The 106,479-nt window shown below is 75.0% G+C and carries 88 protein-coding genes, 1 tRNA gene and 2 pseudogenes; 43 read left to right on the forward strand and 48 right to left on the reverse strand.

Going from position 1 to position 106,479, the window contains the following annotated elements:
* The first annotated feature begins 315 nt into the window (after window positions 1-315).
* The 3 genes from ABZ479_RS28610 to ABZ479_RS28620 are packed head-to-tail and all read left to right on the forward strand — an operon-like array spanning window position 316 to window position 7,404.
* The gene (locus ABZ479_RS28610) at window positions 316-3,651 is read left to right on the forward strand and encodes an ABC transporter permease (protein ID WP_500464244.1); all 3,336 of its coding nucleotides are present in this window, start codon (window positions 316-318) and stop codon (window positions 3,649-3,651) included.
* 1 nt (window position 3,652) lies between these two features.
* Window positions 3,653-6,427: a hypothetical protein gene (locus tag ABZ479_RS28615; protein WP_500464245.1), complete on the forward strand. Its 2,775-nt coding sequence runs from the start codon at window positions 3,653-3,655 to the stop codon at window positions 6,425-6,427.
* Complete coding sequence (locus ABZ479_RS28620; protein WP_500464246.1) at window positions 6,424-7,404, forward strand: ATP-binding cassette domain-containing protein; 981 nt, start codon at window positions 6,424-6,426, stop codon at window positions 7,402-7,404. The genes ABZ479_RS28615 and ABZ479_RS28620 overlap by 4 nt, the downstream gene beginning before the upstream one ends.
* Before the next feature lie 34 nt (window positions 7,405-7,438).
* On the opposite strand, the gene ABZ479_RS28625 is transcribed toward ABZ479_RS28620, so the two are convergent.
* Window positions 7,439-9,091: an amidohydrolase gene (locus ABZ479_RS28625; protein ID WP_500464247.1), complete on the reverse strand. Its 1,653-nt coding sequence runs from the start codon at window positions 9,089-9,091 to the stop codon at window positions 7,439-7,441.
* A gap of 213 nt (window positions 9,092-9,304) precedes the next feature.
* Here ABZ479_RS28625 and ABZ479_RS28630 point away from each other — a divergent pair, with 213 nt between their 5' ends.
* On the forward strand, window positions 9,305-10,291 hold the full coding sequence (locus tag ABZ479_RS28630) for an NAD-dependent epimerase/dehydratase family protein (RefSeq protein WP_500464248.1): 987 nt from the start codon (window positions 9,305-9,307) through the stop codon (window positions 10,289-10,291).
* A 276-nt stretch (window positions 10,292-10,567) separates the two neighbouring features.
* Here ABZ479_RS28630 and ABZ479_RS28635 read toward each other — a convergent pair whose 3' ends face one another.
* A complete protein-coding gene (locus ABZ479_RS28635; RefSeq protein ID WP_500464249.1) occupies window positions 10,568-11,353 on the reverse strand; it encodes a tyrosine-protein phosphatase in 786 nt (261 codons plus the stop codon).
* A 134-nt stretch (window positions 11,354-11,487) separates the two neighbouring features.
* Here ABZ479_RS28635 and ABZ479_RS28640 point away from each other — a divergent pair, with 134 nt between their 5' ends.
* The 3 genes from ABZ479_RS28640 (at window position 11,488) to ABZ479_RS28650 (ending at window position 14,457) form a co-directional block, all read left to right on the forward strand.
* Complete coding sequence (locus ABZ479_RS28640; protein WP_500464250.1) at window positions 11,488-12,264, forward strand: enoyl-CoA hydratase-related protein; 777 nt, start codon at window positions 11,488-11,490, stop codon at window positions 12,262-12,264.
* A gap of 142 nt (window positions 12,265-12,406) precedes the next feature.
* Window positions 12,407-13,858, forward strand: coding sequence for an MDR family MFS transporter (locus tag ABZ479_RS28645; protein ID WP_500464251.1), 1,452 nt, complete (start codon window positions 12,407-12,409; stop codon window positions 13,856-13,858).
* Window positions 13,859-13,947: 89 nt separating this feature from the next.
* Entirely contained in the window at window positions 13,948-14,457 is a 510-nt protein-coding gene (locus tag ABZ479_RS28650) for a GNAT family N-acetyltransferase (protein WP_500464252.1), read from the forward strand.
* 110 nt (window positions 14,458-14,567) lie between these two features.
* Here ABZ479_RS28650 and ABZ479_RS28655 read toward each other — a convergent pair.
* The 5 genes and pseudogenes from ABZ479_RS28655 to ABZ479_RS28675 all read right to left on the reverse strand — a co-directional run.
* Window positions 14,568-15,395 (reverse strand): annotated as a pseudogene (locus ABZ479_RS28655) (lysylphosphatidylglycerol synthase transmembrane domain-containing protein); the annotation flags it as partial.
* Window positions 15,392-16,243 (reverse strand): SAM-dependent methyltransferase, encoded by an 852-nt coding sequence (locus ABZ479_RS28660; RefSeq protein ID WP_500464253.1) that lies wholly within the window; start codon window positions 16,241-16,243, stop codon window positions 15,392-15,394. The pseudogene ABZ479_RS28655 and the gene ABZ479_RS28660, both read right to left, overlap by 4 nt.
* Window positions 16,240-17,364 carry a glycosyltransferase family 4 protein gene (locus ABZ479_RS28665; RefSeq protein WP_500464254.1) on the reverse strand — a complete coding sequence of 375 codons (1,125 nt, stop codon included), beginning with the start codon at window positions 17,362-17,364 and terminating at the stop codon, window positions 16,240-16,242. Before ABZ479_RS28665 ends, ABZ479_RS28660 begins: the two co-directional genes overlap by 4 nt.
* Entirely contained in the window at window positions 17,361-17,759 is a 399-nt protein-coding gene (locus ABZ479_RS28670; protein WP_499604441.1) for a 6-pyruvoyl trahydropterin synthase family protein, read from the reverse strand. Before ABZ479_RS28670 ends, ABZ479_RS28665 begins: the two co-directional genes overlap by 4 nt.
* A gap of 24 nt (window positions 17,760-17,783) precedes the next feature.
* Window positions 17,784-18,764, reverse strand: coding sequence for a zinc-dependent alcohol dehydrogenase (locus ABZ479_RS28675; RefSeq protein ID WP_500464255.1), 981 nt, complete (start codon window positions 18,762-18,764; stop codon window positions 17,784-17,786).
* Between the two features lie 115 nt (window positions 18,765-18,879).
* Between ABZ479_RS28675 and ABZ479_RS28680 the strand changes: the two genes are divergently transcribed.
* The gene (locus ABZ479_RS28680; protein WP_500464256.1) at window positions 18,880-19,680 is read left to right on the forward strand and encodes a CDP-alcohol phosphatidyltransferase family protein; all 801 of its coding nucleotides are present in this window, start codon (window positions 18,880-18,882) and stop codon (window positions 19,678-19,680) included.
* A 387-nt stretch (window positions 19,681-20,067) separates the two neighbouring features.
* Here the strand turns inward: ABZ479_RS28680 and ABZ479_RS28685 are convergent, their stop codons facing one another.
* The 3 genes from ABZ479_RS28685 to ABZ479_RS28695 all read right to left on the reverse strand — a co-directional run bounded on the left by ABZ479_RS28685 (window position 20,068) and on the right by ABZ479_RS28695 (window position 22,270).
* Window positions 20,068-20,751, reverse strand: coding sequence for a RibD family protein (locus ABZ479_RS28685; protein WP_500464257.1), 684 nt, complete (start codon window positions 20,749-20,751; stop codon window positions 20,068-20,070).
* A 137-nt stretch (window positions 20,752-20,888) separates the two neighbouring features.
* Window positions 20,889-21,917 (reverse strand): TIGR03617 family F420-dependent LLM class oxidoreductase, encoded by a 1,029-nt coding sequence (locus ABZ479_RS28690; RefSeq protein ID WP_500464258.1) that lies wholly within the window; start codon window positions 21,915-21,917, stop codon window positions 20,889-20,891.
* The gene (locus tag ABZ479_RS28695) at window positions 21,914-22,270 is read right to left on the reverse strand and encodes an MmcQ/YjbR family DNA-binding protein (protein WP_500464259.1); all 357 of its coding nucleotides are present in this window, start codon (window positions 22,268-22,270) and stop codon (window positions 21,914-21,916) included. Before ABZ479_RS28695 ends, ABZ479_RS28690 begins: the two co-directional genes overlap by 4 nt.
* Before the next feature lie 163 nt (window positions 22,271-22,433).
* Between ABZ479_RS28695 and ABZ479_RS28700 the strand changes: the two genes are divergently transcribed.
* On the forward strand, window positions 22,434-22,913 hold the full coding sequence (locus tag ABZ479_RS28700; protein WP_500464260.1) for a winged helix-turn-helix transcriptional regulator: 480 nt from the start codon (window positions 22,434-22,436) through the stop codon (window positions 22,911-22,913).
* A gap of 40 nt (window positions 22,914-22,953) precedes the next feature.
* Here the strand turns inward: ABZ479_RS28700 and ABZ479_RS28705 are convergent, their stop codons facing one another.
* Complete coding sequence (locus ABZ479_RS28705; RefSeq protein ID WP_500464261.1) at window positions 22,954-24,777, reverse strand: ABC transporter ATP-binding protein; 1,824 nt, start codon at window positions 24,775-24,777, stop codon at window positions 22,954-22,956.
* A 360-nt stretch (window positions 24,778-25,137) separates the two neighbouring features.
* Window positions 25,138-25,211 (reverse strand) — tRNA-Pro (locus tag ABZ479_RS28710).
* 178 nt (window positions 25,212-25,389) lie between these two features.
* Here ABZ479_RS28710 and ABZ479_RS28715 point away from each other — a divergent pair.
* Entirely contained in the window at window positions 25,390-25,680 is a 291-nt protein-coding gene (locus ABZ479_RS28715; protein ID WP_026251357.1) for a YiaA/YiaB family inner membrane protein, read from the forward strand.
* Here ABZ479_RS28715 and soxR read toward each other — a convergent pair.
* Entirely contained in the window at window positions 25,661-26,140 is a 480-nt protein-coding gene (gene soxR, locus ABZ479_RS28720; RefSeq protein WP_500464262.1) for a redox-sensitive transcriptional activator SoxR, read from the reverse strand. The two genes, ABZ479_RS28715 and soxR, sit on opposite strands and share 20 nt — an antisense overlap.
* 54 nt (window positions 26,141-26,194) lie before the next feature.
* Between soxR and ABZ479_RS28725 the strand changes: the two genes are divergently transcribed.
* Entirely contained in the window at window positions 26,195-26,896 is a 702-nt protein-coding gene (locus ABZ479_RS28725) for a thiamine pyrophosphate-binding protein (RefSeq protein ID WP_500464263.1), read from the forward strand.
* A 29-nt stretch (window positions 26,897-26,925) separates the two neighbouring features.
* Window positions 26,926-27,858, forward strand: coding sequence for a transketolase family protein (locus tag ABZ479_RS28730; RefSeq protein WP_500464264.1), 933 nt, complete (start codon window positions 26,926-26,928; stop codon window positions 27,856-27,858).
* A gap of 157 nt (window positions 27,859-28,015) precedes the next feature.
* Here ABZ479_RS28730 and ABZ479_RS28735 read toward each other — a convergent pair whose 3' ends face one another.
* Window positions 28,016-28,981 carry an aldo/keto reductase gene (locus tag ABZ479_RS28735; protein ID WP_500464265.1) on the reverse strand — a complete coding sequence of 322 codons (966 nt, stop codon included), beginning with the start codon at window positions 28,979-28,981 and terminating at the stop codon, window positions 28,016-28,018.
* Window positions 28,982-29,100: 119 nt separating this feature from the next.
* Between ABZ479_RS28735 and ABZ479_RS28740 the strand changes: the two genes are divergently transcribed.
* From ABZ479_RS28740 to ABZ479_RS28750, 3 genes are read left to right on the forward strand one after another with little or no spacing between them, the layout of a single operon-like run.
* Window positions 29,101-31,776 carry an alpha/beta fold hydrolase gene (locus tag ABZ479_RS28740; RefSeq protein WP_500464266.1) on the forward strand — a complete coding sequence of 892 codons (2,676 nt, stop codon included), beginning with the start codon at window positions 29,101-29,103 and terminating at the stop codon, window positions 31,774-31,776.
* Window positions 31,773-32,627 (forward strand): ABC transporter permease, encoded by an 855-nt coding sequence (locus ABZ479_RS28745; protein WP_499604408.1) that lies wholly within the window; start codon window positions 31,773-31,775, stop codon window positions 32,625-32,627. The genes ABZ479_RS28740 and ABZ479_RS28745 overlap by 4 nt, the downstream gene beginning before the upstream one ends.
* Window positions 32,628-32,651: 24 nt before the next feature.
* Window positions 32,652-33,008, forward strand: coding sequence for a ribosomal protein L7/L12 (locus ABZ479_RS28750; protein WP_500464267.1), 357 nt, complete (start codon window positions 32,652-32,654; stop codon window positions 33,006-33,008).
* Here ABZ479_RS28750 and ABZ479_RS28755 read toward each other — a convergent pair.
* From ABZ479_RS28755 to ABZ479_RS28775, 5 genes are all read right to left on the reverse strand, one after another.
* Complete coding sequence (locus ABZ479_RS28755; protein ID WP_500464268.1) at window positions 32,999-34,786, reverse strand: hypothetical protein; 1,788 nt, start codon at window positions 34,784-34,786, stop codon at window positions 32,999-33,001. The two genes, ABZ479_RS28750 and ABZ479_RS28755, sit on opposite strands and share 10 nt — an antisense overlap.
* Before the next feature lie 259 nt (window positions 34,787-35,045).
* Entirely contained in the window at window positions 35,046-38,612 is a 3,567-nt protein-coding gene (locus tag ABZ479_RS28760) for a vWA domain-containing protein (protein WP_500464269.1), read from the reverse strand.
* Between the two features lie 4 nt (window positions 38,613-38,616).
* Complete coding sequence (locus tag ABZ479_RS28765) at window positions 38,617-39,786, reverse strand: ATP-binding protein (protein WP_500464270.1); 1,170 nt, start codon at window positions 39,784-39,786, stop codon at window positions 38,617-38,619.
* Window positions 39,783-44,765: a hypothetical protein gene (locus ABZ479_RS28770; protein ID WP_500464271.1), complete on the reverse strand. Its 4,983-nt coding sequence runs from the start codon at window positions 44,763-44,765 to the stop codon at window positions 39,783-39,785. The genes ABZ479_RS28765 and ABZ479_RS28770 overlap by 4 nt, the downstream gene beginning before the upstream one ends.
* A complete protein-coding gene (locus ABZ479_RS28775; protein WP_500464272.1) occupies window positions 44,762-45,616 on the reverse strand; it encodes a DUF4132 domain-containing protein in 855 nt (284 codons plus the stop codon). Before ABZ479_RS28775 ends, ABZ479_RS28770 begins: the two co-directional genes overlap by 4 nt.
* 357 nt (window positions 45,617-45,973) lie before the next feature.
* Here ABZ479_RS28775 and ABZ479_RS28780 point away from each other — a divergent pair, with 357 nt between their 5' ends.
* From ABZ479_RS28780 to ABZ479_RS28790, 3 genes are all read left to right on the forward strand, one after another.
* Window positions 45,974-47,857 carry a hypothetical protein gene (locus ABZ479_RS28780; protein WP_500464273.1) on the forward strand — a complete coding sequence of 628 codons (1,884 nt, stop codon included), beginning with the start codon at window positions 45,974-45,976 and terminating at the stop codon, window positions 47,855-47,857.
* A gap of 72 nt (window positions 47,858-47,929) precedes the next feature.
* Complete coding sequence (locus ABZ479_RS28785; protein ID WP_500464274.1) at window positions 47,930-48,484, forward strand: P-loop nucleotide/nucleoside kinase family protein; 555 nt, start codon at window positions 47,930-47,932, stop codon at window positions 48,482-48,484.
* Between the two features lie 190 nt (window positions 48,485-48,674).
* Window positions 48,675-49,061 carry a DUF4981 domain-containing protein gene (locus ABZ479_RS28790; RefSeq protein ID WP_500464275.1) on the forward strand — a complete coding sequence of 129 codons (387 nt, stop codon included), beginning with the start codon at window positions 48,675-48,677 and terminating at the stop codon, window positions 49,059-49,061.
* Here the strand turns inward: ABZ479_RS28790 and ABZ479_RS28795 are convergent.
* The 4 genes from ABZ479_RS28795 to ABZ479_RS28810 form a co-directional block, all read right to left on the reverse strand.
* On the reverse strand, window positions 49,009-50,175 hold the full coding sequence (locus ABZ479_RS28795; RefSeq protein WP_500464276.1) for an MBL fold metallo-hydrolase: 1,167 nt from the start codon (window positions 50,173-50,175) through the stop codon (window positions 49,009-49,011). The two genes, ABZ479_RS28790 and ABZ479_RS28795, sit on opposite strands and share 53 nt — an antisense overlap.
* Window positions 50,176-50,466: 291 nt before the next feature.
* Window positions 50,467-50,895 carry a PPOX class F420-dependent oxidoreductase gene (locus tag ABZ479_RS28800; RefSeq protein WP_500464277.1) on the reverse strand — a complete coding sequence of 143 codons (429 nt, stop codon included), beginning with the start codon at window positions 50,893-50,895 and terminating at the stop codon, window positions 50,467-50,469.
* A 7-nt stretch (window positions 50,896-50,902) separates the two neighbouring features.
* The gene (locus ABZ479_RS28805; protein ID WP_500464278.1) at window positions 50,903-52,759 is read right to left on the reverse strand and encodes a DUF2264 domain-containing protein; all 1,857 of its coding nucleotides are present in this window, start codon (window positions 52,757-52,759) and stop codon (window positions 50,903-50,905) included.
* A gap of 181 nt (window positions 52,760-52,940) precedes the next feature.
* Window positions 52,941-53,573 (reverse strand): GNAT family N-acetyltransferase, encoded by a 633-nt coding sequence (locus tag ABZ479_RS28810; protein ID WP_500464279.1) that lies wholly within the window; start codon window positions 53,571-53,573, stop codon window positions 52,941-52,943.
* Between the two features lie 97 nt (window positions 53,574-53,670).
* Here ABZ479_RS28810 and ABZ479_RS28815 point away from each other — a divergent pair, with 97 nt between their 5' ends.
* Window positions 53,671-54,525 carry an alpha/beta fold hydrolase gene (locus ABZ479_RS28815; protein WP_500464280.1) on the forward strand — a complete coding sequence of 285 codons (855 nt, stop codon included), beginning with the start codon at window positions 53,671-53,673 and terminating at the stop codon, window positions 54,523-54,525.
* Between the two features lie 19 nt (window positions 54,526-54,544).
* Here ABZ479_RS28815 and ABZ479_RS28820 read toward each other — a convergent pair whose 3' ends face one another.
* Both ABZ479_RS28820 and ABZ479_RS28825 read right to left on the reverse strand, forming a co-directional pair.
* Window positions 54,545-54,982: a glutaredoxin domain-containing protein gene (locus ABZ479_RS28820; RefSeq protein ID WP_500464281.1), complete on the reverse strand. Its 438-nt coding sequence runs from the start codon at window positions 54,980-54,982 to the stop codon at window positions 54,545-54,547.
* Between the two features lie 138 nt (window positions 54,983-55,120).
* Complete coding sequence (locus tag ABZ479_RS28825) at window positions 55,121-55,771, reverse strand: DUF4360 domain-containing protein (protein ID WP_499604375.1); 651 nt, start codon at window positions 55,769-55,771, stop codon at window positions 55,121-55,123.
* A 278-nt stretch (window positions 55,772-56,049) separates the two neighbouring features.
* Here ABZ479_RS28825 and ABZ479_RS28830 point away from each other — a divergent pair, with 278 nt between their 5' ends.
* The 3 genes from ABZ479_RS28830 to ABZ479_RS28840 are packed head-to-tail and all read left to right on the forward strand — an operon-like array spanning window position 56,050 to window position 59,731.
* Window positions 56,050-56,994, forward strand: coding sequence for an AraC family transcriptional regulator (locus tag ABZ479_RS28830; protein ID WP_499604373.1), 945 nt, complete (start codon window positions 56,050-56,052; stop codon window positions 56,992-56,994).
* Between the two features lie 17 nt (window positions 56,995-57,011).
* Window positions 57,012-58,148, forward strand: coding sequence for a site-2 protease family protein (locus ABZ479_RS28835; RefSeq protein ID WP_500464282.1), 1,137 nt, complete (start codon window positions 57,012-57,014; stop codon window positions 58,146-58,148).
* Between the two features lie 47 nt (window positions 58,149-58,195).
* Window positions 58,196-59,731, forward strand: coding sequence for an ATP-dependent DNA ligase (locus tag ABZ479_RS28840; RefSeq protein WP_500464283.1), 1,536 nt, complete (start codon window positions 58,196-58,198; stop codon window positions 59,729-59,731).
* A 51-nt stretch (window positions 59,732-59,782) separates the two neighbouring features.
* On the opposite strand, the gene ABZ479_RS28845 is transcribed toward ABZ479_RS28840, so the two are convergent.
* The 3 genes from ABZ479_RS28845 to ABZ479_RS28855 all read right to left on the reverse strand — a co-directional run bounded on the left by ABZ479_RS28845 (window position 59,783) and on the right by ABZ479_RS28855 (window position 64,260).
* On the reverse strand, window positions 59,783-61,618 hold the full coding sequence (locus ABZ479_RS28845) for a phospholipase C (protein ID WP_500464284.1): 1,836 nt from the start codon (window positions 61,616-61,618) through the stop codon (window positions 59,783-59,785).
* A gap of 177 nt (window positions 61,619-61,795) precedes the next feature.
* Window positions 61,796-63,058, reverse strand: a complete 1,263-nt coding sequence (gene efeB, locus ABZ479_RS28850; protein WP_500464285.1) for an iron uptake transporter deferrochelatase/peroxidase subunit — start codon at window positions 63,056-63,058, stop codon at window positions 61,796-61,798.
* Window positions 63,055-64,260, reverse strand: a complete 1,206-nt coding sequence (locus ABZ479_RS28855; RefSeq protein ID WP_500464286.1) for an EfeM/EfeO family lipoprotein — start codon at window positions 64,258-64,260, stop codon at window positions 63,055-63,057. Before ABZ479_RS28855 ends, efeB begins: the two co-directional genes overlap by 4 nt.
* Window positions 64,261-64,430: 170 nt before the next feature.
* On the opposite strand from ABZ479_RS28855, the gene ABZ479_RS28860 reads away from it, so the two are divergent.
* A complete protein-coding gene (locus ABZ479_RS28860) occupies window positions 64,431-65,027 on the forward strand; it encodes a hypothetical protein (protein WP_500464287.1) in 597 nt (198 codons plus the stop codon).
* Window positions 65,028-65,260: 233 nt separating this feature from the next.
* Here ABZ479_RS28860 and ABZ479_RS28865 read toward each other — a convergent pair whose 3' ends face one another.
* Complete coding sequence (locus tag ABZ479_RS28865; protein WP_500464288.1) at window positions 65,261-65,791, reverse strand: O-acetyl-ADP-ribose deacetylase; 531 nt, start codon at window positions 65,789-65,791, stop codon at window positions 65,261-65,263.
* A 54-nt stretch (window positions 65,792-65,845) separates the two neighbouring features.
* The gene (locus tag ABZ479_RS28870) at window positions 65,846-66,691 is read right to left on the reverse strand and encodes an NUDIX domain-containing protein (protein WP_500464289.1); all 846 of its coding nucleotides are present in this window, start codon (window positions 66,689-66,691) and stop codon (window positions 65,846-65,848) included.
* Window positions 66,692-66,842: 151 nt separating this feature from the next.
* Between ABZ479_RS28870 and dnaK the strand changes: the two genes are divergently transcribed.
* Together dnaK and grpE are read left to right on the forward strand one after the other, a co-directional pair.
* Window positions 66,843-68,711: a molecular chaperone DnaK gene (gene dnaK, locus ABZ479_RS28875; RefSeq protein WP_500464290.1), complete on the forward strand. Its 1,869-nt coding sequence runs from the start codon at window positions 66,843-66,845 to the stop codon at window positions 68,709-68,711.
* On the forward strand, window positions 68,708-69,403 hold the full coding sequence (grpE, locus tag ABZ479_RS28880) for a nucleotide exchange factor GrpE (protein ID WP_500464291.1): 696 nt from the start codon (window positions 68,708-68,710) through the stop codon (window positions 69,401-69,403). The genes dnaK and grpE overlap by 4 nt, the downstream gene beginning before the upstream one ends.
* 31 nt (window positions 69,404-69,434) lie before the next feature.
* On the opposite strand, the gene aroQ is transcribed toward grpE, so the two are convergent.
* The 3 genes from aroQ to ABZ479_RS28895 form a co-directional block, all read right to left on the reverse strand.
* Complete coding sequence (aroQ, locus tag ABZ479_RS28885; protein WP_500464292.1) at window positions 69,435-69,902, reverse strand: type II 3-dehydroquinate dehydratase; 468 nt, start codon at window positions 69,900-69,902, stop codon at window positions 69,435-69,437.
* Between the two features lie 22 nt (window positions 69,903-69,924).
* Window positions 69,925-70,686, reverse strand: coding sequence for a pirin family protein (locus ABZ479_RS28890; protein WP_500464293.1), 762 nt, complete (start codon window positions 70,684-70,686; stop codon window positions 69,925-69,927).
* Window positions 70,687-70,757: 71 nt separating this feature from the next.
* Window positions 70,758-71,903, reverse strand: a complete 1,146-nt coding sequence (locus tag ABZ479_RS28895) for a helix-turn-helix domain-containing protein (protein ID WP_500464294.1) — start codon at window positions 71,901-71,903, stop codon at window positions 70,758-70,760.
* A 69-nt stretch (window positions 71,904-71,972) separates the two neighbouring features.
* Between ABZ479_RS28895 and ABZ479_RS28900 the strand changes: the two genes are divergently transcribed.
* The 4 genes from ABZ479_RS28900 to ABZ479_RS28915 all read left to right on the forward strand — a co-directional run bounded on the left by ABZ479_RS28900 (window position 71,973) and on the right by ABZ479_RS28915 (window position 76,645).
* Window positions 71,973-73,730 (forward strand): FAD-dependent oxidoreductase, encoded by a 1,758-nt coding sequence (locus tag ABZ479_RS28900; RefSeq protein WP_500464295.1) that lies wholly within the window; start codon window positions 71,973-71,975, stop codon window positions 73,728-73,730.
* 12 nt (window positions 73,731-73,742) lie between these two features.
* Window positions 73,743-74,609 carry a dioxygenase family protein gene (locus tag ABZ479_RS28905; protein ID WP_500464296.1) on the forward strand — a complete coding sequence of 289 codons (867 nt, stop codon included), beginning with the start codon at window positions 73,743-73,745 and terminating at the stop codon, window positions 74,607-74,609.
* Window positions 74,606-75,673 carry a maleylacetate reductase gene (locus tag ABZ479_RS28910; RefSeq protein WP_500464297.1) on the forward strand — a complete coding sequence of 356 codons (1,068 nt, stop codon included), beginning with the start codon at window positions 74,606-74,608 and terminating at the stop codon, window positions 75,671-75,673. The genes ABZ479_RS28905 and ABZ479_RS28910 overlap by 4 nt, the downstream gene beginning before the upstream one ends.
* A gap of 516 nt (window positions 75,674-76,189) precedes the next feature.
* Window positions 76,190-76,645 (forward strand): bifunctional DNA primase/polymerase, encoded by a 456-nt coding sequence (locus tag ABZ479_RS28915; RefSeq protein ID WP_500464298.1) that lies wholly within the window; start codon window positions 76,190-76,192, stop codon window positions 76,643-76,645.
* Between the two features lie 301 nt (window positions 76,646-76,946).
* On the opposite strand, the gene ABZ479_RS28920 is transcribed toward ABZ479_RS28915, so the two are convergent.
* Window positions 76,947-77,876, reverse strand: a complete 930-nt coding sequence (locus ABZ479_RS28920) for an alpha/beta hydrolase (RefSeq protein WP_500464299.1) — start codon at window positions 77,874-77,876, stop codon at window positions 76,947-76,949.
* Window positions 77,877-78,114: 238 nt separating this feature from the next.
* Between ABZ479_RS28920 and ABZ479_RS28925 the strand changes: the two genes are divergently transcribed.
* Window positions 78,115-79,146: a saccharopine dehydrogenase family protein gene (locus tag ABZ479_RS28925; RefSeq protein WP_500464300.1), complete on the forward strand. Its 1,032-nt coding sequence runs from the start codon at window positions 78,115-78,117 to the stop codon at window positions 79,144-79,146.
* Window positions 79,147-79,153: 7 nt separating this feature from the next.
* Here ABZ479_RS28925 and ABZ479_RS28930 read toward each other — a convergent pair whose 3' ends face one another.
* Genes ABZ479_RS28930 through ABZ479_RS28940 form a run of 3 tightly spaced genes read right to left on the reverse strand, consistent with a single transcriptional unit; the run spans window position 79,154 to window position 83,008 of the window.
* On the reverse strand, window positions 79,154-80,302 hold the full coding sequence (locus ABZ479_RS28930; protein WP_500464301.1) for a glycosyltransferase: 1,149 nt from the start codon (window positions 80,300-80,302) through the stop codon (window positions 79,154-79,156).
* Window positions 80,302-81,561 carry a nucleotide sugar dehydrogenase gene (locus ABZ479_RS28935; protein ID WP_500464302.1) on the reverse strand — a complete coding sequence of 420 codons (1,260 nt, stop codon included), beginning with the start codon at window positions 81,559-81,561 and terminating at the stop codon, window positions 80,302-80,304. Before ABZ479_RS28935 ends, ABZ479_RS28930 begins: the two co-directional genes overlap by 1 nt.
* Window positions 81,562-81,577: 16 nt before the next feature.
* Window positions 81,578-83,008 (reverse strand): glycosyltransferase, encoded by a 1,431-nt coding sequence (locus ABZ479_RS28940; protein WP_500464303.1) that lies wholly within the window; start codon window positions 83,006-83,008, stop codon window positions 81,578-81,580.
* A gap of 62 nt (window positions 83,009-83,070) precedes the next feature.
* Between ABZ479_RS28940 and wecB the strand changes: the two genes are divergently transcribed.
* From wecB to ABZ479_RS28965, 5 genes are all read left to right on the forward strand, one after another.
* The gene (wecB, locus tag ABZ479_RS28945) at window positions 83,071-84,156 is read left to right on the forward strand and encodes a non-hydrolyzing UDP-N-acetylglucosamine 2-epimerase (RefSeq protein WP_499604331.1); all 1,086 of its coding nucleotides are present in this window, start codon (window positions 83,071-83,073) and stop codon (window positions 84,154-84,156) included.
* On the forward strand, window positions 84,149-84,790 hold the full coding sequence (locus tag ABZ479_RS28950) for a class I SAM-dependent methyltransferase (RefSeq protein WP_500464304.1): 642 nt from the start codon (window positions 84,149-84,151) through the stop codon (window positions 84,788-84,790). The genes wecB and ABZ479_RS28950 overlap by 8 nt, the downstream gene beginning before the upstream one ends.
* Window positions 84,790-86,607 carry a hypothetical protein gene (locus ABZ479_RS28955; RefSeq protein ID WP_500464305.1) on the forward strand — a complete coding sequence of 606 codons (1,818 nt, stop codon included), beginning with the start codon at window positions 84,790-84,792 and terminating at the stop codon, window positions 86,605-86,607. Before ABZ479_RS28950 ends, ABZ479_RS28955 begins: the two co-directional genes overlap by 1 nt.
* Window positions 86,604-88,763 carry a glycosyltransferase gene (locus tag ABZ479_RS28960; protein ID WP_500464306.1) on the forward strand — a complete coding sequence of 720 codons (2,160 nt, stop codon included), beginning with the start codon at window positions 86,604-86,606 and terminating at the stop codon, window positions 88,761-88,763. Before ABZ479_RS28955 ends, ABZ479_RS28960 begins: the two co-directional genes overlap by 4 nt.
* Before the next feature lie 99 nt (window positions 88,764-88,862).
* Window positions 88,863-89,786 (forward strand): carbohydrate kinase family protein, encoded by a 924-nt coding sequence (locus tag ABZ479_RS28965; RefSeq protein ID WP_500464307.1) that lies wholly within the window; start codon window positions 88,863-88,865, stop codon window positions 89,784-89,786.
* Here ABZ479_RS28965 and ABZ479_RS28970 read toward each other — a convergent pair.
* The gene (locus tag ABZ479_RS28970; RefSeq protein WP_500464308.1) at window positions 89,762-90,850 is read right to left on the reverse strand and encodes a DUF6745 domain-containing protein; all 1,089 of its coding nucleotides are present in this window, start codon (window positions 90,848-90,850) and stop codon (window positions 89,762-89,764) included. The genes ABZ479_RS28965 and ABZ479_RS28970 overlap by 25 nt on opposite strands.
* A gap of 21 nt (window positions 90,851-90,871) precedes the next feature.
* A complete protein-coding gene (locus ABZ479_RS28975; protein ID WP_500464309.1) occupies window positions 90,872-91,198 on the reverse strand; it encodes a DUF8820 family protein in 327 nt (108 codons plus the stop codon).
* A 225-nt stretch (window positions 91,199-91,423) separates the two neighbouring features.
* Here ABZ479_RS28975 and ABZ479_RS28980 point away from each other — a divergent pair, with 225 nt between their 5' ends.
* The 6 genes from ABZ479_RS28980 to ABZ479_RS29005 are packed head-to-tail and all read left to right on the forward strand — an operon-like array spanning window position 91,424 to window position 97,580.
* Window positions 91,424-92,380: an STM4015 family protein gene (locus ABZ479_RS28980; protein ID WP_500464310.1), complete on the forward strand. Its 957-nt coding sequence runs from the start codon at window positions 91,424-91,426 to the stop codon at window positions 92,378-92,380.
* A 7-nt stretch (window positions 92,381-92,387) separates the two neighbouring features.
* The gene (locus ABZ479_RS28985; protein WP_500464311.1) at window positions 92,388-93,353 is read left to right on the forward strand and encodes an STM4015 family protein; all 966 of its coding nucleotides are present in this window, start codon (window positions 92,388-92,390) and stop codon (window positions 93,351-93,353) included.
* Window positions 93,334-94,491, forward strand: coding sequence for an STM4014 family protein (locus ABZ479_RS28990; RefSeq protein WP_500464312.1), 1,158 nt, complete (start codon window positions 93,334-93,336; stop codon window positions 94,489-94,491). Before ABZ479_RS28985 ends, ABZ479_RS28990 begins: the two co-directional genes overlap by 20 nt.
* Before the next feature lies 1 nt (window position 94,492).
* Window positions 94,493-95,302 carry an STM4013/SEN3800 family hydrolase gene (locus ABZ479_RS28995; protein ID WP_500464322.1) on the forward strand — a complete coding sequence of 270 codons (810 nt, stop codon included), beginning with the start codon at window positions 94,493-94,495 and terminating at the stop codon, window positions 95,300-95,302.
* On the forward strand, window positions 95,299-96,678 hold the full coding sequence (locus ABZ479_RS29000; protein ID WP_500464313.1) for an STM4012 family radical SAM protein: 1,380 nt from the start codon (window positions 95,299-95,301) through the stop codon (window positions 96,676-96,678). Before ABZ479_RS28995 ends, ABZ479_RS29000 begins: the two co-directional genes overlap by 4 nt.
* Before the next feature lie 11 nt (window positions 96,679-96,689).
* Window positions 96,690-97,580 (forward strand): STM4011 family radical SAM protein, encoded by an 891-nt coding sequence (locus tag ABZ479_RS29005; protein ID WP_500464314.1) that lies wholly within the window; start codon window positions 96,690-96,692, stop codon window positions 97,578-97,580.
* Window positions 97,581-97,599: 19 nt separating this feature from the next.
* Here ABZ479_RS29005 and ABZ479_RS29010 read toward each other — a convergent pair whose 3' ends face one another.
* The 3 genes from ABZ479_RS29010 to ABZ479_RS29020 form a co-directional block, all read right to left on the reverse strand.
* Complete coding sequence (locus ABZ479_RS29010) at window positions 97,600-98,406, reverse strand: SAM-dependent methyltransferase (protein WP_500464323.1); 807 nt, start codon at window positions 98,404-98,406, stop codon at window positions 97,600-97,602.
* Between the two features lie 80 nt (window positions 98,407-98,486).
* Window positions 98,487-98,729 carry a DUF397 domain-containing protein gene (locus ABZ479_RS29015; RefSeq protein WP_500464315.1) on the reverse strand — a complete coding sequence of 81 codons (243 nt, stop codon included), beginning with the start codon at window positions 98,727-98,729 and terminating at the stop codon, window positions 98,487-98,489.
* Window positions 98,726-99,592, reverse strand: coding sequence for a Sco1979 family transcriptional regulator (locus tag ABZ479_RS29020; protein ID WP_500464324.1), 867 nt, complete (start codon window positions 99,590-99,592; stop codon window positions 98,726-98,728). Before ABZ479_RS29020 ends, ABZ479_RS29015 begins: the two co-directional genes overlap by 4 nt.
* A gap of 215 nt (window positions 99,593-99,807) precedes the next feature.
* Here ABZ479_RS29020 and ABZ479_RS29025 point away from each other — a divergent pair, with 215 nt between their 5' ends.
* On the forward strand, window positions 99,808-100,188 hold the full coding sequence (locus tag ABZ479_RS29025) for an ATP-binding protein (RefSeq protein ID WP_500464316.1): 381 nt from the start codon (window positions 99,808-99,810) through the stop codon (window positions 100,186-100,188).
* Window positions 100,189-100,230: 42 nt separating this feature from the next.
* Here the strand turns inward: ABZ479_RS29025 and ABZ479_RS29030 are convergent, their stop codons facing one another.
* Complete coding sequence (locus ABZ479_RS29030; protein WP_500464317.1) at window positions 100,231-101,022, reverse strand: SGNH/GDSL hydrolase family protein; 792 nt, start codon at window positions 101,020-101,022, stop codon at window positions 100,231-100,233.
* Window positions 101,023-101,267: 245 nt separating this feature from the next.
* Between ABZ479_RS29030 and ABZ479_RS29035 the strand changes: the two genes are divergently transcribed.
* The gene (locus tag ABZ479_RS29035) at window positions 101,268-102,092 is read left to right on the forward strand and encodes a tyrosine-protein phosphatase (protein ID WP_500464318.1); all 825 of its coding nucleotides are present in this window, start codon (window positions 101,268-101,270) and stop codon (window positions 102,090-102,092) included.
* Window positions 102,093-102,140: 48 nt separating this feature from the next.
* Here the strand turns inward: ABZ479_RS29035 and ABZ479_RS29040 are convergent, their stop codons facing one another.
* The 5 genes and pseudogenes from ABZ479_RS29040 to ABZ479_RS29060 form a co-directional block, all read right to left on the reverse strand.
* Complete coding sequence (locus tag ABZ479_RS29040) at window positions 102,141-102,266, reverse strand: DUF6126 family protein (protein ID WP_499604303.1); 126 nt, start codon at window positions 102,264-102,266, stop codon at window positions 102,141-102,143.
* A 14-nt stretch (window positions 102,267-102,280) separates the two neighbouring features.
* Window positions 102,281-102,898 (reverse strand): helix-turn-helix domain-containing protein, encoded by a 618-nt coding sequence (locus ABZ479_RS29045; protein ID WP_500464319.1) that lies wholly within the window; start codon window positions 102,896-102,898, stop codon window positions 102,281-102,283.
* 86 nt (window positions 102,899-102,984) lie between these two features.
* Window positions 102,985-104,388 carry an aspartate aminotransferase family protein gene (locus ABZ479_RS29050; protein WP_500464320.1) on the reverse strand — a complete coding sequence of 468 codons (1,404 nt, stop codon included), beginning with the start codon at window positions 104,386-104,388 and terminating at the stop codon, window positions 102,985-102,987.
* Window positions 104,369-106,294, reverse strand: coding sequence for a 1-deoxy-D-xylulose-5-phosphate synthase (gene dxs / locus ABZ479_RS29055; protein ID WP_500464321.1), 1,926 nt, complete (start codon window positions 106,292-106,294; stop codon window positions 104,369-104,371). The genes ABZ479_RS29050 and dxs overlap by 20 nt, the downstream gene beginning before the upstream one ends.
* A 37-nt stretch (window positions 106,295-106,331) precedes the next feature.
* Window positions 106,332-106,479, reverse strand: a pseudogene (locus ABZ479_RS29060) (flavodoxin-dependent (E)-4-hydroxy-3-methylbut-2-enyl-diphosphate synthase); the annotation flags it as partial.

Raw genomic sequence — 106,479 nt, forward strand, 5'->3', positions numbered from 1 at the left:
GTCCTCGACCACGACCATCGCCTCGGAGGCCGCCCCGTCGCCCGCCGGGCCCTCACGCCGTTCCAGCAGTCCCTCACTCATGCCGGTCAGCATAAGGGGAAATCCATGTGCCACTGTTCACACGGTGGTACCGGACGCGGCCCCGGGATGCGATGATCAGCCCGGCCGCATTTCGTGACCCCGCCGTTGGGTGGCCTTGGGGACACGTGTGCGATCACGTCATGACATGGGCGTAGTCTGTGTCACTCTCACCGCTCCGCGGTGAGCTGGTCGACCACTCGCAACACACTGTTACGGGCATCGAGAACGGGGGGCATGGTGCCGGGCTTCGTCTTGCTGCGCCTGCGCGCGCACCGGCTGCTGCTCGCCGCCGCACTGCTGTCTGTCGTCCTGACCACCTGCGCGGTGACCGCGCTGGCCGCGTTCAACGACGCGGTCGGGGACGCGGGGCTGCGGCGCGCGCTGCAGGGGCCGTCGGCGGCCAGGACACGGATCGACGTGACGTCCGAGGTGACGGGGCAGGACGCCGCCCGCCTGGACACCCAGGTGCGCAAGACCCTCACCGGTGCCTACGACGGACTGCCGGTACGGATCTCCGCCAGCACCCGCTCGGGCGCCTACGGACTGCCCGAGAGCCTGCGCCCCGCGGGCGCGCCCCGGTCGGACAACCCGGACCTCACCCTGCTCGCCACGTTCGACCGCTCCCGGGTGACCGTCGTCGGCGGAAGCCTCCCCGACGCGCCGGAGGCCGGGGGACCGGTGCCGGTCGCGCTGCCCGAGTCGGCCGCGAAGGCGCTCGGTGTGAAGCCGGGCGAGGTGATCACGCTCGCCGACCGCCGCGGCGGGCCGTCGCTGCGCGTGCGGCTGACCGGCCTGTACCGGCCCACCGACCCGGCCGCCCTGTACTGGCGGCTCGACCCGCTGGAGGGCCGCGGGGTACGGACGCTGTCGTTCACCACCTACGGCCCGATGCTCGTGGACCCGCGGGCGTTCACGGCGGGCGCGGTCCCGGCCGGCGAGGTCCAGTGGGCGGCCGGGGCGGACTTCTCCACCGTGACCGCCGCCCGGCTCGACCGGGCCGGACAGGACGTGCGCCGGACGGTGGACCGGCTGGACGACAAGAAGCTGGACGGGAAGACGACGGCGAGCAGCGAACTGCCCGCGCTCGCCGACGACCTGGGCCGCACCCTGCTCGTCAGCCGCTCGACCCTGCTCATCAGCGTCCTGCAGCTGATCGTCCTGGCCGGTCTGGCGCTGATGCTCGTCGCGGGCCTGCTCGCCGGCGAACGCTCCGAGGAGACCGCCCAGCTACGGGCCCGTGGCGGTTCCCGGAGCCGCATCGCCGGCCTGGCCGCCGCCGAGGCGCTGCTGCTGGCGCTGCCCGCGGCCGTGGCGGCACCGCTCCTGGCCGGCCCGCTGGTGCGGCTGCTCGCCGGGCGCGGGGCCCTGGCACGGGCGGACGTGCGACTGGACGTGCCGTACGCCACGGCCTGGTGGGCCGGCGTGGCGGCGGCGCTCGCCTGCGGCGCGGCCGTGGCCTCGCCGGCGCTGCGCCGCACCGGCACCTACTCCCTCGAACGGCAGGCACGGACCCGCAAGGGCGCACTGCCGGGTGCCGTGCAGGCGGGGGCGGACGTCGCGCTGCTGCTCGTGGCCGGCCTGGGCTACTGGCAGCTGTCGCGGCGCGGCGGCGGGTCCGGCGCGCTGACCACCGACACCACCGGCGCGCTGGGCGTGGACCCGGTCCTGGTGGTGGCGCCCGCGCTGTGCCTGCTGGCGGGCGCGGTGCTGGCGCTGCGCCTGCTGCCGCTGGTGGCCCGGCTCGGCGAGCGGCGGGCCGCCCGCTCGCCGGGCCTGCCCACGGCGCTGGCCGGGTGGCAGCTGGCGCGGCGTACCGGGCGCGGCGCGGGCCCCGCCCTGCTGCTGGTCTTCGCGGTGTCGATCAGCATGTTCGCGATGGGCGAGAGCGCCACATGGGAGCGGTCCCAGAGCGACCAGGCGGACTTCTCGGTGGGCGCCGACGTCCGCGTGACCGGCACCTCGACACCGCCGTTCGGACAGGGCGGCGTCTACGACCACATACCCGGCGTCGCCGCGGCGGCCCCCGCGAACCGCGGCATCGCGCCGCTGCCCCAGGGCCGCGAGGCGACGGTGCTCACCCTGGACACCACCGCCGCCTCCAAGGTGACCGGCCTGCGCGACGACCTCACCGACCGGCCGTTCCGGGAGGTGCTGCGCACCCTGCGCCCCCAGGACACCGCCCCACGGGACGCCGGATTCACCCTGCCCCGCGACACGGCGCGCCTCCTCCTGACCGTCCGCACGCAGACCTCCGACCCCGACGGCCGGCCGGACGGCAGCGGCGTCACCGCCCGCATGTCGGCGACGTTCACGGACCGCTACGGCATCCCCTACACCCTCGCCCTGGGCGACGTCCCCGCCGACGGCACAGCGCACGTCCTGCCGGCGGACTTCGGCACCGAGGCGGGCCGGGCCCCCGGAGCCGGCCCGGCCGGGCCGCTGCGCCTGACCCGGATCAAGGCCGAATGGACCCTGCCCCAGCGGACCGAGCACCACCGGCTCTCCGTCACCGCCCTGCGGGCGGAGTCCGCCGACGGCACCACCCGGCCCGTCCCGGTACCGGAGGGCTCGTCGTGGAAGGCGAGCGCCACCATGGGCAACCCCGACTACCTGAACTACGAAGGCTACGTCGGCGCCGGCACGGAATCCCCCGACTCCAGCCCGCGCACGCCGCTCGCCGTCGAGTTCGACACCGGGCGGATGTCCCACCAGGACTACGTGCCGGGCGGCCACGACAAGGCCTCCGTCGTCCTGAGCTCCGAACCCGAGGCCCCGGCCACCTTGTCGGCCGTCGCCACGGACGCCTTCCTGCGGGCGGTCAACGCGAAGGCCGGCGAATCGGTGCGGGTCCCCCTGGCCGGCGTCACCGTGCCGGTCCGCGTCACCGCCGCCGTACGCGCCCTGCCCACCGTCACACCCAAGACCGACGGCACCGACGGCGGCGCGCTGCTGATCGACCTGCACTCGGCGAACGCCTTCCTCAGCGGGAACGGCCTGGGCTCCCTGGTGCCCGGCGAGTGGTGGCTTGCGGCCGAGCCGGGCGCGACCGCCCGCGTCGCCTCCGCGCTGCAGGACCGCGGCGACATCACCACGCTCCTCGTCCGCGACCGGCAGCGCACCGAACTCCAACGCGATCCGCTCGGCGCCGGGCCGCTGTCCGCGCTGCCCGCCGCCGTCGTCACCGCCGTGGTGCTGGCCGCGCTCGGCTACATCGTGGCGGCGGCCGGGGCACTGCGCGAACGCTCCCAGGAATTCGCGATGCTGCGGGCGCTGGGCACCCCGCGCCGCTGGCTCGCCCGGGTGATCGCCGTCGAACAGGGCCTGGTCATCCTGGTCGCCGTGGGCGTCGGCGCCCTGCTCGGCGCGCTGCTGACCCGCCTGGTCGTCCCCCTGATCATCCTGACCGCGGACGCGCGCAGCCCCGTCCCCGACGTACGGGTGCACCTGCCGTCCGGTCCGCTCGCCCTGCTGATGATCACCATCACCGCACTGCCCCTGCTGGGCGTCATGCTGACGGCGTGGCGGTCCGCCGACCCGGCCCAGGCGCTGCGGCGCCAAGGAGGTGAATGACGTGGCCGAGCCCCGTACCCCGCGCAACGGTGACGTCTCCTGGATCCGCGCCCGGCTGCGCGCCGCCCCCGGCGGCACCCTCGCCCTGGCCGCGCTGGTCCTCGTCACCGCGTTCCTGGCCGCCGCGCTCCCGCGGGCCGTCGACGGATACGAGGACGCCGCGCTGCGCGACACCGTGTCACAGGCCCCACTGCCGGGCCGCAGCGTCACCATGTCGCTGCAGGTGTCACGGCTGTCCGCGCCTTTCGACGCCGAGGGCCTGCTCACCCCGCCGTCGCTGAAGGAGACCGAAACCCTCTTCCAGCGCCGCGTGAAGCCCCCGCTGACGCTCGAACACGACCAGACCGTGTACGGCGTGCGCTCCGTGGACACGGCAGCCAACGACCCCGGACTGCCCCGCTTCCCCTCGGACACCCCGCTCCCCCCCAAGGGCACCCTGGTGGCCCAGCCGAACCTCGCGGCGAACACCCGGCTCCTGGAGGGACGTCTGCCGCACCCTGGCACCGACACCCTCAGCGTCGAAGCGGTCATCACCGACCGCACCGCCAAGGTCATGAAACTGGGCACCGGATCGGCCTTCCACCTCCAGGACGCCGTCGGATCCGAGGTGACCGTCCACGTCACCGGGATCGTCGCTCCCCAGGCACCGGACGCCGCCTGGTGGAACGCGGAACCCGACCTGCGCACGCCCAACCCGCGCACACTGCCGAGCCCCGGTGGCAGCCCTCCCCGCTACTGGCACTTCTCCGCGCTCATCGACGAAAGGGCCACCACCGCCCTGCTCAGCCTCCAGGACGGCGCGGAGGCCTACTGGCACCACCCCGCCGACGTCGACGCGCTCACCGCGCACGACGTCCCCGCACTGAACGACCGGCTCGCCGCCCTGACCTCCGGACCGGACGGGGCACGCCTGCAGGCCAAGCAGCGCGGCCTGCACGTCGAGGAGCAGGGACTGGGCGAACGCCTCGGCCCCTTCGTCACCGAACGCACCGCCGCGCAGCCCCTGATCCTGGTCGCCGCCGTGGGCGTGGGCACCGTCGCCGCCGTCGTCCTGCTGATGGCCGCCGGACTGTCGGCCGCCCGCCGCAGGGCCGAGTTCACCCTGTTGCGGGCCCGCGGCATCAGCATGAGCGCGCTCACCGGCCGGCTGCTCGCCGAGACCGCCGTGGTGGCCGTGCCCTCCGCGGCGGCCGGCCTCGCCCTGGCACTGCTCCTGCTGCCCGCCGAACGCTCCGCGCTCGCGGTGTGGTCGGCCGCCGCCGTGGCCGTCCTGGCCACGCTGGGCCTGCCGCTGCGGGCCGCGGTCACGGCCCGCCGGCCGCGCCCCGACCAGCGTGAGGACATCGTCGCCATGCGGCCCTCCCGGCGCCGCACGGTCGCCGAACTCGCCGTCGTGGTCGTCGTCGCCGGCGCCGTCGTGGCCCTGCGGCAGCGCGGCACCGCCGACGGCGGCGCGGACGTGCTGACCGCCGCGGCACCGGTACTGCTCGCCATGGTCGCCGCCCTGGTGCTGCTGCGGCTGTACCCCTGGCCGGTACGGCTGCTGGCACGGCCCTTCGCACGCCTCGACGGAGCGGTGCTGCACCTGGGCCTGGCCCGCGCCGGACGCGCCCCCTCCACCACCGCCCTGCCGCTGCTGGCCGTACTCGTGGCCCTCACCGTCACCTCCTTCGGCGGATCCGTACTCGCCGGCGTCGACTCCGGACGCGACCGCGCCGCCGTCACAGCCGTCGGCGCCGACGCCCGCGTGCAGAGCCTGGGTGCCCTGCCGCAAGGACTCGACGACCGGGTCCGCAAGGTCCCCGGAGTACGCGAGGTCACCGGCGTCCGCGTCGAACCCGGACAGCAGATCATGAACAGCCGTACCCGGTTCGACCTGCTGGTCGTCGACCCCGAACCGTACGCCCGCCTCGTGGCCGCCACCGGCCTCGGCTCCTCGTTCCCCGCCGGCGAACTGCGCGCCGGGACACAGGAGGCCATCCCCGCCATCGCCTCCCCGGCGGTCGCCCGGTCCTTCGGCAACGGCGACGGCGACCCGGAGACCGTCAGGTCCTCCGTCGGACGGGTCATGGCCAGGATCGTCGCCACACAGGACGCCACCCCGGCCGCCCCCAACCACGAGTTCCTCATCGTGTCACGGGCCGCCCTGGCGAAGGTCGCGCCCGCCACCAAGGAACCCGCCCACGGGCCCTCCGTGTTCTACGTCACGGGCACCGGCATCGACGCCAAGGCACTGCGCGGCGTCGTGACCAAGGCCGCACCCAAGGCACTGGTGACGCTGCGACCCGAGCAACGCGCCTCGTACGGCACCACGTCGGCGCTCCAGAGCGGCGCCCGGCACGTGTACCTGACCGCTGTGGCCGCGGGCGCCGGCTACAGCGTGCTCGCCCTGCTGCTGTCCCTGCTGCACAACGCGCCGCAACGCAAGGCGCTGCTGGCCCGGATGCGCACGATGGGCATGACGGGTCGTCAGCGGCAGTGGCTGGCGGTGCTGGAGATGCTGCCGCAGGTCCTGCTCGGCGCCCTCGGCGGTGTCCTGGTGAGCGTGGCCACGGTGCCGCTGGTACGTCCCGGCGTGGACCTGGTCGCACTCGCCTTCACGGTCCGCACGCCCGCCACGGACCTGTCGGGCGCCGTACTGCGCACCGACGCGGCATCACTGCTGGTCCCCGCCACCGGGCTGGTCGTACTGGCCTGCGCGGTACTGGCCGTCCAGGCCTGGCTGACAGGACGACGGGGAGAAGGAACCGAACTCCGGATGGGGGAACGATCATGAGTCAGGACACGTCCGGGACCGCCGAGCGCGGCCGCGTCACACTGGCGGAGCTGGAACGACGCGTCACCGAGAGCCGGGAGGAGCCCGCCTACGGGCACGACGCCCTGATCGTCTGCGACCGGCTGGTGCGGATCTTCACCGCCCAGGGCGTGGAGGTCCAGGCCCTCCAGGGGCTGGACCTGCTCGTGAAGCAGGGCGAACTGATGGCCCTGGTCGGCGCCTCGGGCAGCGGCAAATCCACCCTGCTCAACATCCTGGCCGGGCTCGACACCCCCACCGCCGGAGCCGCCTCGGTCGCCGGCTTCGACCTGCTCGACCTCGACGCCCGCGCCCGCCTGCGCTACCAGCGCGAGGTCGTCGGCTTCGTCTGGCAGCAGACCTCCCGCAACCTGCTGCCCTACCTCACCGCCCTGCAGAACGTCGTCCTGCCCATGCGCCTGGCAGGGAGCGTCAAGGGCCGCGGCCAGCGGGCCAAGCGCGCCGCCGAACTCCTCGACATGATGGGCGTCGGCTACGCCGCCGACCGCCGCCCCCAGCAGATGTCCGGCGGTGAGCAGCAGCGCACGGCCATCGCCGTCGCCCTGGCCAACCACCCCTCGCTGGTACTGGCCGACGAGCCCACCGGACAGCTCGACTCCGCCACCGGCGAACAGGTCTTCGCCGCCTTCCGCACCGCCAACGAGCAACTCGGCACGACCATCGTCGTCGTCACCCACGACCAGGCCGTCGCCACCGCCGTCGACCGCACCGTCGCCATCCGCGACGGCCGCACCGCCACCGAGGTCGTCCGCCGCACCAGCGTCGACGACCAGGGCCGCACCACCGTCCACGCCAGCGAGTACGCCACCGTCGACCGCTCCGGCCGCCTCCAGCTCCCCCGCGACTTCACCCACGCCCTCGACATCCGCAACCGCGTCATGCTCGAACTCGAACCCGACCACATCGCCGTCCGCCCCGACCTCCCCGAACAGGACTGACCACTCCGGTATCCACAGGCCCACGTGTACGGGGCTACGCGTCCGCGGCCGCGTGGACCCGCTCCCCGCCCACGAAGGTCTGCAGCACCCGGGCCGCCGCGATCTCCTCCGGCGGCCCGGCGAACGGGTCCCGGTCGAGGACGACCAGGTCGGCCAGCTTCCCCGGGGTGATCGTCCCGGTGTCGTCCAGGTGGTTCACGTACGCGCTCCCCGCGGTGTACGCCGCGATCCCCGCGGCCAGGTCGACGCGCTGCGCCGGCAGGAACACCGGCGTGCCCTCCGGGGCGTCCGGCGTACGGCGGTTGACCGCGACGTGCAGCGCCTGCAACGGGTCGGGACTGCTCACCGGCCAGTCGCTGCCGGCCGCCAGCGTGGCGCCGCCCCGGAGCAGATCACCGAAGGGGTACTGCCACGCCGCCCGTTCGGGCCCGAGGAAGGGCAACGTCAGCTCGTCCATCTGCGGCTCGTGGGCCGCCCACAGCGCCTGGACGGTGGCCGAGGCGCCCAGCGCCCGGAAGCGGCCGACGTCATCGGGGTGGACGACCTGCAGATGAGCCAGGTGGTGCCGGGTGTCACGGAAACCGTTCGCCGAACGCGCGGCCGCCACCGCGTCCAGCGCCTCACGCACGGCACGGTCGCCGAGCGCGTGGAAGTGCACCTGGAAGCCGAGCGCGTCCAGCGCGGTGACGTGCCCGGCCAGCGCCACCGGATCCACGAAGCTGATGCCGCTGTTGCCGGAGGCGCAACCGCAGGCGGTGAGGTAGGGACCGAGCAGCGCGGCCGTCCCGTTCTCCGCGATGCCGTCCTGCATGATCTTGACGCTGGTGGCGCGGAACCGGCCCCGGCTCACGTCGGCCCGCCGCTCCACGAGTTCCGGGATCTGCTCGGCGCCGCGGGCCCGGTCCCACCACAGCGCACCCACGACCCGTGCGGTGAGCAGCCCGTCGGCGACCAGCGCGTGGTAGGCGGACACCGGGTCCGTCATGTTCGCGTAGTCGCCGACGATGGCGTCCTGCCAGGCCGTCACGCCCAGGGAGTGCAGCACCCGCTGGGCCCGCAGCAGCGCGGCCGTCCGCTCCGCGGCCGTGACGGACGGCAGGAGCCGCCCCACCAGATGGAGGGCCCCCTCCTGCAGCATGCCCGTGGGGTTGCCGTCCGGGTCCCGCTCGATGCGGCCGTCCGCGGGATCGGGCGTGTCCCGGTTGATCCCCGCCAGCTCCAGCGCACGGGAGTTGACCCAGGCCCCGTGGTGGTCACGATTGGGCAGGAACACCGGACGGTCGGGGACGACCCCGTCCAGCAGCGCGGCGGTGGGAGTGCCCCCCGGGAAGGCGTCCAGCGACCAGCCGCCACCGGTGATCCACTCGGCGCCGGGGTGCTCGTCGGCGTACGCACGGACCAGCCGCAGGTACTCCCCCGCCTCCTGGACCTCCGCCAGATGGCACTGGCCCAACTCGATGCCCGCGACGAGCGGATGGACGTGGGCGTCCTGGAACCCGGGCAGCAGCATCTTCCCGGCCAGGTCGACGACCTCGGTGCCGGGCCCGATCAGCTCGCGCACCTCGTCGTGACCGACGGCGGCGATCCGCCCGCCGCGCACCGCCACCGAGGTGGCCCGGCCGAGGACGGGATCGACGGTGTGCACCGGGCCGCCGGTCAGGACGAGGTCGGCAGGGGACTGGGACATGGCGGGCGCTCCAGGGACGGCGACGGGGACGGCGACGGGGGCAGGGTGGCCGCGGGTGCCGCGTGCGTGGCGCGGCAGGGAGAGCGTCGCAGGTACGTGCCGCACGCGGCCACCACCGGGACCGGCCGCCCCGCGGCCCACCGCACCCCCGCGCGATTGCGCCCACAGCGTGATCGCCGACGTCCCGCCGCGCAACGGGGCACAGTGGCCCCTATGAAGCTGCTGACGCTGGGTGGTACGGAGTTCGTGGGACGCGCCGTCGTCGAGGACGCGCTCGAGCGGGGCTGGGAGGTCACGGTGTTCCACCGCGGCCGGCACCAGGCGCCGCCCGGCGCCACCGAACTGCTCGGCGAACGCGGCACCGAGGGCGGCCTCGCCGCCCTGGAGGACGGCGAGTGGGACGCCGTCCTCGACACCTGGTCCGGCGCGCCCGCCACCGTACGCGAGACCGCCCGCCTCCTCGCCGGACGCGCCCGGACGTACGCCTACGTCTCCAGCCGCTCCGTGTACACCTACCCGGCCGCCGCCGGCCTCGACGAGGACGGCCCCGTGGTGGACGCCTCCCCCGGCGACGGAGCCGACGTCGACTACGCCCGCGCCAAGCGCGGCGGTGAACTCGCCGCGGCCGAGTCCTTCGGCGACCACGCCCTGTTCGTGCGCGCCGGCCTCATCCTCGGCCCCTACGAGAACATCGGCCGCCTGCCCTGGTGGCTGGGCCGCATCGCCCGCGGCGGCCCCGTCCTCGCCCCCGGCCCCCGCGACCTGCCCCTGCAGTACATCGACGTCCGCGACCTCGCCGCATGGGTCCTGGACGCCGTGCGGTCCGGCCTCGGCGGCGCCTACAACCTCGTCAGCCCGCCCGGGCACACCACCACCGGCGAACTCCTCGCCGCCTGCGCCGCGGTGACCGGCTCCGACGCCGAACTGCGCTGGACGGACCCCGAGGCAGTGCTGGCCGCGGGCATCGAACCCTGGAGCGAGCTGCCCGTCTGGCTCCCCCCGGGCGAGCTCTACGACACGCTCCACACCGGCGACGTCTCCCGCGCCCTGGCCACCGGCCTGCGCTGCCGCCCCGTCACCGAGACCGTCGCCGACACCTGGCAGTGGCTCAACTCCCTCGGCGGCACAGCCCCCCAGCGACCCGACCGCCCCACGGTCGGCCTCGACCCGGCGAAGGAGGCCAAGGCCCTCGGCCTCTGAGCCCCGGCCGCACGGCCGGGCCGGCAACCGCCTGGCCCTGAGCGATGCCGCTCGCACGTGCGCGTGCGGCATCGCTGAGGGCGTACGCGGCGTGAACGGCGTTGCCGAACCGCGCCGACGCGCCCGGGCCTTGGCGTCATGCTCCGGTCCCCGACCGCGCGGCGCAGGCATGCATGCGACGGCATCTCGACCCTCGCATTACTTGTCCTCCGGGGGCGCGGGGGCAGCCGGCACCAACAGGACGAGGCGCCGCCCCGCCCCCGTGCGAGCCAGGACTCAGGGGGTCGCCGGGGCGACCAGGACCTCGCGCAGGCGGGTGAGTTCGGCCGCCGTCAGGCCGCGCTCGCGCAGCCAGGCATCCGCGCCGCCGTGGGCGGTGTGGAGGGTGGCGAGGAAGCGGCGCATGACGCGCGGCTCGGAGGCCATGAAGGCGTGCTCCACCGCGGGGAGGTCGCGGTAGGAGGGGAAGCGGGTCAGCCGGGCGCGGATGCGGACGACGCGCTGCGCGGTGAGCGCGTAGTCCGTGGCGATGGCGGCGGCGGGCACGCCCACCGCGTCGAGGAGGAGGGCCGCGAGGACGCCGGTGCGGTCCTTGCCGACGGCGCAGTGGAAGACGACCGCGTGCTGGTCGGTGTCGGCGACGACGCGGGCCGCCGCCACCAGCGACTCGCCGCTGCCGTCGAGCAGTCCGAGGTAGAAGCCGATCGCGTCCCCGTCGTCCGCGGTCGTCACGGGGACGGCGTCGGTGACCAGCGCCCGCACCCGGCTGACCGGCAGGTTCATCCTGCGTACCGCGGTGTCCGCCAGCAGGCCGTGCCCCTCGCGGGCGGCCTCGTCGGGGCCGCGCAGGTCCAGGACGGTGCGCAGCCCGTAACGGCCGAGGAGGAGTTCGACGTCGCCCGCCGTGGCCTCCTGGAGGGTGCTCGCCCGGAACACGACGCCCCGCCGGGTCGTGCCCCCGCCGCGAACGGGCAGGCCGCCCAGGTCGCGGATGTTGTCGACCTCCGCCAGTTCGACCCAGCGCGGCGTCTCACCGGTGGGTCCGTCCTGCGTCGCCTCCAAGGCGCCCTCCTCGTGCACTCCCTGGCCATCGTGCCGTGCGCGGGCGCCCCGGTCCACCGGCGGCCGCGGCCCGGGGGATATCGTCGGCTGACCCCCGGGACGCCCCGGACGACCACCGACCGGAGGTGCCCGCCATGGCCCAGCCCGAGCCGCCCGGGGAGCCGCTGGTGCGCACCGAGCGGCACGGCCGCGTGCTGGTGGTCCGGATGTGCCGCGCGCACAAGCGCAACGCCGTGGACCGGCACCTCGCCGAGGCGCTCGACGCGGCGTTCAACACCCTGGAGGACGACCCGGAGCTGTGGGCCGGGGTGCTCACCGGCTCCGGCGGGGTCTTCAGCGCCGGCAGCGACCTGAACGCCATCGGCGACTACGTCACCGAACGCGGCGGCGAGTACGGGCTGATCCGCCGTCACCGCCGCAAGCCGCTGGTGGCCGCGGTGGAGGGCGCCGCGCTGGGCGGCGGGCTGGAACTGGTCCTCGCCTGCGACCTGGTGGTCGCCGCGTCGACCGCCCGGTTCGGGCTGCCGGAGGTCCGGCTCGGGCTGGTGCCGACGTGCGCGGGGCTGTTCCGCGGCCCGCGCGCCCTGCCCGTCAACCTGGCGCGGGAGATGGTGCTCACCGGCGACCCCGTCGACGCCTCACGGGCGTACGCCGCGGGGCTGGTCAACCGGATCACCGAGGAGGGTGGGGCGCTGGCGGGCGCGCTCGCACTCGCCGCGCGCGTCTGCGAGAACGCCCCGGTCGCGGTGCAGGCGAGCCTGGTGGCGATGGACGCGTGGCTGTCCGGCTCCGACGCGCTCGGCTGGCGGGCCACCGAGGAGGCGACCCGCACGGTGCTGGCCTCCGAGGACCGGCACGAGGGCGTCGCCGCGTTCATGGAACGCCGGCCGCCCCGCTGGACCGGCCGCTGACGACGCCGGGGACCGGCAGTACCCCACTCGGGTGAGTCCGGCGTGCGGCGGTCCGGAGTCCGGGCTTGTCTGGTGCCGTGACCGGTGTCGTCCGGACGCGGTCCGCCGCGCGCAGGAGGCGCCCCGAGCGAGGAGCTTCCTTTTGGCACGCAGGATTCCGCCGACCGTCGCGGTCGCCGTGGTGTTCGTCGCCGCGCTGTTCATGGCGATCATGGACACCACGATCGTCAACGTCGCCGTGCCGGCCATCGGGGAGGACTTCGGCGTGCCGGCCTCCGGACTGGGCGGCGTCAACATCGGCTACCTGGTCAGCCTGGCGGTCTTCATCCCCGTCGCGGGCTGGCTGGCCGACCGCTACGGCACCCGGCGGGTATTCCTCGCCGCGCTGGTCGCCTTCACCGGGGCGTCGGCGCTGTGCGCGATGTCCACCAGCCTCGAACAGCTGACCCTCTACCGGATCCTGCAGGGCGCCGGCGGCGGTCTGCTCGTGCCGGTCGGCCAGACGATGCTCTTCCGGGCGTACCCGCCGGCGGAACGGATCAAGGCGCAGCGGGCGCTGATGGTGCCGACCGCCGTCGCCCCGGCCGTGGGCCCGGTGCTGGGCGGCTGGCTGTGCGACGCCGTGTCCTGGCACTGGGTGTTCCTGGTCAACCTGCCGGTCGGCACCGCGGCCGTGGTCTTCGGCCTGCTCTTCCTGCCGGACTACCGCCTGGAGCGCCCCGGCCGCTTCGACCTCGTCGGCTTCCTGCTGGCGGGCGGCGGGCTGGCGCTCGCGCTGTACGCGCTGACCAACGGTGCCAAGGACGGCTGGGGCACCGCGGGCATCCTCGTGCCGCTGCTCGTGGGGATTGCGGCGCTCGGGGCGATGGTGCTGGTCGAACGGCGGATCCCGATGCCGATGCTGGACCTGGAGCTGTTCCGGGACCGGCTGTTCCGGGCCAACACCGTCGTGATGTTCCCGCTCAGCGCGGTCTTCCTCGGCACGGTGTGGCTCTACCCCATGTTCCTCCAGGAGGCGCTGGGCTTCAGCGCCTTCGAGAGCGGCCTGGCCACCTGGCCGGAGGCGGTGGGCGTGATGGCCGCCGCGCAGGTCGCGCCGCGTCTGTACCGGCGGATCGGGCCGCGGTGGCTCATGGTGGGCGGTTCGGCCGGCATGGGGGTCTGCGTCGCGGTGATGACCGGGTTCACGACGGCGACCTCGCCGTGGGTGCTGCGCGGGGTGCTCTTCGTCCTCGGCTACTGCATCGGGCACGTGATGATGTCGGCGCAGAACGCCGCCTTCGCCACGATCCCGGCGCCCTCCACGGGGCGGGCCGCGACGGTGTTCAACATGCAACGGCAACTGGGCGGTGCCTTCGGTACCGCGCTCATCGCCACGCTGCTCACGGCGGTCGGGACGACGGCGGTCACGGCGGGCGGCACCACCACGGCCGACCTGGGCGCGTACCACGCCGGTTTCCTGCTCTGCACGGGCCTGGCCCTGATCTCCGCGGTCGCCGCGCTCTTCGTCTCCGACAAGGACGCCCTGGGCGTCGAGACCCCCCGCGCCGGCCGCCACGCCCGCCCCGGCACGGCCCCCTCGCCCGCCTCCTGACCCCCCGCCGGCCGGTGCTCCGTCACCGGCCGGTCAGGGCTCCGTGGCCCACCGGGTCCTCCCGCGCCGTGCGGCTTTAGCATCGGGGCATGCCTCGTCTGGAACGTCTCCGTACCGATCACGCCGCCGCGGTCCTGGAGTTCGAGCGGGGGAACCGCTCGTACTTCGCCGCGTCGGTACCGGACCGGGGCGACGACTACTTCGCCCACTTCGACGCGCGGCACCAGGCGCTGCTCGCCGAGCAGGAGTCCGGGTCCTGCCACTTCCATGTGCTGGTCGGCGCGGACGACGAGGTGCTGGGCCGGATCAACCTGGTGGACGTGGCCGACGGGGCGGCGGAGCTGGGGTACCGGATCGCCGGGAGCGCGGCCGGGCGGGGGCTCGCCACGGCCGCGGTTCACGAGGTGTGCGCCCGGGCGGCCGGGGAGTACGGGCTGGCGACGCTGCGGGCGGTCACCACGCTGGACAACGCGGGCTCGCGCACGGTGCTGTCCCGTACGGGGTTCGTGCCGGCCGGCACGGTCGAGCTGAGCGGCCGTCCCGGGCTCCGGTTCGTGCGCGACCTGGGGGACGGGACGGCGCCGTCCTCCGCGGGCTGAAGGCGGGCGGCGAGCGCGCGCAGGCCGGGGAGGGCGAGCACGGCGATGCCGGGGAGGCTGGAGACGAGGGTGAGGACCCCGTAGACGACGGCGGTCGCGAGGCCCTGGGCGGCACCCAGTCCGGCCGCGCCGAAGGCGAGCGTCGCCGCGGCCTCGCGCGGGCCCCAGCCGCCGATGTTGACGGGCAGTCCCATCACCAGCAGCGCGAGAACGAGCGGCGGTACGAGCGTGGTGACCGGCGCCGTCGAGCCGGCGACGCGGGCCGCGACCACGAACAGGGCGATGTGGCCGGCGAGTCCGGCCGCGGACAGCGCGACCACCCCCGGCCAGGTGCCGCGGGCGAGGAGCCCGCTGCGGACGTCGGCCAGGCCGGTGGCGAGCGCCTGCCGTCCCCGGGCGCCGCGCCGCCACAGCAGCCATCCGCCGAGCACCGCGACGGCCGTCAGCACGCCCGCGGTGACCTCCGCGGCGGCGCGGCCCGGCAGGAGGTCGCCGGCGATGGCCGTCACCAGGGTGGGCCGGGTGAGCAGGACGGCCCCGCCGAGCACGAGGACGACGACCTGGCCGCCGACGCGCTCCAGGACGACGGCGCGCACCCCGCGGCCGACGTCGCCTGAGTGCTTGCCGTGGCGGACGGCCCGGTCGACGTCGCCGAGCACGCCGGCCGGGAGGACCGCGTTGAGCAGCAGCGCCCGGTAGTAGTCGGACACCGCCCGGGCCAGCGGGAGCCGCAGGCCGAGCCGCCGGGCCACCAGGCACCAGCGCCAGGCGCTCGTCACGGTGGTGAACAGGCCGACCGCCAGGGCGGCGAGGACGGCGGGGACGTCGACGACGCGCAGGCCGTCGACGAACGCCCCGGTGCCCAGCCGCCACACGAGGGCGGCGAGGATGCCCGCGCCGGTCAGCAGCCGCAGCCAGGCCCACAGTCGTCGCCTCACCGGGCCCCTCCTCCCGGCAGGGCGAGCAGGTCGCCGTGGCCGACGACGGCGGTCAGCCGCCCGGCGGCGCAGTCCGCCAGGCGGCGGCGCAGGTAGTCCTCCGCGGGGGCGGCCAGGCCGGGTTCCTGCTCGACGGCGGCGCCGACCCACCCGCGCAGCCACTCGGCGGTGAGCGCGGACCGGTCCGCGCCGAGCCGCCAGGGGCTGGGCCGGGTCGTGACGGCGGCGCCGTACCGGGTGAACGCCCGGGCGGCGGCGTCGAGGGCGTCGGGGCCGAGCAGCGCGCGGCCGCCGCAGGTGCGCCGCTGGTGGGCGTTGAAGGCGGCGGTGAGGTCCGCGTCGAGGGGGTCGGCGGGCCCGAGTTCGACCTCGCCGACCACGGAGAGGCCGAAGAGCACCGGGACCCCGGCGGCGGTGCAGGTGGCGGCGAGGGCGTCGATCTCGTCGGCGGTGAGCAGGTCCAGCAGTGCGGAGCCCGTGACGAGCGAGGTCCCGGCGAGGTCGTCGGCGGTGAGCCGGGTGAGGTCGCCCTCGCGGGTCTCGGCGGTGACGGGGCCGCCGCCCGCGGTGAGGCCGGTCAGGCTCGCGGCGGCGAGGGAGAGGAGGGCGGGGTCGTGGTCGTGGAGGATCCAGGCCTGCGGTCCGGGGAGGCGTCCGCTGAGCCAGCGGCCCATGGAGCCGGTGCCGCAGCCCAGGTCGCGGACGACGAGCGGGCCGGTGCCGCGGGGCGCGCCCGCGAGGTGCTCGCGGAGGGGGACGAGCAGGTCCGCGGCGCGGGCCGCGGCGTCGGCGTCCTCGCGCAGGGCGAGCCAGTGCGGTGTGAAGGGGGCGGTGTCGGACGTGGTCATCGGGTTCCCTCCCGCAGCAGTTCGAACACCGCTTCCATGTGCCGCGCGGTGTGCTCCCAGCCGTGCAGCGTCTCGCGCCGCCTGCGGGCGGCCGCCCGCAGGCGGCCGCGCAGGCCGGTGTCGTCGAGCCAGCGGCGGAGCGCCGCGGCGAGTTCGGTGGTGTCCCCCGGGGGGACGAGGAGGCCGGGCGGTGTGCCGTCCGGTGCCCGTCCGAGCGCGTCGGGCACTCCCCCGGCGGCGGTGGCCAGTACGGGGGTGCCGCGCATCAGGGCCTCGGTGACGACCATCCCGAAGGTCTCTGCGCGGGACGGCAGGACGAGCAGGTCGGCGGCGGCGTACTCGGCCGCGAGGGGCTCGCCGGTGAGCGGGCCGGTGAGGTGGACGCGGTCGTCGAGGCCGTGCCGGCCGAGCAGTTCGCGCACGTGGGCGAGGTGCTCGGGGTCGCGGCCGAGCGGGCCCACGAAGCGGCAGGTCCAGGGCAGGTCGGCGACGGCGGCGAGGGCCCGGGCCAGCAGGTCGTGGCCCTTGCGCGGGGTCAGCGAGGCGACGCACAGCAGGCGCCCGCCCTCTGGCGTGCCGGGGGCGAGCGGCGCGGGGTCGGTGCCGGGGACGACGACGTGGACCCGGCCGGCGGGCAGCGCGTGCCGCTCGGCGATGCGCCGGGCGGCCCAGGGGCTGGTGGCGACGACCGCGGCGGCGGCCCGCAGGGTCTGCCGTTCCAGGGCGTCGAGTTCGCGGGCGGCCGCGGGGTCGAGGCCGGTCTCGTCGGCGAGCGGCAGGTGCACCAGGACGGCGGTGCGCAGCCGGCGCGACTGCGGGACGACGATCTCGGGGACGCCGCAGGCCACGAGCCCGTCGAGCAGGACGACGGCGCCGTCCGGCACCGCGGCGAGCGCCGCGGCCAGGGCCCGGCGGGCGGAGGTGTCCGGACGCGGCCAGGCGCCGGGCACGGAGATCTCATGCAGCGGCCGGCCCGCTCCCGCCAGGGTCTGGGTCAGGCGGCGGTCGTAGACGTTGCCGCCGCTGGGCGCGGTGGCGTCGTCGACGTCGCCCGGGAGGACGACGTGGGCGGGGGCCGCCCCCGCCGGAGCGGGGGCGGCCGGACGCGAGGGCGTCCTCACAGAGAACGCTCGTAGCTCGCCCAGGCGACGTGCGATTCGTGCAACGTGACGGAGATGCCGGTCAGGCCGTGCGCACCCGCACCGAGCTTGCCCGCCGCCACGCGGTCGGCGAGCCGGTCGGCGATGACCTTCGCCAGGAACTCGGTGGAGGTGTTGATGCCGGAGAAGTCCGGATCGTCGTCGAGGTTGCGGTAGTTGAGCGCGGCGAGCACCGCGCCCAGCTCCTGGGTGGCCAGGCCGATGTCGACGACGATGTTGTCGTCGTCGAGCTCCGGACGGCGGAACGTGGCGTCCACCAGGAACGTCGCGCCGTGCAACCGCTGCGCCGGTCCGAAGACCTCGCCGCGGAAGCTGTGGGCGACCATGACGTGGTCGCGGACGGTGATACTGAACACGCGAGGACAACCTTCCCCAGGGGCCTAACCGGGACGGTAGGCAATACGGTGACAGAGCACGGAACGTTCACCGCCTGCGATCTCCTTCATCAGCAGGGGCAGTTCCTCGAAGTCGCTCTCGCCGGTGACGAGGGCGTCGTAGACCGGGTCGGCGAGCAGGCGCAGGGCCAGTGCCATCCGGTCCGCATAGGTGCGCCGGGTGCGGCGCGTGGGTGAGACGGTGCCGACCTGGCTGCTGCGCACGACCAGGCGGCGGGAGTGGAAGGCCTCGCCCAGCGGCAGGGCGACCGGCCGGTCGCCGTACCAGCTCAGCTCGACGACGGTGCCCTCCGGCTCCAGGAGTTCCAGGGAGCGGGCGAGCCCCGCCTCGGTGGCGCTGGCGTGGACCACCAGGTCGCAGCCGTCCTCGGCCGTGTCGGGGTGGGCGAAGCCGACGCCGAGGGCCTCGGCGACGGCCGCGCGCGAGGGGTCGACGTCGACGAGCTGCACCCGCGTCCCGGGGACGCCCGCGAGGACGGCGGCGACGCTGCACCCGACCATGCCGGCGCCGACGACCGCGATCCGGTCCCCGATCTGCGGGCCGGCGTCCCACACCGCGTTGACGGCGGTCTCGACGGTGCCCGCCAGCACCGCGCGTCCCGCGGGGACGTCGTCGGGCACGGGCGTCACGGCGGTGGCCGGGACGACGTAGCGGGTCTGGTGCGGGTAGAGGCAGAAGACGGTGCGGCCCCGCAGCCCGGGCGGCCCCTGCTCGACGAGGCCGACGTTGAGGTAGCCGTACTTCACCGGCGCCGGGAACTCGCCGTCCTGGAACGGCGCCCGCATCGTCTGGTGCTGGCTCACGGGCACCCCGCCGCGGAAGACCAGGGTCTCGGTGCCGCGGCTCACCCCGGAGTACAGGGTGCGCACCAGCACCTCCCCCGGACCGGGCTCCGGCAGGGGCACCTCCCTGACCTCCCCCTCGCCTGGTTCGCGAAGCCAGAACGCGCGCGCCGAACGCTCCACCGTTTTCCTCCGTACTCCATGGCGGGCAACAGACACCGGCCATCCAGGTGGTGCCGGGCCCGACCGTACGCGGCTGTGCCGCACAGGCGACAAGCGGGGACGTCTCATGACCGTGATGACCGTTGGATCCGAGTTCCGTGGGGGCACCGCGGGCCGTGAGCAGGCCGGGGCGGCAGCCGCCCAGTTGGCGCTGTTCGCCGCGCTGTGGGCCACCGTGGGCCTGGACGCCGTGGGCTGGCTGACCGGGACCGTCTACGCGGCGGGCACCTGGGCGCTGCTGGCCGCGGGCCTGCGGGGGGCGGGGCGCCGCTCGCTGGGCCCGGCCGACCACGTCACCCTGGCCCGCGCGGTGCTCGTCGGTGGTGTGACGGCCATGGTGGCGGGAGGCGTCGCGCACGGTGCGCCGCTGCTCACCGGGCTGACCGCGGTGGCGCTGGCCCTGGACGCGGTGGACGGCAAGGTCGCGCGGCGCACGGGCACCTCGTCCGCGCTGGGCGCGCGCTTCGACATGGAGGTCGACGCCTTCCTGATCCTCGTGCTCAGCGCGCGGCTCGCCTTCACGCTGGGCCCGTGGGTGCTGGTGATCGGCGCCATGCGGTACGCCTTCGTCGCGGCGGCCTGGGTGCTGCCGTGGCTCAACGCCCCGCTCCCGCCGAGCTTCGCCCGCAAGACGGTGGCGGCGCTGCAGGGCGTCGTCCTGCTCCTCGCCTGCTCGGGGCTGCTGCCCGCGGGGGCCTCGGCCGGGCTGACGGTGCTGGCGCTGGGGTCGCTGGTGTGGTCGTTCGGCCGTGACGTGCTCTGGCTGTGGCGCCACCGCCCGGCCCTGCGGTCCACCGCGGGACCGGCGCCGGCCGGCGCGGCGGAGGCGGACATCCGCGTCCTGGTCTCCGCCTCCGCGGGCGGCCCCGCCTCCTGACCCGCCGCGTCCGGGGCCCCGGCAGCGCCCTGCGCCGCCGGGGCCGATCGCTCCGCAGGGGCCGCACGACGTGCGGGACCTCGGTCCGGGGTCGCCGGCGTCGGGCCGGGACCCGGGTCGGCCACGCACGGGCGACACGGTCGGGGTTCGCAGGGCGCCGGGGCACGCCGCAGGCCACTGCCCGCGAGGCAGTCCGGCCCTCACCGGGATGTCAAAGGCTCCGGCCCCATCGGTAAAAAGTGCCGCCACCGCTTCACCGCGGTGGCGGCGGGCACCCGAGCGCCGACCGGCTCAACGCGCCATCGCCCGGCGGGCCGCCGCACGTCCTGGCTCGGCTGTCGCGACGCGACGCGCGGCGCGCGCACGACGCCCACCGCGCCGGTGCGCTCAGGCGTCCTGGCGCGGCAGGTAGCGCAGCAGCACCACGTCGCCGATCTGCCGGGTCTCCGCGAGCGTCATCCGCTGCTGGGGGCCCTGGGGGAAGACCGCGGGGTGCACCATGCGCGGGGCGTCGGCCTGGCCGACGAAGAACGGCGCGTACACCAGGTGGAGTTCGTCGACGAGTCCGGCGCTGAGGAACATGGTGTGCACGACGCCCCCGCCCTCGACCATGAGCCGTTCGACGCCGCGCGCGGCGAGGTCGGCGAGCAGGAGCCGGACGTCCAGCGGCTCTCCGGCGTCGACGACGGAGCAGCGGTCGCCCAGGCGTTCGCGGACGCAGTCGCTCGCGCCGGACGTCGTGTAGACGACCTTCTCGCACTCCCCCGTGGTGAAGAACCGGGCGCCGGGGTCGAGTTTGCCGCTCTCGGTGACCGTCGCCTTGAGCGGTGTCGGCGACAGCCCGGCGCGGACGCGCCGTTCGCGGCGCTCGGCGGAACACACCAGCAACCGCGGGTCGTCGGACCGTATGGTGTTGGCCCCCACGAGGATGGCGTCCATCCCGGAGCGGACCTCGTCGATCCGGTCGAAGTCCTCCTCGTTGGAGAGCAGCAGCCGGGTCGTGCTCGTGTCGTCCAGGCATCCGTCCAGCGAGGAGGCCACGGACATCAGTACGTACGGGCGCGATCTCATGGGGACACATTGCCGCACGCCGGCGTTCGCGCACGTGAAGCTTTCGTAAGTCGGATGTCAGGGGCCGGATGGATGTAGGGTCCGCCGATCATCGTGCGGCCTGGTCAGGCCGCGCCGGTGCGTCGGTCCGCCGCCCGTCAGTCGCGCACCCCTTCGAGCACGTCGAGCGCGAGGGTGTCGTCGGCCTCGTGGGAGAGGGAGACGGTGACGCGGGTGCACAGGCCCGTGAAGCGCTCGCGCACGGCCCGGCCGACGGCCCGCGGTTCGCCGTGGACGGCGAAGGCGCCGAGGACGTCGTCGTCGACCAGCCGGCCCATCTCCGCCCAGCGGCCGCGCACGGACAGCCGGTGCAGTTCGTCGTGGAGGCCGCCCCAGCCGTGGAGGTCGAGCACGGCGCGGTAGGCGGGGGTGGAGGCGTAGAACGCGATCCGTTCGCGGGTGGCGGTGAGGGCCGCCGCGTACTCCTCCTCGGTGCGTCCGGTCGCGACGAGGGCGTTGCACACCACGTCGAAGGGCCGCTCCGGGTGTTCGGAGGACTCCCGGGCCTTGCGGACGGCGGGGAGGGTGACCTGCCGCAGGTGGTCGGCGGAGGTGAGGGCGTGGCAGATCAGCCCGTCGGCGACCTCGCCCGCGACGGCGGTCATCATCGGGCCGACGCCGGCGAGCCAGATGCGGGGCGGGCCGGACGCCAGGGGCCCGGGGTCGAACATCGGCGTCATCAGGGTGTGGGTGTAGAACTCGCCCCGGAACCGCAGCCGTTCGCCGGTCTGCCAGCTGTGCCAGATGGCGCGCAGGGCGCCCGTGAACTCCTTCATGCGAGCGGCGGGCCGTGACCAGGGCATGCCGTAGCGGTGGGTGATGTGCGGCTTGACCTGCGAGCCGAGGCCGACGGTCAGCCGCCCGCCGGAGAGCCGCTGGACGTCGTACGCGGCCGTGGCCACCGTCATCGGGTTGCGGGCGAAGGCGATCGCGACACCGCTGACCAGGTCGGCCCGCCGGGTGGCGCCCGCGGCGAGGGCGAGCTGGAGGAAGGCGTCGTGCCGCATCTCGTTGACCAGCACACCGTCCGCGCCGTGCGCCTCGGCGCGGGCCGCCGCGTCGGCGGTCCGCTCGACGGGGCCGGTGAAGGTGAAGTCGGCCTTGAGGGGCGCGGTCGGGGGCGTCACGCGCCGGCTCCCGCCGCCGGGCCGGCCGCCTCGGTGAGCCGCGGGGGCGCGGCCTGCCGCCAGGAGTCGGCGACGATGTCGCGGAGCTCGTCCACGTCGTCCAGGGCGGCGAGCCGCACCCGCACCCAGTTCGACCCGGCCTCGTGCGGCGGGACCCAGAACTTCCCGGGCTCGGCCGCGATCAGCTCGCCCCGCTCGTGCATGGGGCAGCGCACCGCGAAGGAGGACTCGTCGTCGGGCAGCGTGAGGTACATCCTCCCGGCGACCCGGAACGTGGGCATGTTCCAGGCCTCCTTCTCCACCGTCTCGGGCAGCGAGAGGGCGATGCGTCGGACGTCTTCGGAATCGGGCATGCGCCCACCGTAGCCATCGCCTACGACAACGGGCGCGCCGCGTGCGCGCCGCTCCGGCGGGGCTGAGTAGCAAGAGGAAACCTAGGTGTAGACTGTGGTTCCCCGCCGCACGGTCGCGAGTACGTGACCGGGCGGCGTCCACGACGTCCAGGAGGGAGCGGCGATGGCGACCGGACGGCACGTGTCGGGCCCCGAGGAGGACCAGCCGGCCTGCTCCATCGAGCGCAGCCTGCAGATCCTCGGTGAGCGCTGGTCCCTGCTGGTGCTGCGCGAGGTCTTCGCAGGACGGCACCGCTTCGCCGAGATCCAGGCCTCGCTGGGCATCGCGCCCAACCTCCTCAGCACCCGGCTCAAGCTGCTCGTCGACGCCGGGGTGCTGTGCACCCGCACCTACCAGGAGCCGGGCAGCCGGCAGCGGCAGAGCTACCACCTGACCGACGCCGGGCGGGAGCTGGACCTGGTCATGGCCTCCCTCCAGCAGTGGGGCGACCGCCACCGGCCCCGCCCGTCCGGCCCCTCCGCGCTCCGGCGTACCCACTCGACCGGCCAGGCCGTGCACGTCGGCTTCCTCACCGACGACGGTCGCGAGGTGCCGGGCGCCGACGTCTCCATCGCGGTGATGCAGTCCTCCGGGGCGGCCTGACCGGCGGGCGACGGGCGCCCGCCCGGTCGTACGGCCCGCCTCAGCGCAGGTCGGCCGCCGCTTCGGCGGCAGCGGTGTCGTCGAGGAAGCCGCCCGACTGGTGCTGCCACAGCTTGGCGTAGGCCCCGTCCTCCGCGAGCAGCTCCTGGTGGGTGCCCTGCTCGACGATGCGCCCGCGGTCCAGGACGACCAGCCGGTCCATGCCGGCGACCGTGCTCAGCCGGTGCGCCACCACGAGCGCCGTCCGCCCCTCCATGAGCTGCCACAGCGCCTCCTGGACGAGGACCTCGCTCTCCGAGTCCAGGGCGCTGGTCGCCTCGTCGAGCAGCAGGATCGGCGCGTCCCGCAGGATCGCCCGGGCGAGGGCGACCCGCTGCCGCTGTCCGCCGGAGAGCTTGATCCCGCGCTCGCCGACCATGGTGTCGAAGCCGCCGGGCAGCGCGTCGGCGAACTCCGTGACGTGGGCCGCCCGGGCCGCCCGGCGGATCTCGCCCTCGGTGGCGTCCGGCCGGGCGAAGGCGATGTTGTCCCGCAGCGAGCGGTGGAACATCGCGGGGTCCTGCGGCACGTAGGAGATCAGGCTGCGCAGGTCGGCCTGGCGCAGCCGGCTGATGTCCTGCCCGCCGACGAGGATCCGGCCGCCGTCGATGTCGTTCATCCGCAGCAGCAGCCGGGTGAGCGTGGTCTTGCCGCCGCCGGACCGGCCGACCAGCCCGACCCGGGCACCGCTGGGCACGGCCAGGTCGAGCCCGTCGAAGAGCGGCTTACCGCCCCCGTGGGCGAACGTCACGCGCTCGAAGCTGACGCCGGCGCCCCGGGACCGCAGCGGCTCCGGCGCGGGCGGGTCCAGCACGGTGGGCGGCTCCAGCAGCAGCTCGGTGAACTGCGCGGCCTCCGTCATCGAGCTCTCCAGGCGGCGGTAGATCTGGTTGAACTCGAACATGATCCGCGTCGCGTTGGAGTAGTAGGTGAAGGCCACGACCACCGCCTCCACGCCGTGCGTGCCCGCGCCGAGCGTGACCGCGAGCAGCAGGCCGAGCGCGTTGGTCAGCACGGACAGCGGTGCGACCAGGGTGTCGATGCGCAGGTTGCCGTAGTCCCACGACTTGAGCGTGAGCCTGCGCGACTCGGCGACGCGGGAGCGGTGCTCGGCGGCCTCGCGTTCCTCGGCGGCGAACGCCCGGACGGTGTCCATGTTCATGAGGCTGTCGGCGACGTGCCCGGACACCCGGGCGATGGCCTCCTCGCGCCGGCGGACCAGCGCCTGGCGCCGCCGGATGAGGGGCGCCACGCACAGCCCGGTCACCGCGATCATCACCAACAGGCCCACCACCAGCAGCGGTTCGTAGGCCCAGAGCACCACCGAGCCGAACAGCAGCGGTACGAAGCTGCCGAGGACGTTGAAGGTCAGCGTGTCGACGAACTCCTCGAAGCGCGAGGCGAAGCTCAGCACCCGCTTGGTGAGGGACCCGGCGAAGTTGTCGTGGAAGAACGACGCGTCCTTGGCGAACAGCTCGTCCATGCCCACCACGTACAGGTGCTCGATGCCGAGGGCGTCGAGGCGGTTGAGGCAGTGCAGGCCGATCCGCCAGAGCGTCTCCGCGAGCAGCAGCACGCCGGCGAAGACCAGGACGTAGGGCAGGGTGCTGCCGAGGCCGGGGGCGGTGCCGTCGACGAACCCGCCGACGAGCTTCGCGACGACCAGCGGCGCGACGTAGTTGATGCCGATGTTGCCGAGGGCCGGCGACAGCATCGCCGGCAACGTCAGCCGCCGTAGCCGGGCCAGTTCCCTTCCGTAGTGACGAAGTGCCAGGAGCACCGGGCCCCTGGACTTCCGGAACCTGTGCGATTCAGGCGTTCCCATCTCCACCCTGCGGTGTCGTGCGGCGCGCTGCCGCGTCCTTGTCCGGGAGGTGCCGCTGCCACCGTCGCGGCGCGGCGCTCGACCGGGGCCGGCGGTCCGCGCGGCTCGCGACGAGGCCGGCGTGCGATCGGTGGGCGGTCCGGACGTGGCAGTGTCCCGCGACGGCCGGGGCGGAGTCCAAGCGTTTTCCGGCCCCTCGGCACGGCGCACTGAGGCTTCCCGGCGCACGGGCGGGGCCCCGGGCGGCGCGGCCCCGACGGGGGGCGGCCGGGCGGCGTGCCCTCGCCCCTTCCGCGCCTGCTGTGCCGCAAACGCAACCAGCGGGTTTGTCACGAATGACAAACCCGCTGGTCAGCACCGTCGGGACGACAGGATTTGAACCTGCGACCCCTTGACCCCCAGTCAAGTGCGCTACCAAGCTGCGCCACGTCCCGGTGCCGGATCGCGCCGGGCTTCCACCCGGCCGACCGCGCACGAGAACAATACCGCACGTCGTCGGGTGCTCGCTCGCACCATTCCCGCCCCCGCGCGGTCCCGCCGTGGCGGCGTACCCGGCCCGGGATGAGTAGCCGTACTCATGTGGCGCGGGCCACGACGGCCGATGCTTCGGGTATGGCCAATCCGATCCAGCAGCAGAACACGGCGGCCTACTCGGCCCAAGCCGCGATCTCGTTCGCCGTCGCCCTCGGGGCGATGGTCGTGGGCATCGCCTACCTGCCGGTCGGCCCGTGGGTGCGGGCCTTCCTGGCGGTGGGCCTGCTCTACGTGGTGACCTCGGCGTTCACGCTCGCCAAGGTCGTGCGCGACCGGCAGGAGGCCGGCCAGGTGACGAGCCGGGTGGACCAGGCCCGGCTGGACAAGCTGCTGTCCGAGCACGACCCGTTCAAGGTCGACGGGGTGTAGCCGGCGCGTCGCCCAGCAGGTAGCGCGCGCCGGGGCCCTTGGCGGCCGCGGTGTCGTCCGGGTTGTACAGCGTGCACTTGCGCAGGGAGAGGCAGCCGCAGCCGATGCAGCCGGTGAGGTTGTCCTTGAGCCGGTGCAGCTCCGCGATCTGCTCGTCGATCCGGCGGGTCCAGGTACGGGCCACGGCGTTCCACTCGGCGGCGCTGGGGGCGCGGTCCTCGGGGAGCCGGGCCAGGGCCGCGCCTGCCTCCTCCAGCGACAGGCCGACGCGCTGGGCGGCCCGGATGAAGGCGACGCGGCGCAGCGTGGTGCGCGCGTAGCGCCGCTGCCCGCCGGCGGTGCGCTCGGAGCGGATCAGGCCCAGGTCCTCGTAGTAGCGCAGGGCCGAGGTGGCCAGGCCGCTGCGGGCGGCGAGCTCGCCGATGGCCAGGCGGTCGCGGCGGGGTGCGGGGTCGCTCATGCGGCCGAGGGTACCGCTTGACCTCAAGCCGACTTGAAGTTGCACCCTCGACTCATGACTCCGACCAGTGCGGACACCGCGTACGACTACGACGACCTCCGGCGGCTGATGTCGCTCATGACCGGCGACGAGAAGCACGGACCCGCCGCCACCTCCACCCTCGACGTGCTGTGGGTGCTCTACGACCGGGTGCTGCGGGTGACCCCCGGGACGGCGGAGGACGCCGGCCGGGACCGCTTCCTGCTCTCCAAGGGCCACGGGCCGATGGCGTACTACGCGGTGCTGGCCGCCAAGGGCTTCCTCCCGGTCGAGTGGCTGCCGGACTTCGGCTCCTTCGGCTCGCCGCTCGGCCACCACCCGGACCGTGTGCTCGTGCCGGGCGCCGAGATCGGCTCCGGCTCGCTCGGCCACGGGCTGCCGATCGCGGTGGGCAGCGCCCTGGGGCTGCGGGCGCAGGGCCTGACCGACGCCATGGTGTGGGTGCTCGTCGGCGACGCCGAACTGGACGAGGGGAGCAACCACGAGGCCGTGGCCTACGCCGGCGCCGTCGGTCTGGAGGGTCTGCACGTCGTCGCCGTCGACAACACCTCCGCGACCTACCGGCGCCCCGGAGGCCCCGCCTCGCTCTTCGCGGGCGAGGGCTGGTCCGTCACCGAGGCCGACGGCCGCGACCACGAAGCGCTCTACGAGGCGTTCACCGCACCGCACCCCGGACGGCCGCACGCCGTCGTCGCCCGTGTCGAACCCAAGCCGTGACCACCGCCCCGAACCGAGGAGACCTTCCCATGGACACCATGCGTGACCGCTTCGGCGCCGTCGCCACCCGCCTGCTGGACGAGGACCCCCGGCTGGCCGTCGTGCTGGCGGTCATCTCCGGGGAGCGCTTCACGGACGCCGCCCGCGACCACCCCGACCGGGTCATCGACGTCGGCATCCGCGAGCAGCTGCTGGTCAGTGTCGCCGGGGGGCTGGCGCTGACCGGGCTGCGGCCGATCGTCCACAGCTTCGGCAGCTTCCTCGTGGAACGCCCCTTCGAGCAGGTCAAGCTGGACCTGGGGCACCAGGACGCCGGCGCGGTGCTGGTCAGCTGGGGCGCCTCCTACGACATCGCCTCGGGCGGCCGCACCCACCAGGCCCCCGGTGACGTCGCCCTGCTGGACACCCTCGACGGCTGGACCGTGCACGTGCCCGGCCACCCGGACGAGGCCGAGGCCCTGGTCCGGCACGCGGCGGCCGACGGCGACAACCGGGTCTACGTACGGCTCAGCGAGCAGTCCAACCGCACCGCGCGGCCGGTCGAGCCGGGCCGGTTCCGGGTGCTGCGCGAGGGCCGGGCAGGCGTGGTCGTCGCCGTCGGCCCCCTCCTGGACGCGGCGCTGGCGGCGGTCGCGGACCTGGACGTCACGGTGCTGTACGCCGCCACGGTGCGCCCCTTCGACGCCGCCGGGCTGCGGGCGGCCGTGGCGGGCACGGACGCGGCGGACGTGGTGCTGGTCGAGCCGTACCTGGCGGGCACGTCGGCGCCGCACGCCGCCGAGGCACTGCTCGACCTGCCGCACCGCGTCCTCGCACTGGGCACCGCCCGCGAGGAACTGCGCCGCTACGGCACCTGGCAGGAGCACGTGGCGGCACACGGCCTGGACGCCACCGGGCTGCGCGCGCGGATCGGGGGCTTCCTGGCGCTCTCACGGCGCCCGGTGGGGTCGGGCGCCCGTTAGCGGCGGGCGCCCGCCGGGCGGGGGGCGCCGGCACGGACGGCCCGGCTGTCGCGCGCGGCGGCCGACGGGCGGAGGGCCGGGGCGCGGCGCGGCTCGGGGCGGTGGCGGTCCCGCACCGCCTCAGTGGTCCGGCGCCCTCCCCCGCGCCGGAGGCGCGCTAGCTCCAGGGGAGCTCCGAGCGGTGCCGCCAGTACGCGGGGGCCGGTTCGGCCAGGGCCGTGAGCCGGGCCAGCTGTCCCGCGTCCAGTCCGACGGTGGCGGCCCGGGCGTTGGCGGCGACCTGACCGGGCGTCGCGGCGCCGGAGAGCACGATGCCGGCCCAGGGGCGGCGCAGGACCGCGGCGAGGGCCACCGCGTCGGGCGTGGCGCCGGTCAGGCCGGCCACCTCGGCGAGGGGTGAGTCCGGATCGGCCGTCGCCAGGCGGCCGTTGGCCATGGCCTCCTTGACGATCACGGTCACTCCCGCGTCGTGCGCCTCGGCCAGGGCGGGCCCCGCGGACGGCTCCAGCAGGTTGTAGGTGGCCTGCACGAAGGTGAACAGGTGCTGCCCGTCCACCGTCACCTTCAGCGCCGCGCGGATCGCCTCGGCCTGCAGCGGACCGCTGGTGGACAGGCCCACGGCCACCCCTTCGGCCGCCAGCCGGGCGAGGCGCGCGTGGAGTTCACGGTCGGCGAGGGCGGGGCTGTCCGGGGTGACGGAGTGGATCTGGTAGAGGTCCAGGCGGTCGCCGAGCAGCGCGCGGGTCTCGGCGATCTGCCGGTCGTACGTGGCGGTGCCGTGGTCCTTGACCTCGTGCACCTCGGCGTCGACCCGCCAGTCGGCCGTGTAGGTGTAGCCCCACTTGCTGCCGACCACCACGTCGGTGGCCTCGGGGTGGGCGTCCAGCCAGCCCGCGAGGAACTCCTCGGCGCGGCCGTAGGAGCGGGCCGCGTCGAAGTACCGGATGCCGGTCGCGTACGCGGCGTCGAGGACCGCGTGGGCACGGTGCCGCATCGCCTCGACGGTGCGGTCGGCGGGCAGGTCGGCGGCGCGGCCGAGGTCGATGTACGCCGGACGGCCGACGGCGGCGAGGCCGAGACCCAGCCGCGGCAGGGGGGCGGTGACGAGTCGTTCGAAGGGCACGTCCGCCACCGTACTCCCGGTGGAGTACGCCGATCCGGTGCCTGAGGCGGACGTCGCGGGTGATCACCGGAATGCATAGTGGGAACGTCACACTCGTCGTCCCCGTCCGAGGATCACGCATGCGATTCGCCCTGCCCAGGACCTGGCGCACGCGGCGGCGGCTGGCGGCCGGTGCCGCCACCCTCGCCCTGCTCGCCGGAGGCGGCGTCGTCACCCTTGCGACGGCCGACTCCCCCGCACCCGTGCGCCGCCAGGACCGGGTCTTCTCGATGCCCGAGGCCCCGGGCGGCTCCGCGAAGGTGCGGATCGACACCTCCTACTTCACCTCCGGCGGGTCGGCGCCGCGCCCGGCGGTGCTGCTCGCGCACGGGTTCGGCGGCAGCAAGGACGACATGCGGGCCCAGGCCGAGTCCCTCGCCCGCAGCGGCTACGCGGTGCTGACCTGGTCCGCGCGCGGCTTCGGCACCTCCGGCGGGCGGATCGGGCTCAACTCCCCGGACGCCGAGGTCGCCGACGTCTCACGGCTCGTCGACTGGCTGGGCCGGCGGCCCGAGGTGCTGCGCGACGGCCGGGACGACCCGCGGGTCGGTGTCGCGGGGGCCTCGTACGGCGGGGCCATCTCGCTGCTGGCCGCCGGGTACGACCGGCGGGTGGACGCCATCGTGCCCGTGATCACCTGGTGGGACCTCGGTGAGGCGCTCTTCCCGCAGGGCGTGTTCAAGAAGCTGTGGGCGGGGGTCTTCTTCTCCACCGGCTCGCGCGGCGCCGCGTGCGGCTTCACCGCCGAACTGTGCGCGATGTACGACCGTTCGGCGGTCGCGGGCCGTCCGGACGCCGCGACGCTGCGGCTGCTGACGCGCTCCAGCCCCTCCTCGGTGGCCGGACGCATCAAGGTGCCGACCCTGGTGGTGCAGGGCCAGAACGACTCGCTCTTCCCGCTCGACCAGGGCGACGCCATCGCGCGTGCCGTCGCCGCCAACGGCGCCCCCGTGGCCGTCGACTGGTTCTCCGGCGGGCACGACGGCGGCGACCAGGAGACCGCCCGGATCGAGGCGCGCACCACCGCCTGGTTCGACCGCTGGCTGAAGAAGGACGAGGGCGCCGACACCGGGCCCGCGTTCCGCGTCACCCGCACCGGAGGCGTCGACACCACCGACGGCAGGGCGGTACGGCGCGGCGCGGACGCCGACGCGTACCCGGGGCTCGAGGGCACGCGGACCCGTACGGTCCCGCTCGAGGGACGTACCCGGACGGTGGCCAACCCCGCGGGCGGCAGCCCGCCGGCGATCTCGGCGGTGCCGGGGGTGGGCGCGCTCTCCCAGCTCTCCGACCTCGGCCAGGGACTCTCGCTGTCCCTGGACTTCCCCGGTCAGCGCGCCGCCTTCGACTCCGCGCCGCTGACCTCCGCGCTGCGTCTGACGGGCGCGGCGACCACACGGGTCACCGTCGACACGGACGCACCCGCCGGCGCGGTGCTCTTCGCGAAGCTGTACGACGTGGCCCCGGGCGGCAACGAGACGCTGCCGCACCAACTGGTCGCACCGCTGCGGGTGGCGGGCGACGGCACGGTGGGGGTGCGGCTGCCCGCCGTGGACCACGAGTTCGCCGCCGGCCACCGGCTGCGGCTGGTGCTGTCCACCACCGACCTCGGCTACTCCTCCCCCCTCGCGGCCGCCACCTACCGGGTGTCGCTGCCCGAGGGCGCCGCGCTGACCCTGCCGACGGACCCGGAACTGACCACCGCCCAGGGCGCGCTGCCCGCGTGGGTGTGGCTGCTGCCGGTCGCCGCGCTCGCGCTGGCCGCGGCGCTGCTGCTGACCGGCCGCCGCCGGGCGGGCGCCGTACGGCAGGCACCCGACCCGGACCTGGCGGACGTCCCGCTGGAGATCTCCGGGCTGTCCAAGCGCTACCGCGGGGCCGCGGACCGTTACGCGGTGCGGGAGGTGTCGTTCCGGGTGGAGCGTGGCCAGGTGCTGGGGCTGCTCGGCCCCAACGGCGCCGGCAAGACGACGACGATGCGCATGATGATGGGCCTCATCCGCCCCGACGCGGGCACCATCAGGGTGTTCGGGCACGCGATCCGGCCCGGGGCGCCCGTGCTGTCCCGGGTGGGGGCCTTCGTGGAGGGCGCGGGCTTCCTGCCGCACCTGACGGGGCGGGCCAACCTGGAGCTGTACTGGCGGGCCACGGGCCGGCCGGCGGCCGACGCCCACGTCGAGGAGGCCCTGGAGATCGCGGGCCTGGGCGAGGCGCTGGAGCGCGCGGTGCGCACGTACTCGCAGGGCATGCGGCAGCGGCTCGCCATCGCGCAGGCCATGCTGGGCCTGCCCGACCTGCTCATCCTCGACGAGCCGACCAACGGGCTCGACCCGCCGCAGATCCGCGAGATGCGCGACGTGGTGCGCCGCTATGCGGCCGCCGGCCGTACCGTCCTCGTCTCCAGCCACCTGCTGTCGGAGGTCGAGCAGAGCTGCACGCACCTGGTCGTCATGGACAAGGGGCGGCTCATCGCCGCCGGTCCGGTCGGCGACATCGCCGGGAGCGGGCAGACGCTCTTCGTCGGCGCGCCGGGCATGGCGGACGAGGCGCGGGAGGCGGTCGCGGCGAAGCTGTCGGCGCTGCCCGGCGTCGAAGCGGCGGAGTCCGCGGACGGCGGGCTGCTCGTCCGGCCGGGCACGATGGCCGTGCCGGAGCTGCTGTCCGAACTGCTGCGGCTCGACGTGCCGGTGGAGCGCGTCGGCCCGCACCGCCGCCTGGAGGACGCGTTCCTGACCCTGATCGGAGCTCCCGCGTGACCGAGACCCTGGAACTGGCCGAGGGGTACCGTCCGGGCCGCACCCTCCCGCTGCGGGTCGAGGCGGTACGGCAGTTGCTGCGGCGCCGTACGCTCGTCGCGTTCGGCGTCGTGCTCGGCCTGCCGGTGATCGTGTGGGCGGCCTTCGCCATCGGCGGCACCCCGCGGGGCCGGAACTCCGGCCCGACGATGATGGACGTGGCCACCGCCTCCGGCGTCAACTTCTCGCTGGCGGTGCTCTTCGTCTCCTCCGGCTTCCTGCTGACGATCCCGGTCGCCCTCTTCTTCGGCGACACGATCGCCTCGGAGGCCAACTGGTCCTCCCTGCGCTACCTGCTGGCCGCCCCGGTGCCCCGGGCCCGGCTGCTGGCGTCCAAGGCCCTGGTGTCGCTGGTCTTCAGCGCCGCCGCCGTGCTGGCGCTGCCCGCGGTGGCGCTCGGCGTCGGCGCGCTCGCCTACGGCTGGGGCGACCTGGAGCTCACCACGGCCGGCTCGCTGCCCCCGGGCACCGCGACGGGACGGCTCGCGATCGCCGCGCTCTACGTCTTCGTGGGCCAGTTGGCCGTCGCGGGCTTCGCCTTCTGGCTCTCCACGCTCACCGACGCGCCGCTGGGCGCGGTCGGCGGGGCCGTGGGCGTCGCGATCCTCTCCAACATCCTGGACGCGATCACGGCGCTGGGCTCGCTGCGGGACGTCCTGCCGACGCACTGGCAGTACGCCTGGATCGACGCGCTCCAGCCTCGCCTGGAATGGACGGGCATGCTCAAGGGCACCTCGGTGTCGCTCTCCTTCGCGGTGGTGTTCTTCGCGCTGGCCTTCCGCGGCTTCCGGGGGAAGGACATCGTCTCCTGAGGGGCTCCTGAGGGGAGGTCGCGGGTGGAGGAGCCGGCGTACGGCGTGCTGCTGACGGGGGCCGGGGACGCGGACCGGAAGCTGGAGGTCGTGGGGGCGCTGCGGTCCGTGACGGGCCTGAGCGCGTGGCGGAGCAGGCAACTGCTCGACGCCGTGCCGCTCGTGGTCGTGGAGGGCACCTCGCTGGAGGCCGCCGAGGACGCCGCGCGGCGGCTCGAGGCGGCCGGTGCCGTGGCCCGGGTGCGCTGCACATGGAGCGGGTGCGTCTTCGCCCCGGGATCCGGTCCGGGCGACGGGCAGCCGTGTACGCCCCCCGCCTGGTCGGCGGGGGGCTGCCCTCCGGTACGCCGCGCCGACCGGTGGTCGGACCCCTACGGCTGACCGCCCGACGCCCCGACGGGCGAGGCCGGCGCGTGGGAGGAAGGGTCGTCGGCGGACGGGTCGGCGCCCCACGCCGCCGCGCACAGGGCGCGGGAGAGCGCGTCGGAGTAGACGGCGGCCGCGAGCCAGGCCAGGGCGAAGCGTTCGGTGTCGGCGGGCAGGAGGCGGCCGAAGGGGTCGCGGCCACGGTCGGCCGCGGTGCGGTGGAGGTCGTCGACCAGGTCCGCGGCGGTCGGGAGGGCGGCACGGCGCAGACGCCGGGTGTCGGGGGCGGAGTTCGCGGGGAGGGCGAGGACCGGGCGGCCGCCGGAGGCGGCCTGGTGCACGCGCCGGAGCAGCAGGTGGACCGGGGCCTCGTCGGGCGCGGGAAGCGGCGGCAGGGAGGCCGCGGGCGCGGCGACGGGGAGGTCGGCGCGCTGGAGGCGGTCGAGGCCGGTGTCGACCCGGGCCCCGGGGTCGGCCGGATGACTGCTGGCCAGCAGCAGTGCGCGGGGGTGCGGCGCCGGATCGAGCCGGGCGACCACGCGCAACCGGGCGCCCGGCGCCTCGGCGAGCAACCGCAGGTTGTCGCGGTCGGGAAGCGCGGGGTGGTCGTGCGCGGCGGTGAGCCGCAGCGTCAGGTCGTCGCACTGGGCGAGCAGGCAGTCGCCGCCGGCCTCACGGACGGTGCCGATGAGGGTGACGTCGAGGAAGAGCAGGCCGTCGCCGGTGCCGAGGGCGCGTACGGCCTGTTCGGCGACGGGCACCCGCCAGAGGCGGTCCAGGGGTTCGGCCGTCCAGTCGGCGCCGGTGGCCCGTACGGCGCGGACGGCGGCGCCCGCGCCGAGCCGCCCGGTGGGCGAGACCGTCGCGCCGGACACGGCCAGGCCCGCGCGGGAGAGTTCGCGGTGGGTGAGGGCGGTGTCGCCGATGCGCACCGCCCGGTCGGCGGCGCCCGTCGCGCGGCCGGGGCCGCCGGGGGCGACGTCGGAGACGGTGTAGAGACGGCCATCGGCGTCAGCGGTCCAGGTGACGGCGCCCGCGTAGCCGCTCGCGGTGAGGACGGGCTCGGAGAACAGCCCGTACAGCCGCAGCGAGCCGTCCGGGGTGTAGGGCTGACGGGCGGTGCCGCGGACGGCGGCGAGTTCGGGGCCGGTCGCGTACGGGACGCGGTGCGCGGTGCCGAGGAGTTCGCGGAGCGCGGCGACCAGGTCGGCGAGACGGTGCCCGGGGTCGGCGGCGCGGGCGGCGCGCAGCCGGGTGACGACGGAGACCGCCGCGGCGGCGGCCCGGGGCAGTCCGGCGAGCCGGGCGGAGTGCGCGGCCCTGAGCAGTTCGGCCTGGACGACGGCGCCGGAGCCGTCGATGCCCGCGTCGAGGGCGGCGGCCCCCGCGGAGCGCAGGGCCTCGGCGGCGGCGCGCTGCTGGGGGGTGGCGGTCTCGGGCCCGGCCGCGGTGGCGGCATCTCCCGCGGGCCCCGGTCGGCCTTCGTCGGCGGCCGGCGCTTCGGCTTCGGCGACGGGCGCGGCCGACGCGGCGGCGGCGCGGTGCAGGCAGTCCGGGGCGAGCAGGCAGCCGCAGCGGACGTCCTCGGCCCGGGTCACCGTGCCGCCGGGGGCGAGCAGTTCGAGGTCGGTGTCGTCGTCGACGGCGATCCGCACGGTGTCTCCGTCCACGACGACCGGGCGGGCGGTGAGCTTGGCCACCCCCGCGTCCAGGCGCTTGCGCAGCCGCGGCGAAAGGGCCCCGACCAGTTCCGCGGTCACAGCCGGGACGACCGGGGGAAGTTGCTGGTTCATGTGGTCTTCTCCCCTGTCCGGCGGGCGAGTTCGAGAGGGCGGAAAGTGCCGGCCGCGATGACGCCTGCGGCGGGGAGATCCTCGGCGTCGTCCACGACGGCCGGAGACGCGACCGGGGCCACCGGGGGAAGGTGCCTGCTCACGCGACCGCCTCCCCTGCCCAATGGGCGGATCCGACCGGCCGGGACGCGACGGCCACAGCGGACGTCTTCGGCAGCGTCGCCCACGACGGCCGGGGCCACCGCCAGAGGTTGGTGGCTCATGCGATCTTCTCCCCCACCCAGCGGGCGAGTTCCAGGGGGCTGAGGGCGGCGACGGGCATGCCCGCGGCGACGAGCTGCCCGGCGACTCCGGTGGAGTAGCGGGGGCGGCCCGCGTCGTCGAGGCTGGCGCAGCCCAGGACATGGCAGCCGGACCCGACCAGGGCGCGGACCTCGGCCAGGAGGCCGCCCAGCGGGTATCCCTCCTCGAAGTCGCTGACGACCACCACGAGGGTGCGCGAGGGCACCGTCACCAGTTCGCGGGCGTGCCGCAGCCCGGCGGCGATGTGGGTGCCGCCGCCGACGCTCACCTCCAGGAGCAGCGAGAGCGGGTCCCCCACGTGGTCGGTGAGGTCGATGACCTCGGTGGAGAACGCCAGGAAGTGCGTGGACAGGGTGGGCACCCCGGCCAGGACGGAGGCGGTGAGCGCGGCCCAGATCGTGGAGGCCTCCATGGATCCCGACACGTCGGTGACCAGGATCAGCCGCCAGTCGGCGGCCCGCTGGGCCCGGGCGCGGAACACCGGCCGCTCCGGGATCACCCGGACGGTGCCGTCGGGACCGCGGCGGGCGGTGGCCAGGTTGGCGCGCAGCGTACGCGCCAGGTCGAGGCCGCCCCCGGGGCGCCGGCTGGGCCGCGGCAGGGCGGTGCCGTGCAGTGCGGGGCGCAGTCGTGTGGCGAGTCGGCGGGTGAGTTCCTCGACCAGGCGCCGTACGAGCGGGCGGAGCGCGGCCAGCCGGGCCTCCGGCAGCCCGCCCGCGTGCCGCAGCACGGTGCGCAGCAGGTCGACGGAGGGGCGCACGCTGTCGGGGTCGAGTTCGGCGATCACGTCCTTGCGGCCGGACGCGGCGGCCGCCGCCAGCACCTCCTCGCGGACGCCGGGCCCGAACAGCGCCGCCAGTTCCTCGGACCACTCCCGTACGCCGGGGTAGGGCGCCTGGCGGCCCCCGCCGGCCGTGCCGCGGCCGCCGAGGTCGCCGCGGCTGCCCTCGCCGCGGCCGTTGCCGTACAGCTCGTCAAGGGCGGTGGCCAGAGCGGCGGCGGAGGGCGGCAGCCGGTCGCCGCGACGGCCCAGCACGAGGCGCCACCGGTCGGCGGGCGCGAGGGTGCGGGGTTCCGCGGCGTGGGCGGGGCCCGCGTCGTCGGCCGCCGCCTCGGCGGCCGGCGCCTGCGGGGTCCCCGGTTCGGTGCGGGCCTCCGGTGCCGTGGCCGAGCCCGGGGAGAGCAGGCCCCAGCGGGTCAGCGCCGCGCGGGCGGCGAGGTCGGCGCGGGTCCAGGTGGCGAGCGCGACGGGGTCGACGCCCGCGGTGTCGGCGAGGCCTTCGGTGTCCAGGCGTTCCTCGACGGCGGCCAGGAGCCGGTCCCGGCCGGCCGGGCTGAGGGTGTCGAAGCCGCCGCGCAGGGCCGGGAGTCGCGACAGGAAGGCCTGGTCGGGCAGGTCGCGGACGCGGTCGAGCAGGGGTTCCAGCGCGGGGGCGGCCGTCTCCAGCAGCGGGCCGGCCGCGGTCAGCAGCCCGGTCAGCCGCGCGGTGAGGGCGGCGCGGGAGTCGGGGTCGCCGGCCGCGTCGACCCAGGAGGCGACCCGGGCGCCGAGGGTCTGGGGCGCCTCGTGGCCGAGGAGGACCCGGACGGCGCCCGCCGCGCCGCGCATCAGCGGGGAGCCGTCCGCGGCGAGTCGCGCGAGGGCGTCGGTGAGCCGGACGCCGCCCAGGAGGTCGGCGCGGTGGGCGAGTTCGAGCAGCGCGTGCGCGTCGGCGGGGTCCTCGGAGCCCGTGAGGCCGTCGACCTGGCGGACCGCGGCCGCGGTCAGCAGCTCGGCGACGGCGGCGGCGCGGGCGGTGCGGGGTTCGTCGGCGTCCAGCCCGGCGATGTGCCCGGCCCGTACGCGGTCCAGCAGGGCGAGTCCCGCGAGGAGTTCGGGGAGGGTGCCGGACGCGGGGAGCACGCCGGCGGTTTCGTCGAGGCGTTCCGCGGCGAGCGCGGGCAGCCCGCACTCCGCGGCCCGGACCAGTCCGGCGAGCGTCTGCGCGGCCGTCGGGCCGCCCTCGTCCGTCTCCTGGCGGCGGTGTTCGCGCAGCACGCCCTCGGCGGCCTGGGCGGCGGTGACACCGCGGATGCCGGCGGCGGTGAGCATGGCCGCGGTGGCGGGTGTCCAGCGGACCTCCCAGCGGGTGGTGAGGCCCTCGGTGCCGGCCGCCCCCGTGACGTCCTTCGGCTCGGCGTAGGGCACGCCGCACACGGTCAGTCTGCGCAGCAGGAGTTCGCGGCGGCGGTCGAGGTCGGAGCGGAGCGGATCCAGGCGCAGGTCCCGGACGTCTGCCGGGGCGGCGCCGTCCGGGCCGGGGCCGGGCAGGCCCAGTGCGGTCAGTTCCCGCTCGACGGCGGGGGCGAGGCCGCTGCGCGGCGCGCCGGGCGCGGGGCGGCCGCCGCGGGTGCCGACCAGCACGCGTTCCATGGCGCGCGCCACGGCCCGTCCCCGTCCGTACGGCTCCCCCTGGGCCAGCACGGTCTGCACCGCCTCGACCAGTTCGCCGCGGCCGGCCGCGGGCAGGCCGCGGAGCCGGGCGAGGTCGCCGGCGAGCCGGCTGATCTCGCGGGCGTCGGCGGGGCCCGACGGGTGGCCCTGGGCGCGCAGTTCGGCGCAGACGCGGACGGCGGCCCGGGTGAGCGCCTCGTCGAGGGCGGCGGGGTCGCCGGCCGCCTCCAGCACCATGTGCTGCCATTCGGGGTCGCGGATGCCCGCCGGATAGCCGGAGCGTTCGTCCAGCAGCGGGTACGCGTAGGGGATCAGGGAGGTCGTCCAGGCCGCGCCGTCCTCGGGTGCGGCCGCCGCGTCCGGGCCTTCCGCGGGGGCGGTGCCCCGTGGCCACAGGGCAGCGGGGACCAGGGCGGGCGCGTGGAAGGCGCCGACGACGACGGCGGTGCGGCGGCCGTCCGCGGCGGCCTCGGCGATCCGGGCCCGCATCCACTGCTCGCGGCGCAGGTCGAGAGCGGGGACCCCGGCGCCCTCGGCGGCGTCCCTGCGCAGCGCCCAGCCCGTCAGGAGGGCGGCGCGGCGCAGGGCTTCGGGCGGTGAACCGGGGGCGGTGGCCTCGACGAGGCGGTCCCAGAGGTCGTCGCCGGGGCGGCCGCTGAGCCGGGCGCGCAGGGCGGCGTGCAGCCCCGGGCCGGGGTCGCCCGGCGCGGCCGTGGTGCGGCCGGCCTGCCAGGCGCGGTCGGCGAGCGGCAGGTCGCAGGCGACGACGGGGACGCCGGTGCGTGCGGCCCAGCGAACGGCGGCGAGTTCGGGCGAGAAGTCGGCGAAGGGGTAGAAGGCGGGGCCGCCGCCCCCGTCGCCGGGGGCGGCGGCGAGGGCGACGGGGGCCCGGGTGTCCTCGTGGGCGAGCCAGGGCAGCCACTGCTGCATCTCGGCGGGGAGTTCGACCAGCAGCACGTCGGGCTTCGCCGCGTCGAGCAGGGCGGGCAGCGCGGCCGCCAGCGACGGGGCGTGGTGCCGTACGCCGACGAGGTAGGGCGCCGCCGGGTCGGTGAGGACGGCGGCGGCCTCGTCCGGGGTGAGGGACACGGGCTCAGCCCTCCAGGACGGCGCGCAGCTCCCACAGGGTGCGCCAGGTCGGTGAGCCCTGCTCGGCGCGGCGCCGTACGGGGCCGTCCCAGTAGCCGAGGAGGCGGGCGGCGTCGGCCGGGTCGTCCTTGCGCACGACGCCGAGGAGGTGGCCGGGCAGCAGCCCCAGCACGTCCCGGTCGCCGGGGAAGTAGGCGGCGGCCAGGGCGAGCGCGCCGGCGACCGCGACGGCCTCCGCGGTGCTCATCACCGTGGAGGGCCGCTCGACCTCCCAGCCCTCGGCGGAGCGGCCCTCGCGCAGGTCGCGGAAGGCGGTGACGAGGGCCTCCAGGACGGCGTCGTCGACCTGGTAGGGGGCGCCGGCCCGTTCGACGGCGGCGCGGGACTGGCTGCGCACGAGTGCCGTCTCGGCGTCGAGGTCGCCGATGGGGCCGACGGTCTCGAAGTTGAAGCGCCGCTTGAGGGCGGCGGACATCTCGGAGACGCCCTTGTCGCGGAGGTTGGCGGTGGCGATCAGGTTGAAGCCGGGCGCCGCGTGCGCCAGGGCGTCGTCGCCGCCGGCGAGTTCGGGGACGGCGATGCGCCGTTCGGAGAGCAGGGAGACCAGGGAGTCCTGCACCTCGGGCAGGCAGCGGGTCACCTCCTCGACGCGGGCGACGGCGCCGCGGGTCATCGCGGTCAGCACGGGTGAGGGGACGAGCGCCTGCCGGCTGGGGCCCTGGGCGAGCAGCAGGGCGTAGTTCCAGCCGTACTTGAGCTGGTCCTCGGTGGTGCCCGCGGTGCCCTGGACGACGAGCCCGCTGGTGCCGCAGACCGCGGCCGACAGCAGTTCGGAGAGCATCGACTTGGCGGTGCCGGGCTCGCCGACGAGGAGCAGGCCGCGTTCCCCGGCGAGGGTGACGACGCACCGCTCCACCAGGGCGCGGTCGCCGACGAACTTGGCCTCGACGACGAGGCGCCGCGGCACGCCCTCGGGGACCTCGGCGTCGTCGGGCAGGCGCAGGGCCTGCCCGCCGCTGCCCATCACGAAGGTGACGACGGCGCGCGGGGTGAGCCGCCAGGCGGGCGGGCGGGGTCCGCCGTCGTGGGCGGCGAGGAAGGCGAGTTCGGTGGCGAACCGGTCCTCGGGCGGGGTGATCTGCCGCGCGGCGGGTGCGGAGGCGGTGGTGGTCATCGGCGGCGGCCCTTCCGGGTGGCACGGGTGGTGAGTTCTTCGAAGCCGGGGGCGTCGCCGGAGCGGACGCGTTCCCATGCGCGGGCGAACAGCTCGGGCACGGGCAGCAGGGGCACGACGCGGGTGTGGTCGCGGACGGGGTACAGGCCTTCCTTCCACGTCTCCACGGGGACGGCGGGGGCCTTGAGGTCGCGCCAGCCGCAGGGCAGGAAGAGGGTGCGGCCGGCGCGGGGGCGCTTGGCCTCGACGACGAGGCCGGTCGCGGCCAGTTCGGCGCGGGCCTTCTTCATGCGGGTGGGCTTCCAGCCCGTCCAGCGGGCGCAGTTGCGGTCCGTGGGGTCGGGCAGGGCGAGCAGCTGGAGGTAGAGCGCCGCGGCGTCCTCGCCCAGTCCGTGGGCGCCGGCGACCTCGGTGACGAGGGCGGGGACGGAGACCGTGGGGTCCTGGGCGTGTCCCGCCGGTTCGCCGGCTCCGCCGCCCGCCGCGACGGCGCGGGCGAGTTCGCCGTCGAGCACCGCGCGCAGCGCCTGCACGCCGCTGTCGCTCTGGACGCCGACGAGTCCCTCGACGAGGCCGAGGACGGGGTCGTCGGCCCCGGTGAGCCCGGCCGGGCGGAGGAGGACCGTCTCGGTGTCGCTGTACCAGGGGCGGAGCACGAGCGCCTCGCCCACGTCGGTCATGCCGTGGGTGCCGGCGCCGCCGGCGGCGGGCAGGCCGTACGCCTTGCGGATCTGGGCCGCGGTGGGGCGGCCCTTCTCCGTCCAGGCGATGTCGATGTCGAGCAGCAGGCCGGGGTCGGCGATCCGCCGGCGCAGCGCGGCCAGGCCCTCGGGGAGGGCGGCGCGCAGCGGATGGCCGTACGGCAGCCCGTAGGCGAGCCCGGCCAGGGCGGCGACGGAGCGGGTGAGGTCGTACCGGCCGGGCAGCGCGGCGGGGTCGGCGGGGACGAGCTCGCCGTCCTTGTCGGGGCGCTGCACGGTGGTGCGGCTCAGCCACGGCGTCAGCGCCGGGTTGAGCACGGCCTCGGCGGACGCGGCGGTGACTCCGGCGAGGTCGGCCGCGATGTCCTCGGGCAGGCGGACGACGTCGCCGAGGCGTTCGCGCCAGACGCGGCCCGCGGCGTCCGCGTCGGGACCGTGGGTCCACAGGTCGGCGGGGTCGTCGGGCAGGAGGGCGCCCATGAGGGCGGCGCAGTCATGCCGGGGGACCGAGCTCAGCAGGCCTTCACCAAAAGCTTTCTGACGTGTCTTCAGCTCCATGAGGGTCAGCGCCTCGGCGCCCGGCTCCTCCGGTCGCCCGGCGAGGAGCAGGGTCGCCTGGACGGGACCGAGGCCGCCGCGGGTGGCCGCCGCGAGCGCATCGGGGGCGCAGCGGTGCCAGGGTGCGGGGCCCTTGTCGCGGATGAGGCGGGTGACGGCGGCGAGCCGCTCGGCGGGGAAGGCCGGCGCGCGGTCCGTCTCGTGCTCCAGGGTGAAGTGCGCGACGGCGCCGAACGCCCCGGTGGGGTCGTGGTCGAGGGCGAGCCAGTGGACGCGGTTGCGGTCGCCGTCGATCCGCCGGCAGCCGAGGATCACGACGGTGCGTCCGTCCTTGCGCAGGACCTGTCCCGCGCGCTGCTGCTTCCCGTGCCTCTCGCTGAGGACGACCTCGCGCAGGCCGCTGCCTGGCACCGCGAGCGGCCCCTCGGTGATCGCGTCGAAGAGGAGGAGCAGTCCCTCGCGGATCGCCTGGCTCGTGACCGGCGACGCGGCACGGTAGGCCAGGGGGCGCAGCACGGCCAGCGCGGGCGGCCACTCCGTGCCCATGGCGGGAACGGTGTGCTCCTCGCTGCGCCAGCCGTCGCCGACGGCGCCGAGCTCCGCCCGGTTCGGCAGCGGCTTGCCGTCGGCCTCCTTGCCGGACAGGACGTGGTTGACCGCCCGGATCTGGCGGAGCACGCTCCACTCCGTGCCGCCGCCCCACCAGGAGTGGCCCGGCTGGTCGGCGATGCCGAGGGTGGCGGCGCGCAAGGTGGTGTCGTCGCCGTGCAGCGGCTTGTGGTCGGCGAACATCTCCTCCGTGCGCCGCGGCTGCCGTGGCTTGTCGGCGGGCGGGGCGACGAAGGAGGCGACGGACTCGGCGTGCCGGAGTGTGCCCCTGACGAGGGCGGTGACTCCGATGAGGAGCCGTTCGTCGGTGAGGGCCGGGAGGGCGGCGGCGACCGCGGCGCGCACGACGGCCTCCGCGGACGGGCCGGTGTACTTCTTGGTGCGGTCCACCTCGGCCTGACGCTCCGCCAGGGCGTGGGCGCCGGCGCGCAGCAGCTCGGCCGCCTGCTCGTCGGTGAGGGCGCGCAGCACCGCGGAGGCGCCTTCGTCGCGGGGGCGCAAGGCGTGCCAGTAGGCGAGCGGCGGTACGTAGCGGGTGCCGGCGGCGAAGTCGCCGCCCTGCTGCGTGAGCGTCACACTGCCGAGTTCGTCGTCGCAGGTGACGTCGCCCGCGGCGTACAGCGACACGTTCTGGCCGACGAGGGCGGCCACGGGCCCGGCCCCGCCGGGGAGCCGCAGCGCGCCCAGCGGGACGCAAGCGGACCACCGCCGCTGCCGGGTGGGCAGGGCGACCGTACGGCCGTCGGGTGTGCCGGCGACGGTACGGGAGCCGCCGTCCTCGCCCTCGACGCGCACCCATCGGCCGAGGACGGTGCCGTCGGTGCCGAAGGGGCTGTGTTCGAGGCCGGGTTGCAGCGGCAGGAGCTCGCAGTCCTCCTGGCGGAGCCGCGCTCCGTCGCGGATGCCGGAGCGGAGGAAGGCGGGCAGTGAGGCGCGGCCGTGGGTGCCGGTGACCGGGTCGTACTCCAACCACACCTCGTGGCCGCCCTGCTTGCCCTGGCGCCAGAGCGTGGTGCCGTCGCCGAGGACGGGGCGGCTGGGCGGCAGCACGGTGTCACCGGCGTGCAGGGTGCGGCCGCCGGTGGCACGGCCGCCGCCGGGCAGCGGGATCGACGGGGCGGCGACGTGGCCGTGCCACCAGTGCGGGAGTTCCTCACCGCCGACGGTGAACACGTCGGCGGGCCGGGCGGACCAGTAGCCGAGCTGCTTGCCGTCCTGCCACCACATGACGAGGAGTTCGCCGTCGGCCCAGCGGAAGTGGGGCCGGCTCCAGCGGTCGAGTTCGACGGGGATGCGCAGGTCGTGCTCGAGCAGCACCGTGTCGGGCCCGACGACGACGGCCTTGTCCCCGCGGCTGAGGATCAGCGCGGGCCAGGCCTCGGCGACGGCGAGTTCGTGGTTCTTCTTCTTGCCGACCGCGGCGTCCAGCAGCCGCAGGCCCTCTTCGAGGGCGGGCCAGCCCAGTTCGTCGAGGATGCCCTCGCGGAGGGTGCGGCCGAGCGTCGGCGCGATGTCGTGCGCGGCGACGCGTGCCACGGCCTGCGGGTTGACCCGGGCCGCGACGGCGCGGAAGGGGCGCAGCCGGCTCACGGCGGCGCGGGCGGCGGGCAGGCCCGCGGCGCGGGTGAACTGCCCGGCGGCCTCGTCCAGCCAGGTGTGCAGGACGTCGCCGAGCACCGGGTGACCGGCCAGGGCCTGCAGCACGCCGGGCAGCCCCCGGTCCTCGCCGAGGCTGCCGACGGCCTCGTGCAGCAGGCGGCGCAGGCGCGGGTCGGCTCCGGTGGCGACGAGGTCGCGGCGGGCCGGGTCGGCGGTCTCCAGCCAGCGGCGCAGCGGCAGGTGCACGGTGACGTCCGCACCGGGGACGGTCAGCGGCACGCGCTCGGCGGCGCACAGGTCGAGCAGGTCGATCTCGGCGCCCTGGTGCCAGCGGCCGGTGAAGAGGTCGACGGGCCGGCCGTCGGCCCGCAGCCGGGGCGCCATGCGGGTGACGAGGTCGAGGGTGGCCGCGGAGCGTTCGGAGGCGCCGGAGCCGTGCTTGCGGTGGCTCGCCCAGCGGCTCAGCCAGTCGGCGGCGTCGACGGCCCGCGCGGCCTCCCCCGCCTCGCCGGTGAGCAGGGTGTCGGCGCCGGTCTCGACGAGCAGGGCGAGCCAGGACTCGTCGCCCTCGGCGTCACGGCCGAGCCCGGCCGGCATGATCTCCAGCAGCCGTGCCCGCACGGCCGCTTCGCTCCCGGCGAGGACGACGAGGGTGGCACGGTAGGCGGTCCAGAAGGAGCCCGGCGCGCGGACGACCGCGGGCGAGGCGACGAGGTCGGCGACGAGGGCGCACTCCTCGGTGACCCGGTCGAGCCCGGCGGCCTTGATCAGGCTCCTGGCGTCCTGCGGGAGGGAGGCGTACGGGGGCATCCCGGCGGCGCAGCGTTCCACGATCAGCTGCCGGAACTGCCCCCAGGCCTCCGCCGGGTCCAGCCGCCGCGCCAGGTCCTTGACGTGCTCCTTGAGGGCCTTGACGGTGAGGGCGCCGGCGAAGGCGAACTCCAGGAACACCGCGCGCTGCCGGTCCTCGTCGACGGCGAGGCCGTGGACGCGTTCGGCGGCGCGGGCCTTGCCGAAGAAGGCGGCGGCGTACGTGGTGTTCTCGTGCTGGAGGAAGACGCGGGCGGCCTGCTCGTGGAAGGTGGGCAGGAAGTGCGGCACGGCCCGGCCCAGGCGCTCGGCGAGTGCGTCGAAGCCGTCCTTGGCGGCGCCGGCGCGGGACTTGGCCATCCGGGCGAGCCGTTCGACGTCCTTGACCAGGGCGAGCGCGTGGTGGCCGTTGGCCGGGTCGTTGACCAGCGCCCAGGCGGGGAAACCGAGGGTCTCCCGGCGGACCTGGCCGACCTCGGGGGCCTCGTCCTCTCGGGTGAGGCCGAGGAAGTCCAGGGCGAGGTCCTCGGCCTCGCCGAGGGTGCCGGGCACGAGCCGGACGACCCGCCGGTCGTCGAGCACGGGGTGGGTGTAGGTGCGGACGGTGAGCGTGTCGGCGTCCTCACGCGTGGTGGTGCCGGGGGGCAGCACCGCGCCGGCGTCGAGCAGCGCGGCCGTGGTGGTGGGGTCGTACGTGGTCATGCCGCCTGCTCCTCGTCCTCGATGTCGCGTCCCGCGTAGAGCGCGGCCGCCATGCGCATGCCCTCCGACCAGGCGACGGGGCCGACCTGGCCGAGCGTCAGGGTCTTGCCTGCGGTGTCCGTCCAGGTCAGGGGCCCGGTCTCGGTCTCGCTCCAGCCGTCGTAGTCGCCGATCCAGATGCGGGCCTCGATGGCACGCCCCTCCTCCAGCACGGGGCAGACGGAGTGCCCGCCGCGCACCCGGTAGCCGAGGGAGGTGGCGCGGCCGTGCAGGAAACGCAGCTCCTTGAAGCTGCCGCCCGCGTACTCCTCGACGAAGGTGCCCTCGGGGTCGAGCCCCTCGGGCCGCCGCCACACCTCGCGGAAGAGCTGCCCGGCCTTCTGCTCCACGCCCAGCTCGACGGCGAACTCCCGCAGCTCCTCCAGGTCGTCGAGGAGGACGGGGTGCGGGATCCGGACCAGCTCCGGGGCGATCCGCACGGTGTCGCCGTCGAGGTCGACCAGGCCGAGGCCGCGCTCGGCGTCGGCGTCCCGCAGGAAGCCGGCGACCTCTCCGTCCTCCCCGGTGACGACGAGATCGCGCAGGGCCGCCCGCCAGGCCGGGTCGGGCCACACGCCGCCGATCACGGCGAGGGGCACGGGCAGCGACCGCACCATCCAGCGCTCGACGTCGGCGAGGCACTTGCGTTCGTGCCGTTCCAGCCACTCGGTGAGCTGCCGCAACCCCGTGACCACCGGGTCGTCCGCCAGCTTGGACGGCACCGACTTCAGCCGGCGGCCGGCCGCGTTGCGGCACACGACCTTCCCCTCGTCGAGGGCGACTTCGTAGTCGCCCACCGTGACCCACCCCATGCGTGCCTCCCTGCAACGCCGTGATCAAGTGACCGGAACACTAGGCGAGGCCACTGACAACGCCCCCGCCACCCTGTTGACGACGCGTCCGGCCACAACCGGAAGGGCGCGGCGCCGGCGCCGGGAGGCCCTGCGCGGGGCCCTTCCGGGCCGCCGGACGCGCTGGGCGCCCCGCCCGCCTGACGGGCCGGTCGCTCCGCGGCACCGACCCCTTCGGCACCGTCCGTCCTCCGCGCCCCACAACCCCTTCCGCGGCTGAGAGTTGACGATTCGCCACCCCTGTACGGGGCTTGGCGATCTCCCCGGATGGGGATCGTCATAAGAGCACACAAAGGGGATGTGACGGGGGGATGTGCCATGGGGACGGTCTTCGCCGCGCCCGCGGCCGCCGGGGACGGCGGCCCGTGGCCGGAGGGGTTCTGGGAGCAGTCCGGGGGCACCGCCGTGTGGGTGCTCGGCATCTTCGCGGTGGCCGTGTTCATCGGCCTGCTGCGACTGGGCTCGGGCCTGCTGCGGCGGCATCGCAGCAGCAGGCTGCTGCCCGTGGTGGTGTGCGAGGACCGCGGTTTGCTCGGCGGCCACGGCAACGGGCACCGCGGCAACGGCGGCGCCCCCGGCACCCCCGATCACGGCCACGGCCACGAGTCCGCGGTCACCGCCGAACTCGCCGCGTACATCACGGAGCACATGGCCGCCGACGCGCTCGGCCCGAACGTCCTCACCCCGGGCAGCGGCACGACCATCGGGCCCGACCCGGCACCGGAGACCGCCTCCTCCCCGCACGGCTGGGTGGACGTGATGAAGCGGCTCGCGTTCTTCCGCCCCCGGGCGTACCACGTGATGCTGCACTGCCTGTCGACGGGCGACCAGCCGACCCGCTTCTCGGTGCGGATCCTGTACATGCCGAAGAACACGGTGGTGGCCGCGACCATCCTGGAGGGCCACACCCCCGCGCCGGGCGCCACCGACCGGGACAGGCGCGACGCCGAGCGGGAGCTGTACGAACGCGTGGCCTGCTACTGCACCGTCAAGATCCTCGCCGATCCGCGCTCGCAGGACCGCATCCCCCGCTGGGAGAGCTGGGGCGACGACCCCGACGCCTACCGCCACTACCGCATGGGCACCAGGGCGCAGGAGGACGCGCTCGCCGCGAACAAGCGCCGGGACGTGAGCGGCGAGCGCGCCGCCCACGAGCGGGCCCTGGAGCACTTCGAGGAGGCCGCCGCGCTGGTGCCGGGGAACCTCACCGTCCGCCAGCACCAGGCGGGCGTCCTGGAGCTGATGGGCCAGTTCCCCGGGGTCGCCGACCCCGGCGACCACATCCGGCAGGCCGTCGAGATCTACACGTACTGCGTCCAGCTGTGGCCCGAGCACATCGAGACGGCCTACCGGCTCTCCATCGCCCGCGCCGAGGAGAGCCGCTACCCGGCACGGCACGCGGAGCGCAGCAGGCGCCGCGAACCCGGTTCGCGGGAGCACCTGGAACGGCTGCTCAAGCGCCTGTCGCGGCGGGCCATCCTGCGGCGGTACGCCCGCACCCTGCTGCCCGGCCGCCGCAACCTGGGCGAACGCCGCTACTGGCGGCAGTGGTGGGCCATGGAGCGGCCCCGCCCCTCCCTGCGCACCCGGCGCCGCTCCTTCCGCGGGGCGGTACGCATCGCCGGCGCCGCCGAGGTGCTGCGCCAGAACGGCTCGCCCGAACCCGACGACGTCCGCACGGCGTTCCGCGACGTGGCGCGGGAGGTCACCGGGGGCTGGGCGCGCTGGGGCCGGCTGCGGGGCGGCCGCGACTGGGGCCTGCGCCGGCTGCTGTACGCCGACCACCACGCCGGTGCCGACCACGTGGGCGGCGACACCCACAGCCGGGCGGGCATCGCCGGTTCCGCGCCACGGCACCGCGGCTCCAACAGGGCCGCCGCCGGATACCTCGTCAACTACAACGCGGCGTGCTTCCTCAGCCTGGCACTGGCCGCGCGGCCCCCGGTCGGCTCCGCCGCCTGGACGGACGACGAATGGCGCGAGGACTGCGCCCGGGCGGCCGTCGTCCAGCTCAACACCAGCCTGCGGGTGACCCGCAGCCAGTTCTCCGCGGCCTGGGCGGAACGCGACACCGATCTGCGGCCGCTGTTCACCGGCCGCCTGGGCGGCGGGCCGGTGGCGGCCTGGGGTGAGATCGGGCGCAACTGGGCCCGGTTCACGGGCATCGACGTCACCGAGGAGGCGGCCGCGACGCACCTGTGAGGCTCCGGATGACGCGCGCAGCGCCGGGGCGGCGCCCTCCTGCGCGGGCCGTGCCGTGGTTAAGGTCGCGGCATGTTAGCTGTGTTGGTCAACGGTCTCCCCGGCGCCGGGAAGACGACCCTCGCCCGGATGCTCGCCCGCGAACTGGAGCTCCCGCTGTTCAGCAAGGACTCGGTGAAGGAGACCCTGGCCGACGCGCTGGCCGCGCTGCGCCCGGAGGGCAGCGGGGCGCGGGAGTGGAGCCGCTGCCTGGGTGCCGCGGCGGGCGAGACGTTGTGGACGCTGCTCGCGGACGTACCCGTCGGCGCGGTGCTGGAGAGCCCGTGGCTGGCGCACATGCGGCCCGTGGTGGCGGCGGGCCTCGCGCGGGCCGGCGCGTCCGAGGTGCACGAGGTGTGGTGCGCGGTGCCGCCGGACACCGCGCGCCGCAGGTTCCGGGAGCGGGCGGCGGCGCGGCACCCGGTGCACACGGAGGGCGCGCGCTTCCCCGAGGAGGAGTGGCGGTTCTGGACGGAGATGGCCGAACCGCTCGGCCTGGGCAGCGTGCACCGGGTGGACACCACCCGCCCGGTGGACGTCGTACAGCTCGCGCTGCGGATCGCGGGCGGTCCTTTCCCGGCGCTGTGACGCACGGCGGGCTGTGCGCGACGTGCTTGTCCGGCTCCCGCCCGCCGCCTGGCGTGAGGTCCCGTCGGCGGCGGCACGGGAGGGGGACCACGGCCGGCCGCCCGTCGCGGCGCACCGCGGCACCTCCACGACCGCCCACGTCCGCCGAACGCGGGGGCCGCCACGGCCCCGCGCGTACGGGCGGGGAACGGTGGGGACCGGCGGACGGGGTGTCGCGGCCCAGGGCAACATCGAGGCGCCGCCGCTCGCCGCGGGCGGCACGACGGAACGGAAGCCGCCGGAGCCCGCCGTGGCGGACGGGCAGGCGGCCGGGGAGACGTTCTGGCAGGTGCGGGCGGTCCTGGCGCGGGACACCGCATGGGCGGCGGCAGGGCACCAGGTGGCCCGGGGCCGGTGGCCCGCCCCGCCCTCCGCGCAGGCGCCGCCGGGCGCCGTCGGACGGCTTCGCTCACCACCCTCGGGGAGGCCCGCTGACCGGCCGTCCCGCGGCAGGGGCGGGCGCGGCTGCGCCCGCCCCCGGAGGCTCAGGCCGGGGCGCTGTCCGGCTGGGGTGCGGCCGGCCGCGCGTCGTCGGTGAGGGCGGTCCAGGTACGGGTGGCGGCCCCGTGCGCGATCGCCCGCCACCAGGGGTCGAGCGGCAGCCCGGCCACCGGCTCGAAGGGCTCTCCCGGGCGCGGCACGGCGACCCGGGCCCCCACGGCGAGCGCCGCGGTGACGGTGCCCTCGGCAGGCTCCTCCCAGGGGTGCGGGGCCAGGTTGAACGTGCCCCAGTGGATGGGGAGCATGACCTCGCCGCGCAGGTCCTGGTGGGCGCGGACGCCCTCCTCGGGGGTCATGTGGATGTCGGGCCAGAAGTCGCTGTACGCACCGATCTGCACCATGGTGGCGTCGAACGGCCCGTACGCCTGGCCGATCTCCGCGAAACCGGGGAAGTAGCCGGTGTCGCCGCTGTGGTAGACGCGGTGCTCGGGCCCCGCGACGACCCAGGACGCCCACAGCGTGTGCTGGGTGTTGCGGATCGCGCGGCCGCAGAAGTGCCGCGCCGGGGTCGCGGTGAGGGTGAGACCGGCGACCTGCGTCGACTCGTGCCAGTCCAGCTCGGTCATGCGGTCCGCGGGGACGCCCCAGCGCTCCAGGTGGGCGCCGACGCCCAGCGGCACCACGAAACGGGTGCCGGATCCGGCCAGCGCCTTGATCGTCGGCATGTCGAGGTGGTCGTAGTGGTCGTGGGAGATGACGATCGCGTCGGCCTCCCCCAGCTCCTTCAGCGCCACCGGCGGCTCGTGGAGCCGCTTGGGGCCGACGAAGGAGAACGGCGAGCACCGCTCGCCCCAGACCGGGTCGAACAGGACGCGGCGCCCGTCGATCTCGGCGAGGACGGTGGAGTGGCCCATCCAGGTGAGCCGCAGGCCCGAGGCGGGCGGGGCGGCCAGGTCGGCGAGGGTCGTGGTGTGCAGCGGGATGTCACCCGCCGGGGCCCTGCGGATCCGCTCCCCCTTGCGGAAGTACGTCCGGGCGAACCGCAGCATCGATCCGGAGGGCGCCGTACGAGCGCCGACGGGGTTGGTGAACACCCCGTCGGCGAAGTTCGGCGACCGCCGGATGCGCTCCATCCGCTCCCCGTACGGGTTGTCGCCGAAGGCGGGGATGAGGCTGGAGAGCAGGGAACGCTTCGGACTGGGGCCGGACACGGCACCTCCCGTTGGTCGGCGGTCACGAACGTGCCGTGAGCCGTCAGGCCCCGGCAGAACCAGTATGTACAGCGACAACTCCTACACCGGTCATTCCGGTTCCGCGCCCCCTCGCGAGATCGTCCTGGGGGCGGCCCGCCGGCCCCGCCCAGGGCCGGCCACACGTCTGTGACCAGGCTTTTCGCCGGTACGGAAGTTCGTGTCCGTACCTTCGATGGTGCCACCGTCGCGGCCCGGGTGCCGCCCGCCCCACCATGCACGGGCGGCGGCCGGGCCGCGACGGACGGGCCGCTACCCGCGGCCGGGCTGGCCGTAGGCGCGCTCGACGTGGAGCTTCAGCACCAGGCGCTTGTCCTCGACCATGGCCCGGCGGTAGTCGTCCCAGTCGGGGTGCTCGCCCCGCACGGCCCGGTAGAGGTCGATGAGCTCCTCGACGGTCGCGTCGTCGCGCTCCGCGGCGACGGGGGTGAGTTCGGCCGTGCCCTCCGCGACGGTCCAGGCCCAGCGGTCGGCGCTGGTGACGTGGTAGCTCGCCCGGGGGTCGCGGCGCAGGTTGCGGGTCTTGGCCCGGTCGTCGGTGAGGGAGACCCGCAGCACCTTCGTGTCCGGGTCGTAGTGGTGGTTGACGTTGGACAGCTGGGGGCGGCCGTCGCGCTTGAGGGTGACGAGCACGCCGCCGTCATTGTCGGCGAGCAGGCGGAGGAGGTCTGTGTCGCTCATGGCTGGCTCAACGACCGTCCGGGGGTGAGGATTCCACGACCGCGTCCGCCGGGGTCAGCCGCGCCCGGTGGGTGGCTCCGTCGGCCCAGGTGACGGTCACCTCGTGCACCCCCGACGGCGACACGCCCACCCGGACCCCGGCGACGGCGGAGAGCGGGCCGGCGTCTCCGGCGCCGGTGAGCCGGGCCGCGCAGAGGAAGAGGTCGCCGCGGCTGCCGCCGGCCTCGGTGGTCCGTCCGGTGAGGACGGGGGTGACCGCGCGAGCGGCGCACGCGGTGGCGGTGGGCGGCAGGGCGGGAGCGGCACGCAGACCGTGCAGCGGCCGCAGCTCGGAGGTCAGCCCCTCGCCCGCGGGCCAGCCCGTCTGCCGTACGGCCGTGCCGGCGGCGGCCCCGCTGACCAGGTGGGCCCGGACCTCGGCGGCGCCCCTGGCCATCACGAGGCTGACGACGCGGACCCGGTCGCCCGCGCGGGAGCGGGAGGCGGCCCATCCCTCGCCGGCCCCGAGCGGGGTGAGCCCGGTGCGCGCGGTGACGGCGCCGTCGGTGTCGAGCGGCCCGAAGTGGTTGTCGGGGGGCGTGTCGCCGGTCAGGGGCGCGGTGGCGGTGGAGTAGGCGTACCGCGCGTAGTGGGCCGCGTAGCGGTCGTCCTCGCTGCCGTGGTTGTGCAGGCGTACGAGGCCGTCGGCGGCGGTCGACTGGATCAGCCAGTTCGGCGCGGGCAGCGCGGTCAGGGCGTCGCCGCGTTCGACGGGGGCGGGCTCCTCGGGCGCCGTCCACACCTCGTGACCGGGCGGCAGCAGCAGGCCGAGGAAGCCCTTGCTCGCCCAGTACGGGGAGCCCGGCCCGGAGTAGTCCTGCAGGACACCGGGGAAGGGCCCGTGCCAGCCGAGCGACAGCAGGCCGTCGGGGCCCGCGGCGCCGCGGTCCAGGAAGTGGCGCAGGGCACCGGAGGCAAGGCGCCGCGTGGTGCCGGGCGACAGCGGGGTGCGGCCGGTGAGGGCGCCGAGCCACAGCGGCGCGACGGCGGCGACGCGGTAGGTCAGCGAGCGGCCCTGGTGGAGGGGCGCGCCGTCGGCGCCGAACAGCCGGGCGTGGTCGGCGAGATGGACGCGCAGCCGCTCGCCGTAGCGGTCCAGGAGGTCGGTGTCGCCGGAGAACCAGGCCTCCAGCACGGGGTAGAGGTGCAGTGCCCACCCGTTGTAGTGGTCAAAGGCGCGCAGGTCGCCGTCGGAGTACCAGCCGTCGCCGACGTACCAGCGGTCGATGTGCCGCAGCCCGCGCGCGACGGCGTCCCGGTCGCCGAGGAAGCCGCCCACGGTGGCGGGGAACATCTCCCAGTTGTTGGGCCACGCCTGTGCGGTGGCCGCGCGGGAGAGCCAGGCGGTGGCGCGTTCGCGTACGGGCCCGTCCAGCCGGTCCCAGAGCAGGCGGCGGGTCAGCCGGAGCCCGATCGCGATGGACGCGGCCTCGACCAGCGGTTGTGTGCGGTCGGCCACGACGGGCCAGTCCTCCGGCCCGTCCCCGCCGGGGCGCGCGGTGCCGGCGGCCAGGCCGTCGGCGTAGCGCTGCAGTAGTCCTGACGGATCGTCATCACCGGCGCCCGCCACACGGATCGCGGCGAGCAGGAACGTCCGTGCGTACCCCTCCAGGCCGTCCGAGCGGGCGCCCGAGCGGCTGCTGCGGCCCCCGGGGAGGTGGTAAAGCGCCCCACCGGGCGTGGCGTACGGGGCGACGGCGGCGAGCAGGCCGTCGGCGACCGCCTCCCAGTGGGTCCGGGTCCAGCCCGTGTACGGGCTCAGTTCCCGGTCCTCCGGCGGCAGTTCGAAGGGGTGCGGCGGCGTTCTCCGGGTCATGGTGCGCATACGGCCCTTCCGGGGTCGGGAACGGCTTCGGCGGCGCGCCGGCCTCGCGCGGCGACCGGCCGGCGGGTGACTCTACCGCCGCGCCGCAAGCGCTTTCCAGGGCGCGTGAGAGGACGCCACTCTGTGCCGGCCGCGTCCCGGCAGGACGTGCTGCCGCACGAGACCGCGGCGCGGGCTCCCCTCAGCCCTTGACCGGCGGCGGCGAGGTCGGGCGTCCCAGGTACGTCAGGGGGCCGGGGTCCGGCACGGGGAGCTCCCGGAAACCCATCCGGTCGTAGAAGGCGCGCGCCGCGGTGTTGGCGGTGACCATGCCGAGGTGGACGGCGCCGACGCCCTGGCCGGCCAGGGAGGAGAACAGACGCCCCATCAGTTCCCGCCCGTAGCCGCGCCGCTGGTAGGCGGGCAGCAGGTCGATGTGCAGGTGTGCGGGGTACCCGGCGAGTTCGGGCACGATCATGCGCTCGGGGCGGTGCAGGAGGTCCGCCATCAGTTCGTCCGGGGTGACCGGGGGCGCGGACGGCTTGGGGTGGCGGTGTTCGAGGCGGGGCAGCCACTCGACGCGGAAGCGCCGCACGAAGGCGGCGGTGTCCGCGGTGCCGACGATGTAGCCGACGGCGCGCGTGCCGTCGTCGACCACGAAGGCCAGTTCGGGCTCGAGGTGGGCGTAGGGCCCCGCGAAGTTGTCCGGCAGCAGGTCGTGGTCGGCGTAGAGGTGCCGCGCGTCGCCGCCCTCGTGGCCGGTGCGCACACAGATGTCGTAGACGGCGGCCCGGTCCTCCGGGCGGTACGGGCGGATCACGGCGCGTGGGGTCATGCGGGCATGATGCGCTCATGGGAGCGCTCCCACAACCCCTGCGGCACACCGCGTTAGGCTGAACCACACGGGGGCCCACAGGCCGAGGGAGGTCGCCATGGCCCCGGCCGCCGAGACGCTGGCCGTGTCGCACGGCCCCTACCGCCTGCACGCCGAGATCACCCCCGGCCCGGGCGCGCCAGCGGTCCTGATGCACGGCCTCCCCGACAGCAGCCGCCTCTACGACCGCCTCCTCCCGCACCTCGCGGGCAGGCTGCCGGTGGTGCGCTTCGACTTCCTCGGGTGGGGCCGCTCAGACAAGCCGTCCGGCCTGCGCTACACCGTCGCCCAGCAGGTGGACGACCTCGCCGCCGTCGCCGACGCCCTCGCGGCGGGCCGGACGAGCCGCCGCCTGGTGCTGGTGGCGCACGACTCCTCGGGACCGCCCGCGATCGACTGGGCGCTGGACCACCCGGACCGCGTGGCCCGGCTCGTACTGCTCAACACCTACTACCACTGGACACCCGCGCTGCGCCGCCCTCCGGCGATCGCCCTGTACTCCACCCCGCTGCTGCGCTCGGCGGCCCGCGCGGTCGCCCGGCGCCGCCCCGACCTGGACCGCAGGCTCTACGCCTGGCAGGTGGGCGGCTTCATCCGCGACCCGGAGGTGCGCGAGGCGTACGTGGAGCGGCTCTACGCCCAATTCCCCGCGGCGCGCCCGGCGTTCTGGGGGCTCAACGACGAACTGCTGCACGCGATGCTGAGCCGGCGGCGGCGCATACCGGAGATGCGGGAGTTCCAGCCGCCGGTCCGGGTGGTCTTCGGCACCCGCGACCGCTGGCTCAACACCCGTGTCGCCCGGCAGTTCTCCGTGATCTTCCCGCACAGCGAACTGCGCCTGCTGATGCGCGCCGGGCACTACGTGCAGGTGGACGAGCCCGAACGGGTCGCCGACGCCATCACCGCCCCCTGACCCGGGACCCGGCCTCCGGTCACGCGGGAGGGGGAAGCTGCTCGCGCACCCACCGGGGATCGGGGTTGGTGTGCGACCGGCCCGCCACGACGACGGTCGGCACGGTCTCGTTGCCGTCGTTGGCCGCCCTCACCACCGCGGCTCCCGCCGGGTCGCGCCAGATGTCGACCCAGTGCAGCCGGCGGGCGCCGCGGCCCAGCCGGATGCGCAGCCGTATGCAGTAGGTGCAGCCCGGCCGCCAGAAGACGACCGGCCGGCCGTCGGCCGCACTGCGGCGCTGCGCCTCCAGCGCGCCGACCGGCCTCGGGAAGAACAGGGGCGAGAGCACGCCGGCGAGCACCAGGAAGACCAGCAGCAGCACCGCCGCCCTGCCGGGGTGTCCCGCGAGGGCCGGCCCCGCCGCGGCGACCGCGCCGCAGAGCACCATCAGCGTCGGCATGGTCCATGAGCGCGTCATGGTGACGCAGGCTATCGGCACGCCGGAACACCCCTCGTCCCCGGCCCCCGACCCGGCCCCCGACCAGAGCTCGACGGACCGGGGTCCCGGACCGGGCGTCGCGCGCCGCCCGGTCCGGGACCCGCGGGACACCGCGGGCTACCCGCCGGGGCACTCCTTCCACGCCAGGTGGTAGGTGGTCCTGATGCTCCCGTCCGTGGAGTCCATCGTCATGAAGCTCGTGGTCCGCGACGGGTCCGAACTCCCGGCGCTCACCCGCAGTTCGGTGTTGATGTTGAAGTTGCGCAGCTCGCCGCAGGGTGCCCAGACCAGTGCGGCGACGTCGACGCTGTCGGTGGACTGCCAGTTGTCGTCCAGCGCGCCGCGGAAGGTGTGGCTGATGGCGCTGGTCTCGGGCGAGCCTTGAAAGTAGTAACTCGCCTTCTGCACGCCGGAGGCGCCGCGCTCCAGGTGCGCGAAGCCGCGGTAGTCGGCGGCGGCGATCGCGTAGGTGAAGCCCTGCGGCACGTGCACGTTCAGGTTGAGCTGGCAGTTCTTGCGGAAGTCGGTGGGCTTGGAGCCCACGCCCACCTGGGCCACGTAGGCGCTGTACGTGACGGTGAACGCCTCGTTGTCCGGGGAGACGGCGACGGCCGCGGTACCGGCCGGACAGCCCGAACCGTTCACGGTCGCCACGTCGATGACGATCCGGTCGGGCGGGGGCGGGGTGGCGCCGTCCGGCTCCCAGCCCTGCGGGCCGAGCAGCGAGGCGGCGGCCACGCCGCTCATCGCTATCGCACGTAACGTCATGAGGGGATTCCCTTCAGGTCGTCGAGGGATCTGCGACGCCGGGCCGTGCACCCCGTTCGGCGTCGCATACACGACACCATGCGTCACCGTTCGCGTACAGAACCACCACATGTTCTCCACAGGAATGGCCGACGCCCGGCACCCCTGGCGCGGAAGTGACGCGTGAGATCCGGACAGTCAGCCGAGGTCGACGACGCCCCGCGGTCCCGGTCGTGGCGGCTGAGACGCATCCTGGCCGATCGGTCCGCCCTCATACGCGGACGTCTAGGCTGGAGGACATGGACGCACTCTCGGGCCTGCTCGACGGCCCCCGTGCGCGGGGCGCCTTCCTGCTGCGCATGGTCATGGAGCCGCCGTGGTCGGTGCGCATCGAGGACCGGGCGCCGCTGTGCGTGATGACGGCGGCGCGCGGCGGGGCGTGGATCGTGCCCCAAGTCGGCGCGCCGGTACGGCTGTTGCCCGGGGACGTGGCCGTGGCGCGGGGCCCGGCGCCGTACGCGGTCGCCGACCTCCCCTCGACCCCGCCGCAGGCGTGGATCCTGCCCGGTGAGGTGTGCCGTACGGCGGAGGGCCACGACCTGGCCGACGCGATGGCGCTGGGCGTGCGGACCTGGGGCAACCGGAGTGACGGCTGCGACGTGCTGCTGGTCGGCACCTACCGGCTGGACGGCGCGGTCGGCCGGCGGCTGCTCGACGCGCTGCCGCCGCTGCTGGTGCTCCCGGCGCGCGAGTGGGAGAGCCCGCTGCTGCCGCTGCTGGCCGAGGAGGTCGTCAAGGACGAACCCGGGCAGGAGGCGGTGCTGGACCGGCTGCTGGACCTGCTGCTGATCTCCGTGTTGCGCACGTGGTTCGCCCGGCGCGGCGAGGCGGCGCCCGCCTGGTACCGGGCCTTCGCCGACCCGGTGGTGGGCCGGGCGCTGCGGCTGCTGCAGAACAACCCGGCCCATCCGTGGACGGTGGCGGGGCTCGCCGCCGAGGCGGGTGTGTCCCGGGCGGCGCTGGCCCGGCGCTTCGGGGAGCTGGTCGGTGAACCGCCGATGGCGTACCTGACCGGCTGGCGGCTCGCGCTCGCCGCCGACCTGCTGCTGGAGCCGGACGCCACCCTGGGGGCGGTCGCCCGCCGGGTCGGCTACGGCAGCCCCTTCGCGCTCAGCGCCGCCTTCAAGCGGGTACGGGGGGTGAGCCCCCAGGAGCACCGTGCCGGCACGGTCCGGGCGGAGTGACACTGGAGGGAGGAGTCATGAACGGTTCGGTCCAGGTCGGGCGCGTGTTCGGGGTCCCGCTCCGGATGCACTGGAGCGTCCCCGTCCTCGTCGTGCTGCTCGGTTACGGACTCGGCCGCGAGACGCTGCCCGCCCGGGTGCCGGGCCTGTCGTCGGGGCTCTACACCCTCGCCGCGGCCGCGGGCGCGGTCCTGCTGATGGCGAGCCTGCTCGCGCACGAGGTGGCCCACGCGGCCACGGCTCGGCGCGAGCACCTGTCCGTCGAGGACGTCACCTTGTGGGCCATGGGCGGGATGACGCGCATGGGACGGCCCGGCTCGGCGGGCGCGGCGTTCATGGTGGCCGTCAGCGGCCCGCTGACCAGCCTGGTCATCGGCGGCGCCGCCCTGGGCGCGGGTATCGGTGTGGACGCGGCGGCCCCCCGCTCGCTGCCGGGGGCGCTGCTGGTGTGGCTGGGCTGGGCGAACCTGCTGCTCGGCGTCTTCAATCTGCTGCCCGCCGCGCCCCTGGACGGCGGCCGGGTGCTGCAGGCGCTGCTGTGGTGGCGGACCGGGGACCGCGACCGCGCCGACCGGGTCGCCGGGCGTGGTGGGCAGGTGCTGGGCTTCCTCTTCGTCATGGCCGGCTGGCTGGTCTTCGCCCGGGGTGCGCCCAGCGGCCTGTGGCTCGCCCTGGTGGGGCTCTTCATGGCGCTCACGGCGGGTGCGGAGCGGCGGCGGGCGGTCATCAACGCGGCCCTGCGCGGCGTGCGCCTCTCGGACGCCATGTCGGCGCCCGTCGTGACGGGTCCCGACTGGCTGCCGGTGGACCGCTTCGTCGACGAGGTCGCGGTCGCCGCCCGGCATTCCACCCTGCCCCTGGTCGACTTCGACGGTCGCCTCAGCGGGGTGGTGCAGCTGCGCCGGCTCGCCTCCGTCCCGGCGGAGCGCCGCGCCGAGGTGCGGGTCCGCGACGTCGCCGTCCCGCTGTCGCAGACCACCACCGGCACGCCGGAGGAGTACGTCAACGACGCCCTGGACCGCCTGCGCCCCGGGGCCGGCGGGGTCCGCGTCATCGTCGTCGACGGCGGCCGCCCGGTCGGCATCCTCACCGGCAGCGACGTCTCCCGGATCGTCCAGCACCGCGGCATGACGGCCCGGCGGCCCTCCGCCTGACCTCCGCGGCGGCTGCGCGCACGGCACGGGCGGTCCAGGATGGAGCCATGTTGCTCGCGGAGCTCGCCCGGACGTCCCGGGAGGTGGCGGCCACGCCCGCCCGGTCGGAGAAGGTGGCGGCGCTGGCCCGGCTGCTGCGTACCGCGGAGCCCGACGAGGCGCCCGTGGTGATCACGTACCTGGCGGGGCGGCTGCCCCAGCGGCGTACCGGGGTCGGCTGGAGCACGCTGCGGGAGCGCGCGGAACCCGCGCCGGCGCCCCGGCTGACGGTGGGCGAGGTCCACGCGGCGCTGGACCGGATCGCGGCGGTCACCGGCAAGGGGGCGGCGGCCGAACGCAAGCGGCTGGTGGCGCGGCTGATGGGGGCGGCCACCGAGGAGGAGCAGGCGTTCCTGCTGGGGCTGATCGGCGGCGAGTTGCGGCAGGGGGCGCTCGACGCGCTCGCGATCGAGGGCCTCGCCGCGGCGGCCGGGGCGCCCCCGGAGGAGGTGCGGCGCGCGGTGATGCTGGCCGGTTCGCTCGGCGCGGTGGCGCGGGCGCTGCTGGCCGGTGGTCCTCAGGCGCTGGCGGCGTTCCGCCTGGAGGTGGGCCGGCCGGTGCAGCCGATGCTCGCACAGACGGCGAAGGACGTGGACGAGGCCCTGGACCGGCTGGGCCCGTGCGCGCTGGAGGAGAAGCTGGACGGCATCCGGGTCCAGGTGCACCGGAGCGGCGAGGACGTCCGCGTGTACACCCGCACGCTGGACGAGATCACCGGCCGGCTGCCGGAAGTCGTCGCCGCGGCGCGGGAGTTGGACGTGGCCGAGGCCGTGCTCGACGGCGAGGTCATCTCCTTCGGCGCGGACGGCCGGCCCCGCGCCTTCCAGGAGACCTCCTCGCGGGTGGGCTCGCGCCTGGACGTCGCGGCCGCCCGGGAGTCGCTGCCCGTGGCGCCGGTCTTCTTCGACCTGCTGTCGGTGGACGGCCGCGACCTGCTGGACCTGTCCACCGCCGAGCGCCACGAGGAGCTGGCCCGGGTCGCCCCCGAGCCGCGCCGGGTGCGCAGGCTGGTGGCGCACGACCCGGGCGACCCGGCCGTCCGTCAGGCGGCCCGCGACTTCGCGGAGGAGGTACTGGAGCGGGGCCACGAGGGGATCGTCGCCAAGGCGCTCGACGCCCCGTACAGCGCCGGGCGGCGCGGTGCGGCCTGGCTCAAGGTGAAGCCGGTGCACACCCTGGACCTGGTGGTCCTCGCCGCCGAGTGGGGGCACGGCCGGCGTACCGGCAAGCTGTCCAACCTCCACCTCGGCGCCCGCCGCCCCGACGGCACCTTCGCGATGCTCGGCAAGACCTTCAAGGGCCTGACGGACGCCATGCTCGACTGGCAGACCGGGCGCCTGGGCGAACTGGCCGTCAGCGACGACGGATGGGTGGTCCGGGTCCGCCCCGAACTCGTCGTCGAGATCGCCTTCGACGGCCTGCAGCGCTCCACCCGCTACCCGGCGGGCGTCACGCTCCGCTTCGCCCGCGTCCTGCGCTACCGCGAGGACAAGACGGCCGCCGAGGCGGACACCGTCGACACGGTGCTGGCGCTGCGGCGCTGAGGGGCGGGCCCGGCACGGGGCGACCGTGCCGGGCCCGCCGGGACAGCGGGGTCAGGCGGTGCCGCGCCGCCTGCGGCGCAGGGTGAGGTACCCGCCGGTGGCGGCGGCCAGCGCCGCCGCCCCGACGCCGACCGGGAGCGCGGGGAAGGCCGGGGCGTCGGTCGTGGCGGCGGTGGCCTGCATCGCCGGTCCCGCGGTGATGTGCGTGGCGAGCGCCTTCACCGGGCGGATGGGGCCGACCGACCTCACCGAGCCGTCCGCGTTCAGCAGCACCTGCTTGCCGTTGGGGTGGCGGAAGTCGAACATCCCGGTGAGCGGGCCCGCCGTGGCGTCGAAGGAGTGGTCGCCGATCCTGCCGGTGCGCCAGTTGTCCTCGATGAAGCGGAGGACGGAGGCCTGGTCGGTCAGGGTGTGGTCGACCTTGTTGACCTTGCTGTACGGGGAGACCACCAGGAGCGGCTGGCGGGTGCCGGGGCCGCAGCGGTCCGCGTAGCCGCCGGACGCCTTCGGTCCGGCCTGGCAGGCCGGGCCGTCGGTGGCCTTGCCGTTGGAGCCGGCGGAGGTGTCGGTGGAGCCGTTGCGGGGCTTGGCGAAGGTGTGGTCGTACCAGCCGTCGGAGTCGTCGTAGGCCACGACGACCGCGGTGGAGCCCCACTGGGGCGACTGTTGGATCGCGTTGATCTGCTGGACGAGGAAGTGCTGCTCGTCGATCGGGTCGGAGTATGCGGCGTGTCCGTCCTGGTACTCGGGCGCCTTCACGAAGCTGACGGCGGGCAGCTTGCCGGCCTTGAGGGCGGCGTCGAAGTCGGTCAGGTCGTAGTTGTGGTTGGCCTGGCCGTCGTGCCCGATCTCGTCGACGCCGCGGGGCGGCAGGTGGTGCGGATTGGACGTCGACCTGTAGTACTCGAACGGGGAGTGGTGCGGGCTGTAGTCGACGACCGGGGCGCCGCCGATGTTGGCGTGCGTGGTGTCGCACTTGGCGTAGTCGCCCTGCTTGCCGTCCCACGGGGTGGAGGGCCGGAAGCCGCCCTGGAACCAGCCCCAGCTGACGCGCTTGTCGTTCAGCAGGTCGCCGATGTTGCGGCCCTGCATCACCGCGAGCGGGTTGGTGCTGGTGTGGTCCTTGTCGGCGCAGTCGTCGAAGGCCGGGTCCGGGTCGTTGATCACCGTGCCGACGCCCTTGGCGTCGGGCGACTTGACGGTGTAGGCGTCCGGCGTGGACGTCTGCTTCGGGTGCTCGGTCCCGGTGGCCGGGTCGACGGAGACGACGCCGTGGGTCTGGCCGGAGACCAGGTCGAGCGCGCCGGGCGTGGACGGGCCGTAGACCGAGCTGAAGGAGCGGTCGCCCAGGGAGTAGTGCTGGGCGTAGTTCCACAGCGCGGTGACGGTGTTGCCGTCGTAGTAGTCCATCACGAGGCCCGGCTCGCCGAACAGCCCGCCGCTGCAGGTGTCGACGTCGGTGTTCTGCACGAACTGGTCGGCCCTGCCGCCGTCGTAGGCGTACTGCTCCGGACCGTAGGAGTGGTTCTGGTCGCAGGTCAGGGCCTGCTCCGGGGTGAGCCGCTGCGGCGCGTACTGGTTGGGGTTCTTCTTCAGCAGCCCGGCGGTGGCGAGGTTGTCGATGTCCTTCGGGGTCTTCTTGGACGCCGTGAACTTGGTGCCGTCGGTGTTGGCGGCCTTCGGGTACGTCCCGAAGTAGTGGTCGAACGAGACGTTCTCGTCGAAGAGGACGACCACGTGCTTGATGGGCGTGGCCGTCGACGAGGGGGCGGTGTGGTGCGCGGGCGCCGCCCAGGCGGCGGCGTTGCCGCCGAGGACGGTGAGTGCCGCGGCGCTCAGGAGCGCTCCCAGGCCGCGGGCCGTTGCTCGTCTTCTCCTGCTGATCATGCTGGTTCACCCTCTGGGGAGGATCGTCGGTGCGTCGTACGCCCACGGATGCTCCGCCCGGTGCGCTGCGCGTCGGCGGAGCGATGGTGGCCCGGGGATGAACAGGGGGTAAGGGAAGGTGGGCCGAAAATTGACCGTGCGTTGACCGAGCGGCCCCTCGGGGGCACGGCGGCGGCATCAGCCCAGCAAGGAGCGTCCGTACCAGTCCTTTACGTCCCGCACTCCGGGGAGGGCGAAGAAGTAGCCCCCGCCGAAGGGCTTGACGTAGTCGGTGAGCGGCTCGCCCGCCAGGCGGTGCTGGACGGTCTCGAACTGCCGTGCCGGGTCCTGCTGGTAGCAGCAGAAGAGCAGTCCCATGTCGAGGTTGCCGTTGGCGTCCACGCCGCGGTCGTAGTTGTAGGGGCGGCGCAGGATGCGCTGGTCCGCGCTGCCCGGCGTGCGCGGGTTCGCCAGCCGTATGTGGCTGTCCAGGGGTATGACGTCGCCCTTGGGGTCGTCGGCGTACTTCGGGACGTCGTGCTCGAGGTCGCCGTCCAGGGGCGCCCCGGACTCGCGGGCCCGGCCGAACATCCGCTCCTGCTCGCCGAGGGAGACCCGGTCCCAGAACTCCACGAGCATGCGGATCAGGCGCACGACCTGGTAGCTGCCGCCGACGGCCCAGTCCGGTTCGCCGCCGCCTCGGCCCACCCACACCAGGCGGTCCATCGCGCGTGCGTCGGCGGGGTCCGGGTTGGCGGTGCCGTCCTTGAAGCCCATGAGGTTGCGCGGGGTCCCGGAGGGGCGCGGCGGGTTGCCGAAGCCGTCCAGGCGCCAGCGGACCTGCAGCCCGCCGCGGGTGTGCCGGGCGATGTCGCGCAGCGCGTGCAGCACGGTGTCGGTGTCGTCGGCGTGCAGTTGCAGGCTCAGGTCCCCGTGGCACCACTCGGGGCGCAGGTCGTCGTCGGGGAAGGCGGGCATCTCCGTCAGGTGCCGGGGCTTGCGGGCGCCGAGCCCGAAGCGCCCGTCGAACAGGGCCGCCCCGACGCCCACGGTCACCGCCAGCGCGGCGGACGGCGGTCGGCCGCCGAGCAGCCCGGAGTCGGCCGGCGGCCCCGTGATGCCCACCGGCCGCGGTGTGCCGCCGGTGGTCAGGGCCCGCGCCCGGTCGGTCAGCGTGCGCAGCAGGTCGGCCAGTTCGGCACGGCTCTGCGCGGTCACGTCGAAGGAGGTGAACGCGGTGACCCGGCGGCCGGGTGCGGTCACCGAGGCCTGCCGGCCGCCGTGGAAGGGGGCGATCGGCGGGACGGCCGCGCCCTCTCCCGCCCCTGTGCCGTCCGCGGGGCCCGGTGCGGCCGCGCCGCCCACGGCGAGCCCGGCCCCCGCCACCGCCGCGCCCCGCAGGAAGCCGCGCCGTCCGACGCCGCCGGTGCCGCGGCCGGTGCCGTGATCGGCGGGGCTCACACCGTCCTCCGCGGTTCGCACAGGGTGGCCACCGAGGCCAGCCGCTCCACGAGTTCGTCGAGGGCGGCGTCCACCTTCTCCCGCTGGGCGCGGCTCAGCCGGGGCAGCGGGGTCCACTCGCCGTCCGCGGCGAACGCGTCCAGGGTGTCCTGCGCCCGGTCCATCTCCCGGTCGAGCGCCGGCAGGTCGGCGTCGCGCGTGGCGAGCAGTGGGCGCAGCCGCGACAGGACCTCCCGGGTGCCGTCGAGGTTCGCGCGGGCGGTGCCCAGGTTGCTGCCGCTGCCGAAGTCGGTCCGTCCGGTCAGCTCGAACTGCACGGTGTTCTCCAGGATCTCGTGTGCCCGCAAGCCCAGTTGGGCCGGGTCCATGCGGGCCTGCGACCAGTCGTCGCGCAGTCCCGTCACCGCGGTGACCAGGGCGGTCGCCGGGGCGCGCAGGCGCGCGGCGGACTCGCCGTGCCACAGCCCGTACTCGATGCGGTGGAAGCCGGTGTAGGAACGGTCGTGGACGCCGCCGGGCAGGCCCGCGTCCGTTCCGTTGATCAACGCGTCGGCGTCGCCGAAGGCGTCGTAGGCCGCGCCGAGCCGCTCGTACTCCAGGTGCGCCGGCAGCCAGGCACGGCGCGCCGCGGCGAGGTCGCCGCGGTCGACGGCGTCGCGCAGCCGCCCGGTGAGCACCACCACCCGGTTGAGTCCGCCGGCGACCCACTTCTGGTAGTCCAGCGACGGCGGGATCAGGTCGTGCTGCGTGACGGGGGCGGCCCCCGGCCCGCCCCGCCCCGACGTGACGTGGACGGTGGGCCCGGTGACGGCGTCGGCGTCGTCGGGCACGCACCTGAAGGCGTACGCGCCCTTGCCGAGGTCCACGGTCAGCGGCCGGGTCGTGCCGGGGCCGATGTCCTCCACCTCGCCGTAGACGGCCTTGCTGCGCGGGTCCTCCAGGTAGACCTCGGCGGCCTCGGAGGAGGTGTTGTGCAGGTCGAAGACCTGCAGCCCGGCCCGCGGCGCACGCCAGCCGGCGCCGCAGGCACCGCGCGACACCTCGACGGCGGTGTGCGGCGGCCCGGCCGCCCGCACGGGGGCCGGCGACGATCCGTGCGCGAGGAGCAGCGCCCCCACCAGGGCCAGGACGAGCAGCGCGCCCAGGCTCCCGGCGAGCGCGCCCGGACGCGAGAGCCGCGCCCCGAGGCCGGACAACGGCATTCCGGGCCTCCCCCGGGGTCGTACGGTGCGTGATCACCTCATGCTAGGCAGGGCATGCGGGCCCGTACCTTTCCCAGACGAATCGATGACCAAGAGTTCCGCCCCGGTTAACCCGCGCCCCGGCCCGGGCTCCGCCCGGACCCGCGCCACAGCACGGAAGGAGATCCGAGATGGAGCACGCCGGAACCGGTGGCGGACAGCCATGGGTCACCGCCGCCCGGGAACGGCTGCGGACAGGAGCGGCCCCGGCCGCGGTCTGCGGTGAGCTCGCCGCGCGAACACCGCGGTGGTCGGACTCCGCCCTGGCCGTCGGCCTGGCGCTGGGCATCGCGGAGCCGGAGCTGCTCCGGCGGCTCCACGGCGAACCCGGCCGGCTCCAGGAGGAGTTCCGCGCGGGCGAGGAGCGGTGGTACGGCGAGCTGATGGCGGCGATCGGCGTCTTCGACGTCCCCAGGCCGCTCGACGAGCGGGAGTCGGCCGTCGCCGGACACCTGCGGGACGCGATCCGCGCCATGGGCGGCGTGGCGAGCGGCGCGGCTCTCGGCCTCTCGCGCGGGTTCGTCCGGGGTGAGCTGACCGGTGTGTTCCGCTCGCTCGCGCGCCTGGGCCCCCGCGCCACCGGCGGCGGCCGGCCGAAAGCCTTCTGGGCGGCCCTGGTGGTCGCCGGAGAACTCCTCGTCCAAGGGCCAGACGACGAGGACGGCCTGGCGCGCACGCTCGAGCAGTGCCGGCGCCGCCTGGCCGACCACATCGGTGACGTGTTCTGACGAAGCGGCGGGGGACGGTAGGGCGTCCTGCCGGCCACGGCGTCGAACCCGGTCAGGCCGTTCCTGCCCGCCGTCGCGGGTTCGGCCCCGAAGTCCGGCCGCCGCGCGATCGGCTCATCGCGCCGTCGCAGCTCGTCGGCGCCGGGGGACGGCGCGCCCCTCCCGCCCTCGCGCGCCAGGTCGTTCGAGGACCTCCTCCGGATCACCGGCCCCCTGCCTGCCGGAGCCGCACGTCACTGCTCGCCGGGCCCCCCGCCGGGCAGTCGCGCCGCGAACGCGGCGTAGGCCGGCTCGTCGAAGAGGACGAAGCGGACCTCCTCCACCGAGGTGTCGGTGTCCTGGACGGTGGCCACGGCGATGCGCGCGGCGTCCTCGAGGGGCCAGCGGTAGACGCCGGTGGAGATGGCGGGGAAGGCGACGGTGCTCGCGCCGAGCTCGTCGGCGACGCGCAGCGCCTCGCGGTGGCAGGAGGCGAGCAGTGCGGAGCGGTCCTCGGTGGCGCTGTGCACGGGACCGACGGTGTGGATCACCCAGCGGGCGGGGAGGCGGCCGGCCGTGGTGGCGACGGCCTGCCCGGTGGGCAGGCCGCGCCCGTAGCGCGAGGCGCGCAGCGCACGGCACTCCTCGAGGATCTCCGGGCCGCCGCGGCGGTGGATGGCCCCGTCGACCCCGCCTCCGCCGAGCAGGGAGGAGTTGGCGGCGTTGACGACGGCGTCGACGGACTGCTGCGTGATGTCGCCCCGTACGAGGGTGATGCGTGCCATGCGGGAGATCATGCCACCGCCGGCGGCCGGCGCCGGGACGTCCTGCGCCCGCGTTCACCAGTCGCAGGGCACCCGCAGGTCGATCAGCGAGTCGCTGAACTCGGCGGGGACCCGCGGCCAGCCCTCGCGGTGCCAGTGCGCGATGCGCCAGCCCAGCCGCTTGGGCCACAGCGGCAGGTGCCGCAGGTCCTCGACGGGGACCCAGACCGGGGCCGCCGCCTTCTCGAGGTCGAGGGTGGAGCGGGGCCCGATCCGGCCGTGCGCCTCGACGAGGAAGTAGTGCCCGGGGTGCGAACCGCGGTGGACCCGGTCCACGCGGGCGATCTCCGGGCCGACGGTGCCGCTCAGCCCGGTCTCCTCGGCGAGCTCGCGCAGCACGGCCGTCTCGGGGGTCTCCCCCGGCTCGACCCCGCCGCCGGGTATCTCGTAGAAGTCCCCGCGCCGGTGGGCGTAGCGGATCAGCAGCATGTGCCCGTCGCGGATGATCACCGCCCCGGCCCGGGTCCGTTTGGGCGGCCGGCCCAGCGGGTCCTCCAGCACGAGGCGGCCCCGCCACCAGGGCGGTCCGTCCCAGGAGCGCAGTATGGCCTCCCAGGCCGTCCAGGGCGCGAGCGGCAGGTGCAGGGCCTCGTCCCGGCTGAGCAGCCGCGCGGCGGCGGGGTGGGGCGGCGGCGGTACGGCAGCCCGGTAGTACAGGTGGGTGCCGCCGGTCGCGCGTACCTCCAGGCAGGGCCGGGGGTCGGTGCGGACGTCGGCGCCGAGGATCTCGCGGGCGGCCTCGCGGGCGGTCCCGGCGGGGTCGCCGCGTGGCGGGACGGGGGCCCGCGGCAGGCTCAAGTCGCTGTGCACGGCAAGTCGTCGGTCGTGGAAGAGGAGCACTCCCGCATGAGTTGAGGACATCCCGCCGACGCTAGCAGCGCTCGCCGTGCGGGCCACGGGATTGTCGCGGGTCGGTGCACGGACGTCCGCGGCCGCGCGTCGCCCCGGCCGTCTGGTGGTCGGCCCGCGGGCGTCGCACCCTGGAGGGGAGGAGGGGAGGAGGCGAGCTGACATGACACGTCCGGTCGGTATAGACCTCGGCACCACCAACTCGGTGGTCTGCGCCCTGGAGGGCGGCGAGCCCACCGTCATCACCAACACGGAGGGTGCGCGGACCACGCCCTCGGTGGTGGCCTTCAGCAAGGGCGGCGAGGTCCTCGTCGGGGAGATCGCCAAGCGCCAGGCCGTGACCAACGTGGAGCGGACCGCCCGCTCGGCCAAGCGGCACATGGGCGATCCCGACTGGCGGTTCCCCGAGTCCGGCACCATCGACGGCAAGCGCTACACGGCCCAGGAGATCTCGGCCCGGGTACTGCAGAAACTGAAGCGGGACGCGGAGGCGTACCTGGGCGAGGACGTGACGGACGCGGTGATCACGGTGCCCGCGTACTTCGACGACGTCCAGCGCACCGCGACCAAGGAGGCCGGGGAGATCGCCGGCCTGAACGTGCTGCGGATCATCAACGAGCCCACGGCCGCGGCACTCGCCTACGGCCTGGACAAGGAGAACGACCAGACGATCCTCGTCTTCGACCTGGGCGGCGGCACCTTCGACGTGTCCCTGCTGGACATCGGCGAGGGCGTGGTCGAGGTCAAGGCCACCAACGGCGACACGGAGCTGGGCGGCGACGACTGGGACCAGCGGATCGTCGACCACCTCGTGGAGCGCTTCAAGAACTCCTACGGCCTCGACCTGGCCAAGGACAAGATGGCGCTGCAGCGGCTGCGCGAGGCGGCCGAGCGGGCGAAGATCGAGCTGTCCTCGTCCACCGAGACGACGATCAACCTGCCCTACGTCACGGCCTCCGCCGAGGGCCCGCTGCACCTGGACGAGAAGCTCACCCGCGCCCAGTTCGAGCAGCTGACCGCGGACCTGCTGGAGCGCTGCAAGGGCCCCTTCCACCAGGCGGTGAAGGACGCGCGGATCAACGTCGCCGACGTCGACCACGTCATCCTGGTCGGCGGTTCGACGCGGATGCCGGCGGTCACGGACCTGGTGAAGTCGCTGACCGGCAAGGAGCCGCACAAGGGTGTCAACCCGGACGAGGTCGTGGCGATCGGCGCGAGCCTCCAGGCGGGGGTGCTCAAGGGGGAGGTCAAGGACGTCCTGCTGCTGGACGTCACCCCGCTGTCCCTGGGGATCGAGACCAAGGGCGGCATCATGACCAAGCTGATCGAGCGCAACACGACGATCCCCACGAGGCGTTCGGAGATCTTCACCACGGCCGAGGACAACCAGCCGTCGGTGCAGATCCAGGTCTTCCAGGGCGAGCGCGAGATCGCGGCGTACAACAAGAAGCTCGGGGTCTTCGAGCTGACCGGGCTGCCGCCGGCGCCGCGCGGCATCCCGCAGATCGAGGTCTCCTTCGACATCGACGCCAACGGCATCATGCACGTCACGGCGAAGGACCTCGGCACCGGCAAGGAGCAGAAGATGACCGTGACCGGCGGCTCCGGGCTGCCGAAGAGCGACATCGACCGCATGATGCGCGAGGCCGAGCAGTACGCGGAGGAGGACCACAAGCGCCGCGAGGAGGCCGAGACCCGCAACAACGCGGAGAGCCTGGTCTACTCCACCGAGAAGCTGCTGCGGGACAACCCCGACAAGGTCCCCGGTGACCTGAAGTCGGAGGTCGAGTCGGCGGTGGCGGAGCTGAAGGAGCAGCTCAAGGGCGAGGACCCGGCGGGCATCCGCCGGGCGACGGAGCGGCTGACGGCCTCGGCGCAGAAGGTCGGCACCGCGATGTACGCCCAGGCCCAGGCGGAGCGGTCCGCGGCGGGCGAGGGCGAGGCCCCGCACACGGCTCCGCCGGAGGGCGACGAGGACGTGGTGGACGCCGAGATCGTCGACGACGACAAGCGGGAGGGAGGCACGGCGTGAACCGCGCCGGCCCGCCTCCGGGCGGCGAGCTGCGGGCGCGGCTCGTCGAACGCACGGCGGACCTGCGGCGGCTCAAGGCCGAGTACGACAACTACCGCAAGCGGGTGCAGCGGGACCGGCTGGCGGTGCGGGAGGCCGCCGTCGCGAACGTGCTGCAGGGTCTGCTGCCGGTGCTGGACGCCGTCGACCGGGCGCGGGAGCTGGGCGAGGTGACCGGTGGCTTCCGTGCCGTGGTCGAGGTGCTGGAGCGGCGGCTGGCGGAGCTGGGCCTGCGGTCCTTCGGCGAGCCGGGCGAGCCCTTCGACCCGGTGTGGCACGAGGCGGTGGACTCGTCGTGCGCCTCCGGTGCGGAGCGCCTGGTGTGCGGCGAGGTCGTACGCTCCGGCTACCGGGTCGGGGCGCACCTGCTGCGCCCGGCGGAGGTGGTGGTCGGCGGACCTGCGGGGGCACCGGCCGCGGTGCACCCTGGAGGCATGGAGACAACCCACAAGGTCGACGTGGCGCCGCTGGGGTCCGACCACCGTTACCGCCGGGTGCACATCCGGGGCGTGGGGTGGCGGGAGCTGGAGCGGGAGGAGTTCGAGCCGCGGGTGCGCCGCACCTTCCCGGACATCGAGATGTCGGACCCGGACCAGGTGCACTGGGCGGACCACCCCGGCGAGTGGCCGCGGTGGCAGCCGGGCGAGGCCTGAGCGGGAAGGCCCGGCAGGGTGGCGCCGGGGGTCAGCGGGCGCCGGCGTCCAGCAGCGCGGCGATCCGCTCGACGGCGAAGGCGTAGCCCTGGACGCCGCAGCCCGCGATCACGGCGTCGGCCCGCGCGGAGACGTAGCTGTGGTGCCGGAAGGCCTCGCGCCGGTGGATGTTGGAGATGTGCACCTCGACGACGGGCAGGCCGTCGCAGGTGTTGAGGGCGTCCAGGATCGCCACCGAGGTGTGGGAGTAGGCGCCGGGGTTGATCACGACGCCCGCGTGGTGTTCGCGGGCCTCGTGGATCCAGTCGATCAGCTGTCCCTCGTGGTTGCTCTGCCGGCAGTCGGCGGTCCCGCCGTGGCGCACCGCCGTGGCGGCGCACAGCGCCTCGACGTCGGCGAGGGTCTCGGAGCCGTAGATCTCGGGCTGCCGCTGACCGAGCAGGTTGAGGTTGGGACCGTTGAGGACCATGATCGGCGCGCTCGCGAGGGTGCGGGTCATGGCCCCAAGGTCTACCACGCGATCACCCGAAGGTGACGGCGGCGTCCATCTCCCAGACCAGCACCTCGGCGCCCTCGGCGCCGGCCGTGAGCCGCTGGCCCTCGGCCCCGGTGACGCGTACGGCGTCGCCCTTGGCGAGGATTCCGGTGCCCTCGAAGGCGACCTCGCCCTTGGCGACGTACAGGTGCACGAAGGGGGCGGTGGGCAGGGCGAGGGTCTGCTGCGGGGCCATGCGGGCGGCCTGCAGCGCGGCGTGCTTCTGGGCGATGGAGATGGCGCGCTCGTCGCGGTCGCGGTCCATCCCGGAGGCGACGGTGACCCACCCGCCGCGGGCGAGTTCGTCGTTGATGTCGAGCTGCTCGTAGCCCGGCTTGATGCCCTGCTCGTCGGGGAAGACCCACATCTGCACGAAGTGCACGGGGTCCTTGTGCTCGGGCGTGCCGGTCAGCTTCCAGCTGTCGTTCTTCTCGCTGTGCAGGATGCCGGTGCCCGCGCTCATCCGCTGGGCGAGGCCCGGGTAGATGACGCCGTTGTGGCCCTCGGAGTCCTGGTGGACCAGGCCGCCGTCGAGCACCCAGGTGACGATCTCCATGTCCCGGTGCGGGTGGGTGTCGAAGCCGGTGCCGGGGGCGACGACGTCGTCGTTGGAGACCAGCAGCAGGCCGAAGTGGGTGTTCTTCGGGTCGTAGTGGTGGCTGAAGGAGAAGCAGTGGTGCGAGTCGAGCCAGCCGGCGCGGGTGTGGAACCGCTGGCCGGCGCGGCGGACATCCAGCTGGGGGGCCATCGGGGATCTCCTTCTGCGGGGTGGGGTGCCTCTCGGTGCCTTTCGGCCAACCTAACATGTTGAATCTCGAACTATATTCCCTGGATGCCGTAGCTCCGCAGCTTGCGGTAGACCGTGGCCCGCGCGATGCCCAGCGCCTTCGCCGCCCGCGCCTTGTTGCCCCCGTGGGTGCGCAGCGCCTCGAGGATCGCGTCCCGCTCGGCCCGCTCCAGGCTGCCGAGACGGCGCCCGCCGGCCCCGCCGCGCACGGCGTCCGGCAGTTCCTCCGGGCGCACCGGGCCGCCGAGCCGGCGCTCCTCCGCGAGCGTCCTGACGACCGTCGCCAGCTCGGCGACGTTGCCCGGCCAGGTGTGCCGCTCCAGGGTGCGCCGGGCCTCCACGGTCCAGGTCAGCGGCGGGTGGCCGGGCGCGGGGCGCGGGCTGAGGGCGGCGAGCAGCACCGGCAGGTCCTCGGGGCGCTCGCGCAGCGGCGGCACGGACAGCGAGCGCGCCGCCAGCCGGCCCAGCAGGCGGTCCAGGCACGCGCCCGTCCGGTCCCCGGGGGTGTGGGTGACGGTCAGCCGCAGGTGGGGGCGCTGTTCCAGGAGCGCCACCAGCGCTGCCGCGGCACCGCCGTCCAACGCCTCGACGTGGCGGACCAGGACCCGTCCCGGCGCGGGGCGCACGGCCAGCCGCCGCACCCAGTCACCGGCGGCTGCGCCCGTCGTCTGGGCCGCGTCCAGCTCCAGCTCGCCGGGTCGGACGGCGCGGGCCAGCGACGTCTTGCCGGTGCCGGCCTCCCCGGACAGCAGCAGGGACCCCTGTTCACCCCCGAGCCGTACGGCGCGGGCCACCGCGGCACGCCAGGACAGTGACGAGCCCACGAGCCCGGGCAGCCTCGGCTCCGGCACGGCGGGCGGTCCTGCGGCCCCCTCGGCCGGGGCGGACAGCACGGCGACAGCGCCGATGACCTCGCCGGAGTCCATGACGGGCTGGAGCCGGGCGCGCCAGCCGCCGTCCGGCAGGGGCAGCTCGTACGCCTCGGTCCGGCCGTCGCGCACCATGCCGCCGGCCCGGCGCTCCAGCAGCGCCAGCGCCTCCTCGGACAGCCGCCGCGCGGCCTCGACGCTCACGATCCGCGTCCTGCCGTCGGCGGCGACGACCGCCCGGCCGCCCGGCCGCTCGCGCAGGTAGGCGCCGAGCAGCAGCTCTTCAGGGGATGTATCGGATTGAGACACGCCGGCGGTCTCCCTCTGATCCACGATTCGTTCGTTGCCATTTCAATTATCCGTCAAGGAGCCGCATTGATGGAGACCGTCGAGACCGATGTGCTCATCGTGGGCAGTGGGCCGGCCGGGGCGAGCGCCGCACTCGCGCTGAGCACGTACGGGGTACCGAACATCGTGGTCACGCGCTACGGCCGGCTGGCCGACACCCCGCGTGCCCACATCACCAACCAGCGCACCATGGAGGTGCTGCGGGACCTCGGCGTCGAGCAGGAGGTCGTCGCCAGGGCGACTCCCCAGCACCTGATGGGGAACACCGTCTTCTGCACAAGCCTCGCGGGCGAGGAGCTGGGGCGGCTGCGTTCGTGGGGCAACGACCCGCTGGTGCAGGCCGCGCACGAGCTCGCCAGCCCGAGCCGCATGTGCGACATGCCGCAGCACCGGATGGAGCCGGTGCTGATCGAGGCCGCCGTCGCACGCGGCACCCGGTTGCGCCACAGCACCGTCTACAGGTCCTTCGAGCAGGACGACGACGGCGTGACCGTCCTCGTCGAGGACCGGCTGCGCGGCGACACGTACACGATCCGCGCCAAGTACCTGATCGGCGCCGACGGCGGGCGCAGCCAGGTCGCCGAGGACGCCGGACTGCCGATGGCCGGGACGATGGGCGTGGCGGGCAGCGTCAACATCGTCTTCGACGCCGACCTCAGCCGCTACGTCGCCCACCGCCCCAGCACCCTGTACTGGGTGCTCACCCCCGGCGCGACGGTCGGCGGGATCGGCGCGGGTCTGGTCCGCAACGTCCGGCCGTGGAACGAGTGGCTCATCGTGTGGGGCTACGACGTCAACGCGGCGCCCCCGGACCTCACCGAGGAGTACGCGCTGTCGGTGGTCCGCAAGCTCGTCGGCGACGACGAGGTGCCGGTCACGATCCGCTCCACCTCGGCGTGGACGGTCAACGAGATGTACGCGCGGACCTACTCCAGCGGCCGGGTCTTCTGCGCGGGCGACGCCACCCACCGGCACCCGCCGTCCAACGGGCTGGGCTCCAACACCTCCATCCAGGACTCCTACAACCTGGCCTGGAAGCTGAAGCTGGTGCTGGACGGCGCGGCCGCGCCCTCGCTGCTGGACACCTACACCGCCGAACGGGCGCCCGTCGGCGAGCAGATCGTCACCCGCGCCAACAAGTCGATCGGCGAGACCGCCCCGGTCTTCGAGGCCCTGGACCTGCTCGCCCCGCAGAGCCCCGAGCAGTTGCTCGCCAACATGGAGTCCCGCAAGGAGGCCTCCCCGGCCGGCGAGAAGCGGCGCGCCCGGCTGCGCGAGGCGATCGACTTCAAGCGGTACGAGTTCAACGCGCACGGCGTGGAGCTCAACCAGCGCTACACCTCGGCCGCGGTCGTCCCGGACGGCACCCCCGACCCGGGCTTCGACCGCGACCCCGAGCTGTACCACCAGCCGAGCAGCCGCCCCGGCGCCAAGCTGCCGCACGCCTGGCTGACGGCGGGCCCCCGCACGCTGTCCACCCTCGACCTGGGCGGCGGTGGCCGGTTCGCGCTGCTCACCGGCATCGGCGGCGAGGCCTGGACGGCGGCGGCCCGCGCGGTCGGCGCCGAGCTCGGGCTGGACATCGCGACCGCGGTGATCGGCCCCGGGCGCGAGTACGAGGACCCCTACGGGGACTGGGCGCGGCTGCGCGGCATCGGCGACACGGGCGCGCTGCTCGTGCGGCCGGACCTGTACATCGCCTTCCGGCGCGCCGAAGGGGCCGCCGACGACGCCGAGGCACGGTCCGTGCTCGGCACCGCGCTGCGGCGCATCCTGGGACGGGACTGACGAGGAGAGACCATGGACTTCACCGAACAGAGCGCGACCCCCGCCGTCGTGGAGAGCTTCGCGCGGACGCCCGACCCGCGGCTGCGGGACGTCCTCGCCAGCCTGACCCGGCACCTGCACGACTTCGTCCGGGACGTCGAACCCACGATGGAGGAGTGGGAGGCGGCGATCGGCTTCCTCACCCGCACCGGGCAGGCCTGCACCGACACCCGGCAGGAGTTCATCCTGCTCTCGGACGTGCTCGGCGTCTCGATGCTGGTCGAGACCATCAACCAGCGGAAGTCGGCCGGCGAGGGGGCCACCGACTCCACCGTGCTGGGCCCGTTCCACATGGTCGGCTCCCCCGCGCGGGAGTTCGGCGACGCGATCGACATGATCGGTTCGGGCGAGCCGTGCGTCGTCACCGGGCGCGTGGTCTCCGTGGACGGCACGCCGCTGCCGGGTGCGTCGGTGGACGTGTGGCAGGCCGACGAGCACGGCTTCTACGACGTCCAGCAGCCGGGCGAGCAGCCCCAGGGCAACGGGCGCGGGCTCTTCACGGCCGACGGGGAGGGCCGCTTCCGGTTCCGCACCGTCGTGCCCGCGCACTACCCGATCCCGACGGACGGCCCGGTCGGCGGACTGCTGAACGCCACCGGGCGGCACCCCTACCGGCCCGCGCACATCCACTTCATCGCGGCCGCCGAAGGGCACCATCCGGTCACCACGCACGTGTTCGTGCAGGACAGCCCCTACCTGGAGTCGGACGCGGTCTTCGCGGTGAAGAAGAGCCTGGTCCAGGAGTTCACCGTGGTGGACGACCCGGAGCGGGCGGCCGAGTACGGGGTTCCCGGCCCCTTCCGGCTGGCGAACTTCGACATCGTGCTGCAGCGCTCATGAGCCTGGAGTTCGTCCACGAGGCGCTGCCGATGCGGGTCGTCTTCCGCGCCGGCGCCGCCGGCACGGCCGTGGCCGAGGAGACCGGACGCCTCGGGCTGCGCCGCGTGCTGGTGCTGTGCGGCCGGCACGGCGAGGACACCGCGCGCTCCGTCGCCGCCTCCCTCGGCGCGGCCTGCGCGGGCGTCCACCCGGGCGCGGTGATGCACGTGCCGGTGAAGGTGGCCGACGAGGCCGTGGCGGTGGCCGCGGAGCTGGCGGCCGACGGGCTGGTCGCGGTCGGCGGCGGCTCGGCCGTCGGCCTCGGCAAGGCGGTCGCGCTGCGCACGGGGCTGCCGCTGCTGGCCGTGCCGACGACCTACTCGGGCTCCGAGATGACCCCGGTGTGGGGCCTGACGGAGGACGGCGTCAAGCGCACCGGCCGCGACCGCCGCGTCCTGCCGCGCAGCGTCGTCTACGACCCGCGGCTCACACTGTCGATGCCGCCGGCGCTGTCCGGCACCAGCGGCGTCAACGCCCTGGCCCACGCGGTCGAGGCGCTGTACGCCCCCGACGCCACGCCCGTCGTGTCGCTGATGGCAGAGGAGGGGGTGCGCGCCCTGGCCGAGGCGCTGCCCCGGGTCGTCGCCGACCCGGACGGCCTCGACGCGCGCGCCCGGGCCCTGTACGGGGCCTGGCTGTGCGGGGCGTGCCTCGGCGCCACCACGATGGGCCTGCACCACAAGCTGGCCCATGTGCTCGGCGGCGCCTTCGACCTGCCGCACTCCGCGACCCACACGGTGCTCCTGCCGTACGTCCTCGCCTTCAACGCCCCGGCCGCACCGGGCGCGACGGCCGCCCTGCGCCGGGCGCTGGGCACCGAGGACCCGGCGCGCGGACTGTGGGAGCTGGGCGGACGGCTCGGCGCGCCGCGCTCGCTGGCCGAGGTCGGTCTGCCGGCCGACGGCATCGGCCGCGTCGTGGAACTGGTGGGCGCGGCCTCGTACGCCAACCCGCGCGCCGCGGACGCGGAGCAGTTGCGCGCGCTGCTGACGGCGGCGTACGAGGGCGCCCCGCCGGCGGCCTGAACGACCGGTCCGCGGGCGCGAGTCGGGCGCGGACGGGCGCGGGGCGGCGTTCCTCACGGGCGGCCGCCGTGCCCGGCCCGCTCCCGGCCCGCTCCCGCCCGCGCCCGGAGTCCGGTGGAAAGGCCGCGAAGCGCCGTCCGGATTCGGCCCGGATGCGTTTTCCCCGTACAGGCGAACACCTTTTCGCTGTACGGTCACGCGCCCGAACGCATTCCGCCGATCCGGTCCCTCGATTCCCCGCGGAATCCGGCCTTCCGCCGCCGCACGGGAATCCCTCAGCCCCCGCGCCGCGGCTCCCGGTCCGCCACCGCGGGCGGGCCGGCGCCGTAGTCCAGTCTTTCCGCCGTCCTGACCAGGCGTTCCAGCGCGGCGCCGTCCCGCGGTCCGCCGCGCAGGGCACGCCGGGCCCGCGCCGCAACACCGCACAGGCGTGCGGAAAACAGGCGTTTCGCGTTCCCAAACGCCATCCCCCGCCACCCCTTCCGCAGTTTAGAAATATCTACCAAGGTTGAGCGTATGAGAAATGCGGCACCGAAACAGGCAATGGAGTGGCTGGCCGCCGCCGCGGCGGATCCGCGGGCGTGCAAGCGGGAATGGGAACACGGCGAGAGCGGGACGGTCCTGCTGCCGGCCGGGCGTTTCTGGGACGTGCTCAGCGTGCCCGAGGACCTCGGCGTGCTGGCCCTCGACGCGCTGCTGCGCCTCCCCCGCGCGGAACCCGGCCCCACGCTGGCCGACACGGCCTCCCGCCGGGTCGGCTTCTTCCTCCCACCGGATCCCGTCACCAGATGGGTGGGCACCGGGATCCGCTACGCCGGCCGGGGCGCCTGGATCGCGGTCCCGCCCCCGTACCGGGCCGCGGGGGCCCTGCGGTGGCTGGTACCGCCCGACGGGACGGGCACCCTGCACACCCCTACATCGGTCGAACTGGCCCTGTTCCAGGCAGCAGTGGCGGCGGAGTGCCGCCGCTGAGCCCGGTCGTGCGCGGTGGCACGTCGGCCCCCGCGAATCCGGGGACGGCGCGCCCGCGGGCCCGCCAGTCGGCCAGGAGTTCCGTGTAGATCGGCGGGTCCATCCAGTAGGCGCCGGTGAGTTCGGCGAAGGTCCGGTGGTGCTCCGGATGTCCCTGGAGGAGGCATCCACGGGTCGGGGATGTGCTGCTGTCCATGTCCCCTTGCAACGCGGCTCGTGCGCCGGTGGTACGTCCGGGGCAGGCGGCGCCACTGAAACGAGTGAGTGCGCCCCCCTCGTTAGGGGCCTTCCTTTCACCGTCTCATCGTCTCGTCGTCTCATCCGCCCGCACGGGAGACGGCTCCGGCAGTCCGAGGGCACGGCAGAGCAGCGGCCATGCCGCGGCGAACTCCCGCCGCCAGTAGGCCCATTCGTGCCGGCCACCCTCGTAGTAGTGCGTCGTCGCCGTGATGCCCCGCAGCTCCAGCGCGGTGGCGAAGACGTGCGTGGCCGGCCACAGGGTGCTCTCCAGCACCTCCGGCAGCAGTTCGGTGCCGCCCGCGGCCGGGGCGGCACCGCTTCCGCAGGAGACGTAGAGCGCCGTGCCGCGCAACCCGCCGGCACGGGCGGCGGGGTTGAAGGACCGCCAGGTCTCCCACCGGTCCACGGGGTCGCCCCACAGCGTCCCGGGGCACAGGTTCTCGCGGAGCAGGAGGGCGTCGAGCGCGGCGGGCACCCCGGCGAACGTGGTGTCCAGGACGCCGCTGAAGGAGGCGGCGGCACGGAAGGTCCCCGGGTGGCGGGCGGCGTGGGCCATGGCACCGTGGCCGCCGGTCGAGACGCCCGCCACCGCCCGTACGCCGGAGGCCCGGTAGTCGCGGCGCAGCAGCCCGTCGAGCTCGCACAGTTGGAAGGTCTCGTAGTCGGAGCCGTCGAGCCAGCGGCTCGACAGCCCCGCGGGGCCGCAGTCCGGCATGGCGAGGATGAGCCCGGCGTCAGCGGTGAGCTCCTCCACGTCCGTCTGCCGGCTCCAGGCGGTGTGGTCCTCGTGCGGCCCGTGGAGCAGGTGGAGCACCGGCCAGGTGCGCCCGGGCGCACGCGCGAAGTCCGCGGGCAGGACGATCCGGGCCGCCGCCGGACGCCCGAGCGCGGCCGAAGCCACCGTCAGGTCCCAGGTGCGTGCGTCGACACGGGTCGCGGCGGCCACCTCGGCGGCGGCCCGGCCGCCCGGACGCGCGGTGGTGGGGGTCATGGGGGCGGCTCCTCGAGGGACAAGGGGGAACAGGGGCGGAACGGGGGCGCGCACGGACCGGCCGCACCACCTTTACCCGGGGTAACGGATGCGGGCCGTCAGCGGTTCAACGGCGGCCGCGATCCCTTCGCCGGGCCGGAGGTACGGCGTCGCGCAGCGGCGTGGCCCCGTGACCGACCGGTAGGTTCGGTGCCGGGTCCCAACCCGGGGCCCGGAACGGGCCGAGGGAGCACACGCAATGACCTGGTTGCTGTACGGAGCCACGGGCTACACCGGCCGCCTCATCGCACGGGAGGCCGTGGCCCGCGGCGAACACCCGGTGCTCGCGGGCCGGTCGGGCGCCGCGCTGGCCCCGCTCGCGGACGGACTGGGCCTGGAGCACCGGGTGTTCGCCCTGGACGACCCCGCGGCCCTGCGCACGGCGCTCGCGGACGTGGACGCGGTGGCGCACTGCGCCGGGCCCTTCTCCGCGACGGCGCTGCCGATGGCCGAGGCGTGCCTGGACACCGGCACGCACTACCTCGACATCACCGGCGAGATCGACGTGCTGGAGGCGCTGCACGCGATGAGCGCCCGGGCCCGCGCGGCGGGTGTGGTCCTGCTGCCCGGCGCGGGATTCGACGTCGTCCCCACGGACTGCCTCGCCGCCACCGTCGCCGCCGCGCTGCCCACCGCCACCCACCTCGACATCGCCTTCCTGGCCGGCGGCGGGGCGAGTCCGGGCACGGCGCGCTCCGCGCTGGAGGCGCTCGACCGGGGCGCCGGCGGCCGCGCCCGCGTCGACGGGGTGATCCGCGACGTCCCGCTCGGGCACCCCCGGGTGACGGCGTCCTTCCGCACCGGGCCGCGCCGTGTCGCAGGCGTCGCCTGGGGCGACGTCAGCACGGCCCACCACTCCACGGGCGTCCCGAACGTCTCGACGTACACCTGGCTGCCGGGTGCCCCGCTCGCGGCGCGCGTGCTGGGCCTCGGCCCGGTGCGGCGGCTGGCCCGCGCGGGCATCGACCGTTTCCTGACCGGCCCCGGTGAGCGGGCGCTGGGGCGTACCCGTTCCCAGGTCTGGGCGCGCGCCCGCGACGCGCACGGCCGCGTAGCCGAGGCGGCGCTCTCGGCGCCCAACGCCTATGCGCTGACGGTCGATTCGGTGCTGCGCGTCGTGACCCGCCTGCCCCGCCTGCCGCACGGCACCCAGACCCCGTCCTCGGCCCTGGGCGCGGACTTCGTCCTCGAACTGGACGGGGTTCGCCGCAACGGACCCCACGTCGGCTGATCCCCCGCTACGACGGGCGTACCGCCGGGGCGCGTTCGGCGGCGGTCGCGGCCGCCGCCGCCCAGCCCTCCAGGCTCGTGACGAAGTGCGCCGCGCAGTCGGGCCAGTGCAGGGCGCCGCGGGCGGCGGCGTGGCCGCGGGCGCCCATCGCGCGGCGCAGTGCGGGGTCGTCGCGCAGGCGGCGGACGGCGTCCGCGGCCGCCGCGGGGTCCCCGAACGGGACGAGGAGGCCGCAGTCGTGCCCCCGGACGAGTTCCGCTGCGAGGGGGTTGGGGGTGCTCACGACCGGGATGCCGTAGGCCATGTACTCGACGACCTTGGTGGGCCGCGAGTGGCGGTAGTTCGCCTCGTCGCGCAGCAGCGACACCCCGGCGAGCGCCCCGCACAGCCGCCCCAGGGCCGCGTCGTTGGGCAGGAAGCCGTGCCAGCGCAGCACGCCGTCGCGGTCGGCCGCCGCCAGCAGTGCCCGGACGTCGCCGTCGGCGGCGCCGATGAGCTCCACCCGGACGTCCGGGGCCAGCAGCCGTGCCATGGCGACCAGTTCCTCGGCGCCGCGGGCCCGGGACAGCTGCCCGAGGTAGACCACACGGTCGTCGCCCGGTGCCGGCGGGGCCTTCGCGGGGACGGTGACCAGGTTCGGCACCACGGGGTGCGTACGGCGGAAACGGCGCTGGTAGGCGTCCTCGGCGAGCAGCAGGTGCAGATGCCGTTCGGCGGCGAGTTCGGCCGCGCGTACGACGAGGCGCAGCGGCGGGCGCAGCGGGCTCGGCACCCAGGCCTTCATGGCGAGGGCGGCGGCGGTGTCCTCGTGGACGTCCCACACCACGGCGGGCCGCCGGGCGCCGGTGCGGTGCCAGTGCCGCAGCGTGCGCGGCAGGGCGAGCAGGAGTTCGGGGTCGTGGAGCAGCACGGCATCGACGGTGGGCCCGCGCCGCGCCAGCAGCCGGCGGGCCTCGCGGACGGCCGCGCGCCGGTCGCGGCCGGTGGCCCGCGGCAGGTCGACGCCCTCGACCCCGAGGCGGGGCGGGGTCGCCCGGGCCGTGAACGGCGCGGCGTAGGTGACGGTGTGGCCGTGGGCGATGAGGGCGGCTATCTGCCGGTGCAGGATGCGCGCGTCCTCGGGGTGGTGCACGACGGTGACGACCAGCACGTGCATCACAGCACCTCGACGTCCGGCCGGAAGATCCGTCCGCGCGTGTCGAACAGCAGGCGGGCCCGGTCCGCCACCACCTGGAGGTCGTACGCGCTGTGGTCCTGCAGCAGGACCGTCAGGTCGTGCTCGCGCAGGGCGGCGGGCAGGTCGCCGGCCCTGGGGACGGCTTCGCCGTCGACCTCCCAGACGTCCACGAAGGGGTCGTGGAAGGAGATCGCGGTGCCGAGCCTGCGCAGCAGCCGTGCCACGGGGACGGCGGGGCTCTCGCGGCGGTCGGCGACGTCGGGCTTGTAGGTGACGCCGAGCAGCAGCACCCGCGATCCCTGCAGCGCCTTCCCCGCCGTGTTCAGCAGGTCCTGCGCCCGGCGCACCACGTACTCCGGCATCCGGTGGTTGATCTCCCGGGCGAGTTCGACGAAGCGGAACTCGTAGCCGAGGGTGCGCACCTTGTACGACAGGTAGTTGGGGTCGATCGGGATGCAGTGGCCGCCCACGCCGGCGCCGGGGCGGAAGGCCTGGAAGCCGAAGGGTTTGGTGGCGGCGCACTCGATGGCGTTCCAGATGTCCACGCCCAGTTCGCGGCAGAGGACGGCCAGTTCGTTGACGAGGGCGATGTTGACGTGGCGGTAGGTGTTCTCGATCAGCTTGGCCATCTCGGCCTCGCGGGTGCCCTTGGCCCGGACGACGGTGTCGACCAGCTTCCCGTAGAACGCGACGGCGCGTGCCGCGCACCCGGGCGTGTGCCCGCCGACGATCTTCGGGGTGTCGCGGAGGCCGTGGGTGTGGTTGCCCGGGTCGATCCGCTCGGGCGAGAAGGCGAGGGCGAAGTCCGGCCCCGCGCGCAGTCCTGAACCCTCCTCGAGGATGGGCCGGACGACCTCGTCGGTGGTACCGGGGTAGGTCGTCGACTCCAGGACGACCAGGACGCCGGGGCGCAGCCGGGCGGCGACCGCCTGGGCGGCCCCGGTGACCGCGGTGAGGTCGGGTCCGCCGTCCCCGGACAGCGGTGTGGGGACGCAGATGACGACGGTCTGCGCCTCCGCCAGGCACTCCGGGCGGGTGGTGGCGGTGAACCCGGCGGCCAGCATGCGCCGCAGGTCCTCGTCGCGGACGTCGTCCACGTGCGAGCGGCCGGAGTTGAGGGCGTCCACCACCGCGGGGTCCAGGTCGTGCCCGACGACGCTCAGGCCCACCGCCGCGGCCTCCCTGGCGAGGGGCAGACCGACGTATCCGAGTCCTACGACTGCGAGCTCCACCGTCATGTCGCACCATCCAGTGCTATACGGCCCCGAGAACGCGGTAGGCGTCGCGCGTCCGCCCCGCGATGTGCGCCCACGTGCGGTCGTGGGCCACTCGTGCGCGGGCGGCGGCGCCCATCATCTGCCGGTGATTCGGACTATAGAGCAATATTTCGAGCGCATCCGCCCAGGCTTGTACGTCTCCTGGCGGAATCAACCTTCCGTTCACCTGGTCTTCGACCAGCTCGCCCATCGCCGTGACATCACTCGCCGCGACGGGAAGACCGCTCGCCATCGCCTCCACCGGCTTGAGAGGGGTCACCAGATGGCACACCCGCTCCCCGGTCCTGGGCACCGCGAAGACGTCCAGCACGGCGTGGTGCGCCCGTACCTCGGCGTACGGCACACGGCCCGTGAACAGGGCGTACTCCCCCAGGCCGAGCCCGGCCGCCTGCCGCTCCAGCGCGGGCCGCAGCGGGCCGTCCCCCACGATCAGCAGCCGCAGCGGCACCCCGCGGCGGCGCAGTTCGGCCCCCGCGCGCAGCAGGGTGCCCACGCCCTCGTGGGGCGTGAGCGTGGAGACGGTGCCCACGACCAGCTCGCCGGGGCCGATGCCGAGGCGATCGCGCAGGTCACCGGGGTCGGGCAGGGGCTGGAGGAAGACGTCGTCCACAGCGTTGGGCACGATCCGCACCCGGTCCTCGGGGACCCCCCGGGAGACGATCTCCTCCCGCATGGCCTCACCGAGGGTGAGCACCAGGTCCGCGGCCTTCATGCAGTGCGTCTCCAGGGCCCGTCGCTCCCGGTAGGAGGCGCTGTCGCGGTCGCGGCCGGGCCCCTGGGTCAGCCAGGTCTCCTCCAGGAAGCCACGCACCTCGTAGACGACCGGCAGGCCGAACGATTCGCGCAGGGCGAGTGCCACTCGGCCGTTCGGGTGATCGGTGGCCGCGTGCAGGACCGCGGGGCGCAGCCGTTCGACGAGCCGGGCGGCGAGCTCGGCGTTGCGGGCGAGGGCGGCCGCCGGAGTCCCCGGCATCCGCACCGGCAGCAGGCGGTGGTAGGGCACCCCGTCCACGACCTGGGCCGGGCGCCCGTCCCAGACCCCCTGGGCGACGGGGAAGCCCAGCCGGGTCACGACCTGCGGGTCCAGGCCCGCCTGCCGCTGGGCGCGCGCGATGGCGTGCGTCCTGACGGTGTAACCGGCGTTCCGGTACGGCAGGGAGTTGGTGACCAGGTGCAGGACCCGTCCCGGCACCGCCGTCCCCGGCACACCGGCCGGGGCCGGCACGCCGCGCGGCCCGTAGGGCGGGGCCCCGCCGCGCCCGCGGTGCGGATCGCGTCCGGGCAGCCGGGCCAGCGCCCACCGGGCGGGCCGCCGCGCCGGCCCCGGGGCGACCCGCAGGGCCAGGGACGCCGCGCGCACCGGGTCGTCCCGCAGATGACGTACCGCCACGGAGGCGGCGAGAATCAAGGCACGAAGAGTACGACGACGCACATTCCCACCCTAAGCACCCGCAGTGAACGGGAGGCACCGTGCTCGGCTCGGTAGTCCACGTGGTCGGTGCCCGGCCCAACTTCGTCAAGGCCGCCCCGGTCGTCGCCGCCCTGCGCGGGGCCGGGCAGCCGCAGTCGGTGGTGCACACCGGACAGCACTACGACGAGCGCATGTCGCACGTCTTCTTCCGGGAGCTCGGCCTGCCCGAGCCGGACGTGGACCTCGGCGTCGGCTCCGGCAGCCACGCCCGGCAGACCGCCGCCCTGCTGACCGCGCTGGAGGACGAGCTGTCGGCCCGCGCCCCGGCCCTGGTCACGGTCTACGGGGACGTGAACTCCACGCTCGCCGCCGCGCTGGTCGCCGCCAAGCTGGGGCTGCCCGTGGCGCACGTCGAGGCGGGCCTGCGCAGCTTCGACATGACGATGCCGGAGGAGGTCAACCGGCGGCTGACCGACCAGCTCGCCGACCTGCTGTTCGTCACCAGCCCGGAGGCGGTGGGCCATCTGGCGGACGAGGGCGTGGACACCGCGCGGGTGCACTTCGTCGGCAACCCGATGATCGACACCCTCCTGGCCCACCTGCCGCGGTTCGACCCGCGGGCCGCCCGCGCCGCCCACGGGCTCCCCGCCCGCTACGGGGTCGTGACGCTGCACCGCCCCGCCAACGTCGACGACCCGGCCGCCGCGGCCGCCGCCGTGGCGGCGCTGCGCGAGGCGGCACGGCACCTGGAGCTGGCCGTACCGCTGCACCCGCGCGGACGGGCCGCGCTGGAGGCGGCGGGCCTCGGCGACACGCCCGGCATCCGGATCCTGGAGCCGCTCGGCTACCTGGAGTTCATGGGGCTCCTGCGGGGCGCAGCCGCGGTGGTCACCGACTCGGGCGGGGTGCAGGAGGAGACCACCGTCCTGGGCGTGCCCTGCCTGACGCTGCGCCCGAACACCGAACGGCCGGTGACGGTCACCCACGGCACCAACCGCCTCGTGACCCCCGACGGCCTGGCCCCGGCCCTGCTCAAGGCGCTGGACGGCGAGGCGCCCGCCCCCGAGGGCCCCCCGCTGTGGGACGGCCGCTCGGGGCCCCGCATCGCCCGCGTCATCACCGAATGGCTGGACCACCATGTCTGAGCCGCACCCGCACGACCAGCTCGCCTACTGGGACGCCCGCCACCGCGAGCACGACGACCTCGCGTCCGGCGGCCACATCGGCCTCGACCGGCCGGGCAACGAGGTCTTCTACGCGCTGCGGGTCGCCGAGGTGCTGCGCATCACCGGCGACTCCGAACGCGCGAGCGACCGGCTGCTCGTGCTGGACGCGGGCTGCGGCAAGGGCCACTTCGCGCGGGCGCTGGCCGGCTGCGGCCACCTCGTCGACGCCTTCGACGCCAGCCCTTCGGCGGTGGACCACTGCCGCGTGCTCGGCGGCGGCCCCCGCTATCGGGTGGCGGAGCTGTCGGCGTGGCGCAGCCCCTGGCCGTACGACGTCGTGCTTGCCGTGGACGTGCTCTTCCACGTGCTGGACGACGCCGCCTGGCGGGCCGCCCTGGTCAACCTCGCCTCCCTCGTCCGGCTGACCGGCCGGCTGGTCGTCACCGACGAGGACGCGCCCGGGCGCGTGGTCCGCGGCGACCACGTCCTGCACCGTCCGGCGGCCGAGTACCGCGCCGTCGTCGAACCGCTCGGCCTGCGCCACGGCGGCTTCACGCCGTACGGTTTCCGGGAGAGCAGGGTCGGTTTCCACGTCTTCACGAGGACCTCCTGATGCGCCTTCTCGATCTGCTCCACCCGCACCTGGACGGGGTGACCGAGGTCGTCGACGCGACCGGCGGCGGCATCCCGCTCGGCCCCTACCTGCACCTGCCCGAGGGCGTCCGGCTGCGTGCGCACGCGCCCGCCGACGGGGAACCGGTCGGCGAGGGACGGCTGGCCCTGCTGTCGTACGGCCCCGACCCCGCCCTGCACGGGGACGAGGAGGCGTGCCTCGCGGGGCTGCGGCGCATGCGGCCCGGCGGCAGGGGCCTGATCGTGTTCGGCCACCCCGGCGCCGAACTGCCCTACCACCGGCTGCTCGACGCCCTGGTGGCGCAGCACTGCCAGGTGCTGCGGGCGGCCGGCCTGGACTACCTGCACCTGCACGGCGGCGCGGTCTTCACCTGCACCGACGCGCTGCTGCCGCTCCTCGACCCATCGGGGCGGCCCGTACCGGGCGAGGACGGCACCACGCTGCGGCTGGCCGGCGAGTACGTGCTGGCGGAGTTCGTCACGCGGGCCGAGCGGGCGCGCGTGCTGGACCTGGAGCGCCGGCACGAGGAGGACCGCCGCGCCCTGGAGGCGCTCCAGGACGGCACGGACGGGGAGCGGACGGCGGCCCTGACCCGTGAGCGCGACCGGATCGCCGCCGAGCTGCGGCGCGCCCGGGAGCGGATCGAGGTGCTGGAGACCCGGGTCGGCATGCTGCAGGGCTCGACCTCGCTGCGGGTGGGCCAGGCGCTGGTCTCGGCCGCCCGGTCCCCGTTGCGCGGTTCGACGCGGCTGCCGCGCGAGCTGTACGGGATGTGGCGCGGCCGCGACAGGGGCGGACGCCCGTCGGCGGCCCGGCCGGGCGGGCCGGCCGCCGCCTCCGCGGCGCCGGATGCGGCCGGGGCCGCGGCCGACGGCCACCTGCACCTGGCCCACCGGGCCTTCACGGCGGGCCCCCGCGACCGGCTGGTCCTCGCCGGCGTCCTGGACCCCGGCACCGCCGCGGACTTCTCCCACGACGCCGTCGTCAACCGTGTGCTGCCGCACGACGCCCGGCAGGTCACCGAACGCACCGACCCGGACGTGCTCGTCGTGCAGCTCAGCGCCTGCCTCCGCGGTGCGTGGGCGCACACCGGCACCGGCGACGCCCCCGACCTGGACCGGCGGCTGGCCGAACTCCTCGCCGCCGCCCACGCGCTCGGCCGCACCGCCGTGCTGTGGCGGGACGCCCCCGCCTCGGCCGCCCCGGGCCTGGCCCCGTTCCCCTGGGACGCCGTGCTCGACGGGGACACCGGGGTGCAGCCGGCCCGGCTGGACCCGGCGGCGGTGGACCGGGCCGGCCTCCGGGAGATCTTCACCAGCCGGGCCACCCGGGTGCGGTTGTCGGAACTCGCCAGGATCGCCGGGGCGGCGGACCCGCTGGACGCCCGGCGGGTGTCCGTACTGGCCGACCCGCGTGGCGACGCCGAGGTCTCGCGCCTGGTCGCGCAGGTCATGGCGCAACGCCACCGCCCCGCGGAGGTCCTGGTGCCCGTGCCCGGGACGGCCTACGCGGAACTCACCGCGGGCGGGGTCACCGTACGGGCCGCGGCGGACGGGCCGGGCGCGCCCTGGGTCGCGGACTGGTCGGACCTCGCGGAGGAACGCTCCGCGGTCCACCTGCTGGACCTGATGTGCGCCCAGGAGTGCTCCGGGGCCGACGTGGTGGCCTTCAGCGCCGACACGGCGGGCTTCGTGCCGCACGTCAACGGCTTCCGCCCGGCGCTGGTACGCAGGGCTCTGTGGCCGTCCCCGGGGGCAGGGCGGCTGTTCACGATCCGTCCGGAGGAGGTCCGATGACGGGCACGCGCACGGTCAGGGCGATGGTCTACGGGGACGTGGACCTCAACCTCATCGACGGTTCCGCGGTCTGGGCCCAGTCGACGGTGCAGGCACTGGCCCGCGCCGGCTGCACGACCCGGCTGGTGCTGAAGGCGCCGGTGCGCACCGGGCGGCTGGTCGACCCGCTGGCGGAGCTGCCGGGGGTGTCCGTCGTACCGACCGGCCACGTCCTCTCCGCCGTCCAGGCCTCGCGGGTGCTGCGCGAGCAGGACGAGCGGGAGCCGTGCGACCTGCTCGTGCTGCGCGGACGCCGGCTGGTGGCGCAGGTCGTCGCCGACGGCGCCTTCGACGGACGGATCTGGGCGTACCTCACGGACATCCCGCAGTCGGCGGCGCACATGACGGAGGAGGCCGTCGAGGAGCTGACCGGGATCGCGGAGGCGTCCCGGCATCTGCTCTGCCAGACCGAGGAGTTGCGCTGCTTCATCGAGGCCTGGGTGCCGGCCGCGTGCGGCAAGTGCGTGCTGTACCCGCCCAGCGTGCCCGTCCCGGACTTCGCGGTGCCGGAGCACGAGGCGGCGGGCGACCCCCTGCGCATGGTGTACACGGGGAAGTTCGCGCCGCGCTGGAACACCCTGGAGATGACGGAACTGCCCGAGGCGCTGGCGGCCCGGGGGATCAGGGCCGAACTCCACACCGTCGGCGACAAGATCCACGACGACCCGCGGCACCCCGGCTTCCACGCGGACATGGAGCACGCGCTGCGCACCGCGACCGGCGTGGTGCACCACGGGGGCACCTCGCGCCAGGACGCCATGCGCATCGCCGCGGGCTGCGACCTGGGGCTGGGCTGGCGCCACCCGGAACTGGACGCGAGCCTGGAACTGTCCACCAAGGTGCTGGAGTTCGGCACGCTGGGGCTGCCCGTCGTGCTCAACCGCACCCCCGCACACGAGGCGCTGCTCGGCGCCGACTACCCGCTGTTCGTCCCCGGCCGGGGCACCCTCGACGACGCGGCGGAGGCGGTCGCCGCCGCCCGCTCCCCCGAGGCCTACCGCACGGCCGCCCGGCGCTGCCGCGAGGCCGCCGCGCACTTCTCGCTGGACCGGGCCGCCGAGCGGCTGCGCGGCCTGGTCGAGCGGGCGCTGCCCGCCGCACCGGCCGGTCTCGCCGGACGCGGCCGGCCGCTGCGGGTCGTCGTCGCCGGGCACGACCTGAAGTTCTTCACCCGGCTGCTGGACCACCTCCAGGCCCTGCCCGGGGTGGAGGTGCGGGTCGACGCCTGGGAGGCGCTGGCCCGGCACGACGCCGCGGTCGGCCGCGAACTCGCCGCCTGGGCCGATGTCGTGGTGGTGGAGTGGTGCGGGCCCGCGGCCGTCTGGTACAGCCGCCACAAGCGGCGCGGTTCCCGCCTGGTGGTGCGGCTGCACCGCTTCGAGCTGTACGCCGGCTACCCCGCGCAGGTCGACATCGACGCCGTCGACCGCGTCGTGTGCGTCAGCCCGCACTACAACCGGCTGACGCGGGAACGCACCGGCTGGCCGCAGGAGAAGCTCGTCACCGTCCCCAACTGGGTCGACGACCGGCAGCTGGACCGTCCCAAGGTCCCAGACGCCCGCTACCGCCTCGGCATGATCGGCGTCGCGCCCTCGCGCAAGCGGCTCGACCTGGGGCTGGACGTGCTCGAGGCCCTGCGGGCCCGGGACCCGCGGTGGCGGCTGTCGGTGAAGTCCAAGATGCCGTGGGACTACTGGTGGATCTGGAACAAGCCCCAGGAGCGGGCCCACTACGACGCCGTGCTGCGGCGGGTGCAGTCCGGCCCGCTGGAGGACGCCGTGGTCTTCGACGACTTCGGGCCCGACGTGGCGAGCTGGCTGCGGCGCATCGGCTTCGTCCTGTCCACCAGTGACGACGAGAGCTTCCACCTCGCCCCCGCCGAGGGCATGGCCTCCGGGGCGGTGCCCGCCCTGCTGCCCTGGCCGGGCGCGGACGCGATCTACGAACGCCGCTGGATCCACGACACCCCCTCGGCCATGGCGGACGCGATCTCCGCGCTCGCGGCCGACGGCTGGGAGGAGGCGGGCGGGCAGGCCCGGGACTGGCTGCGCCGCAGCTTCGGGCTGGACACGGTCCGCGAGGCGTGGACGGAGCTGGTCACCGCTCCGGCGCCGTGACACCCCCGGGCAACCGGGCGGCCGGGCAGATCCGTGATCGCCCGACGGGGGTCACCCCCCGGCCGTAGCATGACGGCGGGGTGGTGACTGGAGGTGCGCATGACCACGCAAGAGTCGCCGTACGACGTGCTCGTCGTCGGTGGTTCCGGGGTGGACACCGTGGTGCGGGTGGACAGCCTGCCCGTGCCGTACGTGGACTCCCTGGGGGTGGGACCGGTCCGGGAGTGGCCCGGCCAGACCGGCGGCAACGTGGCGCTGGGCTGCCGCGCGCTCGGCATGACCGTGAAGTTGCTCGACTTCGTCGGCGAGGACTGGGTCGGCACCCTGCTCCGGGAGCGCCTGGCCAAGGGCGACGTCGACTTCGAGCCGCTGATCTCCCCCGCCGGGACCCGGCGGGCGGTCAACCTGGTGGACGCCACGGGCCGGCGGATGTCCTTCTACGACGGACGCGACCCGGCGGACCTGCGGATGCCGCGCGAGTTCTACCTCCCGCACCTGCGCCGGGCCCGGCACGTGCACCTGTCGATCTCGCACTTCACCCGCTTCCTCTACGACGACATCGAGGAACTCGGCCTGCCCGTCTCGACGGACCTGCACGACTGGGACGGGCTGGCGGAACACCAGCGGGAGTTCGCCCGCCGCTCCGACCTGGTCTTCCTCAGCGCGGCAGGAGCGGGCGAGCGCATCGCGGACGTGATGCGCGGCATCCTCCGTGACGGCCGCGCGCAGGCCGTGATCGCCACCGCCGGGGCGGGCGGCGCCTACCTGCTCGCGCGCGACGGGAGCAGCACGCCCCGGCACGTGCCGGCCGTCGTCCCGCCCGGCCCGGTGGTGGACTCCAACGGCGCGGGCGACGCCTTCCTGTGCGGCTTCCTCCACGGGCGCACACGCGGACTGGACCTCGAGTCCTGCGCCCGCCTCGGTGCGACGGCGGGCGCGTACACCTGCACGGCGGGCGGCAACCTGGCCCTCATCGACGCCGCGACGCTGGATTCCGTTCAGGTCTCCCGCGCCGGCTCGTAGTCCGCCTCCTCCAGTCCGAAGGTCCAGGCGACGCCCTCGCGGGCGGTCCGGGTCCGCGGCGGCACCCGCAGCCAGTAGGTGCGGTGGGTGCCGTCCGGCTCCGGCGTGGAGTTGACGACCTCGACCATGACCAGCGGCTCGTCCCCCTCCAGTTCGATCCGCCAGAGCACCCCGGCCGCGTCCCGCTGGACGGGCTCCGCCCCGGACTCCTCCAGGTAGCGCTCGTAGCCGTAGTGCTCCAGCATCACCCGGCGCAGTTCGGCGTTCTCCTCCTCGCGTATGCGGCGCGGGGTCAGCCCGGCAAGCCCGTCGAGGAACTCGGCGGGGACCGGCATGCCGCGCCAGGCGTGCAACGCGAAACCGTCCGCGAAGGCCAGCGCGGGGCCGTCGCCGCGGTCCAGCCGGCCGGCCTCGTCCCGGTGCAGTTCCAGGGGGCGTTCGGCGACGACCGCCGTCCGCTCGTACGGCCACCACCAGCCGGCGTTCCTGGCGACCGCGGCGATCCCGGCCAGTTCTCCCGTGCCCTCCTGGCCGTCGAAGGCGGCCAGCCACGGCGCGTCGTGCTGCCCGAGCACGGCGTCGAGCAGCGCCAGCCGCACGGCCTGCCCGCCCCCGGACACCGCCGGTGCCGCGTCGGCCACGGCGGTCCGTATCCGCTCGGTCAGCAGCACCGTCGTGTCCCACAACTGCGCGCCGGTGACGGCCCAGTGGTCCGCCCAGCCGGCCGGCCCGAGCCGGCCCGCGACCCGCTCCCGCGCGGCCGCCCACGGCCGGGTGCGCACCGCGTCGCGGACGCTGCCGCCCGCCGTGCCGTCCGCCGTCAGACGCACGGCCAGGGCCACCGCCTCCAGCGGGGAGGCCGCCCACACGATCCGTTCCGGCTCCGGCAGCCCGGCCAGCCGGTAGGCCCGGCGCACCCCCTCCTCCGCCGCGGCCCGGTCCGCCGGGCCCGTCGCCGCCACGACCTCGCGCCACAGCGCCGTCGTGTCGGCCTCCGCACCCGTGCCCGCAGCCGCACCCGTGTTCACAGCCGCACCCGTGCCCGTGCTCGCCACCGTCGTCATCGCTCCGCTCCCCCGTCCTCGTCAGTCCGCCACGACGCGCACCGCGCCGGGCGCGTACTCGCGCTGCCGCACGACCCGGTACCAGCCCTTGGGCAGCGGTATCGCGGCGTGCTCCTCGTGCACCACCCGCCCGCCGTCCGGGAGGTGGAGGTACGCCGCCCCGAACGGCCCCGCCTCCCGCACCAACGTCCCCGGGCCGACGACCGCGTGGGCGTGCCCGGTCACCTCACCGAGGGCCAGCACGAGCCTGCCCCGCGGGTCCCTCGGCTGCCGCGGCAGCCGCTCCGTGCCCGGCGGCACGGCCGCCTCCGCGACGGGCACGATCAGGACGTCCCCCTGCCGGTACATGCGTGTCTCCCTTCGCCGTCGGCGCCCGCCGACCCGATGTCCACGACGCTACGCGGGGGGGTGTGACAACGCCCCCCGGCCGACTGTGCACAGCCCGCGGCGAGCACTGTCGGAGGGACTTGGTAGAACTCTTCGCGAGCGGGGCACACCGCCCCGCGGCAGTGGCCGCACCGAGGCGGCAGCACCGCCGAGGCACCGCGTCCGTCCATCCCGGGGAGACCACCGATGTCCTACGTCGAACATCTGCAGGAACTGAACGGCCTGCCGGCCTTCGACTTCCCCGCGCCCGGCGCGCGGCAGGAACTCCCGGCGGCCGGAGCGGTGGCCTGGCGGCTGGCCGTCAACCCGTACGACGACGACGCGAAGGAGAACTTCGCGCAGCTGTGGGACCGCTTCCTGGAGACCGTGGAGCCCGCCGGGGTGCGGGCCCTGGTCCTCGGGCAGTGGGGGGAGCCGTACGACAACGACTCCGGCGCCGTCGTGCGGCCGCTCGTGGAGGCACGGGAGCGGCTGACCGGGCTGGAGGCCGTGTTCATCGGCGACCTGGAGATGGAGGAGGCCGAGATCTCCTGGATCGAGCAGTCCGACGTGACGCCGGTGCTCGACGCCTACCCCCGGCTGGAGGTGCTGGGCGTCCGCGGCGGGTCGGGACTGCGCTTCCCGGCGACGGGCCACCAGCGGCTGCGCACGCTGCGCTTCGAGGCGGGCGGCCTGCCCGGCGAGGTCGTCCGCGGCGTCGGCGCGAGCGAACTCCCCGCGCTGGAGCACCTGGAGCTCTGGCTCGGCGTGTCGGAGTACGGGGGCGACGCCACGGTCGCCGACCTGGCGCCGATCCTCGCCGGCGGCCGCTTCCCGGCACTGCGCCACCTCGGCCTGCGCAACAGCGAGATACAGGACGAGATCGCCGGCGCCGTCGCCGCGGCCCCCGTCGTGGCCCAGCTCTCCTCGCTCGACCTGTCCCTGGGCGTGCTCACCGACGACGGTGTGAGCACCCTGCTCGCCGGCCAGCCGCTCACCCACCTGAACTGGCTCGACCTCCACCACAACTTCGTCACCGAACCGGTCGCCGAGCGCGTACGGGCCGCCCTCGAGCCTTCGGGCGTCGAGGTCGACCTCTCCGAACCCGGCGACGAGGACGAGTGGGACGGCGAGATCCACCGCTACACCGCCGTCGCGGAGTGAGGCCGTCATGACAGTGACACACCACCTGGAGACCTTCCACGGGCTGCGCGTGCACACGCTGCCCGAGGCCGGCACCGCCGAGCTGCCCGCGCCCGACGCCGTGGCCTGGCGGCTGGACTGCTTCGAGGCCGGCGGGATCCCCTTCCCCGAGGTGTGGGGCCATTTCACCTCGGCGGTCGACACCACGCGGGTGCGCGCCCTCGTCCTCGGGCCCTGGTGGGACGACGAGTACGCGGAACTGCGTCCCGCGCTGGATCTGGTGCTGGCGGACGCGGAGCGCTTCCCCGCGCTGCGCGCCCTCTTCCTCGCCGACGTGACGTACGAGGAGTGCGAGGTCTCCTGGCTGCAGCTGACCGACGTCACGCCCGTCCTCGAACGCTTCCCGCTGCTGGAGGAGTTCGGTGTCCGCGGCGGCGACTCGCAGGGCATGGGCCAGGAGCCGCTGTCCCTGCGGCCGGTCCGCCACGAGGCGTTGCGCGTGCTGCGCTTCGAGTCCGGCGGACTGCCCGGCGCGGTGGTGCGGGCGGTCGCCGCCTGCGAACTGCCCGCACTGGAGCGGCTGGAGCTGTGGCTCGGCGTGTCGGAGTACGGGGGCGACGCCACGGTCGCCGACCTGGCGCCGGTCCTCGCCGGCGGCCGCTTCCCCGCACTGCGCCACCTCGGCCTCCAGGACAGCGAACTGCAGGACGAGATCGCGGCGGCCGTGGCCTCGGCACCCGTCGTCGCCCAGTTGGAGACGCTGGACCTGTCCATGGGCACGCTCGGCGACACCGGCGCCGAGGCGCTGCTGAGCGGCCAGCCGCTCACCCACCTCAAGCGGCTCGACCTGCACCACCACTTCCTGAGCGAGGCCGTGGCCGAGCGGCTGCGCGCGGCGGTGGGCTCCGCGGGCACCGAGGTCGACCTGTCGGAGCAGCTCGCGTCGCGCCGCCGTCGGGGCGAGGAGTGGCGCTATGTCGCCGTCTCCGAATAGCCGCACCGGCGGTGCGCCGCGGATCGCCGTGGTCGGCAACCCCGGCAACCGCAGGACGACGCTGTTCGCCGACGCGGTACGCGCCGCCGGGCACCCCGCACCGCGCGTGGTGGCGTGGCGCGACGTGCTGCGCGGCCGGTACGCCTTCGCGCCCGGCGAGTTCGTGCGCGTCGACTCCCCCGGTGAGGACGCCGAGGTCGACCGGCTGCTGCGGGGCGCCGACGACCCGGCCCGGGTCGAGGGCACCGCGCTGTGGTACCGCCGTTTCACCGCCGCGGTGCACGAGGTCACGGATGCGGCCCGGCGGGCCGGCGCGGTGCCGTCGGCGGACGCGGGCGAGGTCGCCGTCCTGTTCGACAAGCGCCGCTGCCACGCCCGGCTCGCCGCGGCGGGCGTCGCGGTGCCGCCCGCGCCCGGCGGGCCGCCGGTGCGCGGCTGGGACGAGCTCAGGGAGCGGCTGCGGGCCGCCCGGATCTCCCGGGCGTTCCTCAAGCCCGCGCACGGCTCCTCCGCCTCCGGTGTGGTGGCGCTGGCGATGGCGGGGCCCGGCCGGATCAAGGCGACGACCTCGGTGGAGACCACGGCCGACGGACGCCTGTTCAACTCGCTGCGGGTGCGGGAGTACCGCACGGAACCGGAAGTGGCCGCCCTCGTCGACGCGCTGGCCCCGGACGGGCTGCACGTGGAGCGCTGGCTGCCCAAGGCGTCCCAGCACGGGCGCGCGGCCGACCTGCGGGTGGTGGTGGTCGCCGGCCGCGCCACGCACGCCGTCGTCCGCACCAGCCCGCACCCGATGACGAACCTGCACCTCGGCGGCGCCCGCGGCGACCTGGACACGGCCCGCGCGGCGATCAGCGCCGCGGGCGGCGACTTCGGGGACGTGCTGACGACCGCCGAGCAGGCGGCGGCGTGCTTCCCCGGCACCCTCTGCGTCGGCGTGGACGTGCTGGCCACGACGGGCTGGCGCCGCTTCGCCGTCGGCGAGGTCAACGCCTTCGGGGATCTGCTGCCCCGGCTCACCGGTCTCCCGGGCAGCGGGGCCGAGGGACTGGACACCTACGCCGCCCAGGTCGCCGCCGTACCGGCCGCGATGGAACGCGCGCGACGCGAGGAGCACCACCATGACGCCACCGCTTGACATGAACCAGATCGTGGGCAGCCACGACATCCTGCTGGTCACCCTGGACACCCTCCGCCACGACGTGGCCGAGGAACTGGCCGCGGCGGGCCGCATCCCCCACCTGGCCCGCCATCTGCCCGGTGGCCGCTGGGAACGCCGGCACGCGCCCGGCAGCTTCACGTACGCCTCCCACCAGGCGATCTTCGCGGGCTTCCTGCCCACGCCCACCGAGCCCGGCCCCCACCCGCGGCTGTTCGCGGCGCGCTTCGCCGGCAGCGAGAGCACCGCGGACGGCACCTTCGTCTACGACACCCCCGACCTGGTGTCGGGGCTCGCCGCGGCCGGCTACCGCACGGTGTGCATCGGCGGCGTCGGCTTCTTCAACAAGCAGGCCCCGCTGGGGTCGGTGCTGCCCGGGCTCTTCCAGGAGAGCCACTGGGAGCCGGAGTTCGGCGTGCCCTCACCCACCTCCTTCGAGGCGCAGGTGGCCCGCGCCGAGGAGGTCGTCGCCGCCCTGCCGCCGCAGCGGCCGCTGTTCCTCTTCGTGAACGTCTCGGCGCTGCACCAGCCCAACTGGTTCCACCTGCCCGGCGCCACCCGGGAGGCCGGCGACTCGCGTGCCACCCACGCCGCCGCCCTGGAGTACGTCGACCGCCACATCGGCAGGCTCTTCGCCGCCGCCTCCAGCCGCCGTCCGTGTCTGGCCGTCGTCTGCTCCGACCACGGCACGGCGTACGGAGAGGACGGCCACACCGGCCACCGCATCGGCCACGAGGTCGTGTGGACGGTGCCCTACGCCCACTTCATCCTCGACGGGGCCGCCCGATGACCCGCACCGACGTCACGCTCTCCCCGACGCCCCCGGCCACGGCCGCCGTGCGCCCGTACCGGCACTACGTGTACGCGTACCCGCACAAGACGGCCTACCGCGCGCTGCCCCGCGAGCAGGCCGGGCTGCGCGACCTGTGGGCGGACGAGCCGAAGGACGCGCTGTCCCTCTACTTCCACATCCCGTTCTGCGAGGTCCGCTGCGGCTTCTGCAACCTCTTCACCAGGATCGGGGCGCCGGACGGCCTTGCCACCGCCTACCTGGACGCCCTGGAGCGCCAGGCCGCCGCGGTGCGGGAGGCGCTGGGCGAGGGGGCGCGGTTCGCCAACGCCGCGTTCGGGGGCGGGACTCCCACATACCTGGAGGCCGGCGAGCTGGAACGGCTCTGCGACCTGGCGGAACAGGGCCTGGGCGCCGACCTGCGGGCGATACCGCTCTCCGTGGAGGCCTCGCCGGCCACCGCGACCGCCGACCGGCTGTCGGTGCTGGCGGAGCGCGGCACGACCCGGCTGAGCCTGGGGGTGCAGAGCTTCGTCGAGGCGGAGGCCCGCGCCGCCGTCCGCCCGCAGCGCCGGGCCGACGTCGAGGCGGCGCTGGGCAGGGTCCGGGAGGCGGGCATCCCCGTGCTCAACGTCGACCTGATCTACGGCATCGACGGCCAGACCGAGCGGTCCTGGACGACGTCCCTGGACGCCGCGCTCGCCTGGGGCCCTGAGGAGCTGTACCTGTACCCGCTCTACGTCCGCCCGCTCACCGGCCTCGGCCGGCACACCGCCGGCGCCGCGCCGGACGAGGCGGCGTGGGACGAGCAGCGGCTGCGGCAGTACCGCCACGGCCGCGACCATCTGCTGGCGCACGGCTACGAGCAGGTGTCGATGCGCATGTTCCGCCGTGCGGACGCCCCCACCACCGGCGGCGGGGACTACGCCTGCCAGACCGACGGCATGGTCGGCCTCGGCTGCGGGGCCCGTTCGTACACCTCCACGCTGCACTACTCCTTCGACTACGCCGTCGACATGCACCGCATCCGCGGCATCATCGACGCCTACACGGCGCGCACCACGCGGGAGTTCGGTCACGCCGACTTCGGGTGGGAGATGGACTCCGAGGAGGCGCGCCGCCGTCATCTGCTGCAGTCCCTGCTGCAGGCCGACGGCCTGCCCGTCGCCGAGTACCGGGCCCGGTTCGGCACCGCTCCGGAGGAGGACTTCGCCGAGGAGCTGGGCCGCTTCGCGGAGCGGGGCTGGCTGGACACCGCCGCGGGTCCGGACGTGCTGCGGTTGTCGCCCGAGGGCCTGGCCCATTCCGACGCGGCCGGTCCCGAGCTGTTCTCGGCCGCCGTGCGGCGGCGCATGGCCGCCTACGAGCCCAGGTGAGCGCCCCCGCCATGGACCTGACGATCCTCTACCGCGGCCCGCTGGCCTCCTGCGACTACGACTGCCCCTACTGCCCGTTCGCCAAGCGCAGGGACAGCAGGGCCGAGCTGACCGCCGACCGCGCCGCGCTGGAGCGCTTCACCGGCTGGGCGGCCGAACGGACGGACGACCGGCTCTCGCTGCTGTTCACCCCGTGGGGCGAGGGCCTGGTGCGCTCCTGGTACCGGCGCTCCCTGGTCGAGCTGAGCTGGCTGCCGCACGTGAGCCGGGTGGCGATCCAGACCAATCTGAGCTTCCGCACGCAGTGGCTGGACGAGGCCGACCTCGGCACGCTCGCGCTGTGGTGCACCTTCCACCCCGGTCAGACCCCCTACGACCGGTTCCTGGCCAAGTGCCGCGACCTGGCGGAGCGCGGGGTCCGGCACAGCGTGGGCGTCGTCGGCCTGCCGGAGCACCTGGAGCAGGCCCGCAGGCTGCGGGCCGACCTCCCGGACCACGTCTACCTGTGGGTCAACGCCGCCGAGGGCCACACGTACACCGACGCGGAGGCGGCCCGGTGGACGGACCTCGACCCGCTCTTCCCCTACAGCCGGCATCCGCACCGCAGCGCGGGCCTGCCGTGCCGGACGGGCGATTCGGTCGTCTCGGTGGACGGCGAGGGCACCGTCCGGCGCTGCCACTTCGTCCCCGAGGAGCTGGGCAACCTCTACGACGGCTCCTACCGGGCGGCGCTGCGCCCGCGGGCTTGCCCGCTGGCGGTCTGCGACTGCCACATCGGCTACGTCCACCTGGAGACGCTGCCGTTGTACGACGTGTTCGCCGGCGGGGTCCTGGAGCGGATCCCCGCCGCGCCGCCGCCCGGGCGGGCACCGCTGCGGCTGCTGACGCCGGCGTCCCCCTGAGCAGGCCCGTGGGGCGGCGTCAGCCCTTGCGGCCGACGCCTCCCCAGAAGGCGATGCGGACGTGCTCGCCCTCCTGCGGGGGCGGGCCGTCCGGGCGCCACCGCGGTACCTGCACCAGGCCCGGCTCGACCAGGGAGAACCCTTCGAAGAAGGGCTCGATCTCCGCCTTGCCGCGCAGGGTGAGCGTGGAGGTCGCGTTCTTGTAGGCCTCCCCCGCGTCGGCGTCGACGTCCCGGTGGAAGTCGGTCGTGCCGTGGCTGAGGATCAGCAGGCTGCCGGGCGCGAGGTTCTTGGTGAGGGTGCGCACGATCCCGGCCGGGTCCTCGTCGTCGCGGACGAAGTGCAGCAGCGCGACGAGCATCAGGGCGACGGGCTCGTCGAAGTCGATCAGCTCCCGGATGGTGGCGTGCTCCAGGACGGTCCCGGGCTCGCGGACGTCACCGAGGAAGAAGCCGGCGTTCCCGGTGTTGGTGAGCCGCGCACCGGCGTGGGCGGCCACGATGGGGTCGTTGTCGACGTAGGCGACCCGGGCGTCGGGGGCGACGGAGCGGGCGACCTCGTGGGTGTTGGGCGAGGTGGGGATGCCGGTGCCGATGTCGACGAACTGCCGGATGCCCTGCCCCGCCGCGTAGCGCACCGCACGCTGCATGAAGTCCCGGTTGGCGCGTGCGCTGGGGCGCGCGTCGGGGGTCATGCGGATCACCATCTCGGCCGCCTCGCGGTCGGCCTCGTAGTTGTCCTTGCCGCCGAGGTAGTAGTCGTACATCCGGGCCGGGTGCGGCCGGCTGGTGTCGATCTCCTCCGCGGGGAAGCCCTTGTCGGTCAACGCCCTGCTCCGTTCGGATTCCGGTGGCCCCTGCGGGGCCGGGTCGGTGCGGTCGGTGGTCTCCCGGTCCGTCCCGCCGCTCACGGCAGCAGGAAGTCGGCCTGGCCGGCCTTGGCGCCCTCGATGAAGGACGTCATCTCGTTGCCGGTGTAGATCAGGCAGGGCCCGTCGGGGTCGGCGGACTGCCGTAACGCCACCCGGCCGTCGTCCATCCTGAGGGCTTCGACGCACGAGCCGCCGTTGCCCCCGCTCCACGGCTTGCGCCAGCCCTCGCGGGCGAGTTCCGCCGCGGGCATGCCGTTGTAGATCCGCTCCATGGTCATGTCTCCTTGTGGATGCCACCGAGGATCCGCTCGGTGCTCTGGGTCGGCGCGGCTTGTGCGCACATCCGGTCCAGGGCCTCCAGGAAGGTCGACACGTCGTCGCGGTCGTCGAAGTAGACGGCCCCGACCAGGCTTTCGGAGTAGACGACGTCCGGGAGTTCGTGCGTCTGGAACCGGAAGATGTGGAACGGGCCGTACATGGCGGGGTGCGGTCCGGCCGTGAACGGCATGATCTGCAGTCGTACGTTGGGCAGGGCGCAGGAGTCCATCAGCCTGGCGATCTGGGCGCGCATGACCGCCGGGCGGCCGATGGGTCTTCGCAGGACCGTCTCGTCGATGACGATCCAGACCAGTGGCGCGTCCTCCCGGGTGAGCAGCGCCTGGCGCTCCATGCGCAGCGCGACGCCGCGCTCGACCTCGGAGTCGGCCGCCCCCGGGTTCCCCGACCGCAGCACCTCGCGCGCGTAGTCCTCGGTCTGCAGCAGTCCGGGGACGTAGTGCGGTTCGTAGGCGCGGATGACGCCGGCCTCGCCCTCCAGGCTCACGAAGGCGCTGAACCAGTCGGGCAGGACGTCGCGGTAACGGTGCCACCAGCCGGGCTGGTTGGCCTCCCGGGCCAGTGCGAGGAACTCCTCGAGCTCCGCCGGGTCCAGGACGCCGTAGGTGCGCAGCAGCTTCTCGACGTAGGGGATCTTCAGGCCGACCTCGGCCTTCTCCATGCGGCGGATCGTGGCGTGGGTGACGTCGAGGGCCCGTCCGGCGTCCTCGAAGGAGAACCCGGCCTTCTCGCGCAGGTCCTGGAGCCGTTTGCCGAGCACCACGCGGAGGACGGTGGGAGCACCGCCCGACCGTGCGTCAGTCAGGACCACTTCCCCCAACTCCCCTCTGCTGCAAGCAGTGTGTCATGCCGTCATCGAAAACCGACAGTGCGCACCGGCCGTTCTGTAAATTACAGATCGCACCTTGCCAACAGTTCGAACGGGACCGCATAGTTGTCGACGTGGCCTCCTCACCAGACGCTCTGCGGTTAGAGCGCCGTGGCACCCTCGACGCCCGTCGCTGCCAGGACCTGTTCCGTTTGCCCGCCCACGGGTCCTCCGTCGCCGACGCACGCCATCGCGTGCTGGCACGGCTGCGGGAGTGGGAGACGGACGAGGGACTGCGCGACGACGCCGAGATGATCGTTTCCGAGCTCTTCACCAACGCCGTCATGCACACCGGCAGTGAGTTCATCACCTGCGGGTTGCGCTACGACGGCGCCCGGCTGCGGCTCGAGGTCAGCGACCAGGGGCGCGCGCCGACTGCGCCCCGGCCGCGGGCGGCGGGCGTGGACGAGGAGGGCGGGCGCGGCCTGCTGCTGGTGGGCGCGCTCTCGCAGGCATGGGGCGTCCGGCCCACCGACGACGGCGGCGGCCGAGTCGTGTGGGCCGAACTCGCCCCCGGGGCGCAGCCCTTCTGATGCCGCCCCCCAGGCCGACGCGCCGGGACCGCCGGCGGCCGGCTAGAGCGGTAGCAGGTCCGGGCGCTTGGGCTCCACGTTGTCGCCGGAGGACTCCCCGCGCAGCCGCCGGCCGATCCAGGGCACCAGGTACTCCCGGGCCCACTGGATGTTGTCGCGGCGGATGTCGGCGGGCGCGCGGAACGGCTCCGGCGGCCACGCCTGGTCGGGGTCGGCCGGCACCTCGAGCCCCAGCACCTGCGCGGCGCGCAGGGCGACCCTGGTGTGCCCCTCGGGCGACAGGTGGAGGCGGTCGGCGTCCCAGGCCCTGCGGTCCTGGACCGAACGGAGCGACCACAGGTCCAGCACCGGGGAGTCGTACCGGTCGGCGATGGCGCGCACATGGGCCGTGTAGGTGGCGATCTTGCCACGCAGGTGCCGCAGCACGGGGATGCCTCGGGTGTCGAAGCCCGTGCACAGCACGACCGTGCCGACGGCGGAGGTGAGGCGGGCTACCGCCGCCTCGTAGCGCTCCGCGACGTCGTCGGGATCGCTGCCGGGACGCAGGATGTCGTTGCCGCCCGCGCAGAAGGTCACGAGGTCGGGCGCGAGCTCCACGGCCCGCGGCACCTGCTCCTCGACGATCTGGTCGAGGAGGCGGCCGCGCACGGCGAGGTTGGCGTAGCGGAAGTCGTGCTCGGGGCGGCGGTCGGAGAGGAGCACCGCCAGCCGGTCGGCCCAGCCGATGAACGTCCCGTCGGGAGCCGGATCGCCTACACCTTCCGTGAAACTGTCCCCCACGGCTGTGTACGACCCGATGGCCTCACTGTTGTTTCTCTTCGAATCGTCTGGCACGTCAGCACATACTTCACCTCCTCAAGTAACCTACGCCACCGTAACCAGGGGTTGACGGGGGGTGATCTATCCCACCCGCCCGGATCCGCCGGAAACGGAATAAGACGGCCTCCCGCCCGCGCCACGAAGGCCCCCGCCACCGATCACATACCGGCCGGTACGGCGCCGCCCGGGGTGCCGTAAGGTCGGGAGTGGTCCGGCCGCCGGTGACCCGCACCGCCCGGCCGCTGAGCGAAGGAGCGCCGGTGACCGAGCAGACGCCGCAGCCCGCCCCGTCGGAACCCGAACTGACCGGGGTGCGCAACTTCCGTGACGTCGGCGGCCTCCCGACGACAGACGGCCGCCGGGTGCGGTACGGGCGGCTCTTCCGCAGCGGCCACCTGGCCCACGCCACGGCCGGGGACGCCGGCTTCCTGTCCTCCCTCGGGCTGCACACCGTCTTCGACTTCCGCAACGCCTCCGACATCAGGCTGGAGGGCCCGGACGTCGGCCTGCCCGGCGTCCGCAACGTGAACATGCCGCTGAGCGACCCCGCCCAGGGCGCCGAGTTCTGGACCACCGTCCGCGACGGCGACGTCGCGGCGCTGCGCGAGATCCTCGGCGAGGGACGCGCCGCCGCGCGCATGGTGGAGGCGTACCGCCGCATCGTGCTGGACCGCACCGCCGAGCACGCCCGCATGCTCGAACTGCTCACCGAGGACGAGTCGGTACCGGCGCTGCTGCACTGCGCCGCGGGCAAGGACCGGGCGGGCACCTCGATCGCCGTCATCCTGCTCGCCCTCGGGGTCGAGCGCGACGCGATCGTGGAGGACTACCTCAAGAGCAACGAGGCGCACCGCCGTTACCGCATCCGGCGCGGCGACGACGCGGAGCCGGCGAACACGCCCGAGGTCATGGAGCTGCTCGGCCCGCTCTTCGACGCCCGCAAGGAGTACCTGGAGACCGCCTTCGACACCATCGAGGAGCACTGGGGCTCGGCGGACCGCTACCTGGAGGAGGGGCTGGGCCTCACGCCGGCGCGGCGCGAGCGGCTGCGCGCGCTCTTCCTGGACGGCGCGCGGCCGGCCTGACCGACGGGAGCCGGGCCGGCAGGACGAAGCCGGACTGCCGGGCCCGCCCTACTTGGCCCCGGCCAGGTGGAAGATCAGGAAGAAGAACGCGGCGATGACGTGGACCCCCACCAGGTAGATGAAGGCGCGCACCTTGAAGCCCATGGGGGCCTTGTCGCGGGATTCGCCGGACACGGTCAGTCCTCTCGTCATGCGCCGTGCGGGCGCGGGGAACGGCCGTCGCCCAGGCACAGCTCCGCGACGGAACTCCGCAGCAGCGTGTGGACGAACAGCAGGTCGACACCGTCCGGCGAGGCCGCGGCGATGCGGTGCGGGGTGAGCGAGTCGAAGTGGGAGCTGTCGCCGGGCACCAGCCGGTGCACGGCCTCCCCGAGGGTGAGCCGCAGCTCCCCCTTGAGGACGTACAGCCACTCCTCCCCGGCGTGGACGCGCACCAGCCCCTCCTGGGGGCCGGGGGGAACGTGCAGCCGCAGCGCCTGCATGGCCCGCCCGGGGTTCCCGGCCGGCCAGTACGTCCAGCCGCCGGCCTCCGCGGGCGGTACGGAACCGCCGCGGACCACGGGGTCGCGCTCCGCGGAGGTCTCGCCGAGCAGGTCGGACACGGTGGTGCCGTAGGTGCGGGCGAGGGACAGCAGCATGGGGAGGGAGGGCTGCCGCTGGCCGGTCTCCAGCCGGGACAGGTGCGCGGGCGAGAGCCCGGCGCGGGCGGCGGCCGCCTCCAGCGTCAGCCCGCCCCGGCGGCGCAGCGCGCGCAGTTGGGGGGCGACGTCCGGCAGGGGCGCCTCGTCCGCGGATGGTGAGGTCATGCACTCAGGTATAGCCGCCGGTTCGCCCCTGAGGCAAAAAGCTTGCCTCAGGGGCAAAGAACCCAGGGGACCCGCGGCGGGCCCGGTCAGCGGTGGGCGACCGCCTGCTTCACCAGTGTCCTGCCGAACTCCCACATCAGGCCACCGCCGCCGTGTGCGTCGTCCATCACGGCGGTGAAGGCGTCCACGAAGCGGTCCACCTCACGCTCCCCGATGACCAGCGGCGGGATCAGTTTGATCACCTCCAGGTGGTCCCCGGAGACCTGGGTGAGGATGCGGTGCCGCTGCAGCAGCGGCACGACCACCATCTGCGCGAACAGGCCCTTGCGGGCCGCCTGCAGCATCGTCCAGCGGCCGCGCAGCCCCAGTGACTTCGGACGGCCGAACTCGATGCCGATCATCAGTCCCCGGCCGCGGACCTCGTGCAGCAGTTCGTAGCGGTCCACGAGGGCGGCGAGCCGGTCACGGAGCAGGTCCCCGGTGACCCGGGCGTTCTCGACGACCTTCTCGTCCTCCATCACCGCGAGGGTGGCCAGCCCCGCGGCCATGGCCTGGGCGTTGGAGCCGAAGCTGGCGGAGTGCACCAGTACGCGGTCCATGGACGAGTAGACCTTCTTGAAGATCCAGTCCTTGCCGAGGGTGGCGCCCACCGGCACGTAGCCGCCCGACAGGGCCTTGGCCACGCACACCAGGTCCGGCTCGACGCCCTCCTCGTGCTGGTAGGCGAAGAAGTCACCGGTGCGGCCGATGCCGGTCTGCACCTCGTCGGCGATCAGCAGCGCCTTGTGCCGGTGCAGCAGCTCCTGCGCCGCCCGCAGGTAGCCGGGCGGGGCGGCGTGCACGCCCTTGCCCTGGATCGGCTCGACGATCAGCGCGGCCACGTCGCCCTTGGCCAGCTCCCGCTCCAGGACCTCCAGGTCGCCCAGGGGCACGGCGGTGTCCGGGAGCAGCGGGTCGAAGCCCTCCCGGAAGCCGCCCTCGCCGTTGACGGAGAGCGAGCCGGTGGTGAGCCCGTGGAAGGCGTGGTCGCAGTAGAGCACGCGGGTCCGGCCGGTGGCGTAGCGGGCGAACTTCAGGGCCGTCTCGACCGCCTCGGTGCCGCTGTTGCCGAAGAACACCCGGTCCAGGCCCGGCGCGTACGACAGCAGCTTCTCCGCGAGCAGCCCCGGCAGCGGCTGGCAGTCGAAGCGGGTGAGGTCCGCCAGCCCGGCGTCCAGGACGTCGTGCAGCGCCTTGCGGACGACGGGGTGGTGGCGGCCCAGGCCCATCACCCCGAAGCCGGCGAGCATGTCGAGGTGGTCCCGGCCCTCGTCGTCCCAGAAGTACGCGCCCTCGGCCCGCTCGTAGACCTTGTCGAAGCCGATGGTGTGCAGCATGCGCGGCAACTGGTGGTTGAGGTACCTGGCGTGCAGGTCGTAGCGCTCGGCTCCGCGCTCGGCCAGCAGGGTCGCCAGGTCGAACCCCTTGGGTTCAGGATCGGGCGGTGTCATCGCTCACGTGCCTCTCGTCCGGGTGCTGCTGGTCCGCCGCGAGACGGGCCAGGGTGGCCCCGATCCGGCCGGCGATCTCGGCGGGGGTGAGGCCGATGTCGGCGAGCACCTCGCCGCGCTTGGCGTGCGCCAGGAACTGCTGCGGGATGCCGAAGTCACGGACCGGCACATCGGTCTCGGCGTCCCGCAGGGCCTGCGCGACGGCCGAACCGACGCCCCCGGCACGGCCGTTGTCCTCGATGACGGCGACCATGCGGTGCCGGGCGGCGAGCGCGGGGAGCTCCGCGTCGAGCGGCTTGACCCAGCGGGGGTCGACGACCGTGACGCCGACGCCGCGTTCGCGCAGCAGGGCGGCCGCGGCCAGGGAGACCGGACCGAGGGCGCCGACGGAGACCATGAGCACGTCCGGCCGGTCGCCGCGGTGCAGCACGTCCATGCCGCCCACCCGGTCGATGGCCGGCAGCGCCTCGCCGACGGTCTCCTTGGGGAAGCGGACGACGGTGGGCGCGTCGTCCACGTCGATGGCCTCCCGCAGCTGGGCGCGCAGCTGGTCGGCGTCGCGCGGCGCGGCGATCCGCAGGCCCGGGACGACCTGGAGGATCGACATGTCCCACATGCCGTTGTGCGAGGCGCCGTCGTCGCCGGTGACGCCCGCCCGGTCCAGCACGAAGGTGACGCCGCACTTGTGGAGCGCGACGTCCATCAGCACCTGGTCGAAGGCGCGGTTGAGGAAGGTCGCGTAGACGGCGACCACCGGGTGCAGGCCGCCGGTGGCCAGGCCCGCCGCCGACACCGCCGCGTGCTGCTCGGCGATGCCGACGTCGTAGACGCGGCGCGGGAAGGCCTTGGCGAACTTCTCCAGCCCCACCGGCTGCAGCATGGCCGCGGTGATGGCCACGACCTCCGGGCGCTCCGCGCCGATCCTGACCATCTCGTTGCCGAAGACCGAGGTCCACTTCGGGCCGCTGGACGGGGTGAGCGGTTCGCAGGTGAGCGGGTCCATGGCGCCCACCGCGTGGAAGCGGTCCGCCTCGTCGCGCTCGGCGAAGGCGTAACCGCGGCCCTTCTCGGTGAGGCAGTGCACGAGCACGGGGCCGTGGAAGCGCCGGGCCCGGCGCAGCGCCGACTCGACCGCGGCGACGTCGTGGCCGTCGATCGGGCCGAGGTACTTCAGGCCCAGGTCCTCGAACAGGCCCTGCGGGGCGAAGGCGTCCTTGAAGCCCTTCTTGGCGCCGTGCAGGGACTCGTAGAGCGGCTTGCCGACCACGGGCGTCTGCTGGAGCACCTGTTTGCCCCAGGCCAGGAAGCGCTCGTAGCCGTCGGTGGTGCGCAGGGTGGCCAGGTGGCTGGCGAGGCCGCCGATGGTGGGCGCGTAGGAGCGCTCGTTGTCGTTGACGACGATGATCAGCGGGCGGTCCTTGGCGGCGGCGATGTTGTTCAGCGCCTCCCAGGCCATGCCGCCCGTCAGGGCGCCGTCGCCGATGACGGCCACGACGTGGTCCTGCCGGCCGAGCACCTGGTTGGCCTTGGCGAGGCCGTCGGCCCAGCCCAGCACCGTGGAGGCGTGGCTGTTCTCGATGACGTCGTGCTCGGACTCGGCACGCGAGGGGTAGCCCGACAGGCCGCCCTTGCCGCGCAGTTTGGAGAAGTCCTGACGGCCGGTCAGGATCTTGTGCACGTAGGACTGGTGACCCGTGTCCCACAGGATGCGGTCGGCCGGCGAGTCGAAGACCCGGTGCAGGGCGACCGTCAGCTCGACCACGCCCAGATTGGGTCCCAGGTGCCCCCCGGTCCTGGCCACCGCCTGGACCAGGAATTCACGGATCTCCACGGCGAGTTCGCCCAGCCGCTCCGGCGGAAGGGCCTTCAGGTCGCGCGGACCACGGATGTTCTCGAGCAGCGACACTTTCCCACCTCGCTCCCCTACCGGGGATTGTTTCGCTTTAGCTCACACTGATCTGGGGCTCTCCTGACGGCGCTCCGTCGGCCTGCATGCGCTCGGCGAGCTTCATGGCCTCTTCGATGAGGGTCTCGACGATCTTCGACTCGGGGACGGTCTTGATGACCTCGCCCTTGACGAAGATCTGCCCC

The organism is Streptomyces sp. NPDC005722, from assembly GCF_040630935.1.
In the GTDB taxonomy this organism is placed as follows: domain Bacteria; phylum Actinomycetota; class Actinomycetes; order Streptomycetales; family Streptomycetaceae; genus Actinacidiphila.

Bases quoted from the DNA above. Each gene is read 5' to 3' on its own strand.
- ABZ479_RS28965 (WP_500464307.1), top strand. From the start codon at position 88,863: ATGACCACGCAAGAGTCGCCGTACGACGTGCTCGTCGTCGGTGGTTCC.
- ABZ479_RS28660 (WP_500464253.1), bottom strand. From the start codon at position 16,243: ATGACCACGTCCGACACCGCCCCCTTCACACCGCACTGGCTCGCCCTG.
- ABZ479_RS28920 (WP_500464299.1), bottom strand. From the start codon at position 77,876: ATGACCCCCACCACCGCGCGTCCGGGCGGCCGGGCCGCCGCCGAGGTG.
- ABZ479_RS28930 (WP_500464301.1), bottom strand. From the start codon at position 80,302: ATGCACGTGCTGGTCGTCACCGTCGTGCACCACCCCGAGGACGCGCGC.
- ABZ479_RS28835 (WP_500464282.1), top strand. From the start codon at position 57,012: ATGAACGGTTCGGTCCAGGTCGGGCGCGTGTTCGGGGTCCCGCTCCGG.
- ABZ479_RS28830 (WP_499604373.1), top strand. From the start codon at position 56,050: ATGGACGCACTCTCGGGCCTGCTCGACGGCCCCCGTGCGCGGGGCGCC.
- ABZ479_RS28900 (WP_500464295.1), top strand. From the start codon at position 71,973: ATGGAGACCGTCGAGACCGATGTGCTCATCGTGGGCAGTGGGCCGGCC.
- ABZ479_RS28960 (WP_500464306.1), top strand. From the start codon at position 86,604: ATGACGGGCACGCGCACGGTCAGGGCGATGGTCTACGGGGACGTGGAC.
- ABZ479_RS28840 (WP_500464283.1), top strand. From the start codon at position 58,196: ATGTTGCTCGCGGAGCTCGCCCGGACGTCCCGGGAGGTGGCGGCCACG.
- ABZ479_RS28775 (WP_500464272.1), bottom strand. From the start codon at position 45,616: ATGGGGTGGGTCACGGTGGGCGACTACGAAGTCGCCCTCGACGAGGGG.
- ABZ479_RS28845 (WP_500464284.1), bottom strand. From the start codon at position 61,618: ATGATCAGCAGGAGAAGACGAGCAACGGCCCGCGGCCTGGGAGCGCTC.
- ABZ479_RS28725 (WP_500464263.1), top strand. From the start codon at position 26,195: ATGACTCCGACCAGTGCGGACACCGCGTACGACTACGACGACCTCCGG.
- ABZ479_RS28700 (WP_500464260.1), top strand. From the start codon at position 22,434: ATGGCGACCGGACGGCACGTGTCGGGCCCCGAGGAGGACCAGCCGGCC.
- soxR (WP_500464262.1), bottom strand. From the start codon at position 26,140: ATGAGCGACCCCGCACCCCGCCGCGACCGCCTGGCCATCGGCGAGCTC.
- ABZ479_RS28610 (WP_500464244.1), top strand. From the start codon at position 316: ATGGTGCCGGGCTTCGTCTTGCTGCGCCTGCGCGCGCACCGGCTGCTG.
- ABZ479_RS28770 (WP_500464271.1), bottom strand. From the start codon at position 44,765: ATGACCACGTACGACCCCACCACCACGGCCGCGCTGCTCGACGCCGGC.
- ABZ479_RS28925 (WP_500464300.1), top strand. From the start codon at position 78,115: ATGACCTGGTTGCTGTACGGAGCCACGGGCTACACCGGCCGCCTCATC.
- ABZ479_RS28640 (WP_500464250.1), top strand. From the start codon at position 11,488: ATGGCCCAGCCCGAGCCGCCCGGGGAGCCGCTGGTGCGCACCGAGCGG.
- ABZ479_RS28815 (WP_500464280.1), top strand. From the start codon at position 53,671: ATGGCCCCGGCCGCCGAGACGCTGGCCGTGTCGCACGGCCCCTACCGC.
- ABZ479_RS28950 (WP_500464304.1), top strand. From the start codon at position 84,149: ATGTCTGAGCCGCACCCGCACGACCAGCTCGCCTACTGGGACGCCCGC.
- ABZ479_RS28990 (WP_500464312.1), top strand. From the start codon at position 93,334: ATGTCGCCGTCTCCGAATAGCCGCACCGGCGGTGCGCCGCGGATCGCC.
- ABZ479_RS28915 (WP_500464298.1), top strand. From the start codon at position 76,190: ATGAGAAATGCGGCACCGAAACAGGCAATGGAGTGGCTGGCCGCCGCC.
- ABZ479_RS28820 (WP_500464281.1), bottom strand. From the start codon at position 54,982: ATGACGCGCTCATGGACCATGCCGACGCTGATGGTGCTCTGCGGCGCG.
- ABZ479_RS28680 (WP_500464256.1), top strand. From the start codon at position 18,880: ATGACCGTTGGATCCGAGTTCCGTGGGGGCACCGCGGGCCGTGAGCAG.
- ABZ479_RS28825 (WP_499604375.1), bottom strand. From the start codon at position 55,771: ATGACGTTACGTGCGATAGCGATGAGCGGCGTGGCCGCCGCCTCGCTG.
- ABZ479_RS28705 (WP_500464261.1), bottom strand. From the start codon at position 24,777: ATGGGAACGCCTGAATCGCACAGGTTCCGGAAGTCCAGGGGCCCGGTG.
- ABZ479_RS28685 (WP_500464257.1), bottom strand. From the start codon at position 20,751: ATGAGATCGCGCCCGTACGTACTGATGTCCGTGGCCTCCTCGCTGGAC.
- dnaK (WP_500464290.1), top strand. From the start codon at position 66,843: ATGACACGTCCGGTCGGTATAGACCTCGGCACCACCAACTCGGTGGTC.
- ABZ479_RS28955 (WP_500464305.1), top strand. From the start codon at position 84,790: ATGCGCCTTCTCGATCTGCTCCACCCGCACCTGGACGGGGTGACCGAG.
- ABZ479_RS28625 (WP_500464247.1), bottom strand. From the start codon at position 9,091: ATGTCCCAGTCCCCTGCCGACCTCGTCCTGACCGGCGGCCCGGTGCAC.
- ABZ479_RS28730 (WP_500464264.1), top strand. From the start codon at position 26,926: ATGGACACCATGCGTGACCGCTTCGGCGCCGTCGCCACCCGCCTGCTG.
- ABZ479_RS28905 (WP_500464296.1), top strand. From the start codon at position 73,743: ATGGACTTCACCGAACAGAGCGCGACCCCCGCCGTCGTGGAGAGCTTC.
- ABZ479_RS29045 (WP_500464319.1), bottom strand. From the start codon at position 102,898: ATGACCTCACCATCCGCGGACGAGGCGCCCCTGCCGGACGTCGCCCCC.
- ABZ479_RS28805 (WP_500464278.1), bottom strand. From the start codon at position 52,759: ATGCGCACCATGACCCGGAGAACGCCGCCGCACCCCTTCGAACTGCCG.
- ABZ479_RS28890 (WP_500464293.1), bottom strand. From the start codon at position 70,686: ATGGCCCCCCAGCTGGATGTCCGCCGCGCCGGCCAGCGGTTCCACACC.
- ABZ479_RS28865 (WP_500464288.1), bottom strand. From the start codon at position 65,791: ATGGCACGCATCACCCTCGTACGGGGCGACATCACGCAGCAGTCCGTC.
- ABZ479_RS28620 (WP_500464246.1), top strand. From the start codon at position 6,424: ATGAGTCAGGACACGTCCGGGACCGCCGAGCGCGGCCGCGTCACACTG.
- ABZ479_RS28870 (WP_500464289.1), bottom strand. From the start codon at position 66,691: ATGTCCTCAACTCATGCGGGAGTGCTCCTCTTCCACGACCGACGACTT.
- ABZ479_RS28855 (WP_500464286.1), bottom strand. From the start codon at position 64,260: ATGCCGTTGTCCGGCCTCGGGGCGCGGCTCTCGCGTCCGGGCGCGCTC.
- ABZ479_RS28910 (WP_500464297.1), top strand. From the start codon at position 74,606: ATGAGCCTGGAGTTCGTCCACGAGGCGCTGCCGATGCGGGTCGTCTTC.
- ABZ479_RS28785 (WP_500464274.1), top strand. From the start codon at position 47,930: ATGTTAGCTGTGTTGGTCAACGGTCTCCCCGGCGCCGGGAAGACGACC.
- ABZ479_RS28650 (WP_500464252.1), top strand. From the start codon at position 13,948: ATGCCTCGTCTGGAACGTCTCCGTACCGATCACGCCGCCGCGGTCCTG.
- ABZ479_RS28980 (WP_500464310.1), top strand. From the start codon at position 91,424: ATGTCCTACGTCGAACATCTGCAGGAACTGAACGGCCTGCCGGCCTTC.
- ABZ479_RS28860 (WP_500464287.1), top strand. From the start codon at position 64,431: ATGGAGCACGCCGGAACCGGTGGCGGACAGCCATGGGTCACCGCCGCC.
- ABZ479_RS28975 (WP_500464309.1), bottom strand. From the start codon at position 91,198: ATGTACCGGCAGGGGGACGTCCTGATCGTGCCCGTCGCGGAGGCGGCC.
- ABZ479_RS28630 (WP_500464248.1), top strand. From the start codon at position 9,305: ATGAAGCTGCTGACGCTGGGTGGTACGGAGTTCGTGGGACGCGCCGTC.
- ABZ479_RS29050 (WP_500464320.1), bottom strand. From the start codon at position 104,388: ATGACACCGCCCGATCCTGAACCCAAGGGGTTCGACCTGGCGACCCTG.
- ABZ479_RS28765 (WP_500464270.1), bottom strand. From the start codon at position 39,786: ATGACCACCACCGCCTCCGCACCCGCCGCGCGGCAGATCACCCCGCCC.
- aroQ (WP_500464292.1), bottom strand. From the start codon at position 69,902: ATGACCCGCACCCTCGCGAGCGCGCCGATCATGGTCCTCAACGGTCCC.
- ABZ479_RS29000 (WP_500464313.1), top strand. From the start codon at position 95,299: ATGACCCGCACCGACGTCACGCTCTCCCCGACGCCCCCGGCCACGGCC.
- ABZ479_RS28755 (WP_500464268.1), bottom strand. From the start codon at position 34,786: ATGAACCAGCAACTTCCCCCGGTCGTCCCGGCTGTGACCGCGGAACTG.
- ABZ479_RS28935 (WP_500464302.1), bottom strand. From the start codon at position 81,561: ATGACGGTGGAGCTCGCAGTCGTAGGACTCGGATACGTCGGTCTGCCC.
- ABZ479_RS28695 (WP_500464259.1), bottom strand. From the start codon at position 22,270: ATGCCCGATTCCGAAGACGTCCGACGCATCGCCCTCTCGCTGCCCGAG.
- ABZ479_RS28715 (WP_026251357.1), top strand. From the start codon at position 25,390: ATGGCCAATCCGATCCAGCAGCAGAACACGGCGGCCTACTCGGCCCAA.
- ABZ479_RS28995 (WP_500464322.1), top strand. From the start codon at position 94,493: ATGAACCAGATCGTGGGCAGCCACGACATCCTGCTGGTCACCCTGGAC.
- ABZ479_RS29015 (WP_500464315.1), bottom strand. From the start codon at position 98,729: ATGACCATGGAGCGGATCTACAACGGCATGCCCGCGGCGGAACTCGCC.
- ABZ479_RS28985 (WP_500464311.1), top strand. From the start codon at position 92,388: ATGACAGTGACACACCACCTGGAGACCTTCCACGGGCTGCGCGTGCAC.
- ABZ479_RS28780 (WP_500464273.1), top strand. From the start codon at position 45,974: ATGGGGACGGTCTTCGCCGCGCCCGCGGCCGCCGGGGACGGCGGCCCG.
- ABZ479_RS28970 (WP_500464308.1), bottom strand. From the start codon at position 90,850: ATGACGACGGTGGCGAGCACGGGCACGGGTGCGGCTGTGAACACGGGT.
- ABZ479_RS29005 (WP_500464314.1), top strand. From the start codon at position 96,690: ATGGACCTGACGATCCTCTACCGCGGCCCGCTGGCCTCCTGCGACTAC.
- ABZ479_RS28810 (WP_500464279.1), bottom strand. From the start codon at position 53,573: ATGACCCCACGCGCCGTGATCCGCCCGTACCGCCCGGAGGACCGGGCC.
- ABZ479_RS28740 (WP_500464266.1), top strand. From the start codon at position 29,101: ATGCGATTCGCCCTGCCCAGGACCTGGCGCACGCGGCGGCGGCTGGCG.
- ABZ479_RS28800 (WP_500464277.1), bottom strand. From the start codon at position 50,895: ATGAGCGACACAGACCTCCTCCGCCTGCTCGCCGACAATGACGGCGGC.